112 protein-coding genes (2 of these 112 cut by a window edge) are annotated in these 114,589 nt (G+C 50.4%); 64 read left to right on the top strand and 48 right to left on the bottom strand.

Annotated elements, in window-relative coordinates; genetic code table 11:
- Window positions 1–1,048 carry the 3' portion of a hypothetical protein gene (locus tag O4H47_RS02165; RefSeq protein WP_269392291.1) on the top strand. It extends 263 nt beyond the left edge of the window, so the window shows 1,048 of its 1,311 coding nt (coding positions 264–1,311); its start codon lies off the left edge, out of view; the stop codon is at window positions 1,046–1,048.
- Here the strand turns inward: O4H47_RS02165 and O4H47_RS02160 are convergent.
- Together O4H47_RS02160 and O4H47_RS02155 are read right to left on the bottom strand one after the other, a co-directional pair.
- The gene (locus O4H47_RS02160; protein ID WP_269392290.1) at window positions 1,045–2,898 is read right to left on the bottom strand and encodes an FAD-dependent oxidoreductase; all 1,854 of its coding nucleotides are present in this window, start codon (window positions 2,896–2,898) and stop codon (window positions 1,045–1,047) included. The genes O4H47_RS02165 and O4H47_RS02160 overlap by 4 nt on opposite strands.
- Window positions 2,885–3,961 (bottom strand): hypothetical protein, encoded by a 1,077-nt coding sequence (locus tag O4H47_RS02155; protein WP_269392289.1) that lies wholly within the window; start codon window positions 3,959–3,961, stop codon window positions 2,885–2,887. Before O4H47_RS02155 ends, O4H47_RS02160 begins: the two co-directional genes overlap by 14 nt.
- 163 nt (window positions 3,962–4,124) lie before the next feature.
- Between O4H47_RS02155 and ccmI the strand changes: the two genes are divergently transcribed.
- From ccmI to O4H47_RS02105, 10 genes are all read left to right on the top strand, one after another.
- Window positions 4,125–5,279, top strand: coding sequence for a c-type cytochrome biogenesis protein CcmI (ccmI, locus tag O4H47_RS02150; protein WP_269392288.1), 1,155 nt, complete (start codon window positions 4,125–4,127; stop codon window positions 5,277–5,279).
- Complete coding sequence (gene ccmE, locus O4H47_RS02145; RefSeq protein ID WP_269392287.1) at window positions 5,280–5,723, top strand: cytochrome c maturation protein CcmE; 444 nt, start codon at window positions 5,280–5,282, stop codon at window positions 5,721–5,723.
- Between the two features lie 13 nt (window positions 5,724–5,736).
- Window positions 5,737–7,719, top strand: coding sequence for a heme lyase CcmF/NrfE family subunit (locus O4H47_RS02140; protein ID WP_269392286.1), 1,983 nt, complete (start codon window positions 5,737–5,739; stop codon window positions 7,717–7,719).
- Window positions 7,716–8,210, top strand: a complete 495-nt coding sequence (locus O4H47_RS02135; protein WP_269392285.1) for a cytochrome c-type biogenesis protein — start codon at window positions 7,716–7,718, stop codon at window positions 8,208–8,210. Before O4H47_RS02140 ends, O4H47_RS02135 begins: the two co-directional genes overlap by 4 nt.
- Window positions 8,188–9,402, top strand: a complete 1,215-nt coding sequence (locus tag O4H47_RS02130) for a bifunctional alpha/beta hydrolase/OsmC family protein (protein WP_269392284.1) — start codon at window positions 8,188–8,190, stop codon at window positions 9,400–9,402. Before O4H47_RS02135 ends, O4H47_RS02130 begins: the two co-directional genes overlap by 23 nt.
- 42 nt (window positions 9,403–9,444) lie before the next feature.
- Entirely contained in the window at window positions 9,445–10,197 is a 753-nt protein-coding gene (locus O4H47_RS02125) for a sulfite exporter TauE/SafE family protein (RefSeq protein WP_269392283.1), read from the top strand.
- Window positions 10,198–10,330: 133 nt separating this feature from the next.
- The gene (locus O4H47_RS02120) at window positions 10,331–11,827 is read left to right on the top strand and encodes a Do family serine endopeptidase (protein ID WP_269392282.1); all 1,497 of its coding nucleotides are present in this window, start codon (window positions 10,331–10,333) and stop codon (window positions 11,825–11,827) included.
- Between the two features lie 74 nt (window positions 11,828–11,901).
- Window positions 11,902–12,573 (top strand): response regulator transcription factor, encoded by a 672-nt coding sequence (locus O4H47_RS02115; protein ID WP_269392281.1) that lies wholly within the window; start codon window positions 11,902–11,904, stop codon window positions 12,571–12,573.
- On the top strand, window positions 12,566–13,960 hold the full coding sequence (locus O4H47_RS02110) for a HAMP domain-containing sensor histidine kinase (RefSeq protein ID WP_269392280.1): 1,395 nt from the start codon (window positions 12,566–12,568) through the stop codon (window positions 13,958–13,960). Before O4H47_RS02115 ends, O4H47_RS02110 begins: the two co-directional genes overlap by 8 nt.
- Complete coding sequence (locus tag O4H47_RS02105) at window positions 13,961–16,843, top strand: bifunctional [glutamine synthetase] adenylyltransferase/[glutamine synthetase]-adenylyl-L-tyrosine phosphorylase (RefSeq protein WP_269392279.1); 2,883 nt, start codon at window positions 13,961–13,963, stop codon at window positions 16,841–16,843.
- Between the two features lie 8 nt (window positions 16,844–16,851).
- Here O4H47_RS02105 and O4H47_RS02100 read toward each other — a convergent pair whose 3' ends face one another.
- Both O4H47_RS02100 and pepN read right to left on the bottom strand, forming a co-directional pair.
- Window positions 16,852–18,294, bottom strand: coding sequence for a PAS domain-containing sensor histidine kinase (locus tag O4H47_RS02100; protein ID WP_269392278.1), 1,443 nt, complete (start codon window positions 18,292–18,294; stop codon window positions 16,852–16,854).
- A 164-nt stretch (window positions 18,295–18,458) separates the two neighbouring features.
- On the bottom strand, window positions 18,459–21,095 hold the full coding sequence (gene pepN, locus O4H47_RS02095; RefSeq protein ID WP_269392277.1) for an aminopeptidase N: 2,637 nt from the start codon (window positions 21,093–21,095) through the stop codon (window positions 18,459–18,461).
- Window positions 21,096–21,258: 163 nt separating this feature from the next.
- On the opposite strand from pepN, the gene O4H47_RS02090 reads away from it, so the two are divergent.
- Together O4H47_RS02090 and O4H47_RS02085 are read left to right on the top strand one after the other, a co-directional pair.
- Window positions 21,259–23,103 carry an ABC transporter ATP-binding protein gene (locus tag O4H47_RS02090; RefSeq protein WP_269392276.1) on the top strand — a complete coding sequence of 615 codons (1,845 nt, stop codon included), beginning with the start codon at window positions 21,259–21,261 and terminating at the stop codon, window positions 23,101–23,103.
- A gap of 79 nt (window positions 23,104–23,182) precedes the next feature.
- Window positions 23,183–25,042, top strand: a complete 1,860-nt coding sequence (locus tag O4H47_RS02085; RefSeq protein WP_269392275.1) for an ABC transporter ATP-binding protein — start codon at window positions 23,183–23,185, stop codon at window positions 25,040–25,042.
- Between the two features lie 46 nt (window positions 25,043–25,088).
- Here the strand turns inward: O4H47_RS02085 and O4H47_RS02080 are convergent, their stop codons facing one another.
- The 4 genes from O4H47_RS02080 to O4H47_RS02065 form a co-directional block, all read right to left on the bottom strand.
- Window positions 25,089–25,571: a methyltransferase family protein gene (locus O4H47_RS02080; RefSeq protein ID WP_269392274.1), complete on the bottom strand. Its 483-nt coding sequence runs from the start codon at window positions 25,569–25,571 to the stop codon at window positions 25,089–25,091.
- Window positions 25,572–25,613: 42 nt separating this feature from the next.
- Window positions 25,614–26,465, bottom strand: a complete 852-nt coding sequence (panC, locus tag O4H47_RS02075) for a pantoate--beta-alanine ligase (protein WP_269392273.1) — start codon at window positions 26,463–26,465, stop codon at window positions 25,614–25,616.
- Window positions 26,462–27,280, bottom strand: coding sequence for a 3-methyl-2-oxobutanoate hydroxymethyltransferase (gene panB, locus O4H47_RS02070; RefSeq protein ID WP_269392272.1), 819 nt, complete (start codon window positions 27,278–27,280; stop codon window positions 26,462–26,464). The genes panC and panB overlap by 4 nt, the downstream gene beginning before the upstream one ends.
- A 95-nt stretch (window positions 27,281–27,375) precedes the next feature.
- Entirely contained in the window at window positions 27,376–27,678 is a 303-nt protein-coding gene (locus O4H47_RS02065; RefSeq protein ID WP_269392271.1) for an ArsR/SmtB family transcription factor, read from the bottom strand.
- 89 nt (window positions 27,679–27,767) lie between these two features.
- On the opposite strand from O4H47_RS02065, the gene O4H47_RS02060 reads away from it, so the two are divergent.
- From O4H47_RS02060 to O4H47_RS02020, 9 genes are all read left to right on the top strand, one after another.
- On the top strand, window positions 27,768–28,196 hold the full coding sequence (locus tag O4H47_RS02060) for a YeeE/YedE family protein (protein WP_269392270.1): 429 nt from the start codon (window positions 27,768–27,770) through the stop codon (window positions 28,194–28,196).
- 3 nt (window positions 28,197–28,199) lie between these two features.
- Window positions 28,200–28,640 (top strand): DUF6691 family protein, encoded by a 441-nt coding sequence (locus O4H47_RS02055; RefSeq protein ID WP_269392269.1) that lies wholly within the window; start codon window positions 28,200–28,202, stop codon window positions 28,638–28,640.
- A 16-nt stretch (window positions 28,641–28,656) separates the two neighbouring features.
- Window positions 28,657–29,553: an MBL fold metallo-hydrolase gene (locus O4H47_RS02050; RefSeq protein WP_269392268.1), complete on the top strand. Its 897-nt coding sequence runs from the start codon at window positions 28,657–28,659 to the stop codon at window positions 29,551–29,553.
- A gap of 84 nt (window positions 29,554–29,637) precedes the next feature.
- The gene (locus O4H47_RS02045; RefSeq protein ID WP_269392267.1) at window positions 29,638–29,997 is read left to right on the top strand and encodes a TIGR01244 family sulfur transferase; all 360 of its coding nucleotides are present in this window, start codon (window positions 29,638–29,640) and stop codon (window positions 29,995–29,997) included.
- A gap of 21 nt (window positions 29,998–30,018) precedes the next feature.
- Entirely contained in the window at window positions 30,019–31,788 is a 1,770-nt protein-coding gene (locus O4H47_RS02040) for a SulP family inorganic anion transporter (protein ID WP_269392266.1), read from the top strand.
- A 90-nt stretch (window positions 31,789–31,878) separates the two neighbouring features.
- Window positions 31,879–32,565 (top strand): D-lyxose/D-mannose family sugar isomerase, encoded by a 687-nt coding sequence (locus tag O4H47_RS02035; RefSeq protein ID WP_269392265.1) that lies wholly within the window; start codon window positions 31,879–31,881, stop codon window positions 32,563–32,565.
- A 142-nt stretch (window positions 32,566–32,707) separates the two neighbouring features.
- Window positions 32,708–33,742: a TRAP transporter substrate-binding protein gene (locus tag O4H47_RS02030; protein ID WP_269392264.1), complete on the top strand. Its 1,035-nt coding sequence runs from the start codon at window positions 32,708–32,710 to the stop codon at window positions 33,740–33,742.
- A gap of 76 nt (window positions 33,743–33,818) precedes the next feature.
- Window positions 33,819–34,388 (top strand): histidine phosphatase family protein, encoded by a 570-nt coding sequence (locus O4H47_RS02025; RefSeq protein ID WP_269392263.1) that lies wholly within the window; start codon window positions 33,819–33,821, stop codon window positions 34,386–34,388.
- Window positions 34,389–34,517: 129 nt separating this feature from the next.
- Entirely contained in the window at window positions 34,518–35,297 is a 780-nt protein-coding gene (locus O4H47_RS02020; protein ID WP_269392262.1) for a formate/nitrite transporter family protein, read from the top strand.
- Between the two features lie 643 nt (window positions 35,298–35,940).
- On the opposite strand, the gene O4H47_RS02015 is transcribed toward O4H47_RS02020, so the two are convergent.
- Complete coding sequence (locus tag O4H47_RS02015; RefSeq protein WP_269392261.1) at window positions 35,941–36,714, bottom strand: carbon-nitrogen hydrolase family protein; 774 nt, start codon at window positions 36,712–36,714, stop codon at window positions 35,941–35,943.
- Between the two features lie 129 nt (window positions 36,715–36,843).
- Here O4H47_RS02015 and O4H47_RS02010 point away from each other — a divergent pair, with 129 nt between their 5' ends.
- Window positions 36,844–37,263: an Lrp/AsnC family transcriptional regulator gene (locus tag O4H47_RS02010; RefSeq protein WP_269392260.1), complete on the top strand. Its 420-nt coding sequence runs from the start codon at window positions 36,844–36,846 to the stop codon at window positions 37,261–37,263.
- Window positions 37,264–37,400: 137 nt separating this feature from the next.
- On the opposite strand, the gene O4H47_RS02005 is transcribed toward O4H47_RS02010, so the two are convergent.
- Window positions 37,401–38,096: a DUF4386 domain-containing protein gene (locus tag O4H47_RS02005; protein WP_269392259.1), complete on the bottom strand. Its 696-nt coding sequence runs from the start codon at window positions 38,094–38,096 to the stop codon at window positions 37,401–37,403.
- Between the two features lie 104 nt (window positions 38,097–38,200).
- Here O4H47_RS02005 and O4H47_RS02000 point away from each other — a divergent pair, with 104 nt between their 5' ends.
- The 3 genes from O4H47_RS02000 (at window position 38,201) to O4H47_RS01990 (ending at window position 40,590) form a co-directional block, all read left to right on the top strand.
- A complete protein-coding gene (locus O4H47_RS02000; protein ID WP_269392258.1) occupies window positions 38,201–39,079 on the top strand; it encodes a LysR family transcriptional regulator in 879 nt (292 codons plus the stop codon).
- A 219-nt stretch (window positions 39,080–39,298) separates the two neighbouring features.
- Window positions 39,299–39,691, top strand: a complete 393-nt coding sequence (locus O4H47_RS01995; protein WP_269392257.1) for a GntR family transcriptional regulator — start codon at window positions 39,299–39,301, stop codon at window positions 39,689–39,691.
- Window positions 39,688–40,590, top strand: coding sequence for a hypothetical protein (locus tag O4H47_RS01990; RefSeq protein ID WP_269392256.1), 903 nt, complete (start codon window positions 39,688–39,690; stop codon window positions 40,588–40,590). Before O4H47_RS01995 ends, O4H47_RS01990 begins: the two co-directional genes overlap by 4 nt.
- Window positions 40,591–40,671: 81 nt before the next feature.
- On the opposite strand, the gene O4H47_RS01985 is transcribed toward O4H47_RS01990, so the two are convergent.
- The 10 genes from O4H47_RS01985 to O4H47_RS01940 all read right to left on the bottom strand — a co-directional run bounded on the left by O4H47_RS01985 (window position 40,672) and on the right by O4H47_RS01940 (window position 50,805).
- The gene (locus tag O4H47_RS01985) at window positions 40,672–41,661 is read right to left on the bottom strand and encodes an ABC transporter substrate-binding protein (protein WP_419719582.1); all 990 of its coding nucleotides are present in this window, start codon (window positions 41,659–41,661) and stop codon (window positions 40,672–40,674) included.
- A gap of 56 nt (window positions 41,662–41,717) precedes the next feature.
- A complete protein-coding gene (locus O4H47_RS01980) occupies window positions 41,718–42,581 on the bottom strand; it encodes an ABC transporter permease (protein ID WP_269392255.1) in 864 nt (287 codons plus the stop codon).
- Window positions 42,578–43,477 carry an ABC transporter permease gene (locus tag O4H47_RS01975; protein ID WP_269392254.1) on the bottom strand — a complete coding sequence of 300 codons (900 nt, stop codon included), beginning with the start codon at window positions 43,475–43,477 and terminating at the stop codon, window positions 42,578–42,580. The genes O4H47_RS01980 and O4H47_RS01975 overlap by 4 nt, the downstream gene beginning before the upstream one ends.
- A complete protein-coding gene (locus tag O4H47_RS01970; protein WP_269392253.1) occupies window positions 43,467–44,252 on the bottom strand; it encodes an ABC transporter ATP-binding protein in 786 nt (261 codons plus the stop codon). Before O4H47_RS01970 ends, O4H47_RS01975 begins: the two co-directional genes overlap by 11 nt.
- Window positions 44,253–44,258: 6 nt before the next feature.
- On the bottom strand, window positions 44,259–45,713 hold the full coding sequence (gene hydA, locus O4H47_RS01965) for a dihydropyrimidinase (RefSeq protein ID WP_269392252.1): 1,455 nt from the start codon (window positions 45,711–45,713) through the stop codon (window positions 44,259–44,261).
- 112 nt (window positions 45,714–45,825) lie between these two features.
- Complete coding sequence (locus tag O4H47_RS01960) at window positions 45,826–46,458, bottom strand: LysE family translocator (RefSeq protein ID WP_269392251.1); 633 nt, start codon at window positions 46,456–46,458, stop codon at window positions 45,826–45,828.
- Window positions 46,459–46,701 (bottom strand): hypothetical protein, encoded by a 243-nt coding sequence (locus O4H47_RS01955; RefSeq protein WP_269392250.1) that lies wholly within the window; start codon window positions 46,699–46,701, stop codon window positions 46,459–46,461. It lies immediately after the preceding gene.
- Window positions 46,698–47,948: a Zn-dependent hydrolase gene (locus tag O4H47_RS01950; RefSeq protein WP_269392249.1), complete on the bottom strand. Its 1,251-nt coding sequence runs from the start codon at window positions 47,946–47,948 to the stop codon at window positions 46,698–46,700. The genes O4H47_RS01955 and O4H47_RS01950 overlap by 4 nt, the downstream gene beginning before the upstream one ends.
- A 41-nt stretch (window positions 47,949–47,989) precedes the next feature.
- Window positions 47,990–49,480 (bottom strand): CoA-acylating methylmalonate-semialdehyde dehydrogenase, encoded by a 1,491-nt coding sequence (locus tag O4H47_RS01945; protein ID WP_269392248.1) that lies wholly within the window; start codon window positions 49,478–49,480, stop codon window positions 47,990–47,992.
- Window positions 49,480–50,805: an aspartate aminotransferase family protein gene (locus O4H47_RS01940; protein ID WP_269392247.1), complete on the bottom strand. Its 1,326-nt coding sequence runs from the start codon at window positions 50,803–50,805 to the stop codon at window positions 49,480–49,482. Before O4H47_RS01940 ends, O4H47_RS01945 begins: the two co-directional genes overlap by 1 nt.
- A gap of 193 nt (window positions 50,806–50,998) precedes the next feature.
- Here O4H47_RS01940 and O4H47_RS01935 point away from each other — a divergent pair, with 193 nt between their 5' ends.
- Window positions 50,999–51,649: a TetR family transcriptional regulator C-terminal domain-containing protein gene (locus O4H47_RS01935; protein WP_269392246.1), complete on the top strand. Its 651-nt coding sequence runs from the start codon at window positions 50,999–51,001 to the stop codon at window positions 51,647–51,649.
- Window positions 51,636–52,271, top strand: a complete 636-nt coding sequence (locus tag O4H47_RS01930; protein ID WP_419719581.1) for a TetR family transcriptional regulator C-terminal domain-containing protein — start codon at window positions 51,636–51,638, stop codon at window positions 52,269–52,271. The genes O4H47_RS01935 and O4H47_RS01930 overlap by 14 nt, the downstream gene beginning before the upstream one ends.
- A 3-nt stretch (window positions 52,272–52,274) precedes the next feature.
- On the opposite strand, the gene O4H47_RS01925 is transcribed toward O4H47_RS01930, so the two are convergent.
- The 3 genes from O4H47_RS01925 to O4H47_RS01915 are packed head-to-tail and all read right to left on the bottom strand — an operon-like array spanning window position 52,275 to window position 55,897.
- Window positions 52,275–53,270, bottom strand: coding sequence for a DMT family transporter (locus O4H47_RS01925; RefSeq protein ID WP_269392244.1), 996 nt, complete (start codon window positions 53,268–53,270; stop codon window positions 52,275–52,277).
- The gene (preA, locus tag O4H47_RS01920; protein ID WP_269392243.1) at window positions 53,212–54,522 is read right to left on the bottom strand and encodes an NAD-dependent dihydropyrimidine dehydrogenase subunit PreA; all 1,311 of its coding nucleotides are present in this window, start codon (window positions 54,520–54,522) and stop codon (window positions 53,212–53,214) included. The genes O4H47_RS01925 and preA overlap by 59 nt, the downstream gene beginning before the upstream one ends.
- Window positions 54,523–54,541: 19 nt before the next feature.
- A complete protein-coding gene (locus tag O4H47_RS01915; RefSeq protein ID WP_269392242.1) occupies window positions 54,542–55,897 on the bottom strand; it encodes an NAD(P)-dependent oxidoreductase in 1,356 nt (451 codons plus the stop codon).
- A gap of 397 nt (window positions 55,898–56,294) precedes the next feature.
- Between O4H47_RS01915 and O4H47_RS01910 the strand changes: the two genes are divergently transcribed.
- Entirely contained in the window at window positions 56,295–56,858 is a 564-nt protein-coding gene (locus tag O4H47_RS01910) for a peroxiredoxin (protein ID WP_269392241.1), read from the top strand.
- 52 nt (window positions 56,859–56,910) lie between these two features.
- On the opposite strand, the gene O4H47_RS01905 is transcribed toward O4H47_RS01910, so the two are convergent.
- From O4H47_RS01905 to O4H47_RS01895, 3 genes are all read right to left on the bottom strand, one after another.
- A complete protein-coding gene (locus O4H47_RS01905) occupies window positions 56,911–57,579 on the bottom strand; it encodes a GntR family transcriptional regulator (RefSeq protein WP_269392240.1) in 669 nt (222 codons plus the stop codon).
- Between the two features lie 103 nt (window positions 57,580–57,682).
- Complete coding sequence (locus O4H47_RS01900) at window positions 57,683–58,351, bottom strand: class I SAM-dependent methyltransferase (RefSeq protein ID WP_269392239.1); 669 nt, start codon at window positions 58,349–58,351, stop codon at window positions 57,683–57,685.
- A 243-nt stretch (window positions 58,352–58,594) separates the two neighbouring features.
- Window positions 58,595–58,987, bottom strand: coding sequence for a DUF6326 family protein (locus tag O4H47_RS01895; protein ID WP_269392238.1), 393 nt, complete (start codon window positions 58,985–58,987; stop codon window positions 58,595–58,597).
- A 97-nt stretch (window positions 58,988–59,084) separates the two neighbouring features.
- On the opposite strand from O4H47_RS01895, the gene O4H47_RS01890 reads away from it, so the two are divergent.
- The 11 genes from O4H47_RS01890 to O4H47_RS01840 all read left to right on the top strand — a co-directional run bounded on the left by O4H47_RS01890 (window position 59,085) and on the right by O4H47_RS01840 (window position 70,239).
- On the top strand, window positions 59,085–59,975 hold the full coding sequence (locus tag O4H47_RS01890) for a LysR family transcriptional regulator (RefSeq protein WP_269392237.1): 891 nt from the start codon (window positions 59,085–59,087) through the stop codon (window positions 59,973–59,975).
- Window positions 59,976–60,293: 318 nt separating this feature from the next.
- A complete protein-coding gene (locus tag O4H47_RS01885) occupies window positions 60,294–61,100 on the top strand; it encodes a transporter substrate-binding domain-containing protein (protein ID WP_269392236.1) in 807 nt (268 codons plus the stop codon).
- Window positions 61,101–61,177: 77 nt separating this feature from the next.
- Window positions 61,178–61,843 (top strand): amino acid ABC transporter permease, encoded by a 666-nt coding sequence (locus tag O4H47_RS01880; RefSeq protein WP_269392235.1) that lies wholly within the window; start codon window positions 61,178–61,180, stop codon window positions 61,841–61,843.
- A 14-nt stretch (window positions 61,844–61,857) separates the two neighbouring features.
- Window positions 61,858–62,520 (top strand): amino acid ABC transporter permease, encoded by a 663-nt coding sequence (locus tag O4H47_RS01875; RefSeq protein ID WP_269392234.1) that lies wholly within the window; start codon window positions 61,858–61,860, stop codon window positions 62,518–62,520.
- Window positions 62,517–63,239: an amino acid ABC transporter ATP-binding protein gene (locus O4H47_RS01870; protein WP_269392233.1), complete on the top strand. Its 723-nt coding sequence runs from the start codon at window positions 62,517–62,519 to the stop codon at window positions 63,237–63,239. The genes O4H47_RS01875 and O4H47_RS01870 overlap by 4 nt, the downstream gene beginning before the upstream one ends.
- A gap of 82 nt (window positions 63,240–63,321) precedes the next feature.
- Window positions 63,322–64,281, top strand: coding sequence for a dihydrodipicolinate synthase family protein (locus O4H47_RS01865; RefSeq protein ID WP_269392232.1), 960 nt, complete (start codon window positions 63,322–63,324; stop codon window positions 64,279–64,281).
- Window positions 64,282–64,325: 44 nt separating this feature from the next.
- On the top strand, window positions 64,326–65,756 hold the full coding sequence (locus O4H47_RS01860) for an aldehyde dehydrogenase family protein (RefSeq protein WP_269392231.1): 1,431 nt from the start codon (window positions 64,326–64,328) through the stop codon (window positions 65,754–65,756).
- A gap of 59 nt (window positions 65,757–65,815) precedes the next feature.
- Window positions 65,816–67,060, top strand: coding sequence for an NAD(P)/FAD-dependent oxidoreductase (locus O4H47_RS01855; protein ID WP_269392230.1), 1,245 nt, complete (start codon window positions 65,816–65,818; stop codon window positions 67,058–67,060).
- 8 nt (window positions 67,061–67,068) lie between these two features.
- A complete protein-coding gene (locus O4H47_RS01850) occupies window positions 67,069–68,070 on the top strand; it encodes a 4-hydroxyproline epimerase (RefSeq protein ID WP_269392229.1) in 1,002 nt (333 codons plus the stop codon).
- Window positions 68,071–68,095: 25 nt separating this feature from the next.
- Complete coding sequence (locus O4H47_RS01845; protein ID WP_269392228.1) at window positions 68,096–69,205, top strand: cis-3-hydroxy-L-proline dehydratase; 1,110 nt, start codon at window positions 68,096–68,098, stop codon at window positions 69,203–69,205.
- Window positions 69,205–70,239 carry a trans-3-hydroxy-L-proline dehydratase gene (locus tag O4H47_RS01840; protein ID WP_269392227.1) on the top strand — a complete coding sequence of 345 codons (1,035 nt, stop codon included), beginning with the start codon at window positions 69,205–69,207 and terminating at the stop codon, window positions 70,237–70,239. The genes O4H47_RS01845 and O4H47_RS01840 overlap by 1 nt, the downstream gene beginning before the upstream one ends.
- Before the next feature lie 139 nt (window positions 70,240–70,378).
- On the opposite strand, the gene O4H47_RS01835 is transcribed toward O4H47_RS01840, so the two are convergent.
- The 3 genes from O4H47_RS01835 to rirA all read right to left on the bottom strand — a co-directional run bounded on the left by O4H47_RS01835 (window position 70,379) and on the right by rirA (window position 71,642).
- A complete protein-coding gene (locus O4H47_RS01835; RefSeq protein ID WP_269392226.1) occupies window positions 70,379–70,741 on the bottom strand; it encodes a DUF6404 family protein in 363 nt (120 codons plus the stop codon).
- Between the two features lie 2 nt (window positions 70,742–70,743).
- Window positions 70,744–71,091, bottom strand: a complete 348-nt coding sequence (locus O4H47_RS01830) for a DUF6404 family protein (protein ID WP_269392225.1) — start codon at window positions 71,089–71,091, stop codon at window positions 70,744–70,746.
- A gap of 77 nt (window positions 71,092–71,168) precedes the next feature.
- Window positions 71,169–71,642, bottom strand: a complete 474-nt coding sequence (rirA, locus tag O4H47_RS01825) for an iron-responsive transcriptional regulator RirA (protein WP_269392224.1) — start codon at window positions 71,640–71,642, stop codon at window positions 71,169–71,171.
- 117 nt (window positions 71,643–71,759) lie between these two features.
- Here rirA and O4H47_RS01820 point away from each other — a divergent pair, with 117 nt between their 5' ends.
- Window positions 71,760–72,431: an NnrU family protein gene (locus tag O4H47_RS01820; RefSeq protein ID WP_269392223.1), complete on the top strand. Its 672-nt coding sequence runs from the start codon at window positions 71,760–71,762 to the stop codon at window positions 72,429–72,431.
- On the opposite strand, the gene O4H47_RS01815 is transcribed toward O4H47_RS01820, so the two are convergent.
- Window positions 72,428–73,078, bottom strand: a complete 651-nt coding sequence (locus O4H47_RS01815) for an NUDIX hydrolase (RefSeq protein WP_269392222.1) — start codon at window positions 73,076–73,078, stop codon at window positions 72,428–72,430. The two genes, O4H47_RS01820 and O4H47_RS01815, sit on opposite strands and share 4 nt — an antisense overlap.
- A gap of 19 nt (window positions 73,079–73,097) precedes the next feature.
- Window positions 73,098–74,414: a lipopolysaccharide biosynthesis protein gene (locus tag O4H47_RS01810; RefSeq protein ID WP_269392221.1), complete on the bottom strand. Its 1,317-nt coding sequence runs from the start codon at window positions 74,412–74,414 to the stop codon at window positions 73,098–73,100.
- A 210-nt stretch (window positions 74,415–74,624) separates the two neighbouring features.
- On the opposite strand from O4H47_RS01810, the gene O4H47_RS01805 reads away from it, so the two are divergent.
- The 3 genes from O4H47_RS01805 to O4H47_RS01795 all read left to right on the top strand — a co-directional run bounded on the left by O4H47_RS01805 (window position 74,625) and on the right by O4H47_RS01795 (window position 76,245).
- A complete protein-coding gene (locus O4H47_RS01805; protein WP_269392220.1) occupies window positions 74,625–74,816 on the top strand; it encodes a hypothetical protein in 192 nt (63 codons plus the stop codon).
- 232 nt (window positions 74,817–75,048) lie between these two features.
- On the top strand, window positions 75,049–75,348 hold the full coding sequence (locus tag O4H47_RS01800) for a DUF2218 domain-containing protein (protein ID WP_269392219.1): 300 nt from the start codon (window positions 75,049–75,051) through the stop codon (window positions 75,346–75,348).
- Window positions 75,349–75,435: 87 nt separating this feature from the next.
- A complete protein-coding gene (locus O4H47_RS01795; RefSeq protein ID WP_269392218.1) occupies window positions 75,436–76,245 on the top strand; it encodes an isocitrate lyase/PEP mutase family protein in 810 nt (269 codons plus the stop codon).
- Here O4H47_RS01795 and O4H47_RS01790 read toward each other — a convergent pair.
- Together O4H47_RS01790 and O4H47_RS01785 are read right to left on the bottom strand one after the other, a co-directional pair.
- Window positions 76,242–76,538, bottom strand: coding sequence for an AzlD family protein (locus O4H47_RS01790; RefSeq protein WP_269392217.1), 297 nt, complete (start codon window positions 76,536–76,538; stop codon window positions 76,242–76,244). The genes O4H47_RS01795 and O4H47_RS01790 overlap by 4 nt on opposite strands.
- A complete protein-coding gene (locus O4H47_RS01785; protein ID WP_269392216.1) occupies window positions 76,538–77,248 on the bottom strand; it encodes an AzlC family ABC transporter permease in 711 nt (236 codons plus the stop codon). Before O4H47_RS01785 ends, O4H47_RS01790 begins: the two co-directional genes overlap by 1 nt.
- A gap of 108 nt (window positions 77,249–77,356) precedes the next feature.
- Between O4H47_RS01785 and O4H47_RS01780 the strand changes: the two genes are divergently transcribed.
- Window positions 77,357–77,911: a helix-turn-helix domain-containing protein gene (locus tag O4H47_RS01780; protein WP_269392215.1), complete on the top strand. Its 555-nt coding sequence runs from the start codon at window positions 77,357–77,359 to the stop codon at window positions 77,909–77,911.
- Between the two features lie 3 nt (window positions 77,912–77,914).
- Here O4H47_RS01780 and O4H47_RS01775 read toward each other — a convergent pair whose 3' ends face one another.
- Together O4H47_RS01775 and O4H47_RS01770 are read right to left on the bottom strand one after the other, a co-directional pair.
- On the bottom strand, window positions 77,915–78,196 hold the full coding sequence (locus tag O4H47_RS01775) for a YciI family protein (RefSeq protein WP_269392214.1): 282 nt from the start codon (window positions 78,194–78,196) through the stop codon (window positions 77,915–77,917).
- Between the two features lie 68 nt (window positions 78,197–78,264).
- Complete coding sequence (locus O4H47_RS01770; RefSeq protein ID WP_419719580.1) at window positions 78,265–78,846, bottom strand: ATP-dependent Clp protease proteolytic subunit; 582 nt, start codon at window positions 78,844–78,846, stop codon at window positions 78,265–78,267.
- A gap of 290 nt (window positions 78,847–79,136) precedes the next feature.
- On the opposite strand from O4H47_RS01770, the gene O4H47_RS01765 reads away from it, so the two are divergent.
- Complete coding sequence (locus tag O4H47_RS01765; RefSeq protein WP_269392212.1) at window positions 79,137–80,303, top strand: M20 aminoacylase family protein; 1,167 nt, start codon at window positions 79,137–79,139, stop codon at window positions 80,301–80,303.
- A gap of 53 nt (window positions 80,304–80,356) precedes the next feature.
- On the opposite strand, the gene O4H47_RS01760 is transcribed toward O4H47_RS01765, so the two are convergent.
- From O4H47_RS01760 to O4H47_RS01750, 3 genes are all read right to left on the bottom strand, one after another.
- Window positions 80,357–80,695, bottom strand: coding sequence for a DOPA 4,5-dioxygenase family protein (locus O4H47_RS01760; protein WP_269392211.1), 339 nt, complete (start codon window positions 80,693–80,695; stop codon window positions 80,357–80,359).
- 149 nt (window positions 80,696–80,844) lie between these two features.
- Window positions 80,845–81,858, bottom strand: a complete 1,014-nt coding sequence (locus O4H47_RS01755; RefSeq protein ID WP_269392210.1) for an aldose epimerase family protein — start codon at window positions 81,856–81,858, stop codon at window positions 80,845–80,847.
- Window positions 81,858–82,604, bottom strand: coding sequence for a hypothetical protein (locus tag O4H47_RS01750; protein WP_269392209.1), 747 nt, complete (start codon window positions 82,602–82,604; stop codon window positions 81,858–81,860). The genes O4H47_RS01755 and O4H47_RS01750 overlap by 1 nt, the downstream gene beginning before the upstream one ends.
- A gap of 125 nt (window positions 82,605–82,729) precedes the next feature.
- On the opposite strand from O4H47_RS01750, the gene O4H47_RS01745 reads away from it, so the two are divergent.
- Both O4H47_RS01745 and fghA read left to right on the top strand, forming a co-directional pair.
- Window positions 82,730–83,839, top strand: a complete 1,110-nt coding sequence (locus O4H47_RS01745; RefSeq protein ID WP_269392208.1) for an S-(hydroxymethyl)glutathione dehydrogenase/class III alcohol dehydrogenase — start codon at window positions 82,730–82,732, stop codon at window positions 83,837–83,839.
- Between the two features lie 9 nt (window positions 83,840–83,848).
- Complete coding sequence (fghA, locus tag O4H47_RS01740) at window positions 83,849–84,682, top strand: S-formylglutathione hydrolase (RefSeq protein ID WP_269392207.1); 834 nt, start codon at window positions 83,849–83,851, stop codon at window positions 84,680–84,682.
- 94 nt (window positions 84,683–84,776) lie between these two features.
- Here the strand turns inward: fghA and O4H47_RS01735 are convergent, their stop codons facing one another.
- The 5 genes from O4H47_RS01735 to O4H47_RS01715 form a co-directional block, all read right to left on the bottom strand.
- The gene (locus O4H47_RS01735) at window positions 84,777–85,187 is read right to left on the bottom strand and encodes a hypothetical protein (RefSeq protein ID WP_269392206.1); all 411 of its coding nucleotides are present in this window, start codon (window positions 85,185–85,187) and stop codon (window positions 84,777–84,779) included.
- Window positions 85,188–85,325: 138 nt separating this feature from the next.
- Window positions 85,326–86,378 (bottom strand): succinylglutamate desuccinylase/aspartoacylase family protein, encoded by a 1,053-nt coding sequence (locus tag O4H47_RS01730; RefSeq protein ID WP_269392205.1) that lies wholly within the window; start codon window positions 86,376–86,378, stop codon window positions 85,326–85,328.
- On the bottom strand, window positions 86,378–87,283 hold the full coding sequence (rimK, locus tag O4H47_RS01725; RefSeq protein ID WP_269392204.1) for a 30S ribosomal protein S6--L-glutamate ligase: 906 nt from the start codon (window positions 87,281–87,283) through the stop codon (window positions 86,378–86,380). Before rimK ends, O4H47_RS01730 begins: the two co-directional genes overlap by 1 nt.
- 217 nt (window positions 87,284–87,500) lie before the next feature.
- The gene (locus tag O4H47_RS01720; RefSeq protein ID WP_269392203.1) at window positions 87,501–88,898 is read right to left on the bottom strand and encodes a tyrosine phenol-lyase; all 1,398 of its coding nucleotides are present in this window, start codon (window positions 88,896–88,898) and stop codon (window positions 87,501–87,503) included.
- A gap of 172 nt (window positions 88,899–89,070) precedes the next feature.
- Window positions 89,071–89,850, bottom strand: a complete 780-nt coding sequence (locus tag O4H47_RS01715) for a hypothetical protein (protein WP_269392202.1) — start codon at window positions 89,848–89,850, stop codon at window positions 89,071–89,073.
- Between the two features lie 164 nt (window positions 89,851–90,014).
- On the opposite strand from O4H47_RS01715, the gene O4H47_RS01710 reads away from it, so the two are divergent.
- Together O4H47_RS01710 and O4H47_RS01705 are read left to right on the top strand one after the other, a co-directional pair.
- Window positions 90,015–90,407 (top strand): DUF2513 domain-containing protein, encoded by a 393-nt coding sequence (locus tag O4H47_RS01710; RefSeq protein ID WP_269392201.1) that lies wholly within the window; start codon window positions 90,015–90,017, stop codon window positions 90,405–90,407.
- A gap of 189 nt (window positions 90,408–90,596) precedes the next feature.
- On the top strand, window positions 90,597–91,136 hold the full coding sequence (locus O4H47_RS01705) for an OsmC family protein (protein ID WP_269392200.1): 540 nt from the start codon (window positions 90,597–90,599) through the stop codon (window positions 91,134–91,136).
- Between the two features lie 75 nt (window positions 91,137–91,211).
- On the opposite strand, the gene O4H47_RS01700 is transcribed toward O4H47_RS01705, so the two are convergent.
- Entirely contained in the window at window positions 91,212–94,685 is a 3,474-nt protein-coding gene (locus tag O4H47_RS01700) for a DUF4214 domain-containing protein (RefSeq protein WP_269392199.1), read from the bottom strand.
- A 249-nt stretch (window positions 94,686–94,934) separates the two neighbouring features.
- On the opposite strand from O4H47_RS01700, the gene O4H47_RS01695 reads away from it, so the two are divergent.
- The 10 genes from O4H47_RS01695 to O4H47_RS01650 all read left to right on the top strand — a co-directional run bounded on the left by O4H47_RS01695 (window position 94,935) and on the right by O4H47_RS01650 (window position 107,323).
- Window positions 94,935–96,071 (top strand): helix-turn-helix transcriptional regulator, encoded by a 1,137-nt coding sequence (locus O4H47_RS01695; protein ID WP_269392198.1) that lies wholly within the window; start codon window positions 94,935–94,937, stop codon window positions 96,069–96,071.
- A 102-nt stretch (window positions 96,072–96,173) separates the two neighbouring features.
- Window positions 96,174–97,307: a helix-turn-helix transcriptional regulator gene (locus tag O4H47_RS01690; RefSeq protein WP_269392197.1), complete on the top strand. Its 1,134-nt coding sequence runs from the start codon at window positions 96,174–96,176 to the stop codon at window positions 97,305–97,307.
- 63 nt (window positions 97,308–97,370) lie between these two features.
- Window positions 97,371–98,063, top strand: a complete 693-nt coding sequence (locus tag O4H47_RS01685; protein ID WP_269392196.1) for a gamma-glutamyl-gamma-aminobutyrate hydrolase family protein — start codon at window positions 97,371–97,373, stop codon at window positions 98,061–98,063.
- 195 nt (window positions 98,064–98,258) lie between these two features.
- A complete protein-coding gene (locus O4H47_RS01680; protein ID WP_269392195.1) occupies window positions 98,259–100,217 on the top strand; it encodes a beta-galactosidase in 1,959 nt (652 codons plus the stop codon).
- 187 nt (window positions 100,218–100,404) lie between these two features.
- Window positions 100,405–101,574 (top strand): ABC transporter ATP-binding protein, encoded by a 1,170-nt coding sequence (locus O4H47_RS01675; RefSeq protein ID WP_269392194.1) that lies wholly within the window; start codon window positions 100,405–100,407, stop codon window positions 101,572–101,574.
- The gene (locus tag O4H47_RS01670) at window positions 101,571–102,800 is read left to right on the top strand and encodes an ABC transporter substrate-binding protein (protein WP_269392193.1); all 1,230 of its coding nucleotides are present in this window, start codon (window positions 101,571–101,573) and stop codon (window positions 102,798–102,800) included. Before O4H47_RS01675 ends, O4H47_RS01670 begins: the two co-directional genes overlap by 4 nt.
- Before the next feature lie 24 nt (window positions 102,801–102,824).
- Window positions 102,825–103,760 carry a carbohydrate ABC transporter permease gene (locus tag O4H47_RS01665; protein ID WP_269392192.1) on the top strand — a complete coding sequence of 312 codons (936 nt, stop codon included), beginning with the start codon at window positions 102,825–102,827 and terminating at the stop codon, window positions 103,758–103,760.
- Window positions 103,753–104,565: a carbohydrate ABC transporter permease gene (locus O4H47_RS01660; RefSeq protein ID WP_269392191.1), complete on the top strand. Its 813-nt coding sequence runs from the start codon at window positions 103,753–103,755 to the stop codon at window positions 104,563–104,565. Before O4H47_RS01665 ends, O4H47_RS01660 begins: the two co-directional genes overlap by 8 nt.
- A gap of 3 nt (window positions 104,566–104,568) precedes the next feature.
- Window positions 104,569–106,278 (top strand): amylo-alpha-1,6-glucosidase, encoded by a 1,710-nt coding sequence (locus tag O4H47_RS01655; protein WP_269392190.1) that lies wholly within the window; start codon window positions 104,569–104,571, stop codon window positions 106,276–106,278.
- A gap of 13 nt (window positions 106,279–106,291) precedes the next feature.
- Complete coding sequence (locus O4H47_RS01650; RefSeq protein WP_269392189.1) at window positions 106,292–107,323, top strand: LacI family DNA-binding transcriptional regulator; 1,032 nt, start codon at window positions 106,292–106,294, stop codon at window positions 107,321–107,323.
- Between the two features lie 9 nt (window positions 107,324–107,332).
- Here the strand turns inward: O4H47_RS01650 and O4H47_RS01645 are convergent, their stop codons facing one another.
- Window positions 107,333–108,442 carry a DUF4147 domain-containing protein gene (locus O4H47_RS01645; RefSeq protein ID WP_269392188.1) on the bottom strand — a complete coding sequence of 370 codons (1,110 nt, stop codon included), beginning with the start codon at window positions 108,440–108,442 and terminating at the stop codon, window positions 107,333–107,335.
- Window positions 108,443–108,551: 109 nt separating this feature from the next.
- On the opposite strand from O4H47_RS01645, the gene dusA reads away from it, so the two are divergent.
- A complete protein-coding gene (dusA, locus tag O4H47_RS01640; RefSeq protein WP_269392187.1) occupies window positions 108,552–109,550 on the top strand; it encodes a tRNA dihydrouridine(20/20a) synthase DusA in 999 nt (332 codons plus the stop codon).
- Here dusA and O4H47_RS01635 read toward each other — a convergent pair.
- Together O4H47_RS01635 and O4H47_RS01630 are read right to left on the bottom strand one after the other, a co-directional pair.
- Window positions 109,547–110,236, bottom strand: coding sequence for a retropepsin-like aspartic protease family protein (locus O4H47_RS01635; protein ID WP_269392186.1), 690 nt, complete (start codon window positions 110,234–110,236; stop codon window positions 109,547–109,549). The genes dusA and O4H47_RS01635 overlap by 4 nt on opposite strands.
- Before the next feature lie 28 nt (window positions 110,237–110,264).
- Complete coding sequence (locus tag O4H47_RS01630) at window positions 110,265–111,113, bottom strand: adenosylcobinamide-GDP ribazoletransferase (RefSeq protein WP_269392185.1); 849 nt, start codon at window positions 111,111–111,113, stop codon at window positions 110,265–110,267.
- Window positions 111,114–111,177: 64 nt separating this feature from the next.
- On the opposite strand from O4H47_RS01630, the gene cobT reads away from it, so the two are divergent.
- On the top strand, window positions 111,178–112,209 hold the full coding sequence (gene cobT / locus O4H47_RS01625; RefSeq protein ID WP_269392184.1) for a nicotinate-nucleotide--dimethylbenzimidazole phosphoribosyltransferase: 1,032 nt from the start codon (window positions 111,178–111,180) through the stop codon (window positions 112,207–112,209).
- 6 nt (window positions 112,210–112,215) lie between these two features.
- Here cobT and O4H47_RS01620 read toward each other — a convergent pair whose 3' ends face one another.
- Window positions 112,216–113,730, bottom strand: coding sequence for a sensor histidine kinase (locus O4H47_RS01620; protein ID WP_269392183.1), 1,515 nt, complete (start codon window positions 113,728–113,730; stop codon window positions 112,216–112,218).
- A gap of 221 nt (window positions 113,731–113,951) precedes the next feature.
- Here O4H47_RS01620 and O4H47_RS01615 point away from each other — a divergent pair, with 221 nt between their 5' ends.
- Window positions 113,952–114,389 (top strand): thermonuclease family protein, encoded by a 438-nt coding sequence (locus O4H47_RS01615; RefSeq protein WP_269392182.1) that lies wholly within the window; start codon window positions 113,952–113,954, stop codon window positions 114,387–114,389.
- Window positions 114,390–114,490: 101 nt separating this feature from the next.
- A protein-coding gene (locus O4H47_RS01610; protein WP_269392816.1) for an Lrp/AsnC family transcriptional regulator crosses the window boundary here: on the top strand, window positions 114,491–114,589 show its 5' end (the start). The gene runs 375 nt beyond the window's last position; the window shows 99 of its 474 coding nt (coding positions 1–99); the start codon lies at window positions 114,491–114,493; the stop codon falls past the right edge of the window.

Genomic DNA, 114,589 nt, shown 5'->3' with positions numbered 1-114,589 from the left:
GATTTCCAAAATCAACGACGTCTTAGGTGGGCAATCACAACCTGACGAGCGGGAAATTGAACGATCACTTAGCAAAATAGTCGATATTGTTTCACCAATTTTCGCGCAAAACGTTGCTGATTCTGAACAAAAACGCAGGCTTACCATCCAGGTTGGCGGGGTTGAAGTCTTCGATGCAATACCAACTATACTGCTGGCCTTTAGTTACATTAGCTACATTGGCACAGGCGCAAACCTTGGGCGTGAGCTTAGCGAGAACGAAGAGCCTGAAGCATTTATTTATGCGCTGGAGCACATTGATTTTCCATCGAATGACATAAAAAGTCTTTGGTGCCAAACTTTTGCAACGGGCGTTCTAAGGCCCGATTTGCTGGCCGCCGCAATTGCGAAACTCAGCTATGCCTCAACCGAAGAAGCGATTAAAAAATCTGGGTATGGTGAATATGTCGACGCGCTTATAACAAATGCTCAGCAGCAAATTGAAATGATCGAAAAACAAACGGGCATTTTCCGAGATATTGATTTGACGTGCAAAGCGATTGATAGATTTCACCACATTGCCCGTGGCCTACAATTCCATCTGGATTTATCCAAGTCTTCCAAGTGGAACATTTCATTGGAGCGCTTGGTTAAGCGCGGCGCAAACGCGCTAAGTGGAAAGTTCGTTGACGTATTGCGGGATGTCAAAAAAGTGTTGGGGCCGGCGCCAAGAGGGGCGACATCAATTATGCTCGACCCAGCAGACGTTTTGCAGGCGTATAATGGCCTCTACATCATGGCCGCAACCAGATCTGCTCGCGAGTCGCTCGCTGTAAATGCGGTGGTTGAACGAGGTTGGAAAGACGTTGGGACTGCGCTTGAAGCGATGGTCGATAGAATTTTTGAACACTTCAAGCATTCAACGGGCAGTGACGCTTATGACAACGCGCAAATGGACATTGTCATCAAGTTCTGTTCCATCCGCTTTGGCGTGGAATATGCTGCGATCTTGAGGCGGAATAGAGACAATATTCTCCGGCGAGCAGGTGGAATGAGGGCTTCCTCTTAAACTGTCTTGCCGAGTTTTGCCGCAAATAGTCCGCTTTTCGTCTGAACAAATGCTTTTTTGAGCAGTTCATTTCCTGCGCCCTCAACAAGAGCCACAAACTTGCCATCGACCTCAACAATAACGCCATAAGCATTTGGCAATTCGTTCACGCCGTCACCATCGTAGATGTACTGACCCACACTCAGGTTTAGGTAACCTTCCGCGTGGATTTCAACATGGATAGGGTCGCTAAAGCGCGTGCTGAGCAAGTTCGACATGTTTGTCTTGGGATATGACCTGCTGTTTTGGTTCGGCCCCGGTGTGGTGCCTAAATTGCGCATTTGCTCGATTGATAGGTTTAGCCCTGATCGTTCAAACAAATACTCACTGATGGCATTCTGATTGGGTTGCTTGCCAAAGCTCGGCACGTCTGCCTCGCGCCTTATGTAACTGACAATGAATTGCGACCCCTCAATGCCAAGCGCTTTTGGTAAGCTCTCATACTTGTACATACCCTTGTAGGGGCGCGTTGGCTTTGAAGCGTGGCCCAATTGACGATAGACAACTTGCTTGGCCTCAGAAAGGCAAGCACTTTGCGTAATCGCACCGTGTGCTGATCCGACGATCGATACATTCGATGTTTGGCTATTTGTAGGGTTAATCTGACCTGTTTCATTGAGTTGACTATGCCCACCAGCACGAACCCACAGTTTCAGGTTCGGTTTTGGCGCGTGCGATACGACCAACTCCGAAAACTCCCGCTTTGTTTTGCGTTTGCCCGATGTAAACTCGCTACCAAACTCGACTAATGCGTGCTCTCCCACTTGTGTGAGACTGAGAATGCTTTCTCCCATATGCATCCTCACGCCGACAGCCTTGGCAAAGTCAATATGTCGGGATGTCGGCTCTGGTCGCGGGTCATACAAACCATCAACATCAATCCCAGCTTCGAGTAGCTGTTGAGCGAGGCGATAGCCTGAGTTGCCGCCCGTAATTACACTCAGATTTGATGCTGGCTTGACGGCATAGTCGGCTGCCAGTCGAAAAACTTGGTTGGCGTACCTGATGTTGCTGAACTCACCAAGACCATTCCCCCTGTAATCCGCACCGACTGCAAGAATAAGCTGTTCATAACGTGTCCAGCCCACATTTTGCGAGAGGTGTGCATCGTCGTTTTGATGCGTTGTCTTGGCAAGAATCCTGTTTGGACGGATATCGAGGACGTCGACGCCCAACTCCACACTGATTGCCTTGTGCGCGTCAATTTCGTCCACCAGGCGGCCAATCAGCGAACGGGGAGCTTCCTCGTCATCTGCTTGACCATAATAGTCACACATCCCACCAAGTCTTTTCGCTCGTTCCAAAAGCGAAACGCTCCTGCCCAGTTCTGCAGCGCAAATCGCAGCTTGCAATCCTGCAATTCCTCCTCCGACCACCACAACATCTGCCATCCGCTCTTCTTGCAATGGATGATCAAGAACTCTCTTTGTATTCATGTGTTCGATTGTAATGTGGCGCTCAGTTTTGGGTTTGAAAACTTGGCCAATTTTGCCGAACAGGTTTGGCAAAGGGAGCGTTTCGATAGTCATTTGATCAACAAGGTCATGGTCACCATACCAATTGTCTGCACAACTACTACCTGAAATCTTGCAATGAACGAGTTGGATTGAATCCTGATTGAGTGGAACCTTGGTCCGATCCATCAAACTTAGATGTCTGACGCCGTTTGCGAGCAAGGCGCTGAGCAGGGTGTCGCCTTTAAACGCCTCAAGTTTTCGACCATTAAACAAGAAATGGATCGGCCGCGATCGATCAATCAGGCTGCCGCAAAAAGGTGAGCCATTGGTGGTTGGAAACCTAAACTCTTGCATTTCCCCCTCCCAATTCGACTGAATACGGTGGGCAGATATCGGCGTGTCGTTGACCGCTTGCGCTATGCGCGGCCCAATATCGTAGATTTTGATCGTTACTTGAATTGGTGATGAAGTCGCTCACATGAGGCATCAGAAACGCTCGAACAGTGCCACCCGAGAAAACCCACGTTTTCTTCTGCACTTGAAAATCCAACAATGGTCCACCGTCGATAGTTGTAACGCCTTGAAACGCGCCCATTGCGTGAACCTTCATTTTTTCTAGATCCAGGGCCTCGTTTTTTGCGCGCGAGATGACTTCATCAAATTCAAGCGGTGCGGTGATTAGCAACTTGTTTTCAGCGACTTGACGGATGCACATTTGCCCATCGACATATAAAGTCGGTGGTTTCACAAAGCGAGTATTCAACCGCATAGCAATTTTGGTGCCCTGAATTCGTCTTAGAATATTGCGCAAAGCCGCGTTTGCGTGCGCGTGCACCAAGTCATCATCAAGTATGACGGTTGTGTCAGCACGGTATCGCTTTCCGTCTGACTTCATGGATAATCGACCGTCTTTTAATCGCTTTGCGTCTTCAAACTCTGATCGATCAAACACTTCCATCCCCACACCCAAATAGGCATTATGAAGGAACTCAATCGCTTGGCGTTTCTTTGGTGCAACTACGTCACGTAGTAGCAAGTACTCGGCGCCCTCGCGCTCTGCCTTTCTCTCAAATTGTCGATTGCAAGCAATCAACGCACCCTCGATGTAATTCAAAATGTCCGAGTTTGGGCCAGCTGAAACTTTCAGGTTAAGTGGGCTTTTTTCGAAACAGGATCTACCGGCTCTATCGGAGAACTGGGCCTGCCAGCGTTCTATCCCCATATGTGCCAATTTGATCGTGTCTGGGTTGCAATTGCCACCCACTGAAAAATCTTGATGGGCGGGTAGGGTATAGTCATTGACCTGATCGCGGACCAATAGCACGCGGGCTGAATGACGTTGGACTAACTCGGCAGCCAAAAACATGGCATCGACCCCGCTGCCATATATAGCAAAATCAAACTCTTCTACCTGCATATGCCGACCAACAACGCCCCATTCAAGGCCACTGTTGCACCATTTCTTGGCTTGTGCGTCAATCGGTCTGGGGGGAAAATCTTAAGAAAGCCATTATCTGGTACAAAAGTCTGTCGATGTGGCTATAAAGGTTAGTTAAGACAGGTGGGGACCCGAACGGAATATGATTTTTTGGATAGCGATAGGACTCATTGCGGCCGTCTGCGCTTTGGTGTTGGCAATGCCGATCCGCAAATTTGGAACGGACATAGCAGGTAGCGACACTGAACGAGCTGAAGAAATTAAGACAGCTCGTGAGTTCTATGAATTGCAGCTTGCTGAGCTGCATGGCGACTTAGAAGCCACCAAGCTTGATGCTGCTGAATTTGAAGCAGCAAAGCTGGAGCTCGACAAGGAATTTTTGCGCCAAAGTCAAATTAGCAAAATGAAGTCCGAGCGACGTTTTGGCTCGCCTATTGTGATTGGGCTGAGCGTGCCCGCTGTTTTGGCTATAGCGTTGGCAACATATGTTGCCGTGGGTAATCCGGGTATGCGCAACGCGCCATTGGCCGAACGGGTGCAAAATGGCGAGAACATCGATATTGTGGACGCAATTGCAAAAATCGAAAAACGTCTCTTTGATGTCCCAGATGACCTTCAGGGCTGGAAAGTAATAGCCCCAATTTATATGCGCCAGCAGGCTTTCGAAAAAGCGGTAACCGCATTTCGAAATATTGTGCGGCTCGAAGGAGAAAGCGCAGACAATCTGACAGATTTGGCTGAAGCAAGTGTGTTGGCCCAGAACGGCGATGCAACAGGCGAGCCATTGGCGCTGCTCAATCAGGCGCTAGCATTGCAACCAAACCACTTGCGATCTCAGTTCTACTTGGCAGGAGAGGCGACCCGCACAGGTGATTTTGAAACGGCGATAGAGCTTTGGACAAATGTGCTGCGCGACAATGTGGGGAATGAACCCTGGCTCGAAACCGCACGCGCCGGTCTGCAGGTCGCCAGAGATGGTTTGCAAGGCCAAGTGGGGACCCCAGGCGGCCCAACCCAAGATGAAGTTGACGCTGCAATGCAAATGTCTGAGACAGACAGAAGTGCAATGATTGAGAATATGGTATCGGGTTTACAGGAGCGTTTGTTCCTAACCGGTGGTTCGCCAAGCGAATGGCAACGACTGCTGAAAGCGCGCCTTGTGCAAGGACAAATTGATATTGCTCAAAAAGTCCTTGGCGGTGCGCGCGAGGACCTAAAAGGCGAAAGTGCTCAGCTCGTAGAGTTTGAAGAATTGGCTGCTACCGAAATCGCACAGCTAGAAAAATTGGAAAAATAGATGACACGCAAACAAAAAAGATTGGCCGTGATTGCGGGGTTGAGCACAGTAGTTTTGGCTGCAGTTGTGTTTATTGCGCTGGCCATGTCCAGCACGGCGGCTTTCTTCGTGGTGCCAAGCGAAGTCGGGGAACGCCAAATTGCGACCGGTCAAGCATTTCGTCTGGGTGGAATTGTGAAGTCTGATAGCTGGAAACAGACAGATACCGTACATGATTTCGCAGTCACAGACTGCAAAGTTGAGGTCACAGCCCATTTTGAAGGCATCATGCCTGACTTGTTCCGCGAGGGGCAGGAAGTCATTTTGGAAGGTGCTCTGGACGCTGGTGGCACTTTTATTGCGACCAATGTTCTGGCCAAGCACGATGAAAACTATGTGCCCAAAGATATGGCAGATAAGTTCGAAGAAAAAGGGCTTTGCCCGGGCCACACCGACGCGACATAGGACGTATTAGAATATGTACACAATTGAACTTGGACACTTTGCCCTGATCTTGGCCTTCGCGATTGCTATTGGGCAAGTGGGTATTGGTGCAGTTATCTGGCGCGGCGCAAGCAATAGCGGCGTCGCCTACATGCGCAACGCTTCCATTTTCCAGTTTGTGTTGGTGGCGGCATCTTTTGCCGCGCTTATGTTTGCGTTCGCAACGTCCGACTTCTCGCTGCTCTTGGCATACGAACACTCCCATTCACAGCAACCCCTCTTGTACAAGCTTACCAGTTCCTGGGGTAACCATGAAGGCTCATTGCTGCTTTGGGTGTTCATTTTGACGCTCTTTGGTGCGGCTGTGGCGATGTTTGGTGGTCGACTGCCTCGCAAGTTGCATGTGCTGGTACTTGCCAACCAAGGGCTGCTTGGGGCAGCATTTATTGGCTTTACAGTATTTACCTCCAACCCATTCGCTCGCATTCTTGATGCCCCAATCGAAGGGCGCGATCTAAACCCTATTCTGCAAGATGTCGGCTTGGCCATTCACCCACCACTTCTTTATGTTGGGTACGTAGGGTTTTCCGTCTGTTTTTCTTTTGCGATGGCCGCTCTGATTTCAGGAAAAATTGATGCAGCTTGGGCGCGTTGGGTGCGTCCTTGGACGATGGGAAGCTGGATATTCCTAACGCTGGGCATCGCAATGGGGTCATACTGGGCATATTATGAGCTTGGTTGGGGTGGCTGGTGGTTCTGGGATCCCGTTGAAAACGCATCCTTTATGCCCTGGCTTGCGGGCACCGCGCTTCTGCACTCTGCACTTGTGATGGAAAAGCGCAATGCGCTCAAAATCTGGACTGTCCTGCTCGCCATACTCACGTTCTCCCTGTCATTGCTTGGCACCTTCATGGTGCGGTCTGGCATTTTGACGTCGGTGCATTCGTTCGCATCAGATCCAACGCGAGGGCTAGTGATCCTTGGGATATTGGCGTTCTTTATCTGTGGTGCGTTTATTCTATTTGCGTTGCGCGGTCCAAGTCTTCGAGCGGGCGGGCTGTTCGCACCGGTTAGTCGTGAAGCGGCGCTGGTGGTCAACAATCTCTTTCTCGCCACGGCAACCGCTGCTGTTTTGGTGGGCACGCTGTATCCGCTCGTATTAGATGCATTCACGGGGATCAAAATATCGGTTGGTGCTCCATTCTTTAATCTGACTTTTGGCGCGTTAATGGTGCCGCTGCTAATTGTTATCCCATTTGGTCCTTTTCTATCTTGGAAACGTGCAGACCTATTCTCAGTGTCGCGCCGATTGTTTGGCGCGGTTTTGGTGGCGCTGGTGGTAACAATCATTTTCACAGCCTTTACTTGGCAGGGCGCGAACCTGTTGCCACTTGGTTTTCTGTTGGCTTTTTGGGTGATGGTCGGCGCACTTGCGGATTTGGCTGAGCGCTCACAATTGTTCCGCATCGCGCCGTCTAGAAGTTTGCGACGCTTAATGGGACTTCCGAAAACCGTTTGGTCGACAGCTGGTGCACACTTTGGTTTGGGCGTCACTGTTCTTGGCATTGTTGTCGTCTCGGGCTTTGAAACGGAACTTATCACCACCATGCAACCTGGTGATCAGACAGAGCTTTCAGGCTACACCATTCAATATGAGGGTGAACGTTTGTTACAGGGACCCAACTATGTCACAGAACACGCTGATTTTTTGGTCTCAAAAGATGGCGGGAAACTGCGCACTTTAGCATCGGAAAAACGCAATTATACAGCGCGCCGAATGCCCACAACTGAAGCTGGCATTCAGACCTTTGGTTTCTCCCAAATCTATGTATCCTTAGGGGATAAAACGCCCGAAGGCGCGCGCGTTGTGCGGGTTTGGCATAAGCCAATGATAACATTGATATGGTTAGGAACGGTGCTGATGGCACTTGCTGGCGCTTATTCTTTGACGGATCGGCGGATGCGGGTTGCTGCGCCGAAACAGGCGAAAAAACAAGCGGTTGGACAAGCTTTATGAATCGATTTTTCATCGCCTTGATGTTGTTTCTAGCTCTGCTCACGCCATCTCTCGCTGTCAATCCTGATGAGATATTGGACAACCCGGTGTTGGAACAGCGCGCGAGATCCATTTCAGCGGGGCTGAGATGTCTGGTTTGTCAAAATCAGTCGATTGATGACAGCGATGCGGACTTGGCAAAAGATTTGCGCATTGTTGTGCGAGAGCGATTGGTCGCGGGTGACTCAGATAGTGAAATCATGGAGTTTGTGGTTGCCCGCTACGGAGAATTCGTGCTGCTTAAGCCTGTGTTCGCCGGCCACAATTTGGTCCTTTGGCTCACTGCACCTATCCTTTTCTTGATTGGCGCGATAGCCCTGTTTTCTGTTCTAAGAAACAGGCAGCCAAAACCAAATGCGCTTTCTCCACAAGAAGAGGCAGCATTGGCCCAACTGTTAAAATCTGCGGCGGACGATGAAGGTGGCACTGATGGAGAAAAACACAAAGGTTGAATTCGATAGCGCGATGGGCGAACAGCTTGCCGCCGCCATCAGCTGGCCGCGCGGTAAAACACGCGCTTTCGCAATATTCGCGCATTGTTTCTCTTGCTCAAAAGATTTTGTTGCCAGTCGTCGGGTCGCCAATGCACTGACTGAACATGGTTTTGCGGTGTTGCGCATCGATTTTACCGGGCTCGGAAAGTCTGGCGGTGACTTCTCCGACACTAATTTTTCCACCAACGTCCAAGATTTGGTCGCAGCCGCAAATTGGCTGACTGACAATTATGATGCGCCAGCACTTTTGGTTGGGCACTCACTTGGCGGTGCTGCAGTGCTTGCCGCTGCACCTGAACTCGCATCCGTAAAGGCAGTTGCCACCATTGGCGCGCCTGCAAATGCAGTGCATGTTTTGCAACAGTTTTCTTGTTCAGTTGAAGAAATTGAGCAGAACGGGGAAGGTGAAATTGATCTTGGGGGCAGACCCTTTGTAGTCAAAAAACAATTCCTTGATGATGTGCGCACATTCGACTTGCCCGCGCAGATTAAGAAGTTCCGTGGCGCAAAATTGATTTTGCATAGCCCTCTAGATCGCGTGGTCAGCGTTGAAAACGCCGAACGTATTTTTAAGGCTGCCATGCACCCAAAAAGCTTTGTGTCGTTGGATGATGCGGATCATCTGCTCACCAAGCTTGAACATGCCTCATATGCCGCGCAAGTGATTGCGGCATGGGCAGAGAGATATATTCCATCTGTCGCTGAAAAGGCCGACACTGAGGGCCATGTTATTGCGGCTGAAAGCGGCGAGGGCAAATATCATCTACATGTGGATGCGTCTGGCCATCCTTTGACCATAGATGAGCCCATCGCCGTTGGCGGATCTGATCGTGGCCCAACGCCCTATGATTTGCTGGCCGCCGCACTTGGTGGCTGCACCACATTGACTTTGCGCATGTATGCGGACCGGAAAAAATGGCCCGTCAATCACATTGAAACACGGGTTGAACACGCCAAACACCATGCCAAAGACTGTGAAGAGTGTGCACGGGGCCATGAAGGGCGCGTGGATGTTTTTAAGCGCTTTATCCACATTGAAGGCGAGCTGGACAAAGAGCAGCGCCATCGCATGTTAGAAATTGCCGATAAGTGCCCAGTTCATCGCACTTTGGAGCAGAGCTCTATTATCAGAACCCTATTGGGGCAGTAGGGCCCAATTGCACGAATCCTCCAGCAGGTTTATCAAGTCGACATGATAGATTTCATCTCCGCGCTGGTGCCATCAGGTCTTGATGGCTGGATCGCGCTCATTTTGGTCATCGCAAGCTTTTTTACGTCAGGTTTAACGGCGGCACTTGGGCTTGGCGGGGGGATCACCTTAATCGCCATTCTAACATTCTTTCTGCCTGCCGCCATTGCCGTTCCCATGCATGGCGTGGTGCAACTGGGCTCTAATGCGGGCCGCGCGTTTTTGCGCCGCAAAGACATTCAATGGCAATATGCGATTTGGTTTGCTCTTGGGGGCATTCCTGGCGCTATGCTTGGCGGGCAGGTTGCAGTCTGGATGCCCAATCAGCTTTTCACGCTCTTGATCGCAGCGTTCCTGCTCTATTCAGTTTGGGGGCCAAAACCTTCATCCAAAAATCGCAGGCCGCTTGCCTTGTTCAGTTTTGGCGGGTTTGCAGCCTTTATTTCGATGATCATTGGTGTCAGCGGCCCCATTGTGGCTGGCCTGTTGAAGTTTATTGAAGACCGCAAACCGTTCGTTGCCACCCATGCCGTGCTGATGACTTTTCAAAACATCGCGAAAATCGCCGTTTTCGTGTTCCTTGGGTTCTCTTTTTATGACTATGCGGCATTGTTGATCGCAATGGTTGGTGCTGGTTTTGCTGGTACGTGGGTTGGGGGAAAAATGCTCGATAGATTGCCAGAGAAACTGTTCCGCCAGGCGTTCAAAATCGCCATGACAGCCATCGCGCTTATTCTGATCTATCGATCCTTCTAAAAACCCCAAAACTGCCACAGTTTTGCCGTCAACATTACAAAACTTTAATCTTCCTTTCATGGTGCGGAAAGGGGACATGTTCCAAATATATGCCAATTCGATTGGGATGTCGTTTTTAACGGAGAACACCTTCATGAAATTCTTGAACCTGACAAAATCCAAACGCCTTGCTGCCATCACAGCAGCTGCGTTGATATCAACCACGGCGCTTGTCAGCGTGGCGACCACAACGATGCCGGCAACTGCTCAGATTGCTGTGCAAAACGCGGCTCCGTTCAGCTTTGCCGATTTGGTGGAAGCTGTTCGTCCTGCAGTGGTCTCAATAAGAGTAAAAACCAAGATTGTTGAAACCCGCGGACCGCGCTTCAACGACAATTTTACCATGCCGGATTTACCGGAAGGTCACCCATTCAATGATTTCTTCAAGCAATTTGAAGACCAATTCGGGTTGCGTGGCGATCAGAATAATCGAAAACAACGTCCACGTTTTGGTCAATCCATGGGTTCTGGATTCATCATCTCCGCTGATGGATTTGTCGTCACCAACAATCACGTGGTTGAAGATGCCGCTGAAGTTGTTGTGGTTATGGACGATGGCGCGGAAATGAATGCCAAAATTATTGGCACTGATCCTAGAACAGATTTGGCATTGCTAAAAATCGAAGCAGCAAATGAACTCGAATATGTTGAATTCTCAGATGCTGAAGCCCGTGTAGGTGATTGGGTCGTTGCCATTGGCAACCCATTTGGGTTGGGAGGCACTGTTACCGCAGGTATCGTTTCGGCACGTGGACGCGACATTAACGCAAACGCCTATGATGATTTCATCCAAATCGATGCGGCGGTAAACCGTGGCAACTCCGGTGGCCCAGCATTTGACACAACTGGCAAAGTTGTCGGCGTAAATACGGCCATTTTCTCACCAAGTGGTGGCAATGTTGGCATCGCATTCGCGATCCCTGCGTCAGTCGTTAAACAAGTTGTTTTTGATCTGATGGACGACGGCAACGTCACGCGCGGTTATTTGGGTGTGTCGATCCAAGATGTAAGCGATGATATTGCTGAAAGCGTTGGCTTAGACAAAACTACTGGTGCATTGGTCACCGAGCCACGCCCAGATTCGCCAGCACAAAAAGCAGGAATCCAATCGGGCGATATCATTTTACGCGTCAACGGTGAGAAAATTGAAGGCGCGCGTGATTTGGCCCGCATTATTGGCCAATATAGCCCAGAAAGCGAAGTGGAGCTGGTCTTGTGGCGTGATGGCGCAAGAGAAAAAGTCAGCGTGAAACTTGCGACCCTAACGGACGAGCAGGCGCTGGTTGAGGCCGTGCCAGAAGTCGATCCGATTGATCCAACCGCACCACATGAATCATCAACCGGTCTTGTTTTGATGCCGAACGAAGAAGGTGACGGCTTAGTGGTGACCGACATCTTGCAAGAGAGCATTGCGATGGAAAAGGGCTTTGTGCCAGGTGACGTAATTCTGTTGGCCAACTCAAAGCCGGTGAACACAATCGCAGATTTTGAAAAAGCCATCGATGAAGTCAAAGCGGCCGGGCGTAATACCATGCTGGTGAAAGCCTCAAGAGACGGCAACTCGCGTTACGTAGGTTTACCCATCGAGTAATCCACTCTGGCTGGTCGCCCGAAATTGGCGGCCAGCAATTGTTCTTCCCCAGCGTAGAAGGTAGTTTGGTCGGTATGAAGATACTTTTGATTGAAGATGATCGCGAAGCGGCCAATTATCTTATTCAGGCGCTCGATGAAGCCGGGCACGTCACTCATCATGCTGCGGATGGTGAAACGGGATACGCAATGGCCAGCTCGATGGACTATGATATCTTGATCGTAGATCGCATGTTGCCTCGTCGCGATGGTCTTTCCATCATTGAATCCCTTCGGGCCGAAAACGACGAGACCCCGGCACTAATCCTATCAGCACTTGGAGAAGTTGATGATCGCGTAACTGGTCTGCGGGCAGGGGGCGACGACTATTTGACAAAGCCCTATGCTTTTTCTGAGTTGCTTGCACGTATTGAAGTGCTCGCACGACGTTCCGCACCTGCAGAGGCATCAACAGCTTACCAAGTAGGCGGCCTGACCCTTGATCGATTGTCGCGCAATGTTGAGCGCGATGGCGAAAAAATCACTCTTCAACCCCGAGAGTTTCGCCTACTCGAATATCTCATGAAACACTCCGGGCAAGTGGTGACACGCACGATGTTGCTCGAAAACGTGTGGGACTATCACTTTGATCCCCAAACCAACGTAATCGACGTGCACATGTCGAGGTTACGTACAAAGATCGACAAGGGTCGCCCAAGTGTGCTCTTGCACACAATTCGTGGCGCAGGGTACATGATCCGTGCATAGCTTTTGGCAGCTTTGGCGCACCACAACTTTTCGCCTTACTGCAATGCTAATTGCTGTTTTTGTGGTTTTTGCCATCGGCATTTTGGGATATCTCGCCTACCAGACGTCGATTATGATTCAAACGCAGCAATTACGCGCGATTGATAGTGAAATCGATCAACTCAACAAACAATACCAACGCCTTGGCACACGGGGGTTGGTTGTTGCTTTACAGCGCAATGCCAACAGGCCGGGCCCTGGCATCTATTACGTTGCCGACCCCACTGGGCAGGCGATTGCTGGCAATGTGCTTGCTGTTCCAATTGATGTGCTTGAAAATCCAGGAACCCACACCTTCAAATATGATCGCGGGGAGGATTTGCACGCTGATGACCCGCGGGCACAAGGAGTTGCCTTGGTTAAAAGCTTTCAGCTGCCGAGTGGGTTTCGCTTGGTTGTTGGGCGAGACATCGTTGAACGGCGCGGTTACAGCGCGGCCATTTTTCAAGCTTTTGGCTGGGGTGTTTTGTGGATTATTGCCCTTTCAGTGATTGTTGGCGTTTTGACCGCGCGCTCAGTCCTTAAGCGGGTCGACACGGTCTCCGATACCGCCCGCAAAATCATGTCAGGCTCTATGTCAGAGCGCATTCCGGTCACCAAACGCAATGACGAATTTGACGGGTTGGCCACCAATCTAAATGCCATGCTTGAGCGTATCGAGCAATTGATGCAAGGGCTCAAGGAAGTCACTGACAACGTGGCACATGATCTTAAGACACCGCTTACGCGTTTGCGCAACAAAGTCGAAGGTGCGCTAAAAGACGGCACCACACCCGATCAACAACGTGAGGCGCTGGAGACGACAATTGAAGAATGCGACCAACTCATCCGCACGTTCAACGCGCTGCTGATGATCGCCCGCGTGGAGGCAGGGTCACCTTCGGGCGCGTTCAGTCCTGTAGATCTGGCTGATGTCATAACAGATATTGCTGAGCTTTATGAACCTGTTGCAGAGGATTCTGGAATCACCATTTCAACCGAACTCGCAGCTTTGCCACGCTTTTCATGCAACAGAGAGCTGATTGGGCAAGCGCTCGTCAACTTGGTGGAGAACGCCATCAAATACGCCAAAGACGCTAAAGAAAATCCTGCCATCACGATATCGTTGCATGTGGCTGGTAAAAATATGATCATCGAAGTGGCTGATAATGGGGCAGGTATTCCGGTCGAAGATCGCCAGCGGGTGCTAGAACGTTTTGTGCGGTTGGAAAAAAGTCGTTCTGAACCTGGTTCTGGGCTCGGTCTTAGCCTTGTCGCCGCTGTCGCGCGGTTGCATAAAGGTACTATTGAGATTCTTGATAACAAACCGGGCGCACGTATCCGGTTGAGTATGCCAACGGAACATTAAATGAAACCACTTGCCAGCTATCTCCAATCGTACAACAGACAATTTGGAAATGGCGAGGCAATTGGTGATTTATTGGCAGAAACAGTACTGCCACTAAGCAACATTTCTTCGTGTCAATCTGGCTTGGCCTGCATTTTTGAGGCGGCGCCATTTTTGGCAGATTGCGCAAGGGCAAACCTTGCTTGGCTTGACGCGGCGTTGAGCAAACCAACCGCTGACACTGTCGCGGAAATATTGGCGGACGCTGAGGGCGCGCCATCTCTTGATTTGGATGAAATGGGACTGCGCGCATTGCTGCGGCAGTTGAAATTGCGCATCGCACTGGTGACCGCCGTTGCCGAAGTGAGTGGCGCAACCACGCCAAAAGACACGACAGAATGGCTCGCGTTGTTCGCAGATAAATGTTTAGACGCCGCGCTTGATCATTTGGTCACTGAGCGATTTCACGCTTTGGGTGTCGCTGTTGATCCAACCATGCGCCCATCGCGTCAGTCGGGCCTGACCATTCTTGCCTTGGGCAAACATGGCGGGTTGGAACTGAATTATTCCTCGGACATAGACATTGTAGCGTTTTACGATTTGGCACGTTCACCGCTCGCAAATAATCCGCGTGTTGGCCGCATTTACGAAAAAATGGTGCGTGAGCTGGCGGCCATCATGCAAGAGCGTGACGAAACGGGATATGTGTTCCGCACTGACCTGCGTTTGCGGCCCGATCCTGGCTCAACGCCAGTTGCCATTTCAACTGGCGCTGCCATGTCCTATTATGAATCGCGCGGCCAAAACTGGGAGCGGGCAGCTTGGATCAAAGCGCGGCCATGCGCGGGCGATATTGAAGCGGGTGAGCGCTTTTTAACAGAGCTTTCTCCCTTCATCTGGCGCAAGCATTTAGATTTTGCCACCATCGGCGACATCAAAACGATCAAGCGCCAAATCAACACGGCAAAAAATGTCGCTGGGCGAACCGTGTTGGGCCACAACGTCAAACTGGGCAGTGGCGGCATTCGAGAGATTGAGTTTTTCGCCCAAGTACAACAACTGATTGCCGGGGGCAGGGACACACTGCTGCGCACGCGATCCACTTCAGACACACTCAGTGCGCTAGCGGCCACCAATTGGATTTCCAGTGATGTTGCTCAAGGACTGATTGAGCGATATTGGTTCCTTCGGGCGGTCGAAAACCGTGTGCAAATGCTCAACGACGAACAAACCCATTCACTTCCCAAGACCGATAAGCAACTCGCACCCATTGTCGCCTTGTTGCCGTTTGACGATGTGGCTGCCTTCAAAAAAGCTTATCGCGACTGTTTGGATGCGGTTGTTGATCATTATGGCGAATTGTTTAGCGATGATGAAGAAGACGACGAATTGGGTGATCTGGTTTTTACCGGAAGTGATGACGACCCTGCGACTTGGACCAAGCTGTCCGAAATCGGGTTTAAAGACCCCTCCAAAGTCATAGAAACCATCAAGCGCTGGCATTATGGCGGCTACGCCGCTACAAGGGCTGATAAGGCCCGCCAAACGCTCACAGCGCTTATTCCCAGCCTGTTGCGCAACATATCAAATGCGCGCAACGCGGATGAGGCGTTGCGCCAGTTTGATTTTTTCATCTCCAAATTGCCCGCAGGGGTCCAGCTGTTTGCGCTATTGCAGAACAATCAGCGCCTGCAAAATGTCTTGATCGACTTCATGGCAGCCGCGCCGCGTATGACAGACGCCATTTTGCGCCGCGTGCATATCGTGGACGGTTTAATTGACCCCGCATTCTATGATGAAGTGCCCAGCCCTCACACTATAGACGTGCGCGCGAAAGAGTTTCTGGGTGAAGCCCGCTCTTATGAGGACTTGATTGATCGTGCCCGTATATTCGGCCAAGAGCAAATCTTTCTCATCAGCGCGGGATTAATCGCTGGTACGCTTGCAGCTGATACCGCTGCCAAACAGTTTAGCGCTTTGGCTGAAATATTGCTCAATTGGGTTTTTGAAGCCGTGCGCCAAGAATTTGAATTAAAGTATGGCATTGTTGAAGGGGCAGAAGTGGCGTTGCTGGCATTTGGTAAAATGGCCAGCCGCGAAATGAATGCACAATCAGATTTGGACTTTATCCTGATTTATGATCTGCCCGAAGGCAGTGAGCAATCAACGGGTCCAAAGCAGCTGGATAGTTCGCACTATTTCATCCGCCTTACACAGCGTTTGGTTGCCGCAATTTCGGCACCCACTGCAGAAGGGGTGCTGTATGAAACAGATATGCGTTTGCGCCCTTCAGGCAACGCAGGGCCGCTCGCAACCAGTTTGCGTGGTTTTGAACGCTATCAACGCGAAGATGCCTGGACATGGGAACATATGGCACTCTCTCGCGCACGCGTGGTTTTTGCCGATGGGCAATTGGGTGCGCGCATTTCCAAAGTAATTGAAACGGTGCTGACAGGGCCGGTTGATCACCAAAAGCTTGTGACCGACGTATTGGATATGCGCAACCGTTTGCTACGTGAACGGCCGGCCAAATCGGCTTGGGACATCAAGCTCGCAAGTGGTGGTTTGATTGATCTAGAGTTCATAGCTCAGTTTGCCCAGCTGGCCTTTGGTCAAGAATTGGGCGTGCCACAAGCACCACCTCTGGACGTTATCAAAGCGCTTGAAGCTCATGGTCGAATTGAAAGCACAGCTGAACTTGATCAAACTCACGCGCTTTACAATGTGGTGCTGCAGCTCACTGCCGCCTGCCAGATTGAGGCGGTGAAAACTGAAAACTGGAGTGATGGTTTTGTTGAGCTTTTGACCCGCACTACCAATTTCCCGAGCCTTCAAATGCTTGAGGAAGAACTGGCGGAACGACAAAATCGAACAGCATCGGTGTTTGAGGAATTTATCAATTAAATGAATCGCTAAGCGGCTTTTTCTAAAGTGCCATCTTCAATCTTCGCAGGTAGCGTGATGGCGACTGTTGTGCCTATGCCGGGGTTGCTGTCGATCACCAAGGATCCGCCAGACAATTCAGCGATCGCTCGGGAAGTGGCAATGCCAAGGCCCAGTCCGTTGTGGTCTTTAGTGAAGGCCGCTTCGCCCAAGATAAAGGGCTGAGACAGTAACTCGACGCGTTCTTGCGGCATGCCAATGCCACTGTCAGTAACCTCTAAAACCACACCATCGTTTCCGCACCAACAGTTTAGCACAATTGATCCACCTTCTTGGGTAAAACGAATGGCATTGTCCAAAAGGTTGTCGACCATTCGGCGCAACAATGCGGGATCTGCTTTCACGACGCTTTCACAAAGGTTCATTGCGTCCAGTTTTAGCCCGGCGCGTTTGGCACGCGCTGCATGGCGGCGCAGGCTCTGCTTCACGAACTTATACATATCCACGTCAGCGTCATTTTGAATTGTTTGCCCACCCTCAAGTTGGGCCAGATCCAAAATCGAAGCAAAATTGTCAAGCAGAGCTTCGCCGGATTGTTTGATGTCGGAGATATAGTTTGAGTATCGTTTGTCCCCAAGAGGGCCGTAAGGTTCATGTTGCACAAGGTCGGCAAAACCAATGATGTGGTTAAGGGGGGTGCGCATGTCGTGGCTCAGGTGCGCCAAAAAGCTTGTCTTTGATCTGCTGGCTGCTTCAGCCGCGATCTTTTCAGCATGATATTGTTTAGCTAGTTCCCGATATTGCTCTTGCAGCGCTTTTTTGGCTTTCTTTGCCGCGTGGTGTTCGGTGCTATCAATAATCACGGTAACAAAACTGTGGTCCGGGTCAGAAATATCCTCGATGCGGATGATTTTCTCGTCTGCACATTTGGCCACTACAACTCGATGATGCTCATCGTCTTTATGTGCATCAAATGTAATTGGATTTGTTGCCTCGGTCATAATCTCGGCGTAAGGCGCACCCTGTTCCGCTGCTTTCTCTTCCAATCCCATCAATTCGCGATAGGCTGAGTTGCACCAAAGTAGCTGCGCTTGCGCGTCCCAGTGGGCTAAACCATGTGGCATATGCTCAAGGGTTTCGTGCAATGTGTTTGTTGCTTCGCTCTGCTCTTCTTGTACCGGTGCCAGTTGGATTAGTTGGTGCAGCGCGCAAACACCTGCAATGGTCAAAATGGCAATAATGGAGCGGGTGAAAAGGTCAAAGCCTTCAAAGAAAAAAATTGCCGCTGCCACAATCAGCATGGCGACAAGTGTTTTTGCAATTTCAAATTGGACGTCTGGAGTGAGCGATGTGATGTTTTGCCAGTTGGAAAAAGTGACGGATCGCTTCTGCGAAAGTTTTGAGTCATGCGACACATTCTGTGTTGCTCTGAATCCCGTTGCAGCGCCGTCGGATTGCTCCGTCGTCAACATCGTATCTCTCCAGTATCAAATAAAACCCCAGGCGACGATTTCTCGCTTCGCTTAGCTAAGATACTGAATCAAAAAGGGGACTCTTGTCGAGCCCCCAAATTGTAACTTAACACCGGCTCCAAAAAACTTTGAGTCTTTTGAATCACTTACTGTTAGAAAAAAAATTAACCAGCCAAAGTGCGTTCCAAAATGTCTGAACAGTCAGGCGACAAGTTGGGGCTTTTTTGTAGGTTTTCCAGCGCGGATTGTGCGGCGGTTCGGCGAGTTGATTCGTATTTTTTGAACGAACGGAAAAGCGTGAGCAATCGTGCGGCCAATTGAGGCGTGCGCGTATCAATGTCCGCAATCAAGTTCGTTGCAAAGTTAAAGCTCGCCCCATCTTTGCGCCCAAATTGAACCTGATTGGCCGCAAAACCACCAATCAAAGATCTCACGCGATTGGGGTTTTCAATGTTGAATTTTGGATCATTCATCAAAGATTTGACGCGATCCAGCGCGTCTTCATCTGGAATGATTGCGTTTAAGCTTAGCCACTTATCGAACACCAAAATATCGTCACAGTGATTATTGCGGAAATCGGTGAGCAATTCCGCTGCGGCAGGGTGGTTGGACGCCGCTAGCGCGCCAAGTGCAGCACTCCGGTCCGTCACATTGGTGGCGGCGTGATATTGTGCTACGGCCACTTGGCCGCCTTTGTTTGCGTCCGCTGCCAACAATAGGTTGAGGCACTGATTTTTCAATGCACGTGCACCAGCAGAAGCAGCGTCAGGCGAATAGGCACCTTCATCAAGCAACGACTTATATGTTTGAGCTAGCTCAGGTTCGATCATCGTCGCGATTGCTGAAAGTGCCAAGCGTCGCACATCATAGATGTGTTCAGGATCAATATTCTCGCCAACGTGTTCAGCCAAAACAGACTGGGTCGGCAAGCTAAGCGTTAGCGCTTTAAAGGCGTCATCAAGTGTTTGGTCCATCAAAACAGACCGGAACGCTTCAGCCAATTTGCCAAGGTCTTGCGGGGTGGGGTCCTCTCCGCCGATTTTGGCGGCAGGCACCAAGATATCAAGCGCAACATTTTGCAAACTGTCCCAGCGGTTGAACGGGTCATTGTCTAATCGTGCAAGGTTAAGTTTGTCGACCATCGTTAAATCTGAATTGACGCTAACCGGTGCCGAAAAATCGCGGAACAGGGAAAGTGTTGGCTTGCTCGATACCCCTTCAAACACCACGGTCTGCTTGGCTTTTTCAAGGATCATCAGATCTTCTTCAACCGTTGCCCCTGCTACACTATCCCAGCTAAGGTCTTCGCCATTATCAGAAACCAAACCAAATCGAATTGGAATAAATTTGGGCTCTTTCGTGGGCTCGCCCGGCGTTGGCTTATTGATCTGTTCAAGGTTGATGGTTAGGCGCTTGCTCTCGCCGTCATAGCTGTGGGTGATGTTCACTTCGGGACGCCCGGCAACCGTGTACCACATTTGCAAATGGCTTAAGTCTTTGCCGCTTGCATCTTCAAAGCATTTCACGAAGTCTTCGATAATGGCTGCATCACCGTCGTGGCGTTCAAGATAGATGTCCATGCCTTTGCGGAACATATCTTTGCCCAAATAGGTCTGGATCATGCGCACAATCGCTGAGCCTTTTTCATAGACCGTGGCTGTGTAGAAATTGTTGATTTCTTTGAATTGGTTTGGGCGAGGTGGGTGTGAAAGCGGACCTGAATCTTCGGCATATTGGTGCGCGCGCAAGTCACGTGCATCAACAATCCGCTTTACAGCGCGTGAGCGCTCGTCACTAGTAAACTCTTCGTCGCGAAAAACGGTTAACCCCTCTTTGAGGCAGAGCTGGAACCAATCTCGACAAGTAATTCGGTTGCCCGTCCAATTGTGGAAATACTCGTGCGCAATAATCGCTTCAACTTTTTCATAATCATCGTCAGTTGCGGTTTGCGGATTCGCCAAAATACATTTGTCGTTGAAAATGTTTAAGCCCTTGTTTTCCATTGCGCCAAGGTTGAAATCTGACACCGCAACAATGTTGAACACGTCAAGATCATACTCGCACCCGAACCGTTCTTCGTCCCAAACCATTGAGCGTTTCAGGCTATCCATCGCCCAGTCGCATTGACCTTCCTTGCCATGCTCAACATAAATGGCCAGATCGACATGTTTTCCTGTCATGGTGGTGAAACTGTCTTCGATGTGGGCCAAATCGCCCGCGACCATCGCAAACAGGTAGGATGGTTTTGGATGAGGGTCATGCCAAAGTGCAAAATGGCGATTGCCGTCCAAATCGCCACTTTCCACCGGATTGCCATTAGAAAGCAGAATTGGCGCCTGTGTTTTGTCCGCTTCCATGCGCACACTATAGACAGACATTACATCTGGGCGGTCATAAGAATAGGTGATGCGGCGAAAGCCTTCCGCTTCACATTGTGTGCACCAAACCCCGCTGGAACGGTATAGGCCCTCAAGTGCTTTGTTCGCCTCTGGCTGCACGCGCACAACGGTCTCAAGCGTGAACTCTTTTGGCGGGTTCTGAATCTCAAGAAATTTGTCCGACACCGTATATTCGTCGCTTGAAAGCGCGCGGCCATCAATTGCCACATGACGCAATTCCATGTGCTCGCCATGCAATTTGAGCGCCGAACCTGGTGCAACACCGTCGCGCAAATGAAATTTTAGCTTAGCCTTGATGTCCATCTCGTCGGGCGCGAACACCACATCCAGATCAGTCGTTTCAAGCGCATATTCGCTTGGTTTGTAATCACTTAGGTAAGTGGTTTTGTGTTCTTCAGCCATCTTTAGCTCATAATCCCCGAGTTGTTTTTGCGCCTATTTTTTTGGCGAGTTTTTAAATTGCGAAACACTGTGGCAGAACCGCTACAGCCAAATTCGTCCACCGCATATAATCTGAAAGGCTGGTTGATTCAAACCAGCTTGCCAACCTTTTTGTGTATCAAACATGTTAAATTCTATTTTCGCCTGGTTCGAAAAGCATTATTCGCCGATTCATATTGAACCCAATCCACATCCACCGATGGGGTTGCTCAAATTCTATTGGTATTTCATTGGCCAGTTCCGAACACCCGTAATGTTCAAAGTCATTATTGTGGCCATTGGCGCAGCCCTTGATGCTATGATTCCGATATTCCTTGGGACCATTGTTGATCTTGTGTCAGGCACAGAGCCGGGAACCTTGTTCAAAGACCAAGGCGCTTTGCTTTTGGCAATGGGCATCACCTTGGCATTGCGCCCTTCGGTTTTTGTCTTAGATATTCTCATCCAATACCACACCATTGTCCCATCTTTGGTGGGCCGCGTGCGCTGGCAATCGCACTGGCATGTGGTGCGCCAAAGCTGGACTTTTTTCCAAAAAGACTTTGCGGGCCGAATTGCCTCAAAGATATTTGAAACAGGTCCATCGCTTGAGAATAGCGCCATGGAGGTGATCGATGCGGTTTGGTACATGGTTGTGTTCTTTATCGTCGCAACGGGTGTTCTGGCCAATCAAGACATCGTCTTTTTGTTCCCGCTCTTGGGGTGGGCCGCTGCCTATTTGTTGCTGATGTATTTCTCGCTCCCAGCGATTGCCAAACAATCCAAGATCAACTCAAACGCGCGCTCGGTTGTCACGGGGCGCATGGTGGATTGCTATGCCAACATTCAAACGCTGAAAACGTTTGCGACTGGAAGTCTTGAAGACAAATATGTTGCGGATTCAGTTGAGGAAAACATCAAGCAGTTCCGCCTGTTGATGCGGGTATTTTCGCGCATGTGGATGAGCCTGTTCGTCATCAACACTATTTTGCTAATCACCACGGGCTACCTCGCACTATCTTGGTGGAACAAGGGCCTGATCACCACGGGCCAATTCGCTATGATCGTGCCGTTTGTTTGGCAATTGCTCAATATCTCTGGCTGGATTTTGGAAGTCGCATCCGGCATTTTCCGCGATATGGGCACGGTGCGCGACGGCATGGAAACCATTTCTAAGCCGCTTACGATGGTGGACGAACCCAATGCACCTGAACTTGCGGTTGAAAAGGCCGGTATTGCCTTTGAAGACGTAAAGTTCAACTACGACGGTGGCGAAGATAAACGGGTTATCGATGAGCTTAATCTTGACATCAGACCGGGCGAAAAGGTCGGGTTGATTGGTCGTTCGGGCGCCGGAAAGTCAACAATCGTCAATCTGTTGTTGCGCCTGTTTGATGCAGAAGAAGGTGTGATTGCTATCGATGGACAAGATATTTCACGCGTTGGCCAAGACAGTTTGCGTCAAGCTATTGGCTTTGTTTCACAGGATACTTCGCTTCTGCATCGCTCGGTGGGCGATAATATCAAATATGGCAAACCAGACGCAACTGACGAGCAGATGGTTGAGGCGGCGAGGCGGGCAAAAATCCACGACGTGATCCTTGATTTGCAAGACGAAGATGGAAACAAAGCCTATGAGGCGAAAGTGGGTGAACGGGGCGTGAAATTGTCTGGTGGCCAACGCCAGCGGATCGCCATTGCCCGTGTGTTGCTCAAAGACGCACCTATTCTGGTGTTGGATGAAGCAACTTCTGCGCTTGATAGCGAGGTGGAAGCGGCCATTCAAGAGCAGTTGACCGAATTGATGGCAGACAAAACCGTCATCGCGATTGCACACCGCTTGTCCACAATTGCCGCCATGGATCGCCTGTTGGTGATGGATGAGGGCAGGGTAGTGGAGCAGGGCACCCACGATGAATTGCTAGAGCGAGATGGGCACTACGCCCAATTGTGGAAGCGACAATCCGGTGGATTTGCTGCGGCGGAATAGGGCAGGAAAAATCAATGTTGCCTTTTAAGGTAACTGCACATAAAGTAAGAAAAAACTTTTTAAATAAGAGATCATCACAATGAGCAAAATTTTTGATTGGTTTGAAGGGCAAGTAGATCCTTACCCGAGCGAAGAGCCCACGAGGCCACCCAAGACTCTTTATGCATTTTGCCGGCATTACACAAAGGGCATGGAAGTATGGCTGGTTGGTTTGGCCATTGTTTCCGCACTCATTGCGGCAACCGAGGTGTTGCTTTTCGGTTTTTTGGGAAATGTGGTCAATTGGTTGTCAGAATCTGATCCTAAGACCTTCATTGCCGATGAATGGCCTAGCCTATTGTTCATGGGATTGGTGATCTTGGTGGCAAAACCACTGATTTCTTCGGTTGGTTCGTTGATCATGCACCAGGCCCTATTGGGTAACTTCCCAATGCGCATTCGCTGGGACGTGCACGGCTATCTTATTCGCCAATCAATGACTTATTTTCAGGATGAGTTTGCGGGTCGCATCGCCACGAAACTGATGCAAACAGCATTGGCTGTGCGTGAAACGGTGATGAAGTTCCTCGATATTTTGGTTTATGTTGTCACCTACTTCGTCGGCATTTTGGTGGTCACATTGGCCGCTGATTGGCGCTTGATGATCCCGTTTGTCATATGGCTCATCGCTTACATTTCGCTGATGCGGTACTTTGTGCCCCGCATGCGCAAAATCTCAGCCGAGCAGGCCGATGCGCGTTCACTTATGACAGGGCGCATTGTCGACAGCTACACCAATATCGCCACCGTCAAGCTGTTCTCACATTCTAATCGAGAAGAAGCCTATGCCAAAGAAAGTATGGATGGGTTTTTGCAAACCGTATATCGCCAAATGCGTTTGGGCTCTACGCTGGATATTACCATTGTTTGCATGAACTCCATTCTGCTGTTCAGTGTTGCGTGGATCGGTATTTCCTTGTGGATCGGCGGCCAAATCTCGCCCGGACCGGTTGCCGTCGCGCTTGGTATAATCTTGCGCATTTGGGGCATGTCCTATTGGGTGATGTGGGAAATGTCAGCGTTGTTTGAAAACATCGGCACAGTGCAAGATGGCATCAACTCAATCTCATTGCCTCGTTTGGTTGCAGACAATAAAGATGCAAAACCTATTCCCAAAGTTAAGGGCAACATTGAATTCAACGATGTAACCTTTAACTATGGCAGCGACAAAGGGATAATCGAAGGGTTGAACCTCAATATTCCAGCAGGTCAAAAGGTTGGGCTCGTTGGTCGTTCCGGCGCGGGCAAATCAACCCTCGTCAATATCATTCTGCGCTTTTACGACGTTGAAAAAGGCACAATCAGTATTGATGGTCGCGACATTTCGAAAGTCACCCAAGATAGTTTGCGCGAGAATTTGGCGATGGTGACCCAAGACACGTCATTGTTGCACCGTTCTGTGCGGGAAAACTTGCTCTATGGTCGTCCAGATGCAACTGAAGAAATGATGATTGCAGCTGCCAGACAGGCAGAAGCACATGATTTCATTCTTGAATTGACCGACCCCAAGGGGCGTCAGGGATATAATGCGCATGTGGGCGAGCGGGGCGTGAAACTATCTGGCGGGCAACGCCAGCGTGTTGCTATTGCGCGGGTTTTGCTCAAAGACGCACCGATCTTGATTTTGGACGAAGCCACCTCAGCGCTCGATAGTGAAGTGGAAGCAGCCATCCAAAGCCAATTGCAGCACCTCATGCAAGGCAAAACGGTGATTGCCATTGCCCACCGTCTGTCCACCATCGCTGAAATGGATCGCTTGATCGTTATGGATCAGGGCAAAATCATTGAAGATGGATCGCATGACGAACTAATCGCGCAAAATGGTGTCTACGCACAATTGTGGAAGCGTCAATCGGGCGGATTTATCAATCCGGTAGAGGAAGAGGAATTGATCGCCTAAATAACAAAGTATGGGTGGCGCGGCATATTTCCGCGCCGCCTGCTGATTAAAGCCAGCGCCGCGTGTTCTTGCGAAACAGCATGTAAGCAGCGCCAAATTTGCCTTCCAAATAAGCCTCTTCGCGCTTGATCACGCCAAAATGCAATGTAAGGGCCACAGGCAGGGTGAGAATAACGCCCCACTCGAGATTCCAAAAAATGCTAACCCCCAAAAAGAAGATCACCATGCCGAGGTAAATCGGGTTGCGGGTAAGCTTGTAAACGCCCGAATGCACCAAAAATAGCGCGGGTTTATGCGGTTCCACGTGGGTGCCATGCTTGCGTAATTCTAGAACGCCAAGCAAAGCAGTGGAAAGTCCAATTAGCGCCAAAATGGCACTAAACCCGGTTTGAAATTTGGATTGAAAAACCGGCGCAAGAAAAGTGATGGGTAAAAGCCATTCAAGCAGAATGGCCAGGCCAAAACCAAACAATAAGAGTAGCGGCGGAAAAATCACCACATTGGGGTTGTCGCGTGTGTGTTCACTCATTTCATCCCCTTTCAGCGCCAGCAGGGCGCCCTCAGAATGAAACTATCGACCCTTGACCACCACATTGTCAATTAGCCTTACGCCATCAAGAAACGCGGCGACAAAAAGCCGGGCAGGTCGATCAAACTCTGTCATTGGCGACAAATCATCTGCACTGCGCATTTCAAGATAATCAATCGCCTCAAAACCTGCTGCCAATAGCGCTTCAGACGACCTAGACATTACGGTTTCTACTGATTTTCCTGAATCAATATCTTCAGCAGATTGGCTAAGTGTTTGAAACAACAATGCCGCTGTTTTTCGACCCTTTTCGCTAAGCCGCACATTGCGTGAAGACATGGCCAAGCCATCTACTTCGCGTAAAATTGGGCAACCAACGATTTTTGCGGGTATATTCAAGTCCGCAACAAGCCGATTGATCACGGCCAATTGCTGATAATCTTTTTGCCCGAAATAGGCCGCGTCGGGCAGCGCCTGCAAGAGCAATTTGCTCACAACGGTCGCCACCCCGTCAAAATGCCCGGGCCGCGTCGCCCCGCAAAGCCCATCGGTTATGCCGCTCACGCTGACCGTGGTGGCAAACCCATCCGCATACATTTCTTCAACGTGAGGCGCCCACACAATCGCAACATCAAGCGGTTCAAGTAGGGCCACATCCGCTGCTTCGTTGCGCGGATATTTCTCTAGATCTTTCTTGTCATTGAATTGGGTTGGGTTCACAAAGATTGAAACGATCACTTTGTGCCCGTCGTCTTTTGCTGCCTGAACAAGGCTTAGATGCCCCTCATGCAACGCGCCCATTGTGGGCACCAAACCAATTGTGTGCCCCGCGGCGCGCAATTCACGCACCCGCAGACGCAATTCATCAATGGTGCGAACGATCACCGGGCTCATTTTTTGTCCGCGTAAACATGGTCGGCACCGGGGAAGGCGCGCGATCGCACATCTTTGGCATAGGTCGCAATTGCATCATCTGCCGCCGCACCAAGGTCTGCGAAACGCTTCACAAACTTTGGTTTGAAGTCTTGGAACATGCCAAGCATGTCGTCCACCACCAAAACTTGCCCGTCGCATTGATTAGATGCGCCAATGCCAATGGTTGGAATATCCAATAGCTTGGTCGCTTCGTTGGCCAGTTCTTCGGTGACCATTTCCAACACCACGCAGAACGCACCTGCGTCCTGCACGGCTTTGGCGTCGTCCAAAATGCGCTGACGGTCTTCGCCGCGCCCTTGCACGGCGTAACCGCCAATGCCCTTAACCGATTGCGGCGTAAGTCCTACGTGGGCCATAACCGGAATGCCGCGTGTGGTCAAAAAATCAATTGTTTCTGCCATATGCGCGCCGCCCTCAAGCTTGATCGCTGTGCAGTCCGTCTCTTGCATAATGTAGGCCGCCGTTTCGAAAGCTTGCTCTGGGCTCGCCTCATAGCTGCCAAACGGCATGTCCACCACCACAAGTGCGTGGTCTGCGCCGCGGCGAACGGCTTGGCCGTGCATCACCATCATCTCAACACTCACACTTTGAGTGGAGGGCAGGCCATGTAAGACCATGCCAACGCTATCGCCAACCAAAATTAGGTCACAATGCTCGTCTGCCATTCGTGCAATTGGAGTTGTATAGGCCGCCAAGCAAACGATGGGCGATTTGCCCTTCATTTCCATGATCTTCTTGGCGTTGATGGGTCTCTTGTTGCTTGATGCACTCATTATGGGTCTTCCCGCTTGACCAAAACAAAGGCTCAACCCCACACCGAGCCAGCGTCTAGATAGAGCGGATTGGGAAATAAATCAACAAATGCTGATTAGCCTTTAGGTGCGCAGTAGATACCATGCAGCGTTTCGAGCACAGCTTCCACCTCGGCAGATGCGAGCGAGTAGTGGATCACATTCCCATCCCGTCTGGTCGACACCAAACGTAAGGCGCGAAGCTTCCCTAAGTGTTGACTGAGCGCTGGCTGACTAAGGCCAACCAACTCCACAAGTTCCGTTACCGGCTTTTCGCAGCCAACAAGATTGCATAAGATCGCAAGGCGATTGGCGTTTGCCATTGCACCTAATAGCTCGGCAGCTTGATCTGCGTTTTTTTCAAGTTCTTCAATGTTCATGTTGACTACATTAGAATATAAGCATATAGAAATGCAAGGGATGATTTTCTGTCTTGTACGGCAGAGTACTAAGCGAGGTAAATAGGAGTATGACGGAATTCACACCGTTAGAGGCGATTCTTGGTGGTAGCCTCATTGGGCTGGCATCTGTGTTGCTTATGGCCTTCCATGGCCGTGTTGCCGGTATGACTGGCATTTTAGCAGGCATTTTGCCCCCCATTCAAGCAGATTGGGCGTGGCGAGCAACATTTTTACTCGGTGCAATTGCCGGGCCTGTTGCAGTTTCAGCTTTCACAGGCGCACCGGTGCCCTTTGAAAATCCGGTGTCGTTGGCCGCAGTAATCATCGGCGGCTTCATTGTCGGCGTCGGCGTCAATTATGGATCAGGCTGTACGTCAGGTCATGGCGTTTGCGGTATGGCACGGCTTTCACTGCGCTCGATCACCGCAACAGGCACTTTCATGTTGTTTACATTCATCACCGTATTTGTGGTGCGTCACATTCTAGGGGGGATCTAAGTCATGAAGCTGATCTCAACTTTTATCATCGGACTGATTTTCGGCACTGGCATCACTATTGGTGGCATGTCAAACCCAGCAAAAGTGCTCAATTTCTTTGATATTGCTGGCACTTGGGACCCAAGTTTATTGCTTGTTATGGTTTCGGCCCTCGTGGTCACCGCTGTTGGTTATTTATTTGTCCTCAAACGCCCTCATCCGGTGTTTGAAGACGTGTTTTCCTTACCGGCTGCCAAGCAAATTGATGCGCCGCTCGTCATCGGGTCCGCAACATTTGGCATTGGCTGGGGCATCACTGGCTTTTGTCCGGGCGGGGCAATTCCTGCGCTTGGGTTGGCCATTCCGGATCCATTCATTTTTGTCGGCTCAATGATTGTCGGCATCACATTGGCGAAGTTCTTGCGCGGCAGAAATGCCTTCAAGACCGTCAAAACACACAACTAAAATACAGGAGCGATATATGATCGAGCCATTACCATTCACACCACAACTGGATGTTAGACCAATTGTTACCGCGTTTTTTGACGCACCAACAAACACCATTTCATATGTGGTCCAAGATCCAACCAGCAACAAATGCGCAGTTATCGATTCCGTTATGGATATTGATTATGCCGCAGGTCGGATTTCCTATGGTGGGGCCGATCAAATCATCAAGTTCATTAAAGATAATGAACTTGAATTGGAGTGGCTGATCGAAACCCACGTCCATGCTGACCATTTGTCCGGAGCTCCTTATATCCAAGGCAAATTGGGCGGCAAACTGGGCATTGGTGAGAATATCACCATTGTGCAAGACGTCTTTGGCAAAGTGTTCAATGAGGGCACTGAGTTTCAACGCGACGGTTCGCAGTTCGATCAGCTCTTCACTGATGGCGACAGCTATCAAATCGGCAATCTGACCGCTTATGTTATGCATACACCCGGGCACACCCCCGCTTGCATGACCCACACCATCGGCAATGCCGCTTTTGTGGGCGATACATTGTTTATGCCAGACGGCGGTTCAGCGCGCGCTGATTTCCCCGGCGGAGACGCGCGCACGCTATATAGATCGGTAAAACGGGTGTTGCAGTTGCCGGATGAGACAAGGTTGTTCATGTGCCACGATTACGGCCCAAATGGTCGTGATATCCAGTGGGAAACTTCGGTTGTCGAAGAGCGTGAACACAATATCCACGTCAAAAATGGCATCTCAGAAGACGAGTTCGTCAAAATGCGCGAAGAGCGTGACGCGAGTTTGGATATGCCAAAACTAATCATTCCATCGCTCCAGGTTAACATGCGTGGGGGCAAAATGCCGCCGGCAGATGACAAAGGCGACGTGTTTTTCAAAGTCCCCGTGAATAAGCTGTAAATTATGCAACCCATTGTTTCTATGTTTAAATCCTTGGTTGTCCCTTTTCAGGTGTTGGCCAAGCAGATGGAGAATATTACCAAAATGAACCCCAAAAGAGTTTCGGATGAGTTCTATGTTGCTGGCCAAATTGGGTATTCGGATTTGCCTAAATTGGCGGAACAAGGCTTCAAATCAATCATTTGCGCCCGTCCTGATGACGAAGAGGGCAATCAACCCCGTTTTCAAGATCTAGCGCTAGAAGCGGAAAAATACGGCATCAAAATGCTGCATGTTCCCATTCGTCCTGGCCAAGCCTGTGGCGCTGATGTGGACAAGTTTGCCAAAGGCTATTTCGATATGCCCAAGCCAATTCTTGGCTATTGCCGATCTGGCATGCGCGCCCATTCATTGTGGGAGCTAAACCAAGAAGCGACCGCCATGCACGTGCCAATGGGCAAATAACAAACCATGTGGGATCAACCAATGTCTGAGATTGCTAAGCGGCTCAAAAAACTTCCAATCTATGATTGGGGTAGAGCTTATAACGGCGAAACGCTAACCAGCGATCTTGTTGCAGCGATTATCGTCACGATTATGTTGATCCCACAGAGTTTGGCCTACGCTCTGTTGGCGGGCTTGCCGCCGCAAATGGGCCTTTACGCTTCAATCCTTCCGTTGGTTGCCTACGCGCTTTTTGGTTCCTCACGCACCCTTGCTGTGGGCCCGGTTGCGGTTGTCTCCCTTATGACAGCCGCCGCCGTTGGCAAGCTCGCCTTGCAAGGCACCGAAGAATACATATTTGCGGCAATGGCGCTGGCGTTGATTTCTGGCCTGATGCTATTGGTCATGGGCCTGCTCCGGCTTGGTTTTATGGCCAATTTCTTGTCGCATCCGGTGATCTCTGGTTTTATCACGGCGTCCGGCATTATTATTGCAACCAGCCAATTAAAACACATTCTGGGCATCGATGCGCACGGTCATAATCTATTTGAACTTGTGACGTCGATTTTCTCGCACCTCAATCAGATCAATCCGTTCACCTTGACGATTGGTGTTGCCGCAACCGCCTTTCTGTTTTGGGTGCGCAAGGGCTTAAAACCTTGGTTATTGTACCTTGGGTTAAAACCGCGATTAGCGGAGATTCTGGCAAAAACCGGGCCTGTTTTTGCCGTTGCTGTCACCACATTGATTGCATTTGGTTTTGGACTTGGCGGGCAGGGCGTTGCGCTTGTGGGGGAAGTTCCCCAAGGATTGCCCGGACTACACGTGCCAAAAATTGATCTTGAATTGGTGTTTTCGCTGGCGGGCTCTGCCGCGCTCATCTCCATCATCGGGTTCGTGGAATCGGTTTCGGTTGCCCAAACCCTTGCGGCAAAGCGCCGCCAGCGGATCGAACCCAATCAGGAACTGATAGGTCTTGGCGCATCCAACGTTGCCTCTGCAATTGGCGGTGGCTACCCGGTAACTGGCGGGTTCGCGCGGTCCGTTGTCAATTTTGACGCGGGTGCTGAAACCCCGGCGGCAGGGGCTTTCACCGCTATCGGGATCGCTCTGGCCACCGTGTTTTTGACGCCGCTCCTTTTCTTTTTACCCAAAGCAACGCTGGCCGCCACCATCATTGTTGCTGTGATGACCCTTGTCGATTTTTCGATCCTTAAGCGCACGTGGAACTATTCAAAAGCTGATTTTACAGCTGTGGTGAGCACCATGGCAGTGACCTTGCTTTTTGGGGTGGAATTGGGCGTAACCACAGGGGTTCTCGTGTCGGTTGCTGTTCACCTCTATAAAACCTCGCGGCCCCACGCTGCCATTGTTGGGCTGGTTGAAGGCACTGAGCACTTCCGCAATATCGACCGCCACGATGTCAAAACCACGCCGGACGTGCTGACCCTTCGAGTCGATGAAAGCCTTTATTTCGCTAACGCGCGTTTTCTTGAAGACCGGGTTTACGATCTGGTTGCAGACCGTCCAGCACTTAAGCACGTGATATTGATGTGCCCGGCGGTCAATGAAATCGACACATCTGCGCTCGAAAGCCTTGAGGCCATTAACGAACGTTTGGATGCGCTTGGGGTAAAATTGCACTTCTCCGAGATCAAGGGGCCGGTGATGGATAAGCTCAAAAAAACCGACTTCTTTCAGCATCTGACAGGTCAGGTTTTTCTTAGCCAATATCAAGCCGTTTGTGCAGTTGCGCCCCAAACCTGCAATCAAACAAAACTGGCAAAGGCCAAAAACGGTAACAAGTTGTAACGAACCGAACCGAATAATTTGTCTGACATTTGACAAAGAGCGTTTTTTGTCCTTTGAATGCGCCGACTTTATTCCTGAGGTTGGGACACCATGAAACGCTCTAAAATCAATGAGATCATCCGTCAGGGTGATGAATTCATCCGCTCGTTTGGCTACATTATGCCCCCGTTTGCCTATTGGACACCGGGGCAAATGAAAGATCGCGCTAGCGATATGCAAGGGCTGATCAAGGCTGGCATGGGGTGGGACATCACCGATTATGGTCAAGGCAAATTCGACGAATTGGGCTTGTTCTTGTTCACCACCCGCAATGGTGACGCCGCTGACCTGACCAAAGGCACCGGCATGCTTTACGCCGAAAAAATCATGATCTCGCGCCAGGATCAAATATCTCCCATGCACCGTCATAACGTCAAAGCCGAAGATATTATCAACCGCGGTGGTGGCACCCTGACACTTGAGCTTTTCGCACCGGCAGCGGATGGCACCATTGACGAGAAAGCAGATGTTACGGTGCCTGTGGACGGCATCATGCGCACCTTGCCCGCCGGAGGCATTTTGCGGCTTGATCCGGGTGAAAGCGTTACGCTGATGCCCGGTGTCTGGCATGCGTTTTGGGGCGAGGGGGGCGATGTGCTGATCGGCGAAGTCTCCACCGTCAACGACGATAAGACCGACAATGTGTTCCGTGACCCGATTGGTCGATTTTCGACGATCGAAGAGGACGAAGATCCGCTTTATCTCCTGGTCAGTGATTACGACAGGTTTTTTGCCTAGTCCAAAATAGGTTACAACGATTGCCGCAGTTTTCATTTTCCGGTTGCGCGTGCCCTTGAAATTTATCAAGGTGCGCGCAATTGATGGGCAAGGGCCCATCCCAATTGAATGAGTCCCAACAAGGGGCCGCATAGGGTTTAAAATGAATTCATCAGTTAAATCGCTGATCCTTGCATCAGGCATTTCGCTATTGTCTGCGACGACAACAATCGCCGCAGAGTATAACTTCAAGCTCCACCATTTTTTGGGTGCCACGTCGCCATCGCAAACCGAAACCATTGAGCCTTGGGCACGTGCGGTCGAAAAAGCGTCTGGTGGCCGGGTGAGCATCGAGATTTTCCCATCCATGTCATTGGGCGGTCGCCCACCTGAATTGGTCGGCCAAGCTCGTGATGGTGTGGTCGATATCATCTGGACCGTGAACGGATATACACCGGGCGTATTCCCCCGCACTGAAGTGTTTGAACTACCGTTTGTACACACCAACAATCCAGGCGCTACCAACTTGGCGATGGCTGAATTGTTCGAAAGTGAATTGGCCGAAGAATACAAGGGTCTTGAGGTCATGTTCTTGCATGTGCACGGCGGCAACGGCTTGCACACAGTGGATACGTCAGTGCATGAGCCTGCCGACGTGAACGGCCTTAAAATCCGCACACCATCGCGCACTGGCGCATGGACCATTGAAGCACTTGGCGCATCCGCAGCCGCCATGCCGGTTCCCGCTTTGCCACAAGCTTTGGCCACCAAGGCTGTGGACGCAGCATTTGTGCCGTGGGAAATTATCCCAGCCTTAAAGCTGCAAGAGCAAACCAAATACCAAATCGAAGGCATCAACAAAACACGGTTCGGCACGCTCGTGTTCCAAATGTCGATGAATAAATCGCGCTGGAATGATTTGCCAGATGATATAAAGCAGGCCTTCCGCGCTGCTTCTGGTAACGATTGGCTCGCCCATTTAGGCGAGGTGTGGGAAGCAACCGACACACAAGGTATCGCCATGGCAGTTGAAGCAGGCAATACGCATATCATGCTAGATCAAGCCCAAACCGATGCGTTTGAGCTGGCGCTGAAGCCCGTAATTGAGCGTTGGGTGGACGAAGCCAATGGCGCTGGAATTGATGGAGCGGACTTGCTTGCCAAAGCACAAGCATCAATTGCCAAACACGCGAAGTAAGATGTAGGTTGGCGACAACAGCACCAGAAATGGAAAGGGGAGTGTCTACACGTTTGGCACTCCCCATTTTGGTTTTATGAAGATTATCCTCATGCGCCATGGGCGACCTCTTTTTGATCTTGATGAACTGCGTGGACAAAAATTTGCACCGAGCGACATTACGCAAATCTTGTTGGATTATGAGCAAACAGACCTCGCGCCAGATTGTTCACCGCCAAACGATGCGATTGAATTGGCCAATGCCTGCGCTGCTCATTTCAGCAGCCAGTTGCCGCGTGCAATGGCTTCAATTGAACGATTGGGGTTGCGCCACAAAGCTCAAACGGATCCTTTGTTTGCCGAGTCATCCATGCCGCATACCCATTGGACGCGCCCCAAATTGGATGTCCTCATCTGGAGCGTAACGTTTCGTTTGGCGTGGCTCGTCGGTTTTTCGCAGAATGGCGAAAGCTATGCTCACGCAAAACAGCGGGCGATTGACGCTGTGGAAATGCTTGAAAATGCAGCACAGCAGCATGGGGACGTTTTCCTTTTGGGTCATGGCATTATGAACCGGGTGCTCGGGCGCGAATTGAAACGCCGAGGTTGGCGCAAGTCTTCGGCAAATGGTTCTGGGTATTGGTCCCATATGGTGTTTGAAAAGTGATGTGATCCTTTAAGCTCCTTGATGTTTTGATTGCCCTTAATCCCCAAATAAATGCTCAATTCGCTATAGAAAGTTACACCAGCAACGGTTATCGTTTTCTCGCGAGGCTCTTTTGTCGGAGCTTGAGAATTGAACAAAGACATAACCGAACAATTCGCTGAAAACGCGGTTGAAAAGGTGCGCTACGCCAAACGAAACCCCATCGGGTTTCTCATTCTCACCATTATGGCCGGTGCCTATGTTGGCGTTGGCATTGCCCTGATCCTGACCGTTGGAAATGACGTTGACCCGGCATCCCGAAAATTGGTGATGGGTGCGTTGTTTGGCATCACATTGACATTGATTGTATTTGCCGGGGCAGAACTGTTTTCTGGTCGTATCATGTATATGACGTTCGGCTTTTTCTATAAAAAAATGTCCGCCTTTGCGGTCGTTAAAGACTGGTTTATCTGCTGGTGGGGCAACCTTTTAGGGGCCATGGCGCTTTCTGTTTTAGTGGTTGCGGGCAATGGCGGCGGCTGGGCAGGGCAAGAAGCGTCCTTGGTGCACCAAGTGGCCGACGCAAAAATGAACAGTTCTATTATTGAACTGTTGGCCCGCGCCATTTTGTGCAATTGGCTGATCTGCCTCGCCATCTGGATGACCGCCCGCGCAAAGGATGATACCGCAAAATGCATCCTGATATTCTGGTGCTTATTTGCCTTTGTTGCTGCCGGGTTTGAGCATTCAATCGCCAATATGACAGTGTTCACCATCTCTTTGCTGACCTCACACCCTGATAGCGTCACCATTTGGGGCGGTATCTATAATCTGGTTTGGGTTTCTGTTGGCAACGTGATTGGCGGCGCTGGATTTATTGGTGTTGCCTATTATTTGACCGCGGTACCGTTGTTTGGGCAAATGGAATAGAGCCTCGTCGCATCCCCTTAGGCCAACAACGCCCACGAAAAATCGCCTCCATAATGCCAAAGCATATGAAGTGATTATAAATATGCGATGCGCGAGGCGTTTAACGGCTCTATTTATGCGCTAGAATGTTTATGTGAGACGTTTTTACGCCTCGCGCGGCCAAGAACTGCAAAACAAGCATATACCCCGAGGTGCTAAACCCTTCTATCCTCTTGCTTAGCGCTCCATCAAAACTGTTTTGATCGCCATTGATCATTTGATGATCACCCGTTTAAAGGTGAAGGTGAGAAACAATACTCACCAAACGGCTAATAAGCTGCCTTCGGTGTCAGACTGGACATATGCTTGGCAAGCGAGCAACTGCGACCAGTTGCCCTTTGACCCACTTTTTCTAAGTGTCACCACTCAACCCCAACACCGCGTCCGCTGTTCGCTTGGGTCTTCGAAATAAGCTGACAAGATTGTAGGGGATGGAAGAGGGGACGGGGATAGATTGGCGCAGCTTACTGGTGATTTTTTATGATTTTCAGCTCAATGAGGTCAGTCAAAATACTGCGCACCGCAACTTTTTTTTGTTCCGACAACAGCAAACGGGTCCAAGCTTGATCATGCTCATATGCGCCCCTTCTTCTATCATATCTCCCTATTCAGGCACATATCGGGGATAAGTTGCCTTGCTTTGGCGGGCGAATTCCAAATTTATCTCCACTGTAGCAAATGGTGTTTGTGGGTCGGTTGTGGCCAATATATTGCCTTCTGGATCAACGACCCAACCCAGACCACCCGCGTTGGGCGATACCCCTTCGGGCGCCCACAAGTTTGATGATAAACAATAAGCACCCGAACATACCGCAGCTGTTTGTCCGCCAGCCAACCACTTTTCTACCGAACCATGCGGGGTTGCGCGCGGTACGCACAAAAGGTCGGCGCGTGAGGCTGCATAGTGCCGTGCCCATTCAAAAAACCACATCTCTGTGCATATCTGAACACCAAGTCGCATGCCCAAAGTTCGGCCAATTTCAAAGCTTTTTTCGCCCCGATCATACCAAGCGTTTTCCCAATAACCGGGCTCGTCTGGCAGATAGTATTTTTCATGCAGCGGCGCAGCGCCATCTTGTTGCGACCAAATATAGGCTTCATTTCGGCGGCTGCCGTTTTCTTTAACGATGGGGCGGGTGCCCAAAACGCTCTGTGCGCCCAGTTTCGACAAATCTGCAATATGCCGCGCATGTTCATTTACCGCATGCGCCCACTTCTTGGCATCGGGTTGCTGTTCGGCCGCAAGCCAATCGGCAAAACACATTTCTGGTAACAGCAGGAAATGGCTTTGTTCTGTCTCAACGTGATTTGCGAGTGCAGACAATTGTGCGTCCAATTGCGCTGGGCGAGGGTCTAATTGACAAACGGTGACTTTCATACTGCAATCCTTTCAAAGCATAAACTCAATGTTGCATCGAAGGATGTTGCCAAAAAGACAGAAAAACATTCCAATTAGAAATAATACTTGCGATAAGTCATTCGTTCTTTCGAATAGTGAGCATTCTTGATGGATGAAACAGATAGAGAGCTGATAAGGCTTTTGAGTTTAGACGCGCGGCGTCCGGCCAGCGAACTTGCCAGAGACTTGGGTGTGTCGCGACCAACGGTTCAAAACCGAATTGACAAACTAAAGGCTTCAGGAGCGATCACTCGCTTCACTATTGAGTTGGGAGACCAAGCAAATGGTGCATTGATTGATGCATTGGTGCTGGTCAAGCTAAAGCCAGGTGACAGCCGAAGTGTTGTTGCCCAATTTGCAAAACTGGCCGGCGTTGAAGCCATTACCTCGTCAAACGGCGCATTTGATTTTATCCTCGAATTGCGGGTGTCATCTCTGCAAAACCTCGATCATCTGCTGGTCGACATTCGGCGCATGCCAATGGTTGCTGACACCAATAGCAGCATAAGGCTCAACAAGTTTAAGTAAGTCTTTGCTTCAGAATGGACTTTTGAGCATTTGGCCTGAAATTGTGCCCTGCCGCTGGCGCTGAGGGGAAGCGCTTCTCGACGCAGCGCTCATCTGAAAGCGCATGCGCCAATAGCAGTGTCCAGCCGCTTGAGTCACTAGCCCGGCACGCGATTTCCTCGGTTGGTGCCTTCAACATCAAGCCCTTTGAAAATAAGCCATAAGCTCAATGCTAGATCGGCAAGGGCGGTCGGGGCATTCATCAGAAGATATTCAGTTGTGATAATGTCAAATACCCGAAACAGGACAAGAATGCTTGCAACAGAAGACAAGACCGCGCCGATGATCCCGAATACACAAATCCAAATGGGGATCATTTTAGACTTGATGAAGAGCGCGAAGAGGGCGATGTTTCCAATGCACAAGACCAATATCATAAAGACATGATTGACTTGGTCGCGGGTTGTTTTTAGCACCTTGCCGAATGCCTCAAACGCTAAAGGGTCCTGTGGGGACAATCTTGCAAATTCCACGCTCAGCTCGAACAAAGACACCAAAAACACAGTTGAAATGATCACAAGGATCATGGCCGTGACCTTTAAGCCAAAGAAGCTACGGGCAAGGTTTTCGCCAAAAGGCTTCACGATTGGATAGAGCAAAATGGCAATTGCAAAATAAATCAGGGCCATGGCGAATTGAAACAATGCAGCGTTCATGACTTGCGTTTGGTTCTTCGCCGCCTCCACTAAATATGCCGCTGAATCGACAGATGGGGCAACGCTAAGCACACCAGCAACCATTGCTGCGATAATCAGAATTCCAATCAGTCGCGATTTGTTTCTCAAGGTGAGCATGGCATTTCCTTTGCAACAATGCATTTTACATCCAAGCAACTCGTAGTGCATATGCATACAGAATGTAAATTGCCAAAATATGCACGTTTGATATACAAATATGTATGAAACAAATTGACTGGAATTTACTCCGCGCCTTTCACATGACCGCAAGCACAGGTTCGCTTTCGGCTGCAGCCCGCAAACTAGATCTAACCCAACCAACGCTTTCGCGTCAGGTCGCCAGTTTGGAGGCCAGTCTTGGGGTGACCCTATTTGAGCGGTTGGGCAAACGGCTTTCTTTGACCCAAACCGGGCGCGAACTGTTGGAACATATCGGCACCATGGGCGAAGCGGCTGAGGCGGTGGTGTTGAGCGCGAGTGGGCGTGTGCAAGATGTAAGTGGGCAGCTGTGCATTTCTGCAACCGATACTTTTTCCACTTATGTGCTGCCCGAAATTGTTGAAAAAATTCGCGCGGAGGCGCCGCACATCACGATTAAATTGGACGTGGCGAACACGCACTCCAATCTGCACCAAATGGAAGCGGATATTGCCATCCGACACGTGCGTCCTGAACAAAAAGACCTTGTTGGGGAATATGTACGCGATACCGAAGCGTGTTTTTATGCCTCTGATCGTTGGGTGGCAGAACACGGTCTGCCAGGCACCCCATCAGAATTGGATGGAAAACACCTTGTCGGCTTTGATGACACTTTACGTTTGGCAAGCTATTTGAGCGAATTGGGTTTTCAGGTTGATGCGTCGGATTTTCGACTGATTTCCGATTCCGCTGTAGTTGCTTGGGAAATGGTCAAACGAGGAATGGGCGTTGCCGCAATGCTGCGCGAAGTCGCGCAAACAACGCCTGAGTTGGTTCGGCTCTTTCCAGGCTTGAAGCCTGTTCCAGTGCCCATTTGGCTCGTAACGCACCAAGCAATGCAAAATAGCCCGCGGGTTCGCTTAGCCCTAAAGATTTTGGCGCGAGAGCTGTCGCGCAAATGAGGTCAAAAAACCGCCACTTTTGCGCGCCGTGTCTAGTTTTAGATAACCGGTAGATATCAAATTTGTCGAATGAACCATCTGTGCTTGCAGTTGGCTTGACGATTTCGCCCCGCATAAAAAACGTGCCACAGCGCGCAATTCAAACCTTTTACAACCTAAAGCTTGCAATTCATTTGGACTCAATGTACCCATAGTAATAGTGGTACATAGGGGTCATGCATGCAGGTGGCGATAGATATAGAAAGTGAAGAGCCGCTGTTTGGTCAGCTCGTTGGGCAGATCAAAAAGGCGGTGCAAGCTGGTCAGCTTTTGCCTGAGCAGGCGTTGCCATCCATTCGTCAATTGGCCAGCGATTTGAGTTTGAACAATAAGACCGTCGCCAAAGCGTACAAGCTCTTAGAGCGTGACGGGGTCATCCAAACCAAAGGATATCGGGGCACCTTTGTGCACCCTAATGCCCTTAAAAACTGCACCATAGACTTGCCCGCGCTGGTGCAAGTCAAGCTCGAAGACGCCGTTCGGGCATCTCGCGCCGCTGGCGCCACCGATAGTGAGATCCGCATCGCCTTTTCACAGGTCATGCAAACCCCAAACATGGGAGAGACTAAATGATTGAGAATATGCCGTTGAACTTCACACTGCTGATATTTTATGCGGTCTTTGCGACACAAATTCTGTTTGTTTCGGTCTATTTGCCGGCCAAAACACTCAAACGGATCAACTTTGTGCGCAAGAATTATCCCAAAGAAACCTATCCCAAGCTCTATCCAGAAGGGGCAGGCGGTTTGTTGGCAAGCATCAGCGGTTTGCGGGTTCTTTATCGTTATGCCAACTATTTCATCGCTTCAGTTGGCTTTGTTGGGTTGGCGGCAATGCTCATAACAGGTTTTGAGCCGCATCCGTTGGGCGGCAGCGAGATTTTCGTTATGCTCTATTTTATCTTGCAGATACTGCCGATCGTTATTCTGGGTGTTAGCGAGTATGAACAGTTCAAAGGCATGCGCCAAGCGGTCAAAAAAGCAAAGCGCACGGCTGAGCTTGCGCCACGTCGCCTGTTTGATTTTATCTCGCCCGGCTGGGTCTTTGGCGCGGTAATTGCCTATTTGTGTTGGCTTGGGGTGTTCATTTATGACACCAATCTGGATGGCCCATGGCAAACCAAGCACTTTGTTGGCGTCGCAATCATCACCTTTTTAAACCTTGCTTATGCGGTCTATATCGCCAAGATCGCATTGGTGAAAAAACAGGACCCGTTCAAAGCGACCAAGGATCACCACACGCAAGTGTCTGCGACTGTGAAGAGCCTGGTTTTCTCAAGCACGATCATCAGCCTTTATTCAATCGTGAGCATGGCTGCGGATAGATATGCGTTTGAGATTTTTGATCCGGTGATGACCAGTATCTTTTTGCAGGCCTGCCTATTGTTTGGCTTTAATCTGATGCTGGACATGCAGCCCGTCGATGAGTTGGATTTTGAAGTCTATAAAAACGATGCGGAACAACCGACCTGATCGCTGACATTTTTTGGTGTTTCATACGAAAACGCGGCCCTACTGGAGCCGCGTTTTGCATTTGATGTTAAAGGGTTATTTCTACATCATTTTGTCAGTAACAACTGAAGTCCAAGCACCTTGTGGTGGGCCTGAAATCACAGGGTCAGAACCGCCAGCCAACAAAGTTGCCACGGTGCGGTTATAGTCGTCTTCGTCCAAACGACCGTCTGTTCCTGCGGTAAGTTTTGACACTTCACGCATCATGCGACGCTGATGCTCTTCGGTTTGTGCACCTGTATCGTCGTTTTCAAGAACAATATCAGCTGCTTCGTCTGGGTTGGCTTCAGCATATGCCCAACCTTTCATCGAAGCTTGAACAAAGCGGGCAAGCTTGTCGACCATTGCAGGGTCGGCAAGATCTTCTTCAAGCACATAAAGACCATCTTCCAATGTAGCAACGCCTGCATTTTCGTACTTGAACGTCACCAAATCATCTTCAGACAAGCCCGCATCAATGATCTGCCAATATTCATTGTAGGTCATTGTAGACACGCAATCAGCTTGCTTTTGCAAAATTGGGTCAACGTTAAAGCCTTGCTTAAGAACAGTCACGCCGCCTTCGCTGCCATCAGTTGCTAAGCCAAGTTGGCTCATCCAAGAAAGGAATGGATATTCGTTTCCAAAGAACCAAACGCCAAGCGTTTTGCCCGCAAAATCATCAGGCGAAGTGATGCCTGTGTCTTTGCGACAGGTCAGCATCATACCAGAACGTTTAAACGGCTGGGCGATATTGACCAGCGGTACGCCTTTTTCGCGTGATGCCAAAGCAGAAGGCATCCAATCAATAATCACGTCGGCACCGCCGCCTGCAATCACTTGTGGTGGCGCAATGTCTGGGCCACCGGCTTTGATTTCAATGTCCAGCCCGGCTTCTTCATAAAAGCCTTTGTCTTTGGCCACATAGTACCCAGCGAATTGAGCTTGTGTGACCCACTTAAGCTGCAATGTCAGCTTGTCAGCCGCAAAGCCTGTGGTTGCTGCCATAAGGCTGGTTGCCAGCCCTAGGGTCAGTGCTAATGTCTTTTTCATTTTCTTTCCTCCTCAAAAGTCTCTTCAAAAAATCCGTCTCGGCATTCTTATTGCTATTATCTTTTCCGATAGGATGGGTGCCAAAATGTGACTGCCCGTTCCAGCAGGGCCAAAAGCCCGTAGGAAAGGGAGCCAGCTAGAGCTGCGACAAAAATCTCAGCCCAAACCATGTCGACATTCATCCGCCCCACCTCGGTGGAAATGCGAAAACCCATGCCAACAATTGGAGTGCCGAAAAACTCGGCAACAATCGCCCCAATCAACGCCAAGGTGGAGTTGATCTTAAGCGCATTAAAAATAAACGGCATTGCCGCGGGCAGGCGCAGTTTGAACAATGTCTGCCAGTAATTTGAGGCATAAGTATGCATCAAGTCACGTTCAATATGCCCGGTTGCGCCAAGTCCTGCGACTGTGTTCACCAACATGGGGAAGAACGTCATGATCACCACAACCGCTGCTTTTGACGGCCAATCGAAACCAAACCACATCACCATAATTGGGGCCATGCCAACGATGGGCAGCGCCGCCACAAGGTTTCCAATAGGCAGCAAGCCTTTGCGCAAAAACGGGACGCGATCCACAATGATCGCAGCGATAAAGCCAGAGCCGCACCCCATCACATAACCAGCGATAACAGCTTTCAAATAGGTCTGCCGAAAGTCTGCCCACAAAATATCCAGCGAAGATGTTATCCGCGCCCAAATCATTGAAGGTGGGGGCAACAAAACCGTAGGGATAGAGAAGCCACGACATGCGCCTTCCCACAAAACCAGCAAAGCAGCGCCAAACAAAATGGGAATCAAAACATCAACACCGGCCTGTATGGTGTTGTCTTTAAAGCGTCTTTTCGCAAGGGCCTGATTGGTTGCCCAAGTGGCAATCCAAAAGGCCAGTGCTGCAATTATCCAAGACCAACTCATGCCACCACTCCCATTCGACGGGTTACGGAGCGCCCAATCAAGTCAATGGCGACAACCAAAAGCGCCGCCAAAACAGCCGCTGCAATCAGCGCCGACCAGATTTGAATGGTTTGTCCATAATAGGAGCCAGAGAGCAAACGCGCACCCAATCCGGCAGAGGCACCAGTGGGCAATTCACCCACAATCGCACCGACCAAAGAAATCGCCACAGCCACCTTCATCGAGGTGAACAGAAACGGCACAGAGGCGGGCCATCTAAGCTTCCAAAACACTTGAGTACGGCTCGCGTTATAGGTGCGCATCAAATCCAAATGCATGACTTCGGGTGAACGCAATCCCTTCACCATGCCCACAGCAATGGGGAAGAATGAAAGATACATAGAGATCACCGCTTTGGGCAAAAGCCCAGAAATGCCGATGGCGTTCAGCACCACAATCACCATGGGCGCAATCGCCAAAATAGGGATGGTTTGTGAGGTGATGATCCAAGGCATTAAGCTCTTATCCAGCACTTTGGAATGCACAATGCCCACGGCCAGTAAAATGCCCAAAGTGGTGCCAAGCGCAAAGCCCAACAGCGTGGATGAAAGGGTCACCCACGTGTGATAAACGAGCGAGCGCTTGGAGGTAATTTTCTTTTCAAAGGTGGTCTGCCAAATCTCAACAGCCACTTGATGTGGTGCGGGCAAAATTGGCCGCTTTTGCGCCATGGTGTTGGAAACCAACTGGGTGGTGGAAATCTCTACGCCCGCCCGTTCAGCTTGGTCACGTTCAAACGGGGAATTGAGCACCACAGTGAACACATACCACAGCATCAAAATCGCTAAAGCCACGGTGCCGATCGGGATCAGCCGTTCGTGAAGAAATGCGGCAAATCCCTCTCGTTTAATGCTCATCAGCATGCCCCAGCTTTAAGCCTTCGCGGACCTGATGCGCAATTTCGATAAAGCGCGGCGTTTCGCGAATATCGAGGGTGCGATTGTCGCCCAAATCACAATCAATAATCTCATGAATGCGACCGGGGCGGGGGCTCATCACCACAATTTTGGTGGAGAGGAACACCGCTTCGGGAATGGAGTGGGTCACAAACACCACTGTCTTTTTGGTCTTGGCCCAAAGCTCCAGCAATTGTTCGTTCAAATAGTCCCGCACAATCTCATCAAGCGCACCAAATGGCTCGTCCATCAACAACATGTCGGGGTCAAAACTCAGCGCCCGCGCAATCGAAGCGCGTTGCTGCATGCCGCCAGACAATTGCCAAGGGAACTTGTGCTCAAACCCGTCCAAATTGACGAGCTCAAGGTTTTTCTTGATCAGCGCTTCACGTTCGGCTTTGGGCATGCCCATCACTTCAAGCGGCAATGAGATATTGCCCCCGATTGTGCGCCAAGGGTAAAGCGCAGCGGCCTGAAACACATAGCCATATGCCCGTTTCATCCGTGCTTCTTCAGGCGTCATGCCATTGACCTGAATGTCGCCACCTGTCGGCTTTTCCAAATCAGCAATCACCCGCAAAAGCGTGGTTTTGCCACAACCTGACGGTCCGATAAACGAAACAAACTCGCCGCGATTAATGGTCAAATCAATGCCCTTTAACGCATGCACTGGCCCGTCATTGGTTTCAAATGTGAGATCCAAGTTGTTGGTTTGGATCACCGTGTTATCGGCCATATTCAATTATACCCCACTTGCCGGAATGCCGGTGCGTTCCACTTTGCGTGGTGCGGTGACTTGTTTCCACTGTGACAGGGCTTTGTTGGTCGCCGTGTATGGCTCGCGGGCGACGAATTCGCCGTGGCCTTCTTCGGTTTTCACTGCGCCGTCATCAACCACCACTTTGCCTCGGCTTAGGGTGTAACGCGGTAGGCCTTTGACGTGGTTACCTTCAAACACATTGTAATCAATGGCAGATTGCTGCGTGTCAGCACCGATGGTTTTTTCTTTGTTCGGGTCCCACACCACAAGGTCAGCATCTGCGCCAACCAATACCGCACCTTTTTTCGGGTACATATTCAGGATTTTTGCGATGTTGGTGGAGGTGACGGCCACGAATTCGTTCATGGTCAAACGGCCTGTGCCAACGCCGTGGGTCCAAAGCATCGGCATTCGGTCTTCCAGACCGCCGGTGCCGTTCGGGATGAGCGTAAAATTGTCGATGCCGTTGCGCTTTTGCTCTGTGGTGAAGGCGCAATGGTCAGTCGCCACAACTTGCAAGCTGCCCGACTGAAGGCCAGCCCAAAGGCTGTCTTGGTGCTTCTTGTTGCGGAACGGCGGCGACATAACGCGACCGGCGGCATGGTCCCAATCCGGGTGCGCATATTCGCTATCATCAAGTGTGAGGTGCTGGATCAGCGGCTCGCCATAGGCGCGAATGCCGTTTTGTCGTGCACGGCGGATCGCTTCATGCGCTTGCTCGGATGAGGTGTGCACGATGTAAACCGGAACGCCTGCCATATCGGCAATCATAATCGCACGGTTGGTGGCTTCGCCTTCAACTTCTGGTGGGCGGGAATAAGCGTGCGCCTCCGGCCCATTGTTGCCCTCGGCCAACAATTGCGCCTGCATTTGCGCAACCACGTCGCCGTTTTCAGCGTGAACGAGGGGCAGGGCACCGATTTCGGCGCAGCGCTTGAAAGATGAATACATTTCATCATCATCCACCATCAGCGCGCCCTTATAGGCCATGAAATGCTTGAACGTATTGATGCCGCGCTTGGTGACTTCAGGCATTTCGTTAAACACCTGCTCGCCCCACCATGTGATTGCCATGTGGAAGGAAAAATCACAATTGGCGCGGCTTGATTTATTGTCCCAACGGGTAATTGCTTCCAGCAAAGACTGGTTCGGGTCTGGCAAGCAAAAATCGACAACCATCGTTGTGCCGCCCGCAACGGCTGCGCGGGTGCCGCTTTCAAAATCATCAGAGGAGTAGGTGCCCATAAAGGGCATCTCGAGGTGGGTATGCGGATCAATGCCGCCGGGCATAATATAAGCGCCAGTTGCGTCGAGCGCTTCGTCGCCAGAAAGGTTAGGCCCAATTTCGGTGATCACCCCGCCTTCAATTTTGACGTCTGCTTCATAGGTGAGATCAGCGGTAACGATGGTGCCGCCCTTGATTACTTTTGATGCCATTTTTGCCTCCTCCAAATTCGTCTGCCCGTTGTGCTGGGCCAATATTCGTCATTCCTCTTATCGCGCCTTTTGGCGTTCTTGTTTTTTGTGCCCAGTTTCGGGCTTTATTGTTTTATGCTCTTAGCGTCGCCAGCTTGGCGCCAAATCCAATGAAAATGGTGCCCGTTATCCCTTTGATCCAACGTTGAACCGTTGCCGATTGGGACACGCCCACAAGTTTCGAAAGCAACACCACCATGCCGAAGAACCAAATGCCGTTGATTGATGAGTGAATGAACACAAGCAAAAAAACATTGGCCGCTGTCACCTCGCCAATGGGCAAAAACTGCGGTACTGCGGCGAGGTAAAACATTGATGTTTTTGGATTCAAAATATTGGTGAGAAATCCTTCGCCAAATGCCGAAACAATGTTGCGTGTTCTTTTGGCTGGTTCAGCTTGCGCGACTTTGAAATTGCCCCGGAAAGCCTGAACAAGCGCCTTCACGCCGATATAGGTCAAATAGGCAGCGCCTAACAATTTGACGATAGTAAAGGCGGTAGCGCTTTGCACCAGCAAAACCGCAATGCCAAACACCACAAAAGCGCCCTGCAAATAAAACGACGCCATAAATCCCATCACCGCCGCAAAGCCCGCACTGCGGCCAGATGTCGGCACAATCTTGGCGATCAACAGGCCGTTCGGACCGGGCGATATCACCAAGAGGGACGCCATGATGGCAAAGCTTATGAGTATGGTTGGTGTCATTTAAGTTCCTGTCAATGAAGCGTCGCGATCAATTACAATGTCGCGATGGATAAGCGACCATCCTGGGTTCATGCGGATACCCCAAGTGGGATTGTTGCAAAGCCAAGTAGCTGCGTCTTCAATTTTCTGAAATTCAACATATTCTGAATCTTCGGTGTTTTTCTTTTTCAATCCACAAACAAACTTACCAGTTTTGCTGCTTCGTTCTGCCACTTGCTCCGAAGAATGTTTGAAAATCTTCACTCCACAATCTCCGCAGTCTCAACAACCGCATGGAACAACACATCGGTTCCCGCCGCTGCCCATTCTTGCGAAATGTCTTCATCTTCATTGTGGCTTAGTCCATCAACGCAAGGGCACATCACCATGGCGGTGGGGGCCATGCGGTTGATCCAGCAGGCATCGTGGCCCGCGCCGGATATTAGGTTGCGGTGAGAATAGCCGAGGCGTTCGGCGGCGTTGCGGACGGCGGTGACGCATTTCTCGTCGAACTCTACAGGGTCGAAACCACCGACTTTTTCGATTTCAATGCCAAGGCCCAATTCTTTGCAGATATCCATTGCGCCAGTGGCAACTTGTTGTTCCATTTCTTCAATGGTGGCCAAGCTTGGGGAGCGCAGATCAACAGTGAACACCACTTTGCCCGGGATAACGTTGCGCGAATTGGGGTAGACATCAATATGGCCAGCAGCGCCCACAGCGTCGGGTTTATGGTCCCACGCGACTTTATCGACCAAGTCCAAAATCCGCGCCATGCCAAGGCCTGCGTTTTTACGCATGGGCATGGGGGTGGAACCTGTGTGGCTTTCTTTGCCGGTGATGGTGAATTGGGTCCAAGATAGGCCTTGGCCGTGGGTGACCACACCAATTTCTTTGCCTTCGGCTTCCAAAATCGGACCTTGCTCGATGTGCAGTTCAAAGAAGGCGTGCATTTTGCGCTGCCCAACTTCTTCTTCGCCTTTCCAGCCGATGCGTTCTAGTTCCGCGCCAAACTTCTTGCCTTCGTGATCTTCACGATCATACGCCCAGTCTTGGGTGTGCATGCCTGCAAAAACACCGGAAGCGAGCATGGCGGGGGCGAAGCGGGTGCCTTCTTCGTTGGTCCAATTGGTCACAACGATCGGGTGTTTGGTTTTAATGTTTAGATCGTTCAGGGTGCGGATGATTTCCAAGCCCGCCAGAACGCCCAGCACCCCATCATATTTGCCGCCAGTTGGCTGGGTATCAAGGTGGGAGCCCACATAAACGGGCAGGGCGTCAGGGTCGGTGCCCTCGTGGCGCATGAACATGTTGCCCATTTGGTCAACGCCCATACTCATGCCCGCATCTTCACACCATTTGCGGAACAGGTGACGGCCTTCGCTATCTTCGTCGGTAACGGTTTGACGATTGTTGCCGCCGCGAACGCCGGGCCCAATTTTCGCCATCTCCATCAAACTGTCCCAAAGACGGTCTGAATTGATACGTTGGTTGGTGCCCGGTGCTGTCATTGTTTTGATCCTTTAGTCCGCTTGTAGTTTAATGAAGTCCATTAAGAAGGGAAGTTGAAAACCGCGCCTTCTTTGATGCCTTCTGGCCATCGTGTTGTGACCGTTTTTAGCCGTGTGTAGAAATGCACGCCCTCTGGGCCATACATGCCGTGAGCGCCAAAGCTTGAACGCTTCCAGCCACCAAAGCTGTGGAAGGCCACTGGCACGGGGATGGGCACGTTAACGCCAACCATACCCACTTCAATTTTGTCGGCAAATTCACGCGCGGCATCACCATCACGGGTGAAAATGGCGGTGCCGTTGCCATATTCGTGGGAATTGATCATATCCACCGCTTCTTGGTAGTCGTTTGCACGCACAACCGAGAGAACAGGGCCAAAAATTTCTTCTTGATAGATCGACATGTCAGTGGTCACGCGGTCGAACAATGTGCCGCCAACAAAGTAACCATCTTCGTACCCTTGCGGAGAATAGCCGCGACCATCAACAACCAATTCGGCACCTGCTGCAACGCCTTGATCAATATAGCCTTCAACTTTTTCTTTGTGCGCTTTGGTGATCACAGGACCCATTTCAGCGTCTTTATCGGTCGCGGGACCAACTTTAAGCGCTTCAACGCGAGGCTTGAGTTTAGCCACCAATGTGTCAGCGGTTTTTTCGCCGATTGGCACCGCAACCGAAATCGCCATGCAGCGCTCGCCAGCCGAACCGTAACCTGCGCCCATTAGGGCATCAGCCGCTTTGTCCATATCCGCATCAGGCATAATGATCATGTGGTTCTTCGCGCCACCCAAAGCCTGCACGCGTTTACCCGCAGCCGTGCCGCGCTGGTAAACATATTCAGCAATAGGGGTAGAACCCACAAAGCTGATCGCTTTGACATCTTGGTGGTCAAGCAAAGTGTCCACAGCCAATTTGTCGCCATGCACCACGTTCAAAACACCATCGGGGAACCCAGCTTCTTGGAACAAGTCCCAAGTAAGCATGGGTGCCGATGGGTCACGCTCGGAGGGTTTGAGCACAAATGTATTGCCGCAAGCAATCGCCACAGGGAACATCCACATGGGCACCATTGCCGGGAAATTGAACGGGGTAATACCCGCCACAACGCCAAGTGGCTTGCGATCAGCATAAGTATCGATTGAAGGGCCAACATTGCGGCTATAATCGCCTTTGAGCATGGTGGGGATGCCACAAGCAAACTCCACCACTTCAAGACCGCGTTGCACTTCGCCCAAAGCGTCGTCATGGGTCTTGCCATGCTCTTTAGAGATTTCGCGGGCAATGTCGTCAGCATGCTTGTTCAACAGTTCAAGATATTTGAACATATAGCGCGCACGTTTAAGCGAAGGCGTTTCGCCCCATGCAGGGGCTGCCGCTTTACACGATGCAACCGCTGCGTTTACTTCTTCCACGGTGGAAAGAGGCAGCTCGGCGCTTTGTTCGCCCGTTGCGGGATTAAAAACCGGCACGCGGCGCTCAGAAGCTGAAGTAACCCGTTGGCCGTTGATGGCGTTTTGAATAATGGTCATTAGTCGGCCTCGTTAAGAACAGTGCGCAGCGTATCCACGATCTGATCGATTTGGTCTTTGGAAATGATAAGGGGTGGTGAAAGGGCAATGGTGTCGCCCGTAGTGCGGATCAACAACCCGCGCTCATATGCATCCAAGAAGCAAGAGAATGCCCGCTTGGTTGGTTCGCCAGCAATCGATTCAAGCTCGATCGCGCCGATCAACCCAATATTGCGGATGTCGATCACATGTTTCGCGTCCCGCAAAGAGTGCAGGGCCTCTTCCCAATAGGGAGCCAATTCCTCACCACGGGTCAAAAGGCCTTCATCGTCATATGTTTCAAGCGTTGCCAAGCCAGCGGCGCTGGCAATCGGGTTACCCGAATAAGTGTAGCCGTGGAAGAACTCAATCATGTGCTCAGGGCCATTCATGAACGCGTCATGGATTTCATCGTTTACAAAAACCGCGCCCATGGGGATCACGCCGTTGGTCAAACCTTTGGCGGTGGTGATGATGTCTGGCATCACATCAAAATGTTGCGCCGCAAAGGGAGAGCCCAAACGACCAAAGCCTGTAATCACTTCATCAAAAATCAGCAAAATGCCATGTTTGGTGCAAATGTCGCGCAAGCGTTTCAAATAGCCCTTAGGCGGAATAAGCACGCCAGTTGAACCAGCTACAGGTTCAACGATTACCGCTGCAATGGTCGATGCGTCGTGCAACGCTACAATGCGCTCAAGCTCGTCCGCCAAATTGCCGCCATGCTCTGGAATGCCTTTGGTGAAGGCGTTTTGGTCTGGCAGGTGCGTGTGGGGCAAATGGTCAACACCGGTGAGCAACGTGCCAAACATTTTGCGGTTCGGCATAATGCCGCCCACCGAAATACCGCCAAAGTTCACACCGTGGTAGCCGCGCTCGCGACCGATCAAACGTGTGCGAGATCCGCCGCTTTTGATGCGCTGATAGGCGAGGGCGATCTTAAGCGCTGTTTCAACCGATTCAGAACCTGAATTGGTAAAAAACACATGGTCCATACCGTCAGGCGAAATATCGGTGAGGCGGTTGGCCAGCTGGAATGCTTTGGGGTGACCCATTTGAAACGCTGGCGCATAATCCATTTCCGCGGCTTGGGCTTGTATCGCTTCGGTGATCTTGGGGCGGCAATGGCCCGCGTTACAACACCACAGACCAGCCGTGCCATCAAGCACTTGGCGGCCGTCACTGGTTGTGTAGTGCATATCTTTTGCACCCACAAACATGCGTGGTTGTTTCTTAAACTGGCGATTAGATGTAAAAGGCATCCAAAACGCGTTTAGATCGTTAGGTACAGTGGTAGCGTCAGTCATTTCCGCACCTCCCCTCCTCGTTCGCTGCGGAATAGTCTCATTTGAAGGCAACAGATTTATATGCTACCCAGAAATTGACTATTTGATAAAACATTAACTGATCTGACCATTTGGTCAAGTTTTATTTGCATACAGCGATAATTTGATAAAATGCCAAAATTGGCGGTGAACAAAAGTGATCAAATCATAAGCTATGACCAACGGCAACTTTAAAAAACCATCCACCCGCGGTGAAAAGAAAAAAGCGATCTTAACAGCTGCGGAAAAGATCTTTGCAGAGTACGGATTTAAAGGGGCTACAACCCAAATGATCGCTGATTTGGCGGGTATTCCCAAGGCCAATTTGCACTATTATTTCCCCACCAAAGAGGCCCTTTATAGTCAGGTCGTACAAACCATCTTTGACATATGGCTGGAGGCTGCCGATTCTTTTGATCAAAAAGAAGATCCGGCCAGTGCGTTGGAAAGTTATATTGACAAAAAAATGGAAATTTCGCGAGATCACCCAAATGGCTCCAAGGTTTGGGCAAATGAGGTGACGCACGGTGCGCCGATTATCCAAGACTATTTGGAGACGACCCTAAAAGAGTGGACGACTTCTCGTGAAGCCGTTATTCAGAGCTGGATAGACGAAGGGCGTATGGACAAGATCGATCCAAAGCACCTTTTATATATGATATGGGCAACAACCCAGCATTATGCGGACTTTGTGCATCAGGTGGAAACCTTGAACGATGGGCAACCGTTTGATGATGGGCAATGGCAAGCGGCCACTCGCGATGTGAAGAAGATCATTCTTACAGGAGTGGGGCTTAAATTTGGGGGTGATGATGGGAACCGCTAAGGTGGAAAAACCACAGCGCAAGACGCGTATACAGCGCGCGAACGAGCAAAAAATTCTTGAAGCGGCGCTCGAAGTCTTTTCACAACATGGTTTTCGTGGATCAACCATCGATCAAATCTCAGAAGAAGCGGGCATGTCAAAGCCCAACCTTTTGTATTATTTCAAGTCCAAACAAGACATTCACGAAACGCTTTTGTCGCGCCTGCTTGATTCGTGGTTGGCCCCAATGCGGGCGCTGAGCAAAGATGGCGATCCGCTTGAGGAAATCCTGAATTATGTGCGCCTAAAAGTTGAAATGTCGCGCGATTTTCCGCGTGAAAGCCGATTGTTTGCGAATGAGATCATCCAAGGCGCGCCGCGCATCAAGCCGATCCTTGAAGGCGAAATCAACGATTTGTTGAATGAAAAAGCGGCGATTATCGGCAATTGGATGGAAGAGGGGAAACTGAAGAAAGTTGACCCCAAGCATTTGATCTTTTCGATCTGGGCCACCACCCAGCATTATGCCGATTTTGAAGAGCAAGTGCGCATGGTGCTCGGTCGCGGGATTGATGACCCGGTCGAGTTTGAGAACACCAAAGCCTTTTTGGTCAATATGTTCACCTCAATGCTGAAAATCTAGAACCTAAGTTTCCTTAGCAAATGCCAAAACCAGCAGCGCCATCACGGTAACCAGTGCGCCCAAGGCAACGCTTGGGTTCACCCAGCCGCGCCCGCTGACCCCTTCGATCAAAATGATAAAACTTGGGGTTAAATAGCCATAGCTCATCACCTTTGAAGCGGGCAGCCGCATGCTGGCATATTGCAGCAAGAAGAAGGTGAGGGCCGTGGTGAAGATCGTCAGATATAGGCCCGCCCAATAGACAACTGCAGGTAGATTTAGCCAATCCGTGCGGGCAATGCCCCACGCCGCGTATATGCAAAGGCAAACAGCACAGGCCAGCAGCGTCCAAAACGAAAAGATCACCACCGGTTCACCACGATTAAGCTTGCGCACCAATGGCGCATAAGCGCCGTGACAAATGACGCCGACGAAAAAGATCATTTCCCCGGTGCCAATGTTGAACGACAAAAGTGCGTTCAAATCTCCGCGGAAAATCACCCACACTGCGCCCGCAGCCGCAATCAGCAAGCTGATAGTCATGCGCGAAGAAACCCGCTGGGCCAGAAACAAAATGCCAAATCCGGCTGAAATGAGCGGCATCAGTGTAAACACAGCGCCGGTTGAAACGGGCGAGGTGATCTTGAGCGCTTCGAACATAGTGACGAAATAAACGCCCATTAGAGCACCAAGCAAGATGAACCGCAGCGGCGCTTTGGGGAGGATTTTGCCCTTTTCAACCAACTTATTGCCAGTGAAATAGGCAATCAAACCCATCACAATTGAAGCGAGCAGAAACCTTGAAGCGCTGAGTGCGCCAGCATCAATATGGGGGGCCGCCAATGCGCCAAATGAAAAGCTGGCAGAAATCAGCATGGCAAAAAGGATCATAGCAAAATGGCCGCGAAGTTTTTCGCGACCATCAATCACCTGTCCATGTGGGGAACTGGTGCTTTGTGCTTTATTCGGCAGGTTCTGTGACCGCACTTGGGTTGTTGGGGTGCGTTGTCCAGTTGGCATAATTGGGGTCAATTTCTTTTTTGGTGCGCGGGTCGACACCAGAAATTTGCTCCATTGTAATGCAACTATCAACCGGGCAGACGTTTACGCACAGATTACACCCTACGCATTCCTCGTCGATCACCTCAAATTTGCGCAAGCCATCCACCATATTTGTGATGGCTTGGTGTGATGTATCCTCACACGCAATATGGCAACGACCGCAGCTAATGCACAAATCTTGGTCGATTTTTGCTTTGGTCACATAGTTCAGATTGAGATTTTTCCAATCCGTCACATTTGGCGTTGCAAGTCCCATGAAATCATCAATGCTCTCATAGCCCTTTTCATCCATCCATTCGGATAGGCCCGAAATCATTTCTTGAACGATTTTAAAGCCATAAGTCATCGCAGCGGTGCAAACCTGCACATTGCCACAACCCAAAGAGATAAACTCCGCCGCATCGCGCCACGTGTTGATGCCACCAATGCCAGAAATCGGCAGGCCAGCGGTTTCAGGGTCACGGGCAATTTCAGCCACCATATTCATGGCGATGGGTTTAACCGCAGGGCCGCAATAGCCGCCGTGGGAGCCTTTGCCATCAATGGTGGGAACAGGTGCAAAATTGTCCAAATCCACAGACACAATAGAGTTGATCGTGTTGATCAAGCTGACGGCATCGGCACCGCCTGCTTTCGCTGCGCGCGCTGGATAGCGTACATCGGTGATGTTTGGCGTTAGTTTCACAATGACGGGTTTTGAATAGTATTTCTTGCACCATTCAGTGACCATCTGGATATATTCAGGCACTTGGCCAACCGCAGCGCCCATGCCGCGTTCGCTCATGCCGTGCGGGCAACCAAAGTTGAGTTCAATACCATCAACGCCCGTTGCTTCCACGCGGGGCAGGATAGCCTTCCAGGCTTCTTCTTCACAAGGCACCATGATTGAAGCAATGATCACGCGGTCTGGCCAGCGTTTCTTCACTTCGGTCATTTCTTGGAGGTTGATTTCCAAAGAGCGGTCAGTGATTAGCTCAATGTTGTTGAGCCCCATCAAGCGTCGATCAGGGCCAAAAATTGCGCCATAGCGCGGACCATTTACGTTGACAACTGGTGGGCCTTCTTCGCCCAAAGTCTTCCACACAACGCCACCCCAGCCCGCTTCAAAAGCGCGCTCGACGTTGTAAGCTTTGTCAGTAGGGGGAGCAGATGCCAACCAAAAAGGGTTTGGCGATTTGATGCCTAAAAAGGTGGTCGATAGATCAGCCATTTTTCATTCTCCTATTCGGTTAGCGGGTCAAAAATGCGTGGATGCTCTCGGCGGCAACCTTGCCGTCTTCCACAGATTCAACGGTTAAGTCTTCACCACCTGCAACGCAGTCCCCCCCAGCCCAAACTTTAGCGAGTGAGGTTTTGCCATCTTCAGTGATTTTGATGAGGCGCGCTTCAAGTTCAATTCCAGCATCGGTTAAAATACTTGAATCAAACTTTTGACCGATCGCCTTAAACACTTGATCTGCTTCAAGCTTTATAATTTCGCCCGTGCCTTCAAGTTTGCCGTCTGTTTGTTTTGTATACTCAAGCTCAATGCCTGTGATCTGGTTCTGATCGTTAGAGATCAAGGCTTTTGGCTGCAACCAATGGCGGATAACAACGCCGTGGGTTTGCGCCAATTCTTGCTCATAAAGGCTAGCATTCATCGCTTCTTGCCCGCGCCGATAGGCGATGGTGACATTTTCTGCGCCCAGCAGTTTTGTTTGAATGGCGATGTCGATGGCGGTCATGCCCCCACCGATCACCACCACATCACGCCCAACGGGCAGGGAGCTCAAATCGTCGGTTTGACGAAGCTCTTCGATGTAGTCGACAGCGTCTAGACAGCCATCATTGTCTTCGCCATCAAGGCCAAGATTATTGGTATTGCCCAAGCCAACGCCAATAAACACCGCGTCATATTCGTCGCGCAATTGCGCAACAGAAATGTCACGTCCAAGGGCCTGATTGTTTTTGATTTCAATGCCGCCAATGCCCAACACAAAGTCAACTTCAAGCTGCGCGAAATTGTGAGTGGTTTTATAAGCAGCGATGCCGTGCTCGTTCAATCCGCCAGCTTTTGCCCGCGCTTCAAAAATTGTGACGTCGTGTCCGTGCATCGCCAATCGGTGAGCACACGAAAGGCCCGCTGGACCTGCGCCCACAATAGCAACACGTTTGCCGGTTGAGGCGGCGCGTTTAAACGGATGCTCTTTTGCGGTCTCGAACAGGTGGTCCGTTGCGTAGCGTTGCAGTTGACCAATTTTTACTGGCTTGCCTTCCGCTTCTTCACGCACACACACTTCTTCGCAAAGCGTTTCGGTGGGGCATACCCGGGCGCACATACCGCCCAATATGTTCTGGTTGAGAATGGTTTTGGCCGAACCCGATGGGTTATCTGCCGCAATTTCCCGAATAAAGAGGGGAATATCAATGCTGGTGGGACACGCGGTCATACAAGGCGCATCATAGCAAAAATAGCAACGCTCCGCTTCCACCATCGCCTCATGGCGGGTGAGGGGCGCGTGCAGATCCTCAAAATTGGATTCATAGTCTATTTGGTCAAGGCGACCGTTACGGATATCCCGCGTCGCGAAATCAGCTTCGCTCATTAATAGTCCTCCCCAGATTAGCCGCCGCACTTTGTAAATATGTTACCCGATCTCCTCAAACCGAATAACCAAAGCGTACCAGCAACACTTTCCTTCAGCATATATCATTTGATATTTTTACCAAAAGGTCAAACATTTTCTGACCATTTAGTCAGGTTTTTCAAATCGCCCGCATTTCAACTCTAACTCAGATTGCTGGTGAAGCGTAAAAATCCTTGTTTAGAATGATTCAAAAAAGGGTTTGCGCGTGGTTGTTTCTTGTCCCTTTTTGGGCTATCTGTTTGCGCAAGAAATTCACCACAGGTCCAACTGAAAACATATGCAAGTTACCTACTTGCAGTGATGATTCAAGTTTGTGCCCGAAGTGACGAAAACTAAATAACTATCTGAAGGTGTGATGATGGCTACCGTTGGCAAAAACGTTCCAAATGTCGTGTTTAAAACTCGCGTGCGCGACGAATCTATTGAAGGTCCAAACCCATTCCGTTGGGAAGACAAAACAACTGCAGATTATTTTGCAGGCAAACGCGTTGTGCTTTTCTCGCTTCCAGGCGCGTTTACCCCAACTTGCTCGACCTACCAATTGCCAAATTACGAGAAAATGTTTGGCGAATTCCAAGCAGAAGGCATCGACGCTATCTATTGTTTGTCTGTGAATGACGCATTTGTAATGAACAAATGGGGCGAGTCGCAGGGCGTGAAAAACGTTGGCTTGATTCCAGACGGTTCCGGCGAATTCACCCGCAAAATGGGCATGCTGGTCAAAAAAGACAATGTTGGTTTCGGCATGCGCTCTTGGCGCTATGCAACGGTTGTTGATGATGGCGAAATTGTTGGTTGGTTTGAAGAAGCAGGCTTTCAAGACGATATCGAAAGCGACCCATATGAATTCTCAGCACCAGAATATGTGCTGGCATGGATCCAAGACAACAAACCTTTCGCAAAAGAAAAAGTTGCCTAAGGCCGCTTTTCAAGCGAACGAGTTTCAAAAGGCGGGGAGAAATCCTCGCCTTTTATTTTGCCTCTTTATCTTTGAGGTAATTGATCAGGCTCTCGCTGGCACCAAGAATATGCTCTTGGGTGAGCTTTGAAGCCAAATCGGCATTGCGCTCTACACAGGCTTCTAGAATGCCAATATGCTCACGACGTGCCCGGCTCATCCCATCGGTCAACACCAACTGAGCCCGCAAGTAACTTTCAATGCGATCCAACGTCGTTTTGACCACATGCAAATGGTAGGGACGGTTCGCCCGCTCATACAGCGCATAGTGGAAAATTCTGTTCAATTCGCCATATTTTGCAGAATCGGTCTCATTCGAAAACGCATCGCAATGTTTCTTGGCGATTGCCAAAGTCGCATCGTCCATATTCTTTACAGCATGGCGAATAACTTCGCCCTCCAGCAGCGCACGAAACTCAAAGATTTCTTGCACTTCATCTGCTGACAGCGACGAAACGGTTGTGCCGCGGAAACGTTCGGTTTTGACCAAACCTTGTTGTTCTAACCGCGATAAAGCCTCACGTACGGGAATGCGCGATGTGTTGAACATGTCCGCCAAAGCGTCTTGGCGCAAATGTTCACCAGCTTTCAATTCGCCAGTAAAAATGGCTTCGCGCAGGGCCTCAAAAATTAGGTCGGCGGCGGATGCGGCGGCGCGCACATCTATGGTGCTCAACTTCATATTGTCGCTCAATTCAACTTCAAATTATTTGCGACAACATATCTGACACTTATGAATTTCGCCAACCCCTTTTGACTTTAAGCAAAAATTGCAGGGCACAAAATCAGGCCGGCCGCTGTGCAACGAAGTAGGGGCTAGATTTTCCTTTGCCGAAAAATCGACGTTCAATAATGTCAAAACCAGCTGCTTTTACAGCCGTTTCAAGCTCCGTGACTTTTAAGAAGTGTAAAGTTGGCGGCGCCACGCCGAACATGTTCATTAAGGGCAAAATCAGTTTTGGTAAGAGGCCCATTTCGCCAGGACAAACTGTTTTGGACAGGAATAGGCCGCCCGGTTTGAGCTGATCGAATATGCTTTTGATGGTTTGTTGCGGGTCTGGTACCAAATGTAGAATGTGGAAAGCGCATACTTTGTCAAAGGGCGCTTCAGCAAATTCGCTATTCGCATCCGCAACCAAAAAATGCGCTGTTTCAGGGGCGGTTTTGCCTTTGGCGATATTGATCATTTCCGCAGAAATGTCACTTGCCGTCCAATTGGAAACGAATTCGGCCATGCGCACGGCGGTGCTGCCCGTACCGCATCCAATTTCTAAAACCTTGTCGGTTGGTTCAAGATGTTTGGCCACCTCAGCAAGCATCTCCTCATAGGACTGAACGTCTTTCACCGGCTTTGCCGCATAACCTTTCGCCTGCTTGTCCCAAAAACTTGCTGTTTGCGATGTCATGTAACGTTCCTTGTTGTTGCGAAAGTAGACATTGTTCGAATTCTCCATTCAGCATTTGTCCAATTGAATGCAAAGCCAAAACGAGACGCTTTCTTGACGCCTAAGGACTTTTGTCGCTTCTGCCGCGTTGCTGCGGCCATCATCCCAAAAGTTGCTGGTTTGAGCATTAAGCGATTTGTTTTCAAATTGGATGACGCTTCACTATGTGGTGTGGGTTCTGATTTGTGCAACTATCAAACTGATGAAATTTAAGGTCTTTCGCATTGTCTTTGCTAAACTGAAATTTGTGAATTAGTGCTTTTCCAACGATGGAAGTCGCCAAGCCAGCCAGCAGATGTACCCAAGCGTGATGAATTCTACGATTGCAAAAGTACGGTCATCTAAGTCGCCGGGTAATCCAAGTGAAAGGATCGCGCCTGTGAGGACTGCGGCGACAATTGTGAGCCATCTGCACATCTTATGAGGTAGAAAAAGCGATCCAATGATCATCGCTAATGGGATTTCTATTAGAACAAAGCCGAGCAGCATCAACTCCTCAGTGATCACTGCGCCGTTGATTTTGCCAGTCAAAGCCTCGTTCAAAAATGCGGCCGTACCAATTTCATGTATGTCACGGAACACCAAGTTGAGCATAAAGAATATCCAAAGGGTGGAAAGTACTTGGCGTGTTTTTTCATTTGTCATCTTTTGTCCTTCAGCTCAATTGCCGTACAAATCAAAGTATATATGCGAAAACAAAATAGGAATTGCCTAGTTTTGTGGTTTTGGTATACGTAAACGTATGAACTGGCAGGAAGTGAATTTTGATTGGAACCAAGTGCGCGCATTTTTGGCCACGGCCGAAGAGGGCAGCTTTAGTGGCGCAGCGCGCGCCCTTTCTACAACCCAGCCCACCATTACTCGGCAAGTTGCAGGGTTGGAGACTTCCCTAAACTCATTACTGTTCGAGCGCAGTACCCGCGGGTTGAGAATGACCTTGGCGGGGCAGCAATTGTTCGAACATGTCCGTGAAATGGGCAGCGCGGCCAGTCGCATCTCTATGGTGGCGCAAACTTTCAACAACGAAGTGTCCGGCGAAGTCTCGATCACTGCGGTTGATACACTTTGTGTGAAGTTTGTAGCGCAAGCCATCAGACGTTTGAAACACTCGGCACCCGGATTAACGTTGCGGATAATTTCTTCTGTTCAGATTCAAGATTTGAAGCATCGTGATGCGGACATTGCAATTCGGCATGTTCGCCCAACGCAAAGCAGCTTGGTGGCCAAGCTCGTGGGAAATTGGACGGCAAGCTTTTATGCCCACCAGTCATATCTGGACCAAATTGGTCTTCGTCCTGATTCTGCGGATCACGAAAATGTTGAAATTATTGGGCCAAGTGATCCCGTTCAATTTATCGAGATTTGCAAAGGTCGCGGACTAAATCTGAGGATCGATCAATTCACCCTGCCGTGCACCAGTGCGCTGGTTGCCCATGAAATGCTGCGGGCTGGCTTAGGTGCAGGGGTTACCGCTGATGTGATTGCCAAAGCCGAACCGGAGTTCGTTCGGCTATGGCCTCATGTGCCGCCAATTGATTTTCCGGTTTGGTTGGTCACCCATCAAGAACTGCATACATCGAAAAAAATTCGCGTTGTCTTTGACGTGTTAGAGCAAGTTCTCAAAGAAGCTTAGAGCTTCGTATTTCTAAAAGCGCTGTAAAATCAATTATATAGCAAGAGTTAGTTGCTGTGTCTGTTTTTTGACATTCAGGTTTTGCCCCTGGACTTATCCAATGCCGTGCATAAAAAATAAAGAATATTGTAGATTGTATCCAATCTTGATGCTATAGACGAACTTGTAAAGGCGAGATGGCTTTGGCTGTTCCTTTGCTGGGTACGCCGCCTGCTAATTTGAGATCCGTTGTTGATAGGGGTTTTTAATTGTGGGGCAGGCGGCGCCCATCAAGGAGGTGTTGAAGCGAAAAGCCTCAATGATCCGGGAGGAAGAAATATGAAACTATTGAAACTTGCCGCTGCAGCGGCAGTGCTTGCAACTCTAGCGACACCAGCAGCTTTTGCTGACAAGCTTGATGACGTGATCAACAATGGCGTTTTGCGCTGTGCGGTTGTGTTGGACTTTCCACCAATCGGCTATCGCGATGCCAACAACGAGCCAGCTGGTTTTGACGTTGAATATTGTAACGACATGGCCGCAGCGCTTGATGTTGATGCAGAAGTAATTCCTGTAACATGGGCAGAGCGTTTGCCTGCCATCGTTACCAATCGCGCAGACATCGTGTTTGGCGGTACATCAGATTCGCTTGAGCGTGCAAAAACGGTTGGCTTCTCTATCCCTTACGCCATCTATTTTGCGCAAGCAGTAGTGGGCAAAGATAGCGGCATCACTTCATTTGAAGATATGAAGGGCAAACGCGTTGCCGCAGCTGTGGGCACTGTGCCTGAGCAAGAGTGGCTTAAGATTGCTGAAACTTGGGGCGAAGAAAACCTTTACCAAGGCTACCAGAGCGAAAACGAAGTTTTCCTAGCGGTTGCACAAGGTAAAGCGGATGCGGGTATTACCACCAACACAGCGGTTAAACCGATTACCGATCAGTATGATTCTGTCGTTCCAGGCCCACGTATGCCTTGGACAACTGATTACACATCAGTTGCCGGTCCACGCAAAGACGTAACATGGCTCAACTACATCAACCTGTTCATCACCCATCAGGTGCGTTCAGGTCGTTACGAAGAGCTTTGGCAGAAATATGTTGGCGATACAGCACCTGAACTGCGTATCCCTGGCGTTCTTTACTAATCCCTTGACCATCAATTCATCTGCTCGCGGCTTTGGTCGCGGGCAGGTCTTGAACCAAAAGGAAAGGAGAAGGCGCAATGAATTTTGAATATACGTTCCACTGGCGTCCGGTGATGCGCAAGCTGCCCGATTTGCTTGAAGCAAGTTTGGTCACCCTGCAAATTTCTGTGCTCTCCATGATTATCGGTATCACGTTGGGTATGGTTTTGGCGTTGCTGCGCATGAACGGGCCAAAACCCTTAGCTTGGATCGCTTCGGTTTGGGTGGAAACAGCGCGCAATACACCTGCCTTGTTTCAACTGTTCTTTTTCTCTTTTGGTTTGGGCGCGTTCGGTATGCACCTCACACCATATTTGATCGTTCTATTTGGCCTAACGTTCAACAACGCTGGTTATTTGGCGGAAAACTTTCGCGGCGGATTCCAGGCCGTTCCTGATACGCAATTGCGTGCAGCGCGCTCCTTGGGCATGTCGGCTTGGCAAAGCTACACGCGGATTATCATCCCCCAAGTGTTCCGCATTGTTTATCACCCCATGACCAACCAATTGGTTTGGGCGGTGTTGATGAGCTCTTTGGCGATGATCGTTGGTTTCCGTGAATTGGCGGGCGAAACCCAAGCCTTAGCGTTCAAAACGTTCCGCATATTCGAATATTTCGCAGTGGCCGCGCTTATCTATTACGCCATGGTCAAATTCATTCTCGGCATCTCCAGGCTCATCGCTTGGCGCATGTTCCGCTACTAGGGAAGGGTAATTCGATGAACGAACCGATTTCATTCTTCTCCGGCTTTGGCCCAAAAGACCTTTGGTTTTTAGCTCAGGCCGCTTGGCAAACGCTGCTTATTTCAGCCCTATCCATTTCCACCGGCACTTTGCTTGGCGTGTTTTTTGGCTGGATCTTATCTGAAAGCAAAATCGTTGGCGCCATCACCCTTGGGCTTATACTTGATGCGTTCCGATCGATCCCGCTGATTATCCAGCTGGTATTGTTCTACAACCTATTCAATGTGCTTGGGTTGGCCATTAGCCCCTTCTGGGCTGGTGTGGTGATCTTGGCAGTTTACACCTCTGCGCTGGTTGCCAATGTGGCACGCGGCGGCATTGAAGCGGTGGGCGCACCCATGCGTCGGGCAGGTCGCTCGCTCGGGTTAAGCTATGTGCAAACCATGCAACATGTGGTTTGGCCGATCGGCCTAAGGGCGGTCTTCCCGTCGTGGGTCGGCGTGGCACTTGGTGTGTTGAAAGACAGCGCACTTGTGTCGGTACTTGGCCATCCTGAACTCTTAAAAGTAGCGCGCGACCTGATCACGCGCACCCAACAACCCTTGCTTGTGTTGGCGGTAGCGGGCGCGTTCTATTTCGCGCTTTCATATCCCATTTCACGCTATGCAGCACATCTTGAAAGGAAGTGGCAGTCATGATCGAGATTAAAGGTCTACATAAGTATTTCGGTGATCTGCATGTGCTCAAAGGCATCGACCTCACCGTCAAAAAGGGCGAAGTGCTCTCGATCATCGGCGCGTCCGGCTCTGGAAAGTCCACATTGCTTTATTGCATCAATGGGCTTGAAGCGATCCAACAGGGCGAGGTCTTAGTGGATGGGGTGTCTGTGCACGCAAAAGGCACAAACCTCAATCAATTGCGCACCAAAATGGGCATGGTGTTCCAACAGTTTAACTCGTTCCCGCACCTCACCGCACTAGAGAACGTGGCACTGGCACCAAAAATCGTAAAAGGCAAATCAAAAGCCGAAGCGAAAGAAATTGCCCGGGCGCAACTGCAGCATGTGGGACTTGGCGACAAATTCGACAGTTATCCTTCTGCATTGTCTGGTGGTCAACAGCAACGCTTGGCAATCGCCCGGGCGTTGGCGATGGAGCCATCCTACATGTTGTTTGATGAAGCAACGTCAGCGTTAGACCCTGAGTTGGTGGGCGAGGTGCTCGACACCATGCGCCTGCTCGCAGAAGAGGGCATGACGATGATTTGCGTGACCCACGAAATGGGCTTTGCCCGTGATGTGAGTGACCGCGTCGCCTTTTTCCACCAAGGCATTATGGAAGAGATCGGCCCGCCAAAGCAGATTTTTTCTGAACCAAAAAGCGAACATACGGCAAAATTCTTGGCCAACGTTCGATAAGTCTGATTTACATTATATCCAATATCCGGTTGGCGCGCGTATAGGTGCGCGCAATCGGCACTGATCTTCAAAGGAAATTGAAATGAACGCGAATATCTTTTCTGGCTGCATTCCAGCACTGATGACCCCTTGCAAAGCAGACCGCTCGGTAGATTTTGATGCGCTGGTGCGCAAAGGCAAAGAGCTTATCGAAGCGGGCATGTCTGCTGTTGTTTATTGTGGCTCAATGGGCGATTGGCCTTTGCTAACTGACGCTGACCGCATGGAAGGCGTTGCACGTCTCGTGGCGGCAGGCATTCCAACCATCGTTGGCACTGGCGCGGTGAACTCAAAAATCGCAGCCGAACACGCAGCTCACGCGCAAAAAGTTGGCGCACATGGCCTGATGGTTATCCCGCGCGTCTTGTCACGCGGCAGCTCAATGGCAGCCCAACGTCATCACTTCGCAGCGATCTTGAATGCAGCGCCTGACTTGCCAGCTGTGATCTACAACAGCCCATATTATGGCTTTGCCACCCGCGCAGACCTGTTCTTTGACCTGCGCAAAGACCACCCGAACTTGATCGGCTTTAAAGAATTCGGCGGCGCTGACGATCTGCGCTATGCGGCGGAATTCATCACCAGCCAAGACGACAGCGTCAACTTAATGATTGGCGTGGATACACAAGTGTTCCATGGCTACGTGAACTGCGATGCTGGTGGATCAATCACCGGAATTGGCAACGCGTTGCCAAAAGAAGCTTTGCACCTTGTTGCGCTTTGCGAAAAAGCCGCAAAAGGCGATGCGGTTGCCCGCGTTCGTGCGCTTGAGTTGGACACAGCTTTCCAAGTTCTCTCTTCATTCGATGAGGGCGCAGATTTGGTGCTTTACTACAAATATTTGATGGTGTTGCAGGGCGATGCTGAATATGAATTGCACTTTAATGAAACAGATGCACTGACTGACAGCCAACGCCGTTACGCCAAGCAGCAGTTCGACCTGTTCCAAACATGGTACAAAAGCTGGAGCCAACAGGCTGACGTTTTAGCGCTTGCAGCTTAAGCTGAACCATCAGAATCAATTTGCCCAGAAAGTTGAGTAACTCAATGGAATATAAAAGCTTTATCGGTGGCGCGTGGGAAGAGACCTCCGCGTCGACGCCCAATATCAACCCATCAGACACCTCAGACATTCTTGGCCATGCGGCCGTTTCAGAAGCCGCTGACATGGACCGCGCAATTGACGCAGCCCACACAGCCGCCGTGCAGTGGGCCGCTTCAACGCCGCAACAGCGCTTTGATGTTTTGGACTTTATCGCCAACGAAATCTTGGCACGCAAAGCCGAACTAGGCGAGCTATTGTCACGCGAAGAAGGCAAAACCTTGCCTGAAGGCATTGGCGAAGCCGCCCGTGCTGGTCAGATTTTCAAATTCTTCGCAGGCGAAACAATTCGTCAAACCGGCGATCGTTTGGCGTCCGTGCGTCCAGGTGTTGAAGTTGATGTAACGCGCTCACCAGTTGGTGTAGTTGGCCTCATTACGCCGTGGAATTTCCCAATTGCTATTCCTGCATGGAAAATTGCACCTGCCTTGGCTTTTGGCAATGCGGTTGTTTTGAAACCTGCTGAATTGGTGCCAGGCTGTGCCCACGCATTGGCTGATATTATTTCGCGTTCTGGCTTGCCAGAAGGCGTGTTCAATCTTGTGTTTGGTCGCGGTTCAAAAGTGGGTCCGCAACTTGTTGGATCAAACAAAGTTAACGCCATCAGCTTCACCGGTTCTGTGCCAACAGGTCGCGGCATTGCTGCCGAATGCGGCAAGCTTTTGAAAAAAGTGCAGCTTGAAATGGGCGGCAAAAACCCAATGGTTGTGCTCGACGATGCCGATTTGAACAATGCGGTTGAAGTGAGCGTAAACGGCGCCTTCTTCTCAACTGGCCAACGCTGCACGGCATCTTCTCGCTTGGTTGTAACCGAAGGTATTCACGACAAATTTGTTGCTGCAGTTGAAGAACGTTTGGCTGGCCTTAATGTGGGTCATGCTTTGCGCAGCGACACCCACATCGGTCCAGTGGTTGACGCAAGCCAGCTTCAGCAAGATTTGGATTATGTGGACATTGCAGCGAAAGAGGGTGGCAAAGTTGTCGGTGGTCAACGTTTGAACCGCGACACAGAAGGCTTCTTTATGGCGCCGGCTTTGGTCACAGAAACCACAAACGGCATGCGCATCAACCAAGAAGAAGTGTTTGGGCCAGTCGCCAGCGTAATCCGCGTGAAGGATTATGATGAGGCTTTGGCCGTTGCGAACGACACTGAATTTGGTTTGTCGTCTGGTATTTGCACCACATCGCTTAAGCATGCGAGCCACTTCAAAGCCAACGCGCAAGCGGGCATGGTGATGGTGAACTTGCCAACAGCGGGCGTGGACTATCACGTGCCATTTGGTGGCACCAAAGGTTCAAGCTTTGGCTCACGCGAGCAGGGCACCTATGCAGCGGAATTCTACACCACCGTTAAAACCGCTTACACCCTGCCATAACCAACAGTTGCGCCCGGCGGTTTGCCGCCGGGTGTCCTCCCTTTTGATCAGGTGATCCTATGTCCAAAGCTGATGCGCTACATGATGTGATTATTGTCGGGGCCGGGATCATCGGTCTTTCGATCGCGCACTATTTGCAAAATGAAGGCCGCAAGGTCACGCTGGTTGACCGCAAAGGCATTGCTCAAGAAGCAAGCTATGGCAATGCCGCCGCATTTGCGGTGACCGACCTCCTGCCGTTGGCGTCGCCGGGCATGTTGCTTAAAGCACCTAAATGGTTGATAGACCCGCTTGGCCCGCTCAGTATTCGCACTTCCTATTTGCCAAAAATAACACCATTTCTGCTCAAGTTTTTCCGCGCCAGCTGGCCGGACCAATATGCCCGTTCCGTTGAAGCACAAGCTGAGATGATGAACCTGGCCCGAGCTGAAATTGCAAAGATTTCGCAAATGCCTAAAATGGGCAATCAAATCCGCTCCGATGGCGCGCTGCATCTTTATGAGACTGAGGCGGACGCAAAGGCCAACGCTGAAAACGACAGAACCCGACAAGAGCATGGCATTCCATTTCGCCACGTAAAAGGCGACGAACTGGCTGAGCTGCAACCCGGCCTTTCGCCGCATATCAAAAGCGCCACCTTTTTGCCCAGTTGGCAGACGGTAAATGATCCCTATCTCTGGGCCATGTCTGTTTGGGATATGGTGCGCTCTGATGGGGGAGAATTGATTGAAGGCGAAGTTGTAGACACCAATTCCGCTGGCGAAATAACGCTGGCTGATGGCCAAAAACTCAAAGGCAACAATCTCATCATCGCAGCTGGTGCTTGGTCACATCGATTGACCGAAAAGCTGGGCGATAAGATTCCATTAGAGACCGAGCGCGGTTACAACACCACGCTGCCAGTGGATTCGTTCGACCTCAAGCGGCAATTGATGTTTGGCAGCCACGGCTTTGTTATGACTCCGCTTTCCACCGGTATTCGTGTGGGCGGTGCGGTGGAATTTGCTGGCTTGGAAGCGGAACCAAACTACAAGCGCTCAGAAATAATGCTGCAAAAAGCCAAGAAGTTTTTGCCCGATTTGAGCACCACCGGCGGCACCCAATGGATGGGCTTTCGCCCCTCACTGCCCGACACGTTGCCCGCCATCGGCCATGCATCCGCCAGCACCAAAATCACTTATGCATTTGGTCACGGCCACTTGGGTCTGACCCAGAGTTTGGCCACCGCAAAGCTTGTTGCTGATCTGGTGGCAGGGCGCACCCCAACGATAAATATGACCCCGTTCAACCCGTCTCGCTTTTAGGAACCAACATGGCGAAACATACATTTAAGTGCATTGATGGACATACCTGTGGCAACCCTGTGCGGTTGGTGGCAGAAGGTGGGCCTGAGCTAAAAGGCGCGAACATGCTTGAAAAGCGCGCGCACTTTTTGGCCGAATATGATTGGGTGCGCACTGCGCTCATGTTTGAGCCACGTGGCCATGACGTTATGTCCGGATCTATCCTTTATCCGTCCACGCGTGATGATTGCGACATTGCCATTCTGTTCATCGAAACATCGGGTTGCTTGCCCATGTGTGGGCACGGCACCATCGGCACGGTGACCATGGCGATCGAAGAAGGTTTGGTGACACCAAAAGAGCCGGGTGTGCTTTATCTAGACGCACCTGCGGGGCGCATCAAAGCTGAATACACCATGGTAGATGGATTTGTCGAAGAAGTGCGCATTACCAATGTGGCGAGCTTCCTCTACGCAACGGGCATGACCGCTGATGTGCCAGACCTGGGCACGATAAAAGTTGATGTGGCCTATGGCGGTAACTTTTATGCGATTGTGGAACCGCAAGAAAACTTCAATGATATCGAAGGCCTATCCTCACTCGATTTGATCCGTTGGTCGCCAAAGCTGCGCGCAGCATTGAATCAAAAGTATGAGTTTCAACACCCAGAACACCCCGCAATCAATGGCCTGAGCCATATTTTGTGGACCGGCGCTGCGCGTGACCCAGAAGCGTCTGCCCGCAACGCAGTATTTTACGGCGACAAAGCAATTGACCGCTCGCCTTGTGGCACAGGCACCTCCGCGCGCATGGCCCATTGGGCGGCGATGGGGGATTTAAAAGTGGGCGAAGATTTCATCCACGAAAGCATTATTGGATCGCTTTTCCGTGGCCGTGTCGAAGCGGCGACAAAAGTTGGCGACCGTGATGCGATTATCCCATCCATTGGTGGCTGGGCACGCAAAACAGGCGACAATACAATTTATGTAGATGATCGCGACCCCTTTAAACACGGCTTTATTCTGCCTTAATGACTTTCCCTCGGGAGGAAACATCATGAAAATCACAGCGCTACGAGTCTATCAAATCGACCTTCCTTTACGTGAGGGCCGTTACAATTGGTCCAACGGCAATTTCATCGAAGTCTTTGATTCAACAGTGCTTGCGCTTGAAACAGATGAGGGCATTACAGGCTATGCAGAATGTTGCCCGCTGGGCTCTGCCTATTTGCCAAGCTATGCCTTGGGCGTTCGCACCGGTTTGCAAGAACTCGCGCAGCACGTGATCGGGCTTGATCCGCGTGATTTGAATGTGGTCAACAAAGCCATGGACGAGGGACTGCGCGGCCACCCTTACGCCAAAGCGCCAATCGATATTGCCTGCTGGGACATCTTGGGCAAAGCGACGGGCTTGCCCGTTTACACTTTGCTAGGTGGCAAACAGCAAGACAAAGTTGCACTTTACCGGGCAATCAGCCAAGAAGATCCAGACGTGATGGCCAAAAAGATCGATGGCTATCGCAAAGAAGGTTACACCAAGTTTCAGCTCAAAGTCGGCGGCGATGCGAACGATGATATCGCTCGCATTCACGCCACACGCGAAGTGCTGGACAATGGCGAAGTGTTGGTGGCTGACGCCAACACAGGCTGGAACCGCCACGAAGCAGCGCGAGTTGTTGCTGCGGTTTCCCATCTCGATGTCTATATTGAACAGCCCTGCATGACCTACGAAGAGTGCTTGTCGATCCGCCGCCGCACCGCACGGCCCTTTATCATGGACGAGAACATCACCGATGACGCCATGTTGCGCAAAGGCTTGGCCGACGATGCAATGGACGCGATCAACCTCAAGATTTCAAAAGTTGGTGGCCTAACCAAAGCCCGCCTGATGCGCGATATGTGCGTAAATGCTGGCCTGGCCATGACCATTGAAGACACATGGGGAGGTGACATTGTGACCGCAACCATCGCCCATCTGGCAGCTTCGACCCCTGAGGCCTTTTCCTTCTCAGCGACGGACTTTAATTCCTATGGTACGGTAGATTTTGCGGCAGGTGCGCCAAAACGAGTTGATGGCTTCATGTCTGCGAGCGATGCGCCGGGTCTTGGCATTGAGCCAGATTTTGATGTGCTCGGTGAGCCTGAGTTTGAGGTGAGTTTGGTATAATGAGAACAAGCAAAACCATCCATGTCGTGTCCTGCCACGCCGAAGGCGAGGTGGGCGACGTGATCGTTGGAGGCGTTGCACCGCCACCGGGCGATACCTTGTGGGAGCAAAGGAAATTCATCGAACAAGATGAGACATTGCGTAATTTCATGCTCAACGAACCACGCGGCGGCGTGTTCCGCCACGTGAACCTGTTGGTGCCGCCAAAGAACCCAAAAGCCCAAATGGGCTTCATCATCATGGAACCGGCAGACACGCCGCCCATGTCGGGGTCCAACTCAATCTGCGTGTCGACGGTATTGCTCGATAGCGGCATTTTGCCGATGACCGAACCTGAAACGCACCTCACGCTGGAAGCGCCGGGTGGACTGATCAATGTGGTCGCCCAATGCAAAGACGGCAAAGCCCAAAGCATCTCCGTCACCAACGTCAAAAGCTTTGTCGATCAATTGCAAGTGCCTTTGCAAGTTGAAGGTTTAGGCGAAATTATCGTCGACACAGCCTATGGCGGCGATAGTTTTGTGATGGTGGACGCTGCGGCGCTGGGCGTTGAGATTAAGCCCGAAAACGCGCGCGCAATCGCCGAATTGGGCATGCGCATCACCGCAGCCGCAAACGAGCAGTTTGGCTTCACCCATCCCGAAAATGCGGATTGGGATCACATTTCATTCTGCCAATTCATGGGGCCAATCGCTCGCAAAGGCGACACCCTAACAGGCGCGAACGCTGTGGCCATCCGCCCGGGCAAAATCGACCGATCACCCACTGGCACCGGCTGTTCCGCCCGCATGGCGCTGATGCTGGCAAGAGGCGAAATGGGTGCGCGCGATAAATATATCGCCACCTCAATTACAGGGTCTCAGTTCAATTGCGATATTGCAGAAGTCACCACCTGCGGCAACCGCGACGCGATCTTGCCCCGTATCAATGGCCGCGCCTGGATCACCGGCACACACCAGCACATGCTCGACCCTTCCGACCCTTGGCCTGAAGGTTATCGACTGAGCGATACGTGGCCGATGCAGGGCGCATAGTTGCTCCCTGTTCATCCTCGGGCTTGATCCTGGGAACCAAGCAGCGTTTGGGCAAAGTTAAACACTTGTTGTTTTGGATCGTCATGCTTGGATCCCCGCATTCGCGAGGATGACGGTTGTGGGAGGAATGGATGGCAGACTACAAATCCTCCCACCGTGAAAGGTTTTTGCGGTGCTTCTCCCAAGATATGAACCCCGCGAAGAGTAGCGCAAACGCGAGAGATTGTTTGGCCGCTGCCCAATAGATTTCGGGCGTCACCAATTCTGCGAACTCCCAACCAAATGCGAGTTTCACAAGTATCACCGTTGGAACCATATACGCAAAAATTGCTATAAAGTTCGTCAAAAAGGGGAGATAGAGCGGGTGTCTCATCTTCGTATATGCGGTAAAGCGCCAAATAGGTCTATCCCACTCAATTGGCTTTCCGTCGCGAAACATCCAGACGCCTTTTTCAAAGCATTCGGTGTTTGCGCGATCATACTTCTCCTCAAAACTACTCATGCCTAAAGATCATCCCAGTGTGAGAGCTTCTTTCTTTTGGCAACAAAACGCGTCCAAGCGCTCATGATTGCCCCGAAGAGGAAACCAGCGAATATGCTGCTCGAAACAGCTAAAGGTGGAGTAAGATTCATGAAGCGCCACAAGGCGACCCACATGAAAATGCCCCATATCATTCCGAAACTAAAACCAAATACTGCGGCCAGTTTCAAAGGGGAGACATAGTGAGGTGGTCGAGCTTTGAAACCAAGCGCATTTAAGGCGCGCGTCAACGGCGGATTATAAGATGATTTCCAGATGCCCGAAGCCTCGAGCTCTTTGATTGCTTTTTGGTATTTTTCTTCAAAACACATAAGCGGAAACTGCGCACTGCCAAAAATCACATAAAATATGCGGATAGATGAACTGAGTAAGGGGCGTGCGTCAAGCCCTACGCGTCAGCTACTTTTTTCGGCGTGTCGCGCATGGCAATTTCGAGTTGCAAAAGCACATTGATGTTGCGGCGGTTGTCGGTCAGATCTTCGATTGTATATTCATCCAACACGTTCAAAAACGCCACCAAGGCGCGGTGTAGCGCGTGGTTGAGGCCGCAGGTGCCGGTGAGGGGACAATTGATATCGTCGCCGCCTTCAAAACACTCGGCAAGGGCAAAATTGTCTTCAGTAGACCGCACCACTTCGCCTAGTTTCATTTCTGAGGCAGGGCGGCTGAGTTTGATACCGCCATGGCGCCCGCGCACCGTTTCAACAAATCCACCACGATTGAGGACTTGCAAGATTTTGAACAGAAACGTCTCTGAAATTTTGTAAAATTCAGCAATATCTGCAATGCGGCTTAAGCCCTCATTGCTTGCGCAATACATCAAAATACGAACCGCATAGTTGGATTGTTTTGTCAGGCGCATCGATGAATCCCTACTTCCATTCTCACCTTTATAACACATTATTAAAAAGGTGAAATGCCGCATTGCTTTTTGATTGCATTTGAACAAAGTCTTGGCGCGATTATTGAGGGGATGAATATGCTAAATTTTGCAGCGGCGCTGATCGCGTTTCTTGGGGCGCATATGGTGCCGCGTGCCACTGGGTTGCGTGATTGGGGCATAAACCGTTTTGGGCGCAAGGCCTATATAACGGTCTATTCGCTTATGTCACTTGGGCTATTGGCTTGGCTCGTGGTTGCCGCGCTCAACGCGCCATACATCGGGCTTTGGATAACGACCAAGGCAACGGTGGGCATTGCAATTGCGATGATGTTTGTCGCCTGTATTCTGTTTGCAACCGGGGCAACCCGCGCCAACAGCCTATCCATATCATTTCGTGGTGGGGAAACCGACATTGAACATCCAGGGGTTCTTGCGCTGGTGCGTCACCCCATCATCTTAGGATTTTTGTTTTGGGCAGCCGCTCATTTATTGGTCAACGGAGATGTGGTCGGCGTCATCTTGTTTGGCGGCATGTTGGTGTTTAGTGCTTTGGGCATGCGAATTGCCCAAAAACGGGCTGAAGCGCGGCTGGCCACGCCGCAGGTTGCAGAATTTCGCGCTGTTGCCAATGGCCCAATTGCGCATCGCCTAGGGCGCGCTATGAGCCCCAAGTTTTTGCTAGAAGTATTGGCAGGTATTCTGTTTTTCTTTGTGCTTTTGTTCGGTCATGAACATTTCATTGGCGTTAGCCCGTTGGCCTACTTCTAGCCGAGCAAAAACGCGCGCACGTCGTCGCGCAATTTGTGGGCGGAGCGTGGCAGATCATTTGCTTTTAGAATGTGTTGCGCCGCCGACCAAAGCGCTGCCACATGCATGGCTTGCATATGTAGGTTTCCGGTTGAGATATCGCGTAAAACATCAACAAACTCGCGTTTTACTGTAAGACAAAACTCGCCCAATCCTTCGTCAAATGCTTGCACGCCCGTGTCTGTCGCTTCAAAGGCGACATAAGTATAAACCCAATTGTTTTGTAAAGCAGGGTTGGGCATGCTTTTGAGGGCCAAAACCGCATTGTTGGCGCTAAAGCCAGTTTCTTCATGCATCTCGCGAAGGGCCGCCGCGCGCGCCGCTTCTTCCGCTTGCAACCCGTCTTCCTTGTCAACAGCGCCACCAACGAGGCCCAGCACTGGCGCGCCAATGCCGTGACGATATTCGTCCACCATGATCAATTTGCAGGTTTCAGCTTCAAACGGCACCACGTTCACCCAATCATTATAGGTCAAAACATGATAGTCCAAAATGTCGCCGTTTGCCGCGCGGCACTTGTCTGTGCGCACATCAATCCATTGATCTTTGACCCGGGTTTGACTGGATAAGACTTCCCATTTTTGAGGACGATTATTGTGATCAAGCATAGTATACCTTCAAAACATCTTAGGCGCGGCTGGCAACAAGGCGCGCGAGCGCGGGCCAAATAGAAACGTCTGATCCCGTGATGCGCTTGGTTGTGTGCCAAACCATCATGGAGCCGCACAAATACGAAAGGATTGCGGCAAAAGCAGCGCCAACAAGGCCCCACAGGGGCACCAAAATAAAGTTGGCCAAAAGCAATGTGCCCAACCCCACACCAACGGCAGGCAAACTTGCATAGGGTCGGTTACGTGCGGAAAGAATAAGCGGGCCAGGACCAAATGCTGAGCGCACAACAAGGCTTGTGCACAAGATCACAAGTGGCCAATAACCACCTGAAAAGTCTTTGCCAAATAGGCTGAGAACAAGCGGGCTTGCAATGGCGATGATGAGAGTAAGGACCAAAGCAAGACCCGTCGCCAGCAAATTGGCATCGCCAATTTTCTCGCCCAATCCGGCCATGTCGTTTTTGGTGACATCCTCAAGCATACCGGGCATCGTAACAGCGTAAACAGCGGTAATGCCGTAGGAAGCGAGCACGAAGATCCTTGTGCACACGCCAAACACAGCGATTTGTTCTTTGCTGAGCAAATTGGCCAAAATCAACAGGTCTGCGTCAAAAAAGAAATCGGTTGAAAGGGTAATGATAATCCAGGGTAACGAAAAATAGAGCCAGCGACGCCAATCAGGGGCAGGGGCATTTTCGTCCACTGGCAGTCGACATAGCTGACGTACAGTAATGATCGACTGCGCAAAAATTACAACACAATATGAGAGGGCTAGTCCCCACAATAGAACGACAATGTTCTCTCCCGGTGCAGCAATTGCAAAGGCAAGAAAAAGAGACAAGACGACAAGGATTGGTCGAAAAATTGTGTCGGCAAAGAACCCAACAAATGGGCGCTTTAAACCAACCAAAATGCCGGCGTTGACGAAAAACACCGCTGAGCCAATGGCCATCAGGCTGATCGGGAACCACAAATCTGCAAGGTGTGTGCCGGTTTCACCAATAAGTGGGGCAATGAGCCCCGCCAAATAAGCTAGAGCAATGCCGGGGAACAGGATGAGACCGTAGGCGAGTTTTGTGAAAGCACGCAATCCACGCCCATCACCCTTTGCTGCATATTCTGCGGCGAAATAGGAGCCAACTGTTTGCATGCCCAACGGCAACACAATGGCCAACAGATTGATGGTTGCAATTGCAATCAGGTATTCACCGAGTTGCGCTGATCCCCAAAGGCGGGCGATGCCCGCTTGTGCCAAAAATATGGTGCCTGCGCCTGCAATGCGAACCGCAAATAAAATCGCGGACTTTGACGCAAGTTGTTGCCGAAGCTTCATCGGTGGTTCCTACAATGCAATAACGAAACACCGTCGTGTTTCCCCCCAATATCGCTAGTTTGCTGAGCGGATCGGGTCAAACAAACTCTATACTTAACCGCATTAAATATTCGTAAGGTAGGCGACGTCACGGGTGAGTTTAAACTTGACTATAAATATCATGTTTATTAGAAGGGGCTATTCTTTAGATTGATTGCATAGGATTGTCCCATGGTCGAAACCAAGCGCACCCATGAATTAGGTCGAACTCATCCGCATATTTCAACCGTGCCCATTACCGCATCAAAACTGGTTTGTTTTGTGACGTGGCGCGAAAGCGCGAAGATCAGAGTACCGAAGTTGCCTTCGCTTCCCCACCATGAGCGGTCTGTCTTCTATAAAGAAATCCCAAATGATCAATAGTTTAGAAACGTTCTAAACTATTGATTTTATTGTTGCTTGTTTGAAATTCTGCGGTTAAGAATTAATTGGATTATGAAAATCCACTTTAATGTGGACGTGCTTGATGCACGAACGATTTGCTGACGCTGCGACCTTTGGTCAGCAATGTGGAGCCGGAGATGAGGGGTTTTCCCCGCATCTTCGGCACTGCCGCATAAGCGTCAATCTCAACTCATAAAGCGAGAAATCCGATATGAAACGATCAACTGCAATATTTAAAACAGAAAAAGGCGAGCGCTATTTGGGCCAATTGGTCAAGCACTTCGCGCATAAGATCGACGCGGCATATGAAGGCGATAAGGGCTACATCAAATTCGAGTTTGGCACTGTCAACCTGAACGCCGACCATCAAGGTTTGAACATGCTAATCGATGCCCTAGATCAAGAAGCATTGGATCGCACCAAAAAAGTGACCGAAAACCACCTTGTGCGGTTTGCTTTTCGTGAAGAGCTAGAAAGCCTTGATTGGGAAGACTTTTCCTTCAACGCCTGATTGCCGACTGCGTCGAACTTGCACTCTGATATTATTTAAGTCAATAATACTGACCTAAACATACATTCTAGTGCCGCGGAGAGCATCATGTCACAGCCATCAGATTTCAGAAAACTGCACCAATCCGGTGATCCCTTTATTCTTGCAAATGCTTGGGACATTGGGTCTGCGCGCATGATGGAAAGCCTGGGTGCGAAAGCGGTTGCTACATCTTCTGCCGCCTTGGCATTTGTGCAAGGTGTTGGAGATTTGGGCGAAATCTCTCGTGACGATGCACTTGCCCATGCCGATGAATTGAATAGAGCGGTCAACGTGCCACTGAACGGCGACTTTGAAAACGGTTTCGGTCCAACGCTTGACGATGTGGTCAAGACCATCAAAGCGTCTGACACAATTGGCATTGCAGGCTGTGGGATCGAAGACATGGACCTGCCCACAACTGAACCCTATGCGTTTGAGCGGGCAGTGGAGCGGATTGAAGCCGCGGCTGAAGCGGCGCGGGCTTTGCCCTATGACTTTGTGCTGACCGCACGTGCGGACGGCGTGATGCACGCCAAATATGATTTGGACGAGGCCATCCGACGTTTACAAGCTTTCCAAAAAGCGGGTGCCGACGTGTTGTTCGCGCCTATGCCGGGCACAATAGACGATGTTGCCCGGATTTGTCGTGAAGTTGAGGGCCCGATCAACGCCATTTGCGCCGGACCATTTACCCAAAACACTGTTGCTGAATTTGCAAACGTGGGCGTCGCCCGTATTAGTCTAGGGTCAAGCCTGGCGCGGATTACGCACCGCGCGATATTTGACGCAGCGACTGCCATGTTTGGCGATGGCGACTTGTCTTTGCTCGGCAACTCGATTTCGGGCGATCAAATTGAAAAGCTAATCAAGCGCTAGCCAATTATTGTACGCAAGCCAACAAGTATGATCAGACTGGCAAACGTGCTGATGATGATAGAGAAACGCAATGCGATCAACGCAGCAGCGCTGATGGCCAATCCTTCAGCGAGTCCATGGGTCAGAAATGATGGCGCGACCAGCGCCGTCAACACCGCCGTTGGTACGGCTGCAAGGGCAGCGCGTAGCCGATGGTGGATTTCGCCAAATTGCGAGATGATCAAATGTCCGCCGCATCTTGTCAGGTAAGTGACTGCAGCGCATGCAAGAATAATCCATACGGTGTTGGACATTATTCTGCCTCCGGTGGTTTGCTCATGGCAGCGCCAAGCAACATGCCCGCAATACCACCCGCTGCGATATGCCAAGGGTTGCCCAACGTGAAATAGGCGATCATTGAGACAGTTGCGCTGACACCCAAAATAGGCCAAAAAAACCGGCGCTGGCGAAAGCCCATAACAAGGCCCATGAAATAAAGCGGCAGAATAAAATCGATGCCGTAGACCGCAGGGTCTTCAATTAGACCGCCGAACAGCGCGCCCATCCAGCTCACAAAAATCCAAGTAGAGTAAAGAGGTGCGGCATACCCAAAATAGTAAGCTGGCGTCAGTTTGTCTTTTTCCGCCCGCGCTTCGCCTGTGGCAAACTGGGGATCGACCAGAAAGAAGAAACTGAGTGCTTTTTGCATAGGGCTAAAGCGCTCCAAATGCTGGCTCAACGACGCAGAATAAAGCACGTGACGGAAATTCACGGCGAACACGGCCAGAATGATCGACCAGACCGGCACTTGTTGTCCGAGCAAATCGAGCATAACAAACTGACTAGCCCCCGCGTAGATACTAGCGGAAGCAAACACGGCAGTTGGAATATCAAGGCCCGACTTTACAGCAACCGCACCAAACAAAGCGCCAAATGGAATAATGGCGATCAGAATTGGCAGTGCGTCTGTGAAGCCTTGCAGCCAATCTGACTTCCCAGCAGCTCCAACTTTTGATGCAGTCATGTGACCTCGCTAGTGTAAATCAACTTTACCTCATCGAACAATGTTCGTTATAATGGACAAATTGCCTGTTCGTCAAACCGAACGTTGTTCATTCTTGTGGAGATTAGTGTGACCCCAAACGCGCTTATTGCGAAAGCTGTGTGTCGAGAGCGAGAAAAAGCGGGGTTAAGCCTGTCCGCGCTCGCTAAAAAGGCGAATTTGTCAAAATCCACGCTGTCGCAGCTCGAGAGTGGGCAGGGGAACCCGAACATCGAAACGCTTTGGGCAATTGCATATGCGTTGGACGTGCCGTTTAGTTATCTGTTTGAAGTGGCGGCCCCAGATATAACGCTTATTCGAGTGGATGAGGGGGAGTTGATCGATAGCACTATGACAGATCTGACCGCAGCTCTGCTGGCCAGTTGTCCGCCAAACGCACACCGCGACTTATATCGTGTGCACCTGTCTAAAGGGGAGGCCCGCAAAGCGGTGCCGCATCCCAAAGGCACTGTCGAGCATGTTATTGTTGTGGATGGGGAGCTCATTGTTGGGCCATCTGATAAACCAGAAACGCTTAAAGCGGGCGACTATTTCCGCTATCCCGCGGATGAGGCGCATATGTACCGAGCGAAAACCGACCGCGTGACATTCATTTTGGTTATGCAGAGCCGCGCCAGCGACTAAATGCTATTGTTTATGGGTAATGGGCCGGCGCGCCACAAATTCTGTGATGGCCATTTTGGAAACGCCTTCCACAACAAATGGATCGGTGTTGCAAAAGGCTTCAAGTTCCGCGCGGGTTTCTGACTGTGCAATAATCACACCGCCCGTGCGCGGCACCTTTGGCCCCCAAGACACGAACAAGCCCAGATCACGTCCACGAACAATATAGTCCATGTGCCCATCCATGTACGGCTCAATTTGCTCAAGTGGCACCAAATATTCCAGATCGACAACAAAGTTATTCATCTCATTTCCTCCGAAACAAAAAACGCGCCACAAGGGCGCGTTTCAAAATCAATAGATGCTGCTCAAAACTACTTCAGTTCGTCAGCGCTGGTGATGACTTTGCCCAGCAAGCCGTAAGCCAAAGCTTCGTCTGTGTTCAACCAGAAATCACGTTTTGTGTCTTTTTCGATTTGCTCAGGTGTTTTGCCTGTGGCGAGTGCGAACAATTCTTCAAAACGTCGACGCATCAATTTGATTTGATCTGCCTGAATTTGAATATCCGACACTTGGCCACCAACACCGCCAGATGGCTGATGCATCAAGAAGCGTGTGTTGGGCAAGCAAAGACGGTTTTGTTTTTGTGCACCAATGAAGATCAAAGCGCCCGCGCTTGCGACCCAGCCAGAGCCAATGGTGCGCACAGTTGGTTTGATAAACTTGATAATGTCATGCACCATGTCGCCACTTTCAACATGGCCACCTGGTGATGAAATATAGACGTTGATGGGATCATCATTGTCTTCGGCCAAAGCCAAGAGGCGCGCAGAGGCTTCGCGTGCAAGCTTGTCGTTAATTTCACCCGTAATCAGCACAGTACGGCTTTTAAAGAGCAGCTTTTCTACCGATGCGCTGTCTTGCTCGTCCTTAGCTTTGTCTTTTTCGTCAGCCATATTGTTCATCCTGTTATTCAGCTTATGGCCCCTTCAAAGGGCGTGAGGTGTGCGTGATTTGCTTCTTTGTAAATCAAACGCGATGCGATTTCTATCGGACAGTTTATGATTCGCCTAAACTTATCGTAAATCGCACTTCTTCCCATCTAGGCGTTGATGGGGCTGGCTTCAAGCCAACATTGCGTGATCACGCATAAGATGATGCCAATTTTGCAATTGCAATTAACAAATTGCCATGCTCGTATATGTAAAAATTGGTTGCACCAATTGCAATTTCCAAGGGGACAATTATGCCAGTTATCAATCGAATTTCTGAATTCCATGAAGAACTCACTCAAATCCGGCGCGATATTCACGCGCATCCTGAGTTGGGGTTTCAAGAGCACCGCACGTCCGCTCTGGTGGCTGAAAAGCTCAAAGAGTTTGGCCTTGACGAGGTGGTCACAGGCATTGGCCGAACTGGCGTTGTAGGTGTGATCAAAGGAAAAACCAACATATCGGGTCGGGTGATTGGTTTGCGCGCTGATATGGATGCCCTGCCAATTGTTGAGGCGCAGCCACATGAGTATAAATCAACCAATCCGGGCGTAATGCATGCTTGCGGCCACGATGGCCACACCACAATGTTGCTGGGCGCTGCCAAATATTTGGCTGAAACGCGCAATTTTGATGGTACAGCGATTGTGATTTTCCAACCGGCAGAAGAAGGTGGCGGCGGCGGCAATGAAATGGTGAAAGACGGTTTGATGGACCGTTTTGGCATTCATGAAGTCTATGGCCTTCACAATGCACCGGGGCGGGCTGTCGGCAATTTTGCCATTCGCCCTGGGCCATTGATGGCTGCAGCCGATACATTCTATATTGATATCGTGGGCAAAGGCGCACACGCCGCACGGCCGCACGCGGGCATTGACCCGATTATCGTTGGCACCGATTTGGTGCAGGCTTTCCAAAAGATCGCTTCGCGCAACACCAATCCGCTTCAATCAATCGTTGTTTCGGTTACCACCTTCCATGCAGGCGATACGGACAATGTGATCCCACACGCGGCCAAGCTTTCGGGCACGATACGCACATTGGACGAAGATGTGCGCGACCTGGCCGAAGAGCGGCTCAAACAGATCTGCAAATCAATCGGCGAAATGCACGGCGCTGAGATTTCACTGCAATATAACCGCGAGTACCCTGTCACCATCAACGATGCTGAACGTACGAAATTCGCAGTTGAAGTCGCCAAGGAAATTGCGGGCGAAGACCGTGTTGTGGACGACACCGACCCAGTGATGGGCGCCGAAGACTTTTCGTTCATGCTCAACGAGCGTCCAGGCGCTTATATTTTCTTGGGGCAGGGCGATACCGCAGGCGTTCATCACCCCGACTATGATTTTAATGACGAAATTATCCCAACGGGATGTTCTTATATGGTCAAACTGGTCGAAAAAGGCATGCCTGCATAGCAAGGCACCAGCCGTTTCAATCAAAAATGAGCCCCGGCTTTGCCGGGGCTTTTTTAGTCAAAAACGCTGAAATCTAGTTCCAAGCCCGCGCCCAACCAAATTCCACGATCGCGGTGATCGATCAAATCATTTCCCGTCTGCGGATGGGCGAAAATGATTAGACTGTTTCGGTTAAGCGCCAGCCAGGGAAGCAGTTCAGCAAATTGATCCGTTGTTGCGGTGAGTTGGCAAGACCACATTGGGTGCGGTCCAACAGGTTTTTCGTGCATGCGACCCATTTTGACGCCAAATTGCTCTACGGCATTTTCGCATAGTTCCTTGGCCAGCCCAGCCGTTACGCTGCCAAAGTAGATGTGGGCGTGATAATCCTGAATTATATCTGTGTTATGCATCGCAATCCTCTAAGCAATTATACGTACAGTATGATTTGCATGTTAATAAATTATGGAAGCATTTTCTTAAAATACAGGAAGCTTACCACCATTGGTTATTGTATACGATTACATTATTTCATAAAGCAACAATCAAAACTATATACGGATCATGCACTTGTGGACTGGATCTCGATCGCCGTTCGATAGGCATAAGGCATCTCAGGCGTCACGATAATGCTTGGGAAGGCGGGCGTGTTGACCGCGTTTGAATGCCTTTGTGGCTCTATGCAAATGGCTGAACAGCGACCAAATGGTCGACCCGATGCGCCACTGGTCTGGACCGTTTGATTGTTGCCATTATAGGTCTGTAAACACGGCTGATCAGTCCAAAGTCGCAGCGTAACGCCATTTGGTGCCTTCACTTGCGCAACCGGGTCGTCCAAATCTCGGTCCGCGGGCAGCACATATGCCATGTCCATGCCAAGGCGGTCAGGGTCCAAATCGGCAAAAGACCGCAAGGTGCGATAATCAAATGGTGTACCCGCAATTGAAGCGATCTCGCCAGTTGGCAGCAAGTCGTCGCCCAACGGCGCATAGTGGGTCGCACTGATCTGCATCTGATGATCCCAAATTGGACCGCCACCGAGCAAGTTGTAGTAATTGTGCTGTGCAAAATTTATCGGTGTTGGTCGGTCAACTGTCGCGCCTATGTGGTAGTTTAACCGGGCGTCCTCAAGCGTTATGAGCATTGTAAACTCAACATTGCCAGGAAAGCCTTCTTCCATATGTGCAGAAGTGTACGTCAGCTCTACATATGTTTCACCGACATCCACAACAGTCCAATTGCGTTTCGAAAGTCCATTGGTACCGCCATGCAGTGTCATGCCTGGCCCGTTTTGGCTTAGCGGGTAAATTTCACCGTCCAGCTCAAACTGAGCGCCAGAAATTCGGTTTGCAACGCGACCTACGGTGGTGCCCAAATAGTCAGGGTTGTCAATATAATCGAACGGATCATCATAGCCCAAGACCACATCAAGTGGGCCATTTGGTGTAGGAATGACCCAGCTTTGGGTGATCCCCCCAAGCGAAAGAATCGCAACTTCAGCTTGCGCGGTTTTCAGCACAATCCGGTCAAATGGCTTGCCGTCGATCTCGCCAAGTCTTGTCACTGTTGCACTCATCAAGCGTCCCCCAAGTCCGCAAAACCACCACGGCTCCAAAGCCATAATGGCGTGTGCACATCAATGGGCACAAGGTCAGTACCGCTCAATACGTCTTGCCATCGTTGGGCAACCAGTTCAGCAACATCTGAGCGTTTGGATTCTGCAGGTGATATAAGCCCAAGCTTCAAACTGGCTTGAATAACATGCGTGTCCGGCGCAACAGAAAGCGCGGCGCGGTTGGTCAAGGGCAGGTCGGTATATTGGGTCAACACATAAAGCCAATAATTGCAGATTTTATTCCCCGCCAGATAAGGAAAATCGCGTTTGTTCGACTGGATAAAGGCGCGAATGTTTTCAATATCAAAGCCATTCTTAGCCAAAATACACCGCACCTCACCTTCACCATGCGCAACAATGCCGCCAGAAACGCGTTGCCAATTCTCGATATGTTTGTTGGGCTGCAAAGCGACTTTGTGTTTGAGCAGGGCGGATCGCAACTGTTCCACGGTCCTATCGACAACCTTTTGCGGATCAAACACCCAATCGGTTTCCTCGTCAGCGTATGTCTTTGTGCAAGCGAGCCAAAACGCATAAGCATTGCGTTGATAATTTAGGCACATGCCAAGCGTAAGATAGTGCAGCAATGCAGCGCTGTCGCGTGGCGGTGGTGGGTGGACATCTTCGGGCATATGCGCACCGCCAAGTGCGCCGGATTTATACGAAGCGAGCAATCGTTCAATGTTCGTGCGCATCGCCTCGCTCATCCTATTGTCCTAAACCTAAAAAACACAAAAACATGATTGTGGGTGTCATTGTTGGGTTGCTAGCATAAGCTCAATTATCAGATTCTGGTGTCCATGCGCACAAAAGCTTTTTTGGAGAAGTCATAATGAAAACGAAAGCCGCAGTTGCATTTGAAGCGGGAAAACCGCTTGAAGTTGTCGAAGTTGACTTGGAAGGCCCAAAAGAGGGCGAGGTTCTTGTTGAAATTCGCGCTACGGGCATTTGCCATACAGACGAATTCACTCTGTCCGGCGCGGACCCTGAAGGGATTTTTCCGGCCATTCTGGGCCATGAAGGCGCTGGTGTTGTGGTTGACGTAGGGCCGGGCGTAACAACCCTTAAGAAGGGTGACCACGTCATTCCGCTCTACACACCCGAATGCCGCGAGTGCGATTATTGCACGTCGGGCAAAACCAACCTTTGCCAAAAAATCCGCACCACCCAGGGCCAAGGCCTAATGCCCGACGGTACCTCGCGGTTCTCGATCAAGGGCGAGCCAGCCTTTCACTACATGGGTACCTCGACTTTTGCGAACCACACAGTCGTGCCCGAAATTGCATTGGCAAAGGTGCGAGAAGACGCACCATTTGAAAGCATTTGCTATATCGGTTGCGGTGTGACAACCGGCATTGGTGCGGTGATTAACACCGCAAAAGTTCAACCTGGTGACAATGTTGTCGTATTTGGTCTTGGCGGTATCGGCCTTAACGTCATCCAAGGCGCCCGCCTTGCAGGGGCCAATATGATCGTTGGTGTGGACTTGAACCCAGCCCGCAAATCATGGGGCGAACGGTTCGGCATGACCCATTTTGTCAATCCAAACGAGGTTGAAGGCGACCTGGTGCCATACATCGTCGATTTGACCAAAGGCGGCGCGGACTATTCGTTTGAGTGTATTGGCAACGTCAATGTGATGCGCCAAGCGCTGGAGTGTTGTCACAAAGGTTGGGGCACATCGATCATTATTGGTGTTGCGGGCGCGGGACAAGAAATCTCAACCCGTCCGTTCCAGCTGGTGACCGGACGCAATTGGCGCGGCACTGCATTTGGTGGTGCCAAGGGGCGCACAGATGTGCCCAAAATTGTTGATTGGTACATGGACGGCAAAATCGAGATTGATCCAATGATTACCCACACGATGGGTTTGGACAAAATCAATGATGGCTTTGACCTGATGCGCAAAGGCGAAAGCATTCGCGGCGTTGTGAAGTTTTAAGGAACCAATATGCAAATTGTTTCTGAAACCCGCTCGCACGGCGGCACGCAGGGCGTCTACACACACGCCTCTGACGCCTGCCAATGTGAGATGACATTTGCCGTGTTCGTTCCGCCTCAAGCGGCTGAAAAGCCGTGCCCGGTGCTCTGGTATTTGTCAGGCCTCACGTGTGACCATTCCAACGTGATGGACAAAGGCGAATATCGACAAATGGCGGCCCAAAAGGGCGTTATTATTGTGTGCCCAGACACGTCGCCACGCGGCGAAGATGTGCCAGACGAGCCTGACAATTGGCAGTTTGGCAAGGCAGCGGGGTTCTATTTGGATGCGACTGAGGAGCCATTCGACAAGAACTACAATATGTACACCTATTTGGTGGACGAACTGCCAAAACTGATTGGAGAGAACTTTAACGCCGACATGTCGCGTCAATCCATTTTCGGCCATTCGATGGGCGGACATGGGGCGTTGACCATTGCGCTGAAAAATCCAGATCGGTTTAAGAGCTGCTCGGCTTTCGCTCCGATTTGTCGCCCTTCCAAAGCCAGTTGGTCAAAACCGTCTTTTGAGAAATATCTTGGCTCCGATCAATCAGTTTGGCGCCAGTATGATGCGTGTGATTTGATTGCTGACGGTAATCGATTTTCACCCATTTTGGTTGATCAAGGCGATGTGGATCAATGGATGGAAGAGGGCTGTCGCCCGCAGGCGCTGGTTGAAGCGGTTAAGGGGACTGAAATTGACCTGACCATGCGTATTCAAGAAGGGTACGACCACTATTACCCATTTGTGTCCACGTTTATGCATCACCATATCGCGTGGCATGCCGAGCACCTGAAATAGAAAAGGGCGGCAAAAGCCGCCCTTGAAGCCAGACTAGTGTGGTTTAAACGTAAGAGCTTAGCTCGGGCTTTCCAATATTTTTTGGATTTGGTGTCTATGCACCACGCGCCCTGTTTCGCACTAGGCCAATGATCGTCAGAAGTGGTAGTAGACCAAAGAACTGCCATTGAGGAAGACTAGAAATCTCACCAAACTGCGAAAGCCCCGTTAGGACAAACAGGGCAGTCATGCCAACAAAGATGAGGATGACAGCAGCCGAAATTTCGACTGCGATCTTTGGCTTAATTGACGCGTAGAGCAACACACCTCCGCTGACGACGCACAGAAGCGCAATACCGTTCCACATAACCTGGGCGGTCGCTTTTGAAACAGCTGGCGTGTTTGATGTGTAGATCGGCTGCATTAGCTCTGGTGTGCCAACAATTAGATGAAGTGCTGTCGCGGCGAATGACAAGATGGCAGCAGAAAGGAGCCATTTGTTTGCGGTCCTAATGAAAAGTAGCATTTTGTTTCCTTTGGATAAGTACCTGCCGATGTTAGGTAAAATCTAAAGAAAATAACATACTCTCCCGTATGTTATTTTGTCGCAGCCGACATGCCGAGCACCTGAAATAGAAAAGGGCGGCAAAAGCCGCCCAATTTTTTAAATGATTTCGTCTTCGTCGAACATCGCTTCGGCTTCAACTTCCACTTGCGTTTGCAAGTGACCAAGCGCTGCTTCAGCGGATTCATCTGAACGTTTGATCTTGGCAATGTGGAACAGCCCATCACCTTCGTTGACCACGGGCAGGTTGGTGCGCCCAATGATTAAGCCAGGATAGGCGGCTTTGAGTTCCACCTCTTTTTCCCCAAACGGGTCCGAAATAATGCCCAAAACTGTGCCTTCTTGCACGATTTCGCCATTGCCTTTGAACGTGCGCATGACCCCACCGGCTGGCGCGCGCTCCCAATAGCTCGACGACGACAAAAGCGGCTTTACGCGTGGCTGCTTGACTGATTTTGCACTGAGCATACCCAAATGGCTCATCACCCGCAAAATGCCGGTTACGCCCATTTTGGCGGCATGTTCGTCAAACCGTAAGCCCTCGCCAGCTTCATAAAGCACCATCGGTGTTTCAAGACTGTCGGCAATCTGACGCATCGAACCTTCACGCAGCGGAGACAAAAGCGTAACCGGTGCACCAAATGCCTGCGCCAGTTCTTTTGCTTTTTCCGACTTATGCGAAACGCGCGCTTGGGGCAGGTTTGCCCGGTTTACAGCTGCCGAGTGCAAGTCGATCCCAAAGTCAGATTTCTTGATGATCTCTTCAAGAAAAATATGTGCAAGCCGCGCGGCAAGTGAGCCTTGTGGACTGCCCGGAAACGAGCGGTTTAAGTCTCGTCTATCGGGCAAATACCGCGAATGGTTCATAAAGCCGAACGAATTGACAATCGGGATGGCGAGCAATGTGCCGCGCAGACCGCTCAGCTTTTTGCTGTTCAGCAAGCGCCGTACAATTTCCACCCCAATCACTTCGTCGCCGTGCACTGCCGCTGAAACGAAAACAGTTGGTCCGGGCAGGCGACCATGCACCACATGCACGCTGAGTGTAACGGGCGTATGGTCGGATAGAACACTGACCGGCAGGTCCACGGTTTTGCGTGTCCCTGCCTCCACTTCAAATGTCCCAAGTTTAAAGGGTTCACGTTTTGGCATTAGCCTTTACCTTTGGTGCGTGTTCTATTTGGTTTCGCGTGGTTTTCTAAGAACTCAATTGTCTTGCCAGCAAGATCAATGCCTGTTGCATTTTCAATGCCTTCAAGACCTGGTGATGAGTTGACTTCCATCACAACTGGCCCAGAAGATGAGCGCAGCATATCCACGCCACATACATTGAGGCCCATGGATTTCGCAGCTCTAACCGCTGTTGCGCGTTCTTCAGGCGTGATTTTGATTTGTTTTGCCGAGCCACCACGGTGCAAGTTGGACCGGAAATCGCCTTCAGCACCGGTGCGCAGCATTGCTGCAACCACTTTTCCGCCAATCACAAAGGCCCGGATATCAGATCCGCCTGCTTCTTTGACGAATTGTTGCACCAAAATGTTCACCTCAGCCCCACGGAACGCTTCGATAACGCTTTGCGCAGATTTGTCGGTATCAACCAGCATCACACCCACGCCTTGCGTACCTTCAAGCAACTTGATGACCAGCGGCGCACCGCCAGCCAGTTTGATCACTTCTTCGGTTTGTTTTGGATCATGCGCAAAGGTTGTGTTGGGCAAGCCAACACCATCACGGGCAAGCAATTGCATGGAGCGCAATTTGTCGCGTGAACGGCCAATGCCTACACTCTCGTTCAGCGGGTAAACACCCATCATCTCGAATTGGCGCAAAACGGCCAGACCATAGAACGTAATCGACGTACCAATACGTGGAATAACTGCGTCGTAGCCCTTCAGCTTTTCGCCGTTGTAATAGATTTCAGGCCGCCGTGAGGCTATGTTCATATAGCAACGCAAAGTGTTGATGATGTGAAATTCGTGGCCGCGCTCTTCTGCCGCTTCCTTTAATCGTTTGTGCGAATATAGGTTCGGGTTTCTTGCCAACATAGCAATCTTCATTTCAGTCTCCTCATGTGGTGAAATGTGAGCGCGCCAACAAAAATGCGTCCCGGCTCATGATTAAACTTCACAAGTTCAATGGAACGCTCTTTAGGCTGTTTGTGCAAGAGTGCAAGAAAAAATTTAGGCAAATAGGGTCCGGTTTTGGACCCTCAGATATGCTAAAAATGCAAGGGTGGTTGTGGCCGCCAGTTTTGGCGACCACAAGGTATCAATTCTAAGCAGAAACCTGTTCAAATTTGCCACGGAAGAACCGCAAATACTCAGGCTCATAATTGAACTTCAGCCCTTTGATATTGGCCGCATTTTCCATCACCCGGCCCACGCTTTCAACAACCACATCCATATGCGCTTGGGTGTATACGCGGCGGGGCAGGGTGAGGCGAACGAGTTCAAGCTTTGGCATAAACTCTTTGCCTGTTTCTTTGTTTCGCCCAGCAGAAACCGCACCACGTTCCATCACCCGCACTCCAGCGTCCACATAAAGCGCGGCGGCCAAGGCCTGCGCTGGATATTGATCTTGCGGAATGTGCGGCAGAATGGCCCGCGCATCGAGAAACACAGCGTGCCCGCCAATCGGTTTAACAATCGGCACACCGCGGTCAATCAAGCGATTGCCCAAATATTCAACCTGGCCCACACGGGCCCGCATATGCGCATCTTGCAAGCTCTCTGTGATACCGATGGCCAACGCTTCCATGTCGCGGCCCGCCATGCCGCCATATGTGTGCAAACCTTCGTACACAACAACCAAGTTGCAGGCTTCTTCATAGAACTTCTCGCTGTTCATCGCCAAGAAACCGCCAATGTTCACCATCGCGTCTTTCTTTGAAGACATAGTGGCCGCATCGGTCAGCGAGCAGATTTCATGCACGATCTCAGCAATTGATTTTTCGCGATATCCGTCTTCGCGTTGCTGGATGAAATACGCGTTTTCGGCAACGCGGGTCATATCATGCACAACCATAATGTCATGATTGTCACACCATGCGCGCAACGCTTTCATATTGGCGATGGAAATCGGCTGCCCGCCTGCCATGTTCACCGCTGTGGCAACGCACACATAAGGGATATTGTCAGCACCAACTTCGGCCACCAATTTGTCCAATTTTGCGATGTCCACATTGCCCTTAAACGGATGCGTGGACGCAGGGTCGTGCGCTTCATCAATAATCACATCGACAAATTTTCCGCCCGCCAATTCTTGGTGCAACCGCGTGGTGGTGAAATACATATTGCCCGGCACATAATCACCCGGCTTGATCAATATTTGCGATAAGATGTTTTCCGCGCCGCGCCCTTGGTGCGTCGGCACCACATACTTGTACGAATAGTATTTTTGTACCGTCGCTTCCAGATGATAAAAATTGGCGCTGCCCGCATAAGCCTCGTCGCCCATCATCATGCCCGCCCACTGGCGGTCAGACATGGCACCAACGCCACTATCGGTCAGCAAATCGATGTAAACATCTTCCGACTTCAGCAAAAACGTATTGTAACCCGCTTCAACGATTGCCTTTTCGCGGTCTTCCTTGGTGGTGACCTTCAAAAGCTCCACCATTTTGATCTTAAACGGCTCAGCCCAAACTTCGTTGGTTGATGAGTGATGTGTCATGTGTATCTCCACGTATCAATTGTTACATTGAGCCCGTGGGTGTTTTCGCTGAGGGGATTTTGGGATTCCACTTTACCCTCAAGAGACAACCACGAGCTAACCCGTGGCATTTCATCCCTTGATCGCCTCTAATTTTATGGGCGAGAGCAAGTGGCCATAAATCGAAGATGATTCAATTATTGATATTTGTCAATTTGTGTGAGGCAGGTGAGGTGGTTTGTCGCGGGGGTGTTATCAGTGGGTGTGGTTCGATTTGGATGTCCCAAGTGTCAGTGGATGTATGCCAACAAAGAACCCTGACGTGACTGAGCGTTTCACTACTTTTCAGGAAATTGACTAATTCCTCGGCTCTTTTCGGACTAAAGCGGCGTTCACTGCGAGCAACCGTAACGGACATTATTGCAGCTGCAGGAATTTCAATCATATAGTTGACTGTGTCATCCATTCCAAAGTCGTCCGCTGACATGTTTGAGATCTCAGTTTTGAAGTCGTTCTCCAAAATCTTAGTGCAGGACGAGCGTGGCTTGACGATTCTTAATTCCTGCTCGTGTTGCCATCTACATGATTTCTCGAACAACGAGTTTTCAACCTCTCCATCAATCTTGTAATGGGGGCGCATTTCTTTGTAAGCGACCTTTTTGAGGTCGCGAAAAAAGGGATGAGTTCGGTCGAACCCCACAACCATGCCGCACAGATTATCAGCATAGTAGGCCCACATTGGGATGTTGTTGGGCACCTCGGAATAGCACAGAAGGCAATCACTTGGATCCAGCCCTTCTATTCGTGTGCCGTCATAATGGCATTTCAACTCGAACGGATCATTGGTCAGCTCGGCGGGGGTCATGCGCATCAACCGCGTTTTCAGAAAATCGAATCCGTGTTTACCCATGTACTTGAATATTTCGTTGGGCGCGAATTCGCCATTCATTTGGTGATTTGTTGTGCTTTCCATCGAATATGTGTCCACTCTAGAGCATGCGTACGTTAGTTTTACCGTGCATTCTAGGTGCCCACCATCCGCAAATCCAACTACTCCCTCACTTGATCCACCGCAAAGCACCTCTACGCGAAATCCCCTATCCTTAACCTCGTTAGGGCAAAAGGAGAGGGTGGTTTATGAAGCGGAATATGGATCTTGTGCGGACCATTTTGATTGCGATTGAGAACTCTGTGGACGATGAGCCGGGCACCATCCATTTGCCCCATAAAGACTATGATGACGTCACGATTTTTCAGCACGTGCGCATGATGCATGAGGGCAATTTGATCCACGCGATTGAAGGGCATGGGTTTGACAATTCAGCGCCTTGGTATCCCCATTCGCTCACCTGGCATGGTCATGATTTTTTAGATGCGGTGCGTGATGATGCCATATGGGCGCGGGTGCGTTTGCGTGAGCAAGAAAGTGGCCACACATTGCCGCTAGAAGCACTTTTTCGCTTGGCGTTACACGAAATCAACGAGAAGTTGAAACTGCTGCCCGCCAAAAATGCGATTTCCGCTGATTAGAAAATGAACCTTGCCTTCACAAAGTAGAGAAGGGGCGCGGTTTGTTGAAACCGGCCCTCACATCTGCTTGAGATGGCAAGACGAAGCCCTTCACAACATGCTCTGTACGTGGCGCGGCATGCCTGCGCTTTGCTTAAACGCAGCGCTGGTGCGCCAATTCATGTTCAAAGCGAGTTTGAAGGGAATATCATGCTCAATAATATCGACCTTGAGGGTCTTGAGGGCGCAAAAGCCGCTATCAGCGAAACCCCATCGGCCGGCATCGCCACCTATGGCGTAAATCTCAATTGGCAGTCTGGTGTGCGCGCCAATGTCACAACATTGCCCATGAATGTGGGCGGTGAAGAAATCCCGCGCGATTTTTCTTGGGTTGTGGATGAGCCGCCAGCATTGCTGGGCGAAAGCAAAGGCCCAACACCACAAGAATTCCTAATGTCGGGCGTTGGTGCCTGCATCATGGTTGGTTTTGTGGTGCACGCCTCAATCAAACAAATCGAAATCAAAAGCCTGAACGTTAAGGTGACAGGCGGCTTGGATTTGGCTGGCTTTTTGAACCTGCGCGACGACGCAAAGGTGGAAATGTCTGGCATTCAATATGAAATCCATATTGATTCAGATGCTTCGCTTGAAGACTTGGCCGAAATTGAGCGCAGCGCCGTTGATTTTAGCCCCAACGCCATGACCGTCTCACGCGGCATCCCATTAACCGGTAAAGTTTGCCCGGTATAATTCAATATCGCATATAAAAGCCCGCGCTCCTTCTCGCCGAGGGAGCGCGGGCGTGTTGGTCTGGCCCTAGGGAGACTAGATAATAGCGAAGTCCGCGACCTGGCTATCAAATAGCACAAGCGAGGCGACGGTGCCGCTCACCTGTAGCTGGGCGTCCAGACCCGCACCCAAACCGGACACATCCAGCTTAAAATCGCCTCCAACTTCAAACGATGTGGCGTTGAACAACTCAAAGCTATCCCCCGCAGCACCGGCAAAACCATTTTCAAAAGCGATATTTAACTCACCCTTTAGTGTCGAACTGCCCGTGGTCACCAACTTATCGTGCGACGTTGTACTTGCGATCTGCAGATCAATCTCGCCGCCATTTTGGTTGAGGGCACCGTTTAAGTTCACCGTTTCGATTGCAGCTGAAACAATGAAGTTGCCATTCTCCATGCTTAGATCGCTGTTCACTTTGGCTGAACCGTCAATAGTGAGTATTGTGCCGTTATGTTCATCTAGGTAGATGCCGTCCAAAATTTCGCCGCCAGCTGATTGGTAGCTCCCTAGGTTGTTAATCGTGGCACCGTTGGTAAAATTGACGATCGCTTCGCTATCGCCTTGATAACTACCAACGACCATTGAACCACCATAATTGAACGTCGTGCCCTCGCCACTGACAGTTAGCGAACCACTGCCACCTTTTTCACCCGCAATCCAGATCAAGCCGTTCTCAGTGTTGGTGAAGCTCGCGCCATCGGTGACTTCAACAACCGCTTTTCCGGCGCGGCCAATTTCAAGGCGACCATTTTCGCTGTCTGGTTGATCCGGGAGATTACGCGGATTGTCATTTTTCAGCGTGACAGAAGTGCCTGCACCCGAAATTTTCATCGTAGCGTTTGAGCTTTCTTGTCTTGCCAGGATAATACTAGGGCTACCGCTGTTCATGGCGTCGAGAACAATGCTCGCTCCATTTGTCATGGTCAGTGTGCCAACGGAGTTTTCGCCATTTGCAAACTCTAGTTTCGCCTTACCGTCGTTAACAATGCTAACGCTTGATCCAGGACCATCAATAGTTAGATTGCCTTCGCCACCTCTTAAATCAAAGTTCTCGGCAGCATCGCCAAATACAGCAGCTTCACCAAACACAATGGAACCACCGTCCGTAACATTCACGTTGGCTACAGCGTCTTTAGACACACCAAAGTAGCTTGTGTTGCTGGCAGACTCAATTTTTGAACCAGCACCTGAAACGTTGATGTTAACAAGTGCGCTTTCGGTCCCAACATCCACGCCTTCTTTGTTTTCCCAGCGGGTTGCCGCATCAATATGTGCGCCAAGTTTTAGAACGCCGCCGTTTGTGATGTTGAGGTTGGCAGTTGATGCTGCATTGGCAATGCCAAAACCCGAGCCCCCGTCATCATAGATGTCACCAAATGCAAAGTTGGCGAGATCAAGGCGGTTCTCCAATTCAATCATGCCGCCGTTGGAGATGTTGATTGTTGCACTCGAGCCAGAAAACTTTGCCGCGGTCAACTCAGTTAGGTTCAACATGCCATTGTCTAAAACAGTAATTGTAGAGGCACCGCCCTCCCGACCTGCTTCGATTTGCTGCAGGTCGACTTGGGCACCGTTTGACACCGTGAGCGTGCCGACTGCGTTCTGTCCGCTGCCAAAATTCATTGATTTATTGCTATCTTCAATGAATTGGACTGTTGAGCCTTCACCTGAAACCGTTAGGTTGCCTTCGCCGCCAAACTGATCGTGCTTGTCTGAGTTTTGACCAAAGTTTGCACCTTCACCAAGGATCGCCTTGGCACCGTCCAATACTTTGACGTTTGCAACGCCGTTCTTTGAAACGCCAAAGCTTGACCAATCCATTTTGGATTCGAGCAAGGAACCTTGGCCGCTCACGGTCAGGTTCACTTCCGCGTTCTCATTTCCAGCCACTATGCCTTCGTCCAACTCCCATCGCACTGCTGCATTGATGTTTCCGGCAACAGATACGATGCCGCCGTCAGCAATTGTGAAATCGACCTTGGTTGCACCATCGGGGACACTGAGCGAGATACCTTCATCATCGGCATACCCATTGTTGAATTGCCCGATTGATAGATTATCGCTCAATTCAATCTTGGCACCTCTAAGGACATCTACCGTAGCAGTGGACCCAGAACCATTTGCAACATCTAAGCGTTCTGCAATGATTTTCGCGCCATCAGTTAGCTTGATGCTGGCGCTGCCGCCCATTCCACCAGCGTCCACCCGCTCAGTTTGAATGGTTGCACCATCATCCGCAAAGATGCTGCCAACTGCGCCTTTGTCCAGTGCAAACTTTATCCGGCCCGCTTCTACCGAAGACGTTGCGCCGCGAACTTCAAGTGCTCCTTTGCCCCCGATATCTGGATTGTAGTCAGTCGAGCGGGCAAAACGGAAGTCATTCGCAACATCCAACTTGCCACCATTTCGAATGTCAAATGTGACATCGCCGCTAGAACCGCCCGCTCTGACTTGATCATCAATATCCAGCAAGGATCCTTCACCATGGATGAGAATATCGACTTTGGATGTTGCGGTTTTGTCGCCGCCATCGTCTTGCCCATTGTCTGCAAATTTGGCGGTTTCGCCGATAAAGACCTTGCCGCCGCCAAGAATGTTGAGTTCAGCAGTCGATGCGCCGCCCGCTGTGCCTGCGTCGTCTTCAGTCCGCAAGAGGCCAAATTTCACGCCTTTGCCAAACGTTAGTGTAGCGCCATCGGCAACGTTGACTGTTGAGTGATCACCAGAAAATCGGCCGAAATCGGAGCGATCATCATCGTTAAATGTTGCTTTGAAGTTTGCGGAAGACCCATCCCCACGTACTGTGAGTTCAGATTTGGCGCCGCCCAGTGCAAGAATACCAGACATCTCAAAATCGGCGCCATTTGTCACCAATATGCTTTCTGGTTGTTCACCCGGTTGGTTGTTGGTGTATTTGTTGCCATCATAGAGCAGGGTGCCATCTTCAATGTCACCCAGATCACTACCGTTGAAAACCGTTGCCGCGCCGCTTGCGCCGTCCGCGATTTTGCCAAGCGCCATTTTAACCGACGCATCCGTGTGGTTTACACCCGACATCACATCTTTTGCATCGGCAACTACGTTTGGGTTGTCCTTACCGGTCTCAGCGTCCTTAAAGGCTATGCCCACACTCACTTTTTGCTCGAGCATGGTTTTGTCGTTGCCATCTTCTGTATTGCGGGCACCGTTAATCACCGCAAGAATGAATGAGCCAATGGGGTAACCGCCTTCCAATTGGCCCGTCCAATATTCCAGCCCTTCAGGGTCTGGCGCGCGGTTGAAAAGGTTCTGATAGATCTTGGCGATAAATGCTTGGGCATCATTCGCGTCCTGATCAGCAAGATATGGATAGTTTGCCTTCGATTCTTCCTGCACAGAGAACGATTGCGCGATTTGTGACGCACTCATCCCACTTCCAAGTTGACCTTCCCAATACTCAAGTCCTACTGGATCAGGTGCGCGATCGTAGTATCCAACATATAGTTTTGTAAGTAATTCTACGGACATATTTGCCTCCCTAGGTATTAAAAGTAAAATCAATTTTGCCACTTACTTACTCAGAACACTCGCGGGTGCGACCTGAGGTTGTGTGGCAAAAGTCATGTAGGCAGCCGTTTTTAATCAGTTCACACGTGAAGTGATCGCCGAGAACAAAGCAAAACAGCCATAAAGAGAGGATTGCGCATCTATTGCTTTTGCGCATGATCCAGTTAGACTATGGATTAAGGATTTTTCAATTATTTGTAGATTGGTTAAATGAAATTCGAGGCGCCTTTAACTATTCATCAGTTCTCGCAAGTAACTGAAGTATTGTTTCAGGCGGCGTTGGATAGTTCAAAGTGGCAAGAATTCATCGCGGCATTGTCAAAACACACCGGTGACTTAAAGACCCATATGTTTGGGTATGATACGCATTCGAACCTCACTCTAAACATGATCGGTCATGGCTACTCCGAAGAAGCGATCGATATCTATTTAAAACATTTCTACAAAGAAAATGCGTGGGCGCCCGGATTTGCAAGGGCCAATGAAGGTGAAGTTGTTCATTCTCAAGATATGATACGACTTGAAGCGCTGGAGCGAACTGAGTTCTACAATGACTGGGTTAAGCCGCAAGAAGATGTATGCGCTGGCGGTGGTGTAATGCTGTTCAAGAGCGGCAGCAGAACCATCATGCTTGGTGGCAATATCCGGCGCAAAGATACGGAAAAACTCGAAGCCAAATGGTTGAATGCTTTGAGAATTTTACAGCCTCATATTCGTCACGCATTTGAATTCAATCGCATTGTTGCAGACCAAAGTCTATCAGATATTGGCATAACGGGCCCTTCGCTCGGTCCACACAAATCTGCAATCTTCATTATCGACGAAAACGCTAATCTTGGATACGCAAACACAAAAGGTGAGCAACTGCTGAACGGGGGTGGGCCTGTTCGTTGGTCTATGAGCAGCCGCTTCAGGTTCAATGCGATAGATCTGAATATAGCGCTTTGTTGCGCGCTGGACAGCATGCGACGACGAGATCACAATATATCTCAGCACCAAACATCATTTGACCCAACAATCGGCGGATTTGAGATGCGCATCATGCGCATTTCGCCGTCGAATCCGCTCTTGCCATTTCCATTTACTTTAAACAGTCCACATCTGCTCGTTGCGCTGTCGCCGTTGCGCTCCGAGGCGCAAAACGACGCGGTGTTACGCCACAAACATCACCTTTCGGCGGCTGAGGTGTCGGTTGTGTGCGCCTTTTGTGCTGGCAGCACTCTGCGAGAAATCTCAGATGGTCGGCGAGTAAGCATCTATACGGTGCGCAATCAGATTAAATCGGCGATGTCTAAACTCGGTGTCAAAAGTCAGCTTCAGTTGGTTTGCAAACTGCGAGATCTGTGAGTGGAAATAGGGACAGAAAGCATTGGATTTGGGGCTAAGAATGAATGATCGTCAAGAAGTACGTGTGGCTTCCCCTTTTTCGACCACAGGTGGATCATCCTGATGCCGTCTGAACCGCTTTCGCTACAACAGTTTTCGACGCTCACACGGATCATTTATCAGGCCGCAGTTGATCAATCAAAGTGGCAAGAATTTGTGTCAACGTTGGCATTGATTTCAAAGACGCCTCAGTCACAAATGTTTGGGTTTGACCACAACTCCCATCAATCCATCGGGATTTTGCACCATAATATGGATCCGGAGTATTTGCGATTATATGGCGAGTATTATACCAATCAGAATTTTTGGGCAAAAGGACTGCTGAATTTAGACGAGAATACAGTGTGGCATTCAGACCAAATTGCCAGCCGGGAGTTCATCGAGCAGTCTGAATTCTATAACGATTGGCTTCGTCCTCAGGAAGACATTTTGCGTGCCGCTGCAGCAATTGTTTACAAAGGTCCGACGCGTTCGTTGATGATTGGCTGTAATATTCGTCGCCATGATCAAGAGGATCTTGAAGAAGATTGGATGAGGATCGTTGCAATCCTGCTGCCGCACATTCGGCAGGCCTATGCAATGTCAACAATTGTTGGGCAAAGCAAGTTAAGAGAGCTTGCCAACCTGAAGGCCGATACTGGTGAGCAATTGTCAGCGCTCATAATCGTGAGTGCGAGCGGAAACCTCATTTATGCCAATAAAATGGCTCAGGAGATCCTCGGTAAGGACAGGATTATCGCCACTGGCCTGGGCGGCGCAGTTCGGTTTGTTGATGTTAATTGTGCGTTGCAGTTCCGCACAGCCCTTGAGGGGCTTAAAGAAAACGCGCCCAATGTTTCACGAATATGTTTGGACGTTGATGTGGCGCTTGGGCCGTACGAGGTGCGTATGGCAAAGCTGGACCCATTTGATCCGCCAATTCCATTTTCAATTTCGATTGGCGAACCAGCGCTGTTGGTAACGATTGGTCGGCAGCTACCCAATGACAATGCGCTCGCGAATCTTCAGTCCAAATTTTCGCTTACATTTGCTGAGGCAGCGGTCATTGATGGATTTTCCGCAGGAAAATCGTTGCGTGCAATCTCGGAAGAAAAGCAAGTCAGCATTCACACGGTGCGCAACCAAATGAAGGCGGCGATGGCGAAGTTGGGGGTAAGGAGCCAAATTGAACTCATGGCGTTTCTACAGCGCTTGTAATCAAGTGCGTTTAGCCACACCATTGACAAAATGGCGCTTAAAAGAGGGAGCCGGAGCAACAAAATGACCAAACCGCATATTGCTGTACTGATGGATGAGAACACAAGTTCGGGCGGTAACCAATATGCGATGGGAAAAGGCTATTTTACGTCGATTGTGCGTGCTGGTGGCTTGCCGTTTGGTGTGCCATATGAGGCGCAAATACTAGCAGATGTTATTGCCTTTTCGGATGGTCTGCTTTGTCCCGGTGGTCGTTTTGCCTATGCGGATACATGTTACGCTGGTGATTTAACGTCCAATTCGCCACCGTCAGATCGGTTGGCGATTGAAAAGGCGCTGATCGAAGGCTTTTTGTCGCTTGATAAACCGGTGTTGGGCATTTGTGCGGGGATGCAGTTGCTTGGTTGTCTGAACGGCGCAAAGATGACGCCGGATTTATTGACGACGGAGCGGGGAGCAATGCCACACGATGAAGCGGGTCGCATGCACCCCGTTAGCATTTCAGCGGGTAGCAAGCTAAGTCAAATTGTTGGGGCATCGCAAATTGATGTGAATACATTTCATCGCGAAGCGCTCGTTAGCGTGACAGACAATATTGTCGTTTCTGCGCGCGCGCCAGATGGCATTACTGAAGCAATCGAACTCCCTGGCCACAAGTTCGCCGTCGGTGTGCAGTGGCACCCCGAAAAGCTTACAAATGACGCCTCAAATATTGCGCTATTCGATGAATTTGTTCGTGCCTGTCGGCGCTTCTAACTCATTTTCTCAACACTCATATTTCGTATCCCTCGCTCAAATCACGCATAATTTTCTTGGGCGTTTGATCATAAATACAATCGCATACCAAAATATAAACGTTTATATTTTGTAGGTGTTGTGCGATAAAGTTTTAGAGAAAATGATTCCGCTGCCGTTGGAAAAGGTGGCGGTTAGTCTTTATTGGGTGTGTATATGTTGGAACTTGGTGTTTGCTATTATCCCGAACAATGGCCCGAAGAAATGTGGGCAGATGATGCGCGCAAAATGGTGTCGTTGGGACTGAGTTGGGTGCGTATTGCAGAATTCACCTGGTCTTTGGTGGAGCCAGCTGAAGGCGAATTCAATTGGGAATGGCTTGACCGTGCAGTCGACACTCTAGGGCAGGCGGGTCTGCAAGTTGTTATGTGTACGCCCACCGCAGCGCCACCAAAATGGCTGATCGATAAGCACCCAGAGATCTTGCCGGTCGATGAAAACGGCAATGTTCGCAAGTTTGGGGCGCGTCGGCACTATTGTTTTTCAAGTAAAATATATCGCGAGCATGCGGTGCGCATCGCCACAGCTTTTGCAAATCGTTACGGCGAAAACGAACATGTTTGCGCTTGGCAGATCGATAATGAGTATGGCGACCACAATACGATCTATAGCTATTCGAATAGTGCGCATTTAGCGTTCCAAGATTGGTTGCGCAATCGGTACCAAACCATCGATAAGTTGAACGAGGCTTGGGGTACATGTTTTTGGGGGATGGCCTATCGGTCATTCAATCAAATTGAGTTGCCAAACAACTTGGTGGAAGAGCCAAGCCCAACTCATCTCCTGGATTTCTATCGTTTTTCATCTGACCAAGTGGTGGGTTTTAATAAGGCGCAAGTCGATGTGCTGCGCGACCTGTCGCCGGGCAGGCCCATTACGCACAACTTCATGGGGCACAACACAGATTTTGATCATTACGCGGTTGGGCAGGATATCGATTTTGCTTCTTGGGATAGCTACCCCATGGGGGCTTTGGTCTATTCGGGAATGGATGAGGATGAAAAGGCTGAGCGCCTGCGCACAGGCATTCCTGATCAGCCAGCCTTCAACAATGACTTATACCGCCAGGTGGGGCGCGGAAACGTGTGGATTATGGAGCAGCAGCCCGGCCCGGTGAATTGGGCGAAGCACAATCAATCGCCCCAGGATGGCATGGTAAGGCTTTGGACATGGTTGGCTTTTGCGCATGGGGTAGATGTTGTGTGCTACTTCCGCTGGCGGCAATCAAAGTTCGCGCAAGAACAGTTCCATGCTGGACTATTGTTGCCAAATAATGAGCCGGATCAGGCATTTATTGAAGTCACCCAGGTGGCGCATGAAATTGCGAAATTGCCTGAAGTTGGTGCGCGGCAGCAAGCGCAAGTTGCACTGGTCCTTGACTATCCCTCGCGATGGGCCGCCGATGCGTTGCCCCAGGGAGAAGACTATTCCAGCTCGCGCGTGGCGATGGACTGGTACGCGGCCCTTTCACGGCAGCATGTTGATGTGGATATCGTTGGTCCACATTCAGACCTTGATGGGTACAAATTGGTGGTGGTGCCAGACATGATTGTCGACGATCCTGACTTTGTCGACAAGTTAGAAAAATGCGCCGCCAAGGTTTTTTTGGGCGCCCGCACAGGCAGTAAATCTAAAGATATGCACATACCTGCGCATCTGCCGCCGGGTAGCTTTTCGCGCTTGCTTGACGTCAAAGTCACGCGCGTAGAATCGTTGCCGCCATATGGCCGTGATCGCGTAAAAATTGGTGATTTGTTGGGTAAGGTCACCAATTGGCGCGAGCAAATAGTGACCGGCGACAAGGTGCTGGCCACATTCCAATCGGATTTCCGAGATGGATCACCTGCGCTCGTTGGCAGTGAGAAATGTTGGTATGGGGCGACCCATTTTAGCGCAGAGCTGCTCGATGCCCTTGTGACCAAGTTGGCCGGGTGGGCAGGTGTGGCGGCAAGTTCAAAAACATCATCGAATTTAAGGATCACTCGACGGGGGAATCTGATGTTTGCCTTCAATTTTGCCAACCAGGCGGCACAGCTTGACGTGCCAAAAAACACGCAGTTTTTTGTCGGTGGGCATGAACTTGCGCCACATGACGTGGCAATCTGGTCAGCATAGGGAGCGTGTTGGCCACGCTTTCCCGCTTATTTCATTCGGCTCGTATGTGCGTTGAGGGGGGATGGAACATCATGCGAAATGAGCACCAATCAATGTAAAGAAATTCTAAAAGAAATTGAATGAGGACTTTACTTGAAAAGTTAAACGTTTATATTTCTGGCAATGCCTTAAGGGAAGAGGGTGATAAATGGCTGGCGTGCAAATAAATCAGCTCCACAAGAAATTTGGTGATGTACCCGTGCTTAAGGGTGTGGATCTGGAAATTGCAGACGGAGAGTTTGTAAGCTTTCTGGGGCCATCCGGTTGTGGCAAAACCACCCTGTTGCGTTCGATCGCGGGGCTAGAACGAATTGATGCGGGTGCCGTAACCCTTGGGGCGCGTGACATCACTACGTTGCAACCAGCTAAACGCGATATTGCGATGGTTTTTCAAAACTATGCGCTCTACCCGCACATGAGTGTCTATAAGAATTTGTCATTTGGCTTGTCGCTAAATGGTGTCCCAAGGCGCGAAATTGAAGAGCGGGTGCAAAATGCCGCGCGCATTCTGCAAATAACCGAGTTGCTGAAACGTCGCCCCAAGCAGCTTTCAGGTGGTCAGCGCCAGCGTGTAGCCATTGGGCGAGCAATTGTGCGCGATCCCAAGTTGTTTTTGCTGGATGAGCCGCTTTCCAATTTGGATGCGGGCCTGCGGGTGACCATGCGTGTCGAGCTGGCAAACCTGCATAAGCGGCTTGGTGTGACCATGATCTATGTGACCCACGACCAAGTGGAGGCGATGACGCTGTCCAACCGTGTTGTGGTTTTGGACAAAGGAAAGGTCGCTCAATTCGGAACCCCGCTAGAATTGTTTTATGCACCCGAAAACTTGTTTGTTGCAGGTTTTATTGGTTCACCAAAAATGAACTTCCTCAAAGTTGATGCTCGAACGGTCGGTGCGCGCCAAATCGAGATTAGCGGTCAATCCTTAGGCTTGCCCATTACTGTTGATATGCGCAGCGAGCTCAAGGAGTCCTCCGCCGGACAACACACTCTTGGGGTTCGTCCTGACAATATCGAATTCGTCAGTGAAGCAGATGCGCACGTTCACGGACAGGTTGTATTGGTTGAGCGTTTGGGGACGGAAAGCCAAGTGCATCTGACTTTAGATGACGGCCAGCAATTCACAGTTATCACCCGTGGCACCCACCCAGTGGTCGCCAATGACCGGGTGCATTTGAGGTTTCCTGCTCAGCATTGTCACATTTTCAATCCTGAAGGGGAGGCAATTCCGCGTGCTTTGGATGCGGAGACTCGATCACTCATTGATCGGCAAAAAGGGTCGCAACAAGCGACAGGAAGTGGAGAGGACCAATGAAGAATTTAAAAAAGCTGGCGCTCGCGTCAGCAGTTGCAGCGCTCACGATTGGCGGGACGGCCGTCGCAGAAGACGTGATCCGCTTTGCCACATGGAACGGCGAAGAGAATCTGGAAATCCAATATGAGATTGCAAAGCTGTTTGAAGCCGAAAATCCAGGGGTGAAGGTTCAAGTGGAATCTTATGCTGATGGATACGACAAAAAACTCATCGCAGCATTTGGCGCGGGCAGCCCGCCAGACGTCATGTATATGTGGAATTACCCCAAATATTACAAATCATTGTTGCCACTAGACGATTTGATGGCACGCGACGCGGAAGAAATGAACCTCAGCGACATTCCTGCGGCGTTGATAAACACCACCCGCATTGACGGAAAAGCTTACGGCATGCCTGCTGGGTTCACCACCCATGTTGTCTTTTACAACAAAGACATGTTTGCGGCCGCCGGCGTTGAAGAGCCAAAAGAAGGCTGGACCTGGGCCGACTTGCGCGAAAAAGCAGCTAAGTTCCGAGACAAAGAAAGCAAAACCTACGGTATTGCTGTGTCGGCAAAGCCTGATCCTTTCGATTTTGAACAATTCTTGTGGTCGAATGGCACACGATTTATTTCACAAGACGGTAAGACAATCGATGGTTTTATGAACAGTCCCGAAGCCGTTGAGGTTTTGGACATGTTCGCTGAAATGGCGAGAAATGAAGAAGCGGTTATGGTCGGTGTTGGCGAAAACTCATCTTCATCTGCTTTGTTTAAAGGTGGCAAAATCGCCATGTTCCAGAGCGCCATGTGGTCCAAAGCTGGCATCGAAGCTGCTGGCATCAACTACGGGGTCGCGCACCTTCCATCCTTTGGCGATAAACCGGTTCACTCGTCTGTGCCTGCATCAGCAATGTCGGTAGCCAAGGACGGCAAGAATCTGGAACTCGCATGGAAATATGTGAAATTCTTCTCCTCACCAGCTGCGGTTAAATTGCGCACCAACGATTTGCCAATCCGCACAAGTGTTGCTGAAGAACTCAACATGACAAGCGATCCTGTTTTCAAGCCATTCTTTGACATTTTGGCGGTATCCGATCGCGAGACGAATGCGTTCTTGAAGCACGAAAATTGGGGCAAAATTCAAACCAACCTCGAGCGTGCAATCGAAGCGACAATGCTCGGAAAAGGTGATGCAAAGACCAATCTGGACGATGCTGTTGCCCGCTCTGCACGGCATCTAAACTAAGCCATTCCAAGGGGGAGTAATGATATGGGCACCAATCCCGATAGTGCAGCGCAGCGTTCTCGAACACTCGAAAAGCTGACTCCATATCTGTTTATTTCCCCTTGGATCCTGGGGTTCCTGGCCTTCACGCTGGGGCCCCTTCTTTTCTCGCTGGTCATGAGTTTTTACGACTGGCCCGTCGTTGGGGAACGTACCTTTATTGGTATTGAAAACTACGAGATCATGCTGACTCAGGACCCGCTTTTTTGGGACAGTCTTTGGGTTACAATTAAGTTCGGTCTGTTCTTTGTTCCCTTCAATATTATCTTGGGATTATTGCTGGCTGTTCTACTCAATCAACGAGTAATAGGCAGCGGTATTTTCCGCACAATTTTTTACTTACCAAGCGTTATTTCAGGCGTGGCATTGGTCACAATTTGGGCTTGGATTTATAGCCATGAATATGGAATTTTGAACTTCCTCCTAGGCCTTGCTGGGATAGAGGGGCCAAACTGGCTGGGGGACCCAAGTTGGTCACTCTTGGCTATCGTTGTGGCCTCTCTTTGGGGGCTGGGCGGCACCATGTTGATTTTGCTTACGGGTCTGCAATCAATCCCTAAAGAGCTTTATGAAGCGGCAAAAATATCTGGGGTGCCGGCGTGGGCGCGGCTGCTGTTCATCACCATCCCCATGCTGTCCCCCATGTTGTTGTTTACCTTCATCACCTCAATTATTGCCGCATTCCAGCAGCTGACAATTGCGCTGCTGCTCACTGGCGGTGGTCCGCTGGAAAGCACTTACTTCTTCGCCATGTATATCTATGACAACGCCTTCAAGCACTTTGAAATGGGGTTCGCTGCGGCAAACTCTTGGGTCATGTTCCTGATAATCTTGGCCCTATCATTGTTCGTGATGAAGTCGTCTTCTGCCTGGGTTTATTATGAGGGCGAAATGAAAAACAAGGAGAATGCAGATGGTTAGAGCCCTTACCTATGGCGTACTGATTTTTCTATCCGCCTTGTTCATCATGCCGTTCTGCTGGACCTTTGTAACCGCTGTAAAAAGCATTCCCGAGCTATACCAATACCCCCCGGTGTTTTGGCCCAGTGCGTTGCAATGGGAAAACTTTGCCACGGCCTGGTTTAAACAACCATTTGATATCTATCTTAAAAACTCGCTGATTGTGGTGGTCCTTTCAACATTTGGGCAATTGCTTTCAAGTTCGTTGGTGGCGTTCGGCTTTGCACGGTTTCATTTTAAGGGGCGCGATGCGATTTTCATCCTTTTGTTGTCCACCATGATGATCCCATGGGACGTAAAGATGATTCCGCTCTATATGGAGTTTAATATGCTTGGGTGGATCAACACGCTTAAGCCGCTCATTGTGCCAGCTTATTTTGCCGATGCGTTTTTTGTTTTCCTACTCCGCCAATATATCATGACAGTGCCGGTGGAGATTGATGAGGCCGCTCGAATGGATGGGGCTAATTCATGGCAGATTTATTGGCGCATTCATTTGCCCCTGATGATGCCTGCTTTGGTGCTGGTGGGTACATTCCATTTCATGAACGCATGGAACGATTATTTGGGTCCGCTGATCTATTTAAATGATCAGTCCAAATATACGCTGACGCTTGGTCTATCCATGTTCAAAGGCTTGCACGAAACCGACATCACCTCAATCGCAGCGATCACTGTCATTCTGTGTATTCCACCTTTGATCCTGTTCTTCTTCGCCCAACGCTACATTATGAATGGGGCAATTGGTTCGTCTGTGAAAGGGTAAGGCATGGCGCTGTTTGATTTTGCAAAGGTTCCCTTTTCACGCCACCAAAGGTTTACCACGCTGTCGATGATAAGATCGGCCAATGATAGTGAGAAGCAATGTTTCTTGCGCTTTGTGGCTGGTGGTGACGAACGCCCCAGATTTGGCAACCTTTGCCGCCTTGAGTTCTTTGACGCAGAGGGAATTGCGCTCGATCCCCAATTTTCAGTTTCCCCTGAGGCCTTGGATGTTACGCTGATGCGAGGGGAAATTCAGATCGGCAAGGCCGCTTTTGCAATTGGCGAAGGTGAAGTGCTGTACCTGAAAGCAGAAAATATTGAGGTTCGCTTTTGTTTGGAAGGATCGCGCTATGATTATGCGTTTAAGGCGCATGATGGTCGTGATTGTGTTGTGGCAGCCGGCGAAAACTTAAAGCTGACGCCTGAGGCCTTTGAAGGCGTGGTGCGCGTGGATGGCCAATGGCGCACGGACCACGCCCAAAATGTAGCCATATGCTTTTCTGGAGAAAAACTGGAGGGGCGAATAATTCTGCATCGTCGGCTGTGTCCAGATATGCCAGCCAATAGCTTTGAAAAAACACGAGCTAGCGCAAAGCGGGAATTTGCGCGCTGGTGTGGCGACGAGCAGATGGCGGAGGCAGCAAAGCTCGCTTCTTACCTACTTTGGGCAAATACCGTGCCCGCAGGCGGGCAACTCAGCGCCCCAGCGATCTATATGTCCAAAAACCGAATGATCAACATTTGGAGTTGGGACAATGCATTTTCAGCCATTGGCGTCGCCAAACGTCATCCCCAATTGGCATTCGATCAATTTGCCGTCATTTTCGACCAGCAAGACGACAGCGGATTATTGCCCGATTATGTGCATGATCAGGGGGCCTCTTTTGCCTTCACCAAGCCGCCCGTACATGGTTGGGCGATAGAGCACATCATGGGTGGAAACCCTGAAGCCTTCAACGAGGATCAGCTAGACTATTTGCGCGAAAAGCTTGAACGCCAGCTTTCCTATTGGCTGACCAACACACGAGCTGACAATACCCAATTGCCAAGCTACGCGCACGGCAATGACAGCGGGTGGGACAATGCTAGCTTTTTTGCGCAAGGTGGTCCCGTCGAAGGGCCTGATCTGCCAACGTTTTTGGCATTAACTGCGCGAACAATCAGCAAAATGCATCAGCAAAATGGTAACGATGCCGCCGCAAAAAACTTTCGATCGATTGAAGATCAGTTGATCGGTTTGTTGGTCGAAAAACTATGGAACGGTGAAACATTCACCGCGCGCAAACAAGCTGACCCGCATACGCCACTGCCGGGTGACAGTCTCATCCAATATATGCCGCTACTCCTGGGTGAAAAACTACCGAAGGAGATAGCAAATGCACTCCTTGCAAAACTTGAATCGTCAGGGATTTTGACGAATTGGGGGCCTGCCACCGAAAATCCATCAAGTGCGTTTTACACACCGGATGGCTATTGGCGCGGCCCGATCTGGGCCCCAACAACAATGCTGCTTTTTGACGGGTTGATGGCGCAAAATGCAACACGGCTTGCTTATAAGGTGGCAAACAGGTTCACTCACCTTTGTGAGACTTCCGGCATGGCTGAGAATTTTGACGCCATAGACGGAGCAGGGGTGCGCGACCCGGCATTTGCTTGGACCTCGGCTGTCTATTTGCGTTTACGCGAAATTTTAGCTAACCAGAACGGGTCCTGAATTGAGAGTTGATATGTCGCCTCGGCCAACCATTAAGACCATCGCCAAAGAAACTGGCCTGTCGACGGCAACCGTTTCAAAAGCCTTGAATGGCTCTGACCAAGTGCGTCCCGTCACACGAGACAAAATTCTTGATGTTGCAAAAAAGCTTGGGTTTGAACTCAACATCAGCGGCGTGCAACTGCGCACAGGTAAAACATATCAAATCGCCATGGTCACCATCATCGCGTCGCCTCAAGATGATGAATGGGGCGGCGTGGGATATACCCATCTGATCAGCGGCCTAAACCATGCCATTGAGCATTCGCCTTATCGTGTTGTGCAATATCAAGTGGGTAGTTTTCAAGAGAGCTTGGAAACCATCAAACGCATTGTGGTCAACCGCAAAGCGGATGGCATTATCATTTCGGGCACGCGACCCCAAGATGAACGCATCAAATATATGCAAGCCCAAGATTTTCCATTTGTGAGTTATGGAACAAGCGCCGTGTCGCAGCCGCATGCCTTCGTGGATACAGACAACAGCCGAATAATTGCAATCTGTGTGGATCGTTTGATCGCCAAAGGTCACAAACGCCTGGCCATGCTCGATGCTAACGCTGAGTTGATGTACGCCCAAGAACGTATGAACGCCTACAAAAAAGCATTAGAGCGCGCTGGCTTACCATTAGACCCTGCGTTGATGGCCAATGGTCGTTTAACGGCGGCATTTGGGCGGGAGCAATTGTTTGAAATGTCGACGCTGGACGAGCCGCCAACGGCCTATATTTGCGCAAACGAAGCAACTGCTCTCGGGGTGCTTTCTGGCTTTCATGTGCGCGGACTAGTACACGGCAAAGACGCAGTGGTGATCGCAACCGACGATCTCAAAGTGTCGCAATATTTCACGCCCCCAATCACTACATGCTATTTGCCCATTTCAAAGCCCAGCGAAATGCTTGGTCGGTTTATGCTGCGGTTGCTCGACGGAGAGGCCCCTGAAAAACTGCAAAAACTGTTTGTGCCTGATCTTATTGAACGCAGCGCAGACGTTTTGACAAAATGAGACGCTGAACTAATCTTTAAACACCAAAGCTAAGTCCATCACATTTGTGCCCGTTGGCCCCGTTTCGAATATCGCGCCGCATTTCTTTAAATATGTGCTGCTGTCCGCTGTGTCCAAGGCTGTTTGTGCGCCGGGCTGCGCAAAAAAAGTTGATCCGTTTACAAGCGCACCTGCGAAAGGCGTGGGTCCATCGGTACCGTCGGTGCCCGTAAACAGCCCATTTATGCCCGATTGTCCCGCGATTTCCTTTGCGAACAGCAAACCTAGACTTTGATTGCGCCCACCAACCCCGGGCACTTGCGGCAATTGCACTGTGCTTTCGCCACCCCAGACATATAGACCGGCTGGGCCCTCTAAGACCCGTCGGGCCAACATTGGGGCCAAGGCGGTCACATCGTCGAACAAAAGCCCTTCATTTTCCACAACATGAATATTTTGGTCTTGTGCAGCCAGAACGATTTTGTCACGCGCAAGTGCGTTGGAGCCAACAACATGGCACTCATACACAAAGTTGGCCGCGAGCGGGCTTGCCCCGATGCCTGAGCCAACGGTTTGAATGGCGTCGTTTCTAACATCTGAAATGTAAAGAGTGCAGACCTGCCGGCCACCAAAGTGCGAAAGCAATTTGCCGCCCTTAATGGCAGAAATGGCGCTGCGCTGCTTGTTGATTTCACCAATCTCGAGCCCTTGGGCCATCGCTTTTTTGTTGAGCGACACCAGCTGATCAACCGTGGCCGTGGGAACAAGGACTTCTACCAATGATGACGCGCCACCGGAAACAAGAAACAGAAGGGTAGAGTTTTGTGGGAGCGCTTTGATCCATTGCAAAAGCCTGGCCCCCGCCTCAAGTGAGGATTGATCGGGCAGCGGGTGCGCCGCTTCCATAATCTCAATGTCTGGTGCAAATTTTGATCGGTCCACGTGCCCGTTCTTTGTAATCAGAAGTGCAGTTTCGAATTCTATGTTGGCACGAACAGTGCCCTGCATCATTGAAGCTGCAGCTTTGCCGATCGCCAAGACATGCACTGGGGATGCTAAGGGAAGGCGCAAAAGTGCGTCTTGCACGGTGTTTTCCCCAAAAACCGCATTGATTCCAGCTTCAAACAAGCTCTTGAGCATAAGTTGCCCCCCGGGCGACAAGCAACGTGGTCAAAAAACTGCTGCATTTGCAGCGCATTCATTCTATAACCCGGCACAATTGTGATCACTAAACGCCAAGGTAAAAGTTTTGGACCCCAAAGCAAGGACATTTTCAGTTGCCCCAATGATGGATTGGACAGACCGCCACTGCCGGTTTTTCCATCGTCAGCTGTCGCGCCAAACATTGCTGTTTACCGAAATGGTCACCAGTGCGGCCTTGATCAGGGGCGGCGCAGACTGGTTGCTCAACTATGATGACAATGTTGAACACCCAATAGCTGTGCAACTTGGTGGGTCTGATCCAAAGGAATTAGCTGCCGCAACTATCCTTTGCACAAAGTTCAATTACGACGAGATCAACCTCAATGTTGGCTGTCCTTCTGACCGCGTACAATCTGGCAAGTTTGGCGCGTGTCTGATGGCTGAGCCAGAGCTTGTTGCGGACTGTGTGCGCGCCATGCGCGACGCAACAGATCGTCCCGTAACGGTTAAATGCCGCATCGGAATCGATGATCAAGACAGCGAAGATGACTTGCGCATTTTCGTTGACCACATGCTCGAGGCGGAAGTTGACGCTCTTTATGTGCATGCCCGCAAAGCGTGGCTAAAAGGCCTTTCGCCAAAAGAGAACCGCGAGGTGCCTCCGCTTGATTATGACCGGGTTTATCGCCTCAAAAAGCATGTGGGCGATTTGCCACTAATGATCAATGGCGGCATTGAAACACTAAAGGCATGTCACACCCATTTGCAGCATGTGGACGGGGTTATGCTTGGCCGCGCCGCTTACCATAACCCAGGGCTGTTGCGCGATGTGGATGAGCAGTTTTTCAATGACGAGACCGCGTCAATTTCGCTTGAATCACTTTGTGAAGTGATGATGAATTATGCTGAAATTCAAATGACTAAGGGCGCAAAATTGAATCAAATTGTGCGCCACATGTTGGGCCTTGGTTTTGGCAAACCCGGCGCGCGCCGCTATCGCCAATTGCTCACTGTTGAGGCCGTAAAACCGGGTGCCAGCCCCGCATTGATTGCTGAGGCATTTGAAATTTTGATTGCCGGGGTGGCATTGGCAAAAGCCAGCTAGTCACGCAATTCAAGAGCGTCGCCTGAAACCGTGTAAGTCGTGAGCGTTTCTAAAAAGCTCATGCCCAATAAACTTGTGTCCAGCAAACCATCTTGTGCAACAAAGGCTGGGATATTGTTGCGTTCGATATTGCCAACTGTAATGCGATTTAGGGTCGCAAAGGCCGCTTTTGCCTCTCCATTGGCGGTGCTAACGGGCACATTATAGCGCAGCCGCTCAATATCGATTCCCGCACGTTTAGCATCTTCAAAGGTCAAAACAACCGATGTTGCCCCGGTGTCAAAAATAAACTTTACCTTGCTGCCATTCACGTCACCAGCAACCAGATATGATCCGCCCATCGAACGGCGAAAGCGCACGACGTCGCCCGATTCGCTGACATAGGCGGAACCCGGGTTCAGTTCGGACAAAAACCGGGAGCCATATTGCTCGAGTTCGGTGCGAAAACTATAACCAAATATCGCCAGCGCAAATATGCCAACCCATAAGATGGCACCAGAGAGCATTTCGTTGAAACGTATGCGTCGGCCAAAGCTGCCGCCGGCAACCAGCACCAACACAGCCACAAGAATGACCAATTGACCAAACTGGTCTTGCCCGAGCCCAATCATGGCCCCAACATCTGCGGAAATCAAAAGTGCCAGCGCCACTGAAACAATCAGGGCCATGCCGATGAAAAGCATCATCGTCTCCTTGGTAGCGCGGATTGCGCGGTTATTGCCCCATACCAAACATAAAGGAAGACAATATGGCAATTTCAAGTATTAACTGGGCTGCACCGATGGTATCGCCTGTTTGGCCGCCAATTATTTTGACCAACAATTGTCGCCACAAGATCAAAGCAATGGTTGCAAATGCGATCCCAACGATCCATCGCCCCAGCCCGCCAAGCGGCACCATCAAAAAGAATGAAACAAATACCGCCAGTCCTATGCCAAAATAGCATGATCGGGCCGGCAAACTGCCCGCTTGTGCTGAAATGCCGTCGGCACGGGCAGGGGGCAATTGATGGGCAATCCAAGTCGCACCGGAGCGCGCGAGCACCGTGGAGCCAAGCCAAATTGCCGCGGCGGCAAGCGGTGCGGCAGCTGCCAATGCGCCAAGGCAAAACACCCTCAGCGCAAAAGGAATAACAATGCCCAAAGTGCCATAAGTGCCATGGCGGCTGTCATGCATGATCTCCAGTTTACGCGCCACCGTCTGGCCACCAAAAAGACCATCCATCGCGTCGGCGAAGGCGTCTTCGGCCATGGCGCCAGTAATCACAGCCCACAATCCGAGCGCTATGGTTGCTGCAAAGAGCGGGGGCATGCCAAACACTGTCAAAAACAACAACGCAAACGCGGGGCCAGCGCCAATGACCAAACTGGGGAACGCCAATGGTCGCACCATGGCCGCAAAATCAAATCGATCATGGCCCGTTTCTCCGGTCGGCAAACGAGAATAAAACCGCAAGCCCAACAGAATTGCATCCACCACATTGGTTTTCGCCTGGTCTTGTGATCCATCGCCGCGATTGTCGTTTCTGGGTTCGGGTGCAGACACTTTAGGGCTTTTGGTCAATTGCATTTCCTCATGGGTGGGGTAAGAAGAGCGACCCCATTAACTAGAGCTAAGAGTCGATAGCATGTCCCAACCATCAGAAAAAAGTCCTTTTGCCGATTTTGAAGAATTGTTGGCACTTCTTCCTTTGGGCAGCGAACAAGCTGTGGATGAAGTGCGTGCGCGAGACGCACAATTGACAAAACCAGCAGGTTCTCTAGGTGAATTGGAAAAAATGGTTGAGCATTTGGCCCGTTGGCAGGAAAGTGGCCAGCCCACGCTGAACAACCCAATGGTTGCCATTTTTGCGGGTAATCATGGCGTAACCAAACAAGGTGTTTCCGCATTTCCACCTGAAGTGACCATTCAAATGGTGGCCAATTTTACCAATGGTGGCGCAGCGATTTCTCAAATGTGTGCCCTGCACGAGTTGAACTTGCGCGTGTTTGAATTGGCGCTTGAACTGCCCACGGGCGACTTTACCCAAGAAGCAGCAATGGACGATAAAACCTGTGCCGCGACGGTGGCATACGGCATGGAAGCAATTGCCGGCAAACCTGATCTATTGTGTATTGGTGAAATGGGGATCGGCAATACGACGTCCGCTGCAGCAATCTATGCAGCACTGTTTGGTGGAACAGGTGACGAATGGGTAGGGCGCGGCACCGGCGTGGATGATGAGGGCCTAGCGCGCAAAGCATCCGCCGTCGATCGCGGCTTGGAATTGCATAAGGAACATCTCAATACGCCGTTTGATGCGCTGGCACGTTTTGGTGGGCGCGAAATCGCTGCCATGGTGGGCGCCATCATAGCGGCGCGACATAACAAAATCCCAGTGATTATAGATGGTTATGTGGCAACTGCCGCTGCAGCCGTTGTATATGCGGCGAACCCTATGGCTCTTGACCATTGCATTTTCGCGCATCAATCAGCTGAAGCGGCGCATGGTGACGTCCTTGCCAAAATGGGCAAAAAACCAATGTTTGATTTGGGCATGCGTTTGGGTGAAGGATCTGGTGCAGCCATTGCCGCTTCAGTAGTTAAAACCGCCTTGCACGTTCACAACAACATGGCGACTTTTGAAGAAGCCGCCGTTGCGGGCAAATCTGCAAGCTAAACTGGCTTACGCTTTTTTGTAGATTTCAAGTTTGGTCTTTTTGACCACCGGGGCCATCGCATTCAATACCCGAGATTTCGGGAAGCTTGCGATGGCTTCGGTTCCAAAGCGTAGTTTCGAGAATAAATCGAAACGTCCTTGATGCAATTCCATGATTTTTTGAACGATTGGAAGACCAAGGCCCGCGCCTTGTTCTGCGGTTTTTGCGGCCAATGATCCTTGACCGAATGAAGACAATACGGTCGCGATTTCATTTTCAGGGATGCCTGGGCCATTGTCGCGCACAGACATAATTTGTGTGCCATCTTCGCCAGCACCAATTTTAAAGATGATGCGTCCACTTTCAGGTGTAAACTTGATGGCATTTGACAACAGGTTCAAGCAAACTTGGCGAATGGCGCGCTCGTCGCCCCAAAGTTTGGGCATGTCATAATCAAATTCGGCTACCAATTCGACGCTTTTTGCGCGGGCACGAATTTCCAACATCCGGCGACAGTCTTCACCGATATCGACCAGCGAAATTGCTTCTTCGTTCAAATCGTATTTGCCCGCTTCAATACGCGAAAGATCTAGCAACTCGTTGATGAGGTTGAGCAAATGTTCGCCCGATGCATGAATGTCGCCCGCATAGTCTTTATATTGCGGGTTTTCCATTGGTCCCAACAATTCAGACTTCATGACCTCTGAAAAGCCGATGATGGCATTCAAGGGGGTGCGCAATTCGTGGCTCATGGTCGCCAAAAACCGTGACTTGGCGATATTGGCTTGTTCTGCGTCGCGTCGCGCTTCGTCCGACATCAACTTGGCTTCTTCAAGTTCAAAAATCAGAGAGTCTTTTTCCGCTCTGTGTTCGATAGTCTTTAAGGCAGAGCTGTGCAGAGTGCGCGCCAGATAGTTGAAGAAAATGCCGCCACCAATGGCCAAAACCGCCAATGCATAACTTAGGATACCACCGGAAAGGACCAATGTCGCACCCACAGCCAGAATGGCGGGTAGGGAGTTTGCAAAGGTCGCAGACGGGATTGCTCGGCTAGAAATCGCATTTGCAGCAATACCCACCATCAATATCGCCCATTCAATGACCAGAACATCTTGGCTCTGATTCATAATGGGAAAAATGGCGAGGCTGGCCCAAGCGAGGCCATAGAAGGCTTCAATAATGATAAAAGTGGTTGTATGCCGTTTTGCCTCAAACTCGCTCTTTTCTGAATTCAAAAAATGACGACAAGTTAAAACAACACCAAAATGGGTCAACACCACCGCGCCAGCCCAAATGGCCACCACCAGTGGCTCCACCCAGATGAGCGCCAACAACGAAAGCGCGATCACCAAAACCGGCATGCCCCAGGCACCCGAATTGCGGGTGTTCGCATATTCGCTCAGTAACTCAAAATCATAGGATGCTTTGGTGCCAGAACTAGAGGTCAGTCGTTGGCGCGCATCGCTAACCGTACGGTGACGCGAACGCGACGCCCCCAAACGGGCAGAACCTGCCTGATCTCGTGCTGATATTGTGGACATGAAACGCAATACTCACAAATTGTCCGGCGCTTAGCGCAATTCTCTGTTATCAAAAGACTAGCCAATGTTGGTTAATCTCTCGTTACGGATCAGTTTGGTTGCAACGTTTTTACAAAATTCTGCAATTTTTTGCCAAGATGACCATGGCGCTCTTATTTGGCGGGGCGTTGATATGGATGGTTGTCGTCGCCGACCAGAAGAATACAAGAGAAGTCAGAGGCTTGGCGCGTGTTATTGATGGGGATAGTCTGCAAATCGAGGGCCAAAAGATCAGAGTTATTGGCATTGATGCGCCAGAACTCGACCAACCTTGTAGGGTGAACGGAAAAGAATGGCTGTGTGGTTTGGATGCAAAAAATTCATTAACAGCACAAATTAACGGACGACTGGTCGACTGCGCAAGCCAAGGCAAAGACAAATATCGTCGGCTGTTGGCAGTTTGCAAAGTCGACGGAAAAGACATCGGAAAATGGATGGTCACAAATGGATGGGCCGTCAGCTTTGGCGATTATGCTTTTGATGAAGCAATTGCGCGTAATAATCGGCTGGGCATTTGGCAGGGTGAGTTTGAGCGGCCCAAAGACTGGCGGCGTAAATCAGACACTGACCGCTCAGGGGTCAGCGCGTTTGGTTGGATACTGGAATGGCTCGGATTGTAAAATTCTATTCCCATCTTCACTCAATATGTTGAAGTTCATGCTAAAAGAGCGTACGTTATCCCAGCATAATAGGAAAAATTGCTAACCGGAGTAATGGTGTGTTGGATAAGATTGACCGCAAAATATTAGCCTTGTTGCAAAAAGACTCAACGACACCAGTGGCGGAAATCGGCAAAAAGGTCGGTCTTTCAACAACCCCT

The organism is Maritalea porphyrae (assembly GCF_027213965.1).
Lineage (GTDB): Bacteria > Pseudomonadota > Alphaproteobacteria > Rhizobiales > Devosiaceae > Maritalea > Maritalea porphyrae_A.
This window is presented reverse-complemented; position numbering and strand designations above follow the sequence as displayed.

Bases quoted from the DNA above. Each gene is read 5' to 3' on its own strand.
- O4H47_RS02060 (WP_269392270.1), top strand. From the start codon at position 27,768: ATGACGGAATTCACACCGTTAGAGGCGATTCTTGGTGGTAGCCTCATT.
- rimK (WP_269392204.1), bottom strand. From the start codon at position 87,283: ATGAAGATTGCTATGTTGGCAAGAAACCCGAACCTATATTCGCACAAA.
- O4H47_RS01750 (WP_269392209.1), bottom strand. From the start codon at position 82,604: ATGAGCGAGGCGATGCGCACGAACATTGAACGATTGCTCGCTTCGTAT.
- O4H47_RS01995 (WP_269392257.1), top strand. From the start codon at position 39,299: ATGCAGGTGGCGATAGATATAGAAAGTGAAGAGCCGCTGTTTGGTCAG.
- O4H47_RS01935 (WP_269392246.1), top strand. From the start codon at position 50,999: ATGACCAACGGCAACTTTAAAAAACCATCCACCCGCGGTGAAAAGAAA.
- O4H47_RS01905 (WP_269392240.1), bottom strand. From the start codon at position 57,579: ATGAAGTTGAGCACCATAGATGTGCGCGCCGCCGCATCCGCCGCCGAC.
- O4H47_RS02050 (WP_269392268.1), top strand. From the start codon at position 28,657: ATGATCGAGCCATTACCATTCACACCACAACTGGATGTTAGACCAATT.
- O4H47_RS01705 (WP_269392200.1), top strand. From the start codon at position 90,597: ATGCTCAATAATATCGACCTTGAGGGTCTTGAGGGCGCAAAAGCCGCT.
- O4H47_RS02120 (WP_269392282.1), top strand. From the start codon at position 10,331: ATGAAATTCTTGAACCTGACAAAATCCAAACGCCTTGCTGCCATCACA.
- ccmI (WP_269392288.1), top strand. From the start codon at position 4,125: ATGATTTTTTGGATAGCGATAGGACTCATTGCGGCCGTCTGCGCTTTG.
- O4H47_RS01980 (WP_269392255.1), bottom strand. From the start codon at position 42,581: ATGAGTTGGTCTTGGATAATTGCAGCACTGGCCTTTTGGATTGCCACT.
- O4H47_RS01685 (WP_269392196.1), top strand. From the start codon at position 97,371: ATGACCAAACCGCATATTGCTGTACTGATGGATGAGAACACAAGTTCG.
- O4H47_RS02115 (WP_269392281.1), top strand. From the start codon at position 11,902: ATGAAGATACTTTTGATTGAAGATGATCGCGAAGCGGCCAATTATCTT.
- O4H47_RS01820 (WP_269392223.1), top strand. From the start codon at position 71,760: ATGCTAAATTTTGCAGCGGCGCTGATCGCGTTTCTTGGGGCGCATATG.
- O4H47_RS01815 (WP_269392222.1), bottom strand. From the start codon at position 73,078: ATGCTTGATCACAATAATCGTCCTCAAAAATGGGAAGTCTTATCCAGT.
- rirA (WP_269392224.1), bottom strand. From the start codon at position 71,642: ATGCGCCTGACAAAACAATCCAACTATGCGGTTCGTATTTTGATGTAT.
- O4H47_RS01700 (WP_269392199.1), bottom strand. From the start codon at position 94,685: ATGTCCGTAGAATTACTTACAAAACTATATGTTGGATACTACGATCGC.
- O4H47_RS01940 (WP_269392247.1), bottom strand. From the start codon at position 50,805: ATGACTGACGCTACCACTGTACCTAACGATCTAAACGCGTTTTGGATG.
- O4H47_RS02065 (WP_269392271.1), bottom strand. From the start codon at position 27,678: ATGAACATTGAAGAACTTGAAAAAAACGCAGATCAAGCTGCCGAGCTA.
- O4H47_RS02160 (WP_269392290.1), bottom strand. From the start codon at position 2,898: ATGCAAGAGTTTAGGTTTCCAACCACCAATGGCTCACCTTTTTGCGGC.
- O4H47_RS02030 (WP_269392264.1), top strand. From the start codon at position 32,708: ATGAATTCATCAGTTAAATCGCTGATCCTTGCATCAGGCATTTCGCTA.
- cobT (WP_269392184.1), top strand. From the start codon at position 111,178: ATGTCCCAACCATCAGAAAAAAGTCCTTTTGCCGATTTTGAAGAATTG.
- O4H47_RS01945 (WP_269392248.1), bottom strand. From the start codon at position 49,480: ATGACCATTATTCAAAACGCCATCAACGGCCAACGGGTTACTTCAGCT.
- O4H47_RS01865 (WP_269392232.1), top strand. From the start codon at position 63,322: ATGAACGCGAATATCTTTTCTGGCTGCATTCCAGCACTGATGACCCCT.
- O4H47_RS01845 (WP_269392228.1), top strand. From the start codon at position 68,096: ATGAAAATCACAGCGCTACGAGTCTATCAAATCGACCTTCCTTTACGT.
- O4H47_RS01720 (WP_269392203.1), bottom strand. From the start codon at position 88,898: ATGACACATCACTCATCAACCAACGAAGTTTGGGCTGAGCCGTTTAAG.
- O4H47_RS02090 (WP_269392276.1), top strand. From the start codon at position 21,259: ATGTTAAATTCTATTTTCGCCTGGTTCGAAAAGCATTATTCGCCGATT.
- O4H47_RS01990 (WP_269392256.1), top strand. From the start codon at position 39,688: ATGATTGAGAATATGCCGTTGAACTTCACACTGCTGATATTTTATGCG.
- O4H47_RS01760 (WP_269392211.1), bottom strand. From the start codon at position 80,695: ATGCATAACACAGATATAATTCAGGATTATCACGCCCACATCTACTTT.
- O4H47_RS01695 (WP_269392198.1), top strand. From the start codon at position 94,935: ATGAAATTCGAGGCGCCTTTAACTATTCATCAGTTCTCGCAAGTAACT.
- O4H47_RS02010 (WP_269392260.1), top strand. From the start codon at position 36,844: ATGGATGAAACAGATAGAGAGCTGATAAGGCTTTTGAGTTTAGACGCG.
- O4H47_RS02085 (WP_269392275.1), top strand. From the start codon at position 23,183: ATGAGCAAAATTTTTGATTGGTTTGAAGGGCAAGTAGATCCTTACCCG.
- O4H47_RS01775 (WP_269392214.1), bottom strand. From the start codon at position 78,196: ATGAATAACTTTGTTGTCGATCTGGAATATTTGGTGCCACTTGAGCAA.
- O4H47_RS02080 (WP_269392274.1), bottom strand. From the start codon at position 25,571: ATGAGTGAACACACACGCGACAACCCCAATGTGGTGATTTTTCCGCCG.
- fghA (WP_269392207.1), top strand. From the start codon at position 83,849: ATGCAAATTGTTTCTGAAACCCGCTCGCACGGCGGCACGCAGGGCGTC.
- O4H47_RS02105 (WP_269392279.1), top strand. From the start codon at position 13,961: ATGAAACCACTTGCCAGCTATCTCCAATCGTACAACAGACAATTTGGA.
- O4H47_RS01930 (WP_419719581.1), top strand. From the start codon at position 51,636: ATGGGAACCGCTAAGGTGGAAAAACCACAGCGCAAGACGCGTATACAG.
- O4H47_RS01835 (WP_269392226.1), bottom strand. From the start codon at position 70,741: ATGAGTAGTTTTGAGGAGAAGTATGATCGCGCAAACACCGAATGCTTT.
- O4H47_RS01655 (WP_269392190.1), top strand. From the start codon at position 104,569: ATGGCGCTGTTTGATTTTGCAAAGGTTCCCTTTTCACGCCACCAAAGG.
- O4H47_RS01770 (WP_419719580.1), bottom strand. From the start codon at position 78,846: ATGGCTGACGAAAAAGACAAAGCTAAGGACGAGCAAGACAGCGCATCG.
- O4H47_RS02015 (WP_269392261.1), bottom strand. From the start codon at position 36,714: ATGAAAGTCACCGTTTGTCAATTAGACCCTCGCCCAGCGCAATTGGAC.
- O4H47_RS01880 (WP_269392235.1), top strand. From the start codon at position 61,178: ATGAATTTTGAATATACGTTCCACTGGCGTCCGGTGATGCGCAAGCTG.
- O4H47_RS01745 (WP_269392208.1), top strand. From the start codon at position 82,730: ATGAAAACGAAAGCCGCAGTTGCATTTGAAGCGGGAAAACCGCTTGAA.
- O4H47_RS01970 (WP_269392253.1), bottom strand. From the start codon at position 44,252: ATGGCCGATAACACGGTGATCCAAACCAACAACTTGGATCTCACATTT.
- O4H47_RS01975 (WP_269392254.1), bottom strand. From the start codon at position 43,477: ATGAGCATTAAACGAGAGGGATTTGCCGCATTTCTTCACGAACGGCTG.
- O4H47_RS02040 (WP_269392266.1), top strand. From the start codon at position 30,019: ATGTCTGAGATTGCTAAGCGGCTCAAAAAACTTCCAATCTATGATTGG.
- O4H47_RS02155 (WP_269392289.1), bottom strand. From the start codon at position 3,961: ATGCAGGTAGAAGAGTTTGATTTTGCTATATATGGCAGCGGGGTCGAT.
- O4H47_RS02045 (WP_269392267.1), top strand. From the start codon at position 29,638: ATGAACCCCAAAAGAGTTTCGGATGAGTTCTATGTTGCTGGCCAAATT.
- O4H47_RS01635 (WP_269392186.1), bottom strand. From the start codon at position 110,236: ATGATGCTTTTCATCGGCATGGCCCTGATTGTTTCAGTGGCGCTGGCA.
- O4H47_RS01790 (WP_269392217.1), bottom strand. From the start codon at position 76,538: ATGTCCAACACCGTATGGATTATTCTTGCATGCGCTGCAGTCACTTAC.
- O4H47_RS01675 (WP_269392194.1), top strand. From the start codon at position 100,405: ATGGCTGGCGTGCAAATAAATCAGCTCCACAAGAAATTTGGTGATGTA.
- O4H47_RS01915 (WP_269392242.1), bottom strand. From the start codon at position 55,897: ATGAGCGAAGCTGATTTCGCGACGCGGGATATCCGTAACGGTCGCCTT.
- O4H47_RS01715 (WP_269392202.1), bottom strand. From the start codon at position 89,850: ATGGAAAGCACAACAAATCACCAAATGAATGGCGAATTCGCGCCCAAC.
- O4H47_RS02100 (WP_269392278.1), bottom strand. From the start codon at position 18,294: ATGTTGACGACGGAGCAATCCGACGGCGCTGCAACGGGATTCAGAGCA.
- O4H47_RS01665 (WP_269392192.1), top strand. From the start codon at position 102,825: ATGGGCACCAATCCCGATAGTGCAGCGCAGCGTTCTCGAACACTCGAA.
- O4H47_RS01890 (WP_269392237.1), top strand. From the start codon at position 59,085: ATGAACTGGCAGGAAGTGAATTTTGATTGGAACCAAGTGCGCGCATTT.
- O4H47_RS01875 (WP_269392234.1), top strand. From the start codon at position 61,858: ATGAACGAACCGATTTCATTCTTCTCCGGCTTTGGCCCAAAAGACCTT.
- O4H47_RS01670 (WP_269392193.1), top strand. From the start codon at position 101,571: ATGAAGAATTTAAAAAAGCTGGCGCTCGCGTCAGCAGTTGCAGCGCTC.
- O4H47_RS01805 (WP_269392220.1), top strand. From the start codon at position 74,625: ATGGTCGAAACCAAGCGCACCCATGAATTAGGTCGAACTCATCCGCAT.
- O4H47_RS01950 (WP_269392249.1), bottom strand. From the start codon at position 47,948: ATGACAGCACCGGGCACCAACCAACGTATCAATTCAGACCGTCTTTGG.
- O4H47_RS02130 (WP_269392284.1), top strand. From the start codon at position 8,188: ATGGAGAAAAACACAAAGGTTGAATTCGATAGCGCGATGGGCGAACAG.
- O4H47_RS02035 (WP_269392265.1), top strand. From the start codon at position 31,879: ATGAAACGCTCTAAAATCAATGAGATCATCCGTCAGGGTGATGAATTC.
- O4H47_RS01730 (WP_269392205.1), bottom strand. From the start codon at position 86,378: ATGCCAAAACGTGAACCCTTTAAACTTGGGACATTTGAAGTGGAGGCA.
- preA (WP_269392243.1), bottom strand. From the start codon at position 54,522: ATGGCTGATCTATCGACCACCTTTTTAGGCATCAAATCGCCAAACCCT.
- O4H47_RS01785 (WP_269392216.1), bottom strand. From the start codon at position 77,248: ATGACTGCATCAAAAGTTGGAGCTGCTGGGAAGTCAGATTGGCTGCAA.
- O4H47_RS01620 (WP_269392183.1), bottom strand. From the start codon at position 113,730: ATGTCCACAATATCAGCACGAGATCAGGCAGGTTCTGCCCGTTTGGGG.
- O4H47_RS01895 (WP_269392238.1), bottom strand. From the start codon at position 58,987: ATGACAAATGAAAAAACACGCCAAGTACTTTCCACCCTTTGGATATTC.
- O4H47_RS02000 (WP_269392258.1), top strand. From the start codon at position 38,201: ATGAAACAAATTGACTGGAATTTACTCCGCGCCTTTCACATGACCGCA.
- panB (WP_269392272.1), bottom strand. From the start codon at position 27,280: ATGAGTGCATCAAGCAACAAGAGACCCATCAACGCCAAGAAGATCATG.
- O4H47_RS02135 (WP_269392285.1), top strand. From the start codon at position 7,716: ATGAATCGATTTTTCATCGCCTTGATGTTGTTTCTAGCTCTGCTCACG.
- O4H47_RS01840 (WP_269392227.1), top strand. From the start codon at position 69,205: ATGAGAACAAGCAAAACCATCCATGTCGTGTCCTGCCACGCCGAAGGC.
- O4H47_RS01735 (WP_269392206.1), bottom strand. From the start codon at position 85,187: ATGCTACTTTTCATTAGGACCGCAAACAAATGGCTCCTTTCTGCTGCC.
- hydA (WP_269392252.1), bottom strand. From the start codon at position 45,713: ATGGCATCAAAAGTAATCAAGGGCGGCACCATCGTTACCGCTGATCTC.
- O4H47_RS02005 (WP_269392259.1), bottom strand. From the start codon at position 38,096: ATGCTCACCTTGAGAAACAAATCGCGACTGATTGGAATTCTGATTATC.
- O4H47_RS01985 (WP_419719582.1), bottom strand. From the start codon at position 41,661: ATGAAAAAGACATTAGCACTGACCCTAGGGCTGGCAACCAGCCTTATG.
- O4H47_RS01855 (WP_269392230.1), top strand. From the start codon at position 65,816: ATGTCCAAAGCTGATGCGCTACATGATGTGATTATTGTCGGGGCCGGG.
- O4H47_RS01690 (WP_269392197.1), top strand. From the start codon at position 96,174: ATGCCGTCTGAACCGCTTTCGCTACAACAGTTTTCGACGCTCACACGG.
- O4H47_RS01710 (WP_269392201.1), top strand. From the start codon at position 90,015: ATGAAGCGGAATATGGATCTTGTGCGGACCATTTTGATTGCGATTGAG.
- O4H47_RS01810 (WP_269392221.1), bottom strand. From the start codon at position 74,414: ATGAAGCTTCGGCAACAACTTGCGTCAAAGTCCGCGATTTTATTTGCG.
- O4H47_RS01830 (WP_269392225.1), bottom strand. From the start codon at position 71,091: ATGTGTTTTGAAGAAAAATACCAAAAAGCAATCAAAGAGCTCGAGGCT.
- O4H47_RS02025 (WP_269392263.1), top strand. From the start codon at position 33,819: ATGAAGATTATCCTCATGCGCCATGGGCGACCTCTTTTTGATCTTGAT.
- O4H47_RS02140 (WP_269392286.1), top strand. From the start codon at position 5,737: ATGTACACAATTGAACTTGGACACTTTGCCCTGATCTTGGCCTTCGCG.
- O4H47_RS01925 (WP_269392244.1), bottom strand. From the start codon at position 53,270: ATGCCAACTGGACAACGCACCCCAACAACCCAAGTGCGGTCACAGAAC.
- O4H47_RS01850 (WP_269392229.1), top strand. From the start codon at position 67,069: ATGGCGAAACATACATTTAAGTGCATTGATGGACATACCTGTGGCAAC.
- O4H47_RS01960 (WP_269392251.1), bottom strand. From the start codon at position 46,458: ATGACACCAACCATACTCATAAGCTTTGCCATCATGGCGTCCCTCTTG.
- O4H47_RS01765 (WP_269392212.1), top strand. From the start codon at position 79,137: ATGCCAGTTATCAATCGAATTTCTGAATTCCATGAAGAACTCACTCAA.
- O4H47_RS01885 (WP_269392236.1), top strand. From the start codon at position 60,294: ATGAAACTATTGAAACTTGCCGCTGCAGCGGCAGTGCTTGCAACTCTA.
- O4H47_RS02055 (WP_269392269.1), top strand. From the start codon at position 28,200: ATGAAGCTGATCTCAACTTTTATCATCGGACTGATTTTCGGCACTGGC.
- O4H47_RS01650 (WP_269392189.1), top strand. From the start codon at position 106,292: ATGTCGCCTCGGCCAACCATTAAGACCATCGCCAAAGAAACTGGCCTG.
- panC (WP_269392273.1), bottom strand. From the start codon at position 26,465: ATGAGCCCGGTGATCGTTCGCACCATTGATGAATTGCGTCTGCGGGTG.
- O4H47_RS02125 (WP_269392283.1), top strand. From the start codon at position 9,445: ATGATAGATTTCATCTCCGCGCTGGTGCCATCAGGTCTTGATGGCTGG.
- O4H47_RS01755 (WP_269392210.1), bottom strand. From the start codon at position 81,858: ATGAGTGCAACAGTGACAAGACTTGGCGAGATCGACGGCAAGCCATTT.
- O4H47_RS01680 (WP_269392195.1), top strand. From the start codon at position 98,259: ATGTTGGAACTTGGTGTTTGCTATTATCCCGAACAATGGCCCGAAGAA.
- O4H47_RS01660 (WP_269392191.1), top strand. From the start codon at position 103,753: ATGGTTAGAGCCCTTACCTATGGCGTACTGATTTTTCTATCCGCCTTG.
- O4H47_RS01900 (WP_269392239.1), bottom strand. From the start codon at position 58,351: ATGGAGAATTCGAACAATGTCTACTTTCGCAACAACAAGGAACGTTAC.
- O4H47_RS01795 (WP_269392218.1), top strand. From the start codon at position 75,436: ATGTCACAGCCATCAGATTTCAGAAAACTGCACCAATCCGGTGATCCC.
- O4H47_RS01800 (WP_269392219.1), top strand. From the start codon at position 75,049: ATGAAACGATCAACTGCAATATTTAAAACAGAAAAAGGCGAGCGCTAT.
- pepN (WP_269392277.1), bottom strand. From the start codon at position 21,095: ATGGCTGAAGAACACAAAACCACTTACCTAAGTGATTACAAACCAAGC.
- O4H47_RS01645 (WP_269392188.1), bottom strand. From the start codon at position 108,442: ATGCTCAAGAGCTTGTTTGAAGCTGGAATCAATGCGGTTTTTGGGGAA.
- O4H47_RS01870 (WP_269392233.1), top strand. From the start codon at position 62,517: ATGATCGAGATTAAAGGTCTACATAAGTATTTCGGTGATCTGCATGTG.
- ccmE (WP_269392287.1), top strand. From the start codon at position 5,280: ATGACACGCAAACAAAAAAGATTGGCCGTGATTGCGGGGTTGAGCACA.
- O4H47_RS01860 (WP_269392231.1), top strand. From the start codon at position 64,326: ATGGAATATAAAAGCTTTATCGGTGGCGCGTGGGAAGAGACCTCCGCG.
- O4H47_RS01910 (WP_269392241.1), top strand. From the start codon at position 56,295: ATGATGGCTACCGTTGGCAAAAACGTTCCAAATGTCGTGTTTAAAACT.